At 64.3% G+C, this 115,343-nt stretch carries 70 protein-coding genes (1 of these 70 running past the window's edge); 39 read left to right on the plus strand and 31 right to left on the minus strand.

Translation table 11 applies throughout. The features are described 5' to 3' along the window. Positions 1-249 precede the first annotated feature (249 nt). Positions 250-2,448 (plus strand): acetate--CoA ligase family protein, encoded by a 2,199-nt coding sequence (locus PLO63_04250; protein ID HOI73338.1) that lies wholly within the window; start codon positions 250-252, stop codon positions 2,446-2,448. A 189-nt stretch (positions 2,449-2,637) separates the two neighbouring features. Next, a complete protein-coding gene (locus PLO63_04255; GenBank protein HOI73339.1) occupies positions 2,638-3,549 on the plus strand; it encodes a hypothetical protein in 912 nt (303 codons plus the stop codon). Positions 3,550-3,736: 187 nt separating this feature from the next. Here PLO63_04255 and PLO63_04260 read toward each other — a convergent pair whose 3' ends face one another. From PLO63_04260 to PLO63_04280, 5 genes are all read right to left on the minus strand, one after another. Next, positions 3,737-4,696 carry a YgcG family protein gene (locus PLO63_04260; GenBank protein HOI73340.1) on the minus strand — a complete coding sequence of 320 codons (960 nt, stop codon included), beginning with the start codon at positions 4,694-4,696 and terminating at the stop codon, positions 3,737-3,739. Further along, positions 4,693-5,331, minus strand: a complete 639-nt coding sequence (locus tag PLO63_04265; GenBank protein HOI73341.1) for a hypothetical protein — start codon at positions 5,329-5,331, stop codon at positions 4,693-4,695. Before PLO63_04265 ends, PLO63_04260 begins: the two co-directional genes overlap by 4 nt. Positions 5,332-5,455: 124 nt before the next feature. Then, positions 5,456-5,926, minus strand: coding sequence for an LEA type 2 family protein (locus tag PLO63_04270; protein HOI73342.1), 471 nt, complete (start codon positions 5,924-5,926; stop codon positions 5,456-5,458). 28 nt (positions 5,927-5,954) lie between these two features. Beyond that, positions 5,955-6,602, minus strand: coding sequence for a response regulator transcription factor (locus PLO63_04275; GenBank protein ID HOI73343.1), 648 nt, complete (start codon positions 6,600-6,602; stop codon positions 5,955-5,957). Beyond that, positions 6,599-8,167: a GAF domain-containing sensor histidine kinase gene (locus PLO63_04280; GenBank protein HOI73344.1), complete on the minus strand. Its 1,569-nt coding sequence runs from the start codon at positions 8,165-8,167 to the stop codon at positions 6,599-6,601. Before PLO63_04280 ends, PLO63_04275 begins: the two co-directional genes overlap by 4 nt. A 312-nt stretch (positions 8,168-8,479) precedes the next feature. Between PLO63_04280 and PLO63_04285 the strand changes: the two genes are divergently transcribed. From PLO63_04285 to PLO63_04295, 3 genes are all read left to right on the plus strand, one after another. Then, entirely contained in the window at positions 8,480-9,748 is a 1,269-nt protein-coding gene (locus PLO63_04285; GenBank protein ID HOI73345.1) for an MFS transporter, read from the plus strand. A gap of 133 nt (positions 9,749-9,881) precedes the next feature. Continuing rightward, positions 9,882-11,465, plus strand: a complete 1,584-nt coding sequence (locus PLO63_04290) for an AMP-binding protein (protein ID HOI73346.1) — start codon at positions 9,882-9,884, stop codon at positions 11,463-11,465. Between the two features lie 67 nt (positions 11,466-11,532). Next, positions 11,533-12,786: a thiolase family protein gene (locus PLO63_04295; GenBank protein ID HOI73347.1), complete on the plus strand. Its 1,254-nt coding sequence runs from the start codon at positions 11,533-11,535 to the stop codon at positions 12,784-12,786. A gap of 119 nt (positions 12,787-12,905) precedes the next feature. Here PLO63_04295 and PLO63_04300 read toward each other — a convergent pair whose 3' ends face one another. After that, the gene (locus PLO63_04300) at positions 12,906-15,146 is read right to left on the minus strand and encodes a M60 family metallopeptidase (protein ID HOI73348.1); all 2,241 of its coding nucleotides are present in this window, start codon (positions 15,144-15,146) and stop codon (positions 12,906-12,908) included. A gap of 166 nt (positions 15,147-15,312) precedes the next feature. Between PLO63_04300 and PLO63_04305 the strand changes: the two genes are divergently transcribed. Beyond that, positions 15,313-16,494, plus strand: a complete 1,182-nt coding sequence (locus PLO63_04305) for a hypothetical protein (protein HOI73349.1) — start codon at positions 15,313-15,315, stop codon at positions 16,492-16,494. 65 nt (positions 16,495-16,559) lie between these two features. Here the strand turns inward: PLO63_04305 and PLO63_04310 are convergent, their stop codons facing one another. The 5 genes from PLO63_04310 to PLO63_04330 all read right to left on the minus strand — a co-directional run bounded on the left by PLO63_04310 (position 16,560) and on the right by PLO63_04330 (position 22,676). After that, positions 16,560-17,180, minus strand: a complete 621-nt coding sequence (locus tag PLO63_04310; GenBank protein HOI73350.1) for an indolepyruvate oxidoreductase subunit beta — start codon at positions 17,178-17,180, stop codon at positions 16,560-16,562. A gap of 2 nt (positions 17,181-17,182) precedes the next feature. After that, the gene (locus PLO63_04315; GenBank protein HOI73351.1) at positions 17,183-19,117 is read right to left on the minus strand and encodes a thiamine pyrophosphate-dependent enzyme; all 1,935 of its coding nucleotides are present in this window, start codon (positions 19,115-19,117) and stop codon (positions 17,183-17,185) included. Positions 19,118-19,125: 8 nt separating this feature from the next. Then, entirely contained in the window at positions 19,126-20,259 is a 1,134-nt protein-coding gene (locus PLO63_04320; protein ID HOI73352.1) for a Coenzyme F420 hydrogenase/dehydrogenase, beta subunit C-terminal domain, read from the minus strand. A gap of 127 nt (positions 20,260-20,386) precedes the next feature. Beyond that, on the minus strand, positions 20,387-21,991 hold the full coding sequence (locus PLO63_04325) for an ATP-binding protein (protein ID HOI73353.1): 1,605 nt from the start codon (positions 21,989-21,991) through the stop codon (positions 20,387-20,389). A gap of 4 nt (positions 21,992-21,995) precedes the next feature. Then, a complete protein-coding gene (locus PLO63_04330; protein ID HOI73354.1) occupies positions 21,996-22,676 on the minus strand; it encodes a response regulator transcription factor in 681 nt (226 codons plus the stop codon). Positions 22,677-22,941: 265 nt separating this feature from the next. On the opposite strand from PLO63_04330, the gene PLO63_04335 reads away from it, so the two are divergent. Continuing rightward, on the plus strand, positions 22,942-23,415 hold the full coding sequence (locus PLO63_04335; GenBank protein ID HOI73355.1) for a hypothetical protein: 474 nt from the start codon (positions 22,942-22,944) through the stop codon (positions 23,413-23,415). Between the two features lie 156 nt (positions 23,416-23,571). Here the strand turns inward: PLO63_04335 and PLO63_04340 are convergent, their stop codons facing one another. Next, positions 23,572-25,173, minus strand: coding sequence for a sigma 54-interacting transcriptional regulator (locus PLO63_04340; GenBank protein ID HOI73356.1), 1,602 nt, complete (start codon positions 25,171-25,173; stop codon positions 23,572-23,574). 346 nt (positions 25,174-25,519) lie between these two features. Here PLO63_04340 and PLO63_04345 point away from each other — a divergent pair, with 346 nt between their 5' ends. The 5 genes from PLO63_04345 to PLO63_04365 all read left to right on the plus strand — a co-directional run bounded on the left by PLO63_04345 (position 25,520) and on the right by PLO63_04365 (position 31,085). Then, positions 25,520-26,248 carry a GPR1/FUN34/YaaH family transporter gene (locus PLO63_04345; protein ID HOI73357.1) on the plus strand — a complete coding sequence of 243 codons (729 nt, stop codon included), beginning with the start codon at positions 25,520-25,522 and terminating at the stop codon, positions 26,246-26,248. Between the two features lie 508 nt (positions 26,249-26,756). Further along, positions 26,757-27,497: a MerR family transcriptional regulator gene (locus tag PLO63_04350; GenBank protein HOI73358.1), complete on the plus strand. Its 741-nt coding sequence runs from the start codon at positions 26,757-26,759 to the stop codon at positions 27,495-27,497. A gap of 1 nt (position 27,498) precedes the next feature. After that, entirely contained in the window at positions 27,499-28,488 is a 990-nt protein-coding gene (locus tag PLO63_04355; GenBank protein ID HOI73359.1) for a nitronate monooxygenase, read from the plus strand. Positions 28,489-28,618: 130 nt separating this feature from the next. Then, entirely contained in the window at positions 28,619-30,403 is a 1,785-nt protein-coding gene (locus tag PLO63_04360; GenBank protein HOI73360.1) for a long-chain fatty acid--CoA ligase, read from the plus strand. A 220-nt stretch (positions 30,404-30,623) separates the two neighbouring features. Next, positions 30,624-31,085 carry a thioesterase family protein gene (locus tag PLO63_04365; protein HOI73361.1) on the plus strand — a complete coding sequence of 154 codons (462 nt, stop codon included), beginning with the start codon at positions 30,624-30,626 and terminating at the stop codon, positions 31,083-31,085. A gap of 24 nt (positions 31,086-31,109) precedes the next feature. Here PLO63_04365 and PLO63_04370 read toward each other — a convergent pair whose 3' ends face one another. From PLO63_04370 to PLO63_04380, 3 genes are all read right to left on the minus strand, one after another. Then, the gene (locus PLO63_04370) at positions 31,110-31,259 is read right to left on the minus strand and encodes a hypothetical protein (protein HOI73362.1); all 150 of its coding nucleotides are present in this window, start codon (positions 31,257-31,259) and stop codon (positions 31,110-31,112) included. A gap of 108 nt (positions 31,260-31,367) precedes the next feature. Further along, positions 31,368-31,955, minus strand: a complete 588-nt coding sequence (gene lexA / locus PLO63_04375; GenBank protein ID HOI73363.1) for a transcriptional repressor LexA — start codon at positions 31,953-31,955, stop codon at positions 31,368-31,370. Positions 31,956-31,986: 31 nt separating this feature from the next. Continuing rightward, positions 31,987-32,868 (minus strand): DNA cytosine methyltransferase, encoded by an 882-nt coding sequence (locus PLO63_04380; protein HOI73364.1) that lies wholly within the window; start codon positions 32,866-32,868, stop codon positions 31,987-31,989. A 395-nt stretch (positions 32,869-33,263) separates the two neighbouring features. Between PLO63_04380 and PLO63_04385 the strand changes: the two genes are divergently transcribed. The 6 genes from PLO63_04385 (at position 33,264) to PLO63_04410 (ending at position 38,672) form a co-directional block, all read left to right on the plus strand. Further along, positions 33,264-33,842 (plus strand): rubrerythrin family protein, encoded by a 579-nt coding sequence (locus PLO63_04385; GenBank protein HOI73365.1) that lies wholly within the window; start codon positions 33,264-33,266, stop codon positions 33,840-33,842. Between the two features lie 90 nt (positions 33,843-33,932). Then, entirely contained in the window at positions 33,933-34,793 is an 861-nt protein-coding gene (locus PLO63_04390) for a UbiA family prenyltransferase (GenBank protein HOI73366.1), read from the plus strand. A gap of 152 nt (positions 34,794-34,945) precedes the next feature. Beyond that, positions 34,946-35,758: an enoyl-CoA hydratase-related protein gene (locus PLO63_04395; protein HOI73367.1), complete on the plus strand. Its 813-nt coding sequence runs from the start codon at positions 34,946-34,948 to the stop codon at positions 35,756-35,758. Between the two features lie 159 nt (positions 35,759-35,917). Further along, entirely contained in the window at positions 35,918-37,537 is a 1,620-nt protein-coding gene (locus PLO63_04400; protein HOI73368.1) for a Na/Pi cotransporter family protein, read from the plus strand. A 17-nt stretch (positions 37,538-37,554) separates the two neighbouring features. Next, positions 37,555-38,160 (plus strand): N-acetylmuramoyl-L-alanine amidase, encoded by a 606-nt coding sequence (locus tag PLO63_04405; GenBank protein ID HOI73369.1) that lies wholly within the window; start codon positions 37,555-37,557, stop codon positions 38,158-38,160. 62 nt (positions 38,161-38,222) lie between these two features. Then, positions 38,223-38,672, plus strand: a complete 450-nt coding sequence (locus PLO63_04410; GenBank protein HOI73370.1) for a GNAT family N-acetyltransferase — start codon at positions 38,223-38,225, stop codon at positions 38,670-38,672. Between the two features lie 18 nt (positions 38,673-38,690). On the opposite strand, the gene PLO63_04415 is transcribed toward PLO63_04410, so the two are convergent. The 4 genes from PLO63_04415 to recC all read right to left on the minus strand — a co-directional run bounded on the left by PLO63_04415 (position 38,691) and on the right by recC (position 48,748). Next, positions 38,691-39,800, minus strand: a complete 1,110-nt coding sequence (locus tag PLO63_04415; GenBank protein HOI73371.1) for a linear amide C-N hydrolase — start codon at positions 39,798-39,800, stop codon at positions 38,691-38,693. Positions 39,801-40,090: 290 nt separating this feature from the next. Beyond that, complete coding sequence (gene recD / locus PLO63_04420) at positions 40,091-41,920, minus strand: exodeoxyribonuclease V subunit alpha (GenBank protein ID HOI73372.1); 1,830 nt, start codon at positions 41,918-41,920, stop codon at positions 40,091-40,093. A gap of 10 nt (positions 41,921-41,930) precedes the next feature. Next, complete coding sequence (gene recB / locus PLO63_04425; GenBank protein HOI73373.1) at positions 41,931-45,530, minus strand: exodeoxyribonuclease V subunit beta; 3,600 nt, start codon at positions 45,528-45,530, stop codon at positions 41,931-41,933. Further along, complete coding sequence (gene recC, locus PLO63_04430; GenBank protein HOI73374.1) at positions 45,530-48,748, minus strand: exodeoxyribonuclease V subunit gamma; 3,219 nt, start codon at positions 48,746-48,748, stop codon at positions 45,530-45,532. The genes recB and recC overlap by 1 nt, the downstream gene beginning before the upstream one ends. A 234-nt stretch (positions 48,749-48,982) precedes the next feature. Here recC and PLO63_04435 point away from each other — a divergent pair, with 234 nt between their 5' ends. The 3 genes from PLO63_04435 to PLO63_04445 all read left to right on the plus strand — a co-directional run bounded on the left by PLO63_04435 (position 48,983) and on the right by PLO63_04445 (position 51,528). Further along, positions 48,983-50,158, plus strand: a complete 1,176-nt coding sequence (locus PLO63_04435) for an XRE family transcriptional regulator (protein HOI73375.1) — start codon at positions 48,983-48,985, stop codon at positions 50,156-50,158. After that, on the plus strand, positions 50,148-50,495 hold the full coding sequence (locus PLO63_04440; GenBank protein HOI73376.1) for a type II toxin-antitoxin system PemK/MazF family toxin: 348 nt from the start codon (positions 50,148-50,150) through the stop codon (positions 50,493-50,495). Before PLO63_04435 ends, PLO63_04440 begins: the two co-directional genes overlap by 11 nt. A 157-nt stretch (positions 50,496-50,652) precedes the next feature. Further along, entirely contained in the window at positions 50,653-51,528 is an 876-nt protein-coding gene (locus PLO63_04445; GenBank protein ID HOI73377.1) for an FRG domain-containing protein, read from the plus strand. A 170-nt stretch (positions 51,529-51,698) separates the two neighbouring features. On the opposite strand, the gene PLO63_04450 is transcribed toward PLO63_04445, so the two are convergent. Continuing rightward, on the minus strand, positions 51,699-52,460 hold the full coding sequence (locus PLO63_04450; protein HOI73378.1) for a SagB/ThcOx family dehydrogenase: 762 nt from the start codon (positions 52,458-52,460) through the stop codon (positions 51,699-51,701). A 216-nt stretch (positions 52,461-52,676) separates the two neighbouring features. Between PLO63_04450 and PLO63_04455 the strand changes: the two genes are divergently transcribed. The 8 genes from PLO63_04455 (at position 52,677) to PLO63_04490 (ending at position 61,283) form a co-directional block, all read left to right on the plus strand. Next, the gene (locus tag PLO63_04455) at positions 52,677-54,467 is read left to right on the plus strand and encodes an SLC13 family permease (protein ID HOI73379.1); all 1,791 of its coding nucleotides are present in this window, start codon (positions 52,677-52,679) and stop codon (positions 54,465-54,467) included. Next, positions 54,464-55,330 (plus strand): mechanosensitive ion channel, encoded by an 867-nt coding sequence (locus tag PLO63_04460; protein HOI73380.1) that lies wholly within the window; start codon positions 54,464-54,466, stop codon positions 55,328-55,330. Before PLO63_04455 ends, PLO63_04460 begins: the two co-directional genes overlap by 4 nt. A 10-nt stretch (positions 55,331-55,340) precedes the next feature. After that, positions 55,341-56,651: a DUF389 domain-containing protein gene (locus PLO63_04465; protein HOI73381.1), complete on the plus strand. Its 1,311-nt coding sequence runs from the start codon at positions 55,341-55,343 to the stop codon at positions 56,649-56,651. 82 nt (positions 56,652-56,733) lie between these two features. Next, the gene (locus tag PLO63_04470) at positions 56,734-58,143 is read left to right on the plus strand and encodes a bifunctional enoyl-CoA hydratase/phosphate acetyltransferase (GenBank protein HOI73382.1); all 1,410 of its coding nucleotides are present in this window, start codon (positions 56,734-56,736) and stop codon (positions 58,141-58,143) included. A gap of 40 nt (positions 58,144-58,183) precedes the next feature. Then, positions 58,184-59,881 (plus strand): NAD-binding protein, encoded by a 1,698-nt coding sequence (locus PLO63_04475; protein HOI73383.1) that lies wholly within the window; start codon positions 58,184-58,186, stop codon positions 59,879-59,881. A gap of 80 nt (positions 59,882-59,961) precedes the next feature. After that, positions 59,962-60,159: a PspC domain-containing protein gene (locus tag PLO63_04480; GenBank protein HOI73384.1), complete on the plus strand. Its 198-nt coding sequence runs from the start codon at positions 59,962-59,964 to the stop codon at positions 60,157-60,159. 78 nt (positions 60,160-60,237) lie between these two features. After that, on the plus strand, positions 60,238-60,717 hold the full coding sequence (locus PLO63_04485; GenBank protein ID HOI73385.1) for a hypothetical protein: 480 nt from the start codon (positions 60,238-60,240) through the stop codon (positions 60,715-60,717). 47 nt (positions 60,718-60,764) lie between these two features. Next, a complete protein-coding gene (locus tag PLO63_04490) occupies positions 60,765-61,283 on the plus strand; it encodes a ferritin family protein (GenBank protein HOI73386.1) in 519 nt (172 codons plus the stop codon). A 39-nt stretch (positions 61,284-61,322) separates the two neighbouring features. On the opposite strand, the gene PLO63_04495 is transcribed toward PLO63_04490, so the two are convergent. From PLO63_04495 to PLO63_04530, 8 genes are all read right to left on the minus strand, one after another. Continuing rightward, positions 61,323-62,618 (minus strand): tetratricopeptide repeat protein, encoded by a 1,296-nt coding sequence (locus PLO63_04495; protein HOI73387.1) that lies wholly within the window; start codon positions 62,616-62,618, stop codon positions 61,323-61,325. Positions 62,619-62,680: 62 nt separating this feature from the next. Continuing rightward, complete coding sequence (locus tag PLO63_04500) at positions 62,681-64,660, minus strand: ABC-F family ATP-binding cassette domain-containing protein (GenBank protein ID HOI73388.1); 1,980 nt, start codon at positions 64,658-64,660, stop codon at positions 62,681-62,683. 13 nt (positions 64,661-64,673) lie between these two features. Further along, the gene (locus tag PLO63_04505) at positions 64,674-65,963 is read right to left on the minus strand and encodes an ATPase, T2SS/T4P/T4SS family (GenBank protein ID HOI73389.1); all 1,290 of its coding nucleotides are present in this window, start codon (positions 65,961-65,963) and stop codon (positions 64,674-64,676) included. Between the two features lie 2 nt (positions 65,964-65,965). Next, positions 65,966-66,673 (minus strand): ABC transporter ATP-binding protein, encoded by a 708-nt coding sequence (locus tag PLO63_04510; GenBank protein HOI73390.1) that lies wholly within the window; start codon positions 66,671-66,673, stop codon positions 65,966-65,968. A 59-nt stretch (positions 66,674-66,732) separates the two neighbouring features. Further along, complete coding sequence (locus PLO63_04515; protein HOI73391.1) at positions 66,733-67,521, minus strand: ABC transporter ATP-binding protein; 789 nt, start codon at positions 67,519-67,521, stop codon at positions 66,733-66,735. Between the two features lie 7 nt (positions 67,522-67,528). Continuing rightward, positions 67,529-68,767 carry a high-affinity branched-chain amino acid ABC transporter permease LivM gene (livM, locus tag PLO63_04520; GenBank protein HOI73392.1) on the minus strand — a complete coding sequence of 413 codons (1,239 nt, stop codon included), beginning with the start codon at positions 68,765-68,767 and terminating at the stop codon, positions 67,529-67,531. 9 nt (positions 68,768-68,776) lie between these two features. Continuing rightward, positions 68,777-69,679, minus strand: coding sequence for a branched-chain amino acid ABC transporter permease LivH (locus PLO63_04525; protein ID HOI73393.1), 903 nt, complete (start codon positions 69,677-69,679; stop codon positions 68,777-68,779). 93 nt (positions 69,680-69,772) lie between these two features. Next, a complete protein-coding gene (locus PLO63_04530) occupies positions 69,773-70,891 on the minus strand; it encodes a branched-chain amino acid ABC transporter substrate-binding protein (GenBank protein ID HOI73394.1) in 1,119 nt (372 codons plus the stop codon). A gap of 340 nt (positions 70,892-71,231) precedes the next feature. Between PLO63_04530 and PLO63_04535 the strand changes: the two genes are divergently transcribed. The 5 genes from PLO63_04535 (at position 71,232) to PLO63_04555 (ending at position 75,533) form a co-directional block, all read left to right on the plus strand. Next, positions 71,232-72,290 (plus strand): energy-coupling factor ABC transporter permease, encoded by a 1,059-nt coding sequence (locus PLO63_04535; GenBank protein ID HOI73395.1) that lies wholly within the window; start codon positions 71,232-71,234, stop codon positions 72,288-72,290. A 61-nt stretch (positions 72,291-72,351) separates the two neighbouring features. Further along, entirely contained in the window at positions 72,352-73,161 is an 810-nt protein-coding gene (locus tag PLO63_04540; GenBank protein ID HOI73396.1) for an energy-coupling factor transporter transmembrane component T, read from the plus strand. Continuing rightward, positions 73,158-73,901: an ABC transporter ATP-binding protein gene (locus tag PLO63_04545; protein HOI73397.1), complete on the plus strand. Its 744-nt coding sequence runs from the start codon at positions 73,158-73,160 to the stop codon at positions 73,899-73,901. The genes PLO63_04540 and PLO63_04545 overlap by 4 nt, the downstream gene beginning before the upstream one ends. Positions 73,902-74,297: 396 nt before the next feature. Beyond that, complete coding sequence (locus tag PLO63_04550; GenBank protein ID HOI73398.1) at positions 74,298-75,032, plus strand: MBL fold metallo-hydrolase; 735 nt, start codon at positions 74,298-74,300, stop codon at positions 75,030-75,032. A gap of 57 nt (positions 75,033-75,089) precedes the next feature. After that, entirely contained in the window at positions 75,090-75,533 is a 444-nt protein-coding gene (locus tag PLO63_04555; protein ID HOI73399.1) for a cupin domain-containing protein, read from the plus strand. Between the two features lie 324 nt (positions 75,534-75,857). On the opposite strand, the gene PLO63_04560 is transcribed toward PLO63_04555, so the two are convergent. After that, entirely contained in the window at positions 75,858-76,115 is a 258-nt protein-coding gene (locus PLO63_04560) for a hypothetical protein (protein ID HOI73400.1), read from the minus strand. 53 nt (positions 76,116-76,168) lie between these two features. Further along, complete coding sequence (locus PLO63_04565) at positions 76,169-76,510, minus strand: DUF3192 domain-containing protein (protein ID HOI73401.1); 342 nt, start codon at positions 76,508-76,510, stop codon at positions 76,169-76,171. A gap of 467 nt (positions 76,511-76,977) precedes the next feature. Between PLO63_04565 and PLO63_04570 the strand changes: the two genes are divergently transcribed. From PLO63_04570 to PLO63_04590, 5 genes are all read left to right on the plus strand, one after another. Further along, entirely contained in the window at positions 76,978-78,369 is a 1,392-nt protein-coding gene (locus PLO63_04570) for a TolC family outer membrane protein (GenBank protein ID HOI73402.1), read from the plus strand. A 181-nt stretch (positions 78,370-78,550) separates the two neighbouring features. Beyond that, positions 78,551-111,316: a DUF4347 domain-containing protein gene (locus tag PLO63_04575; GenBank protein HOI73403.1), complete on the plus strand. Its 32,766-nt coding sequence runs from the start codon at positions 78,551-78,553 to the stop codon at positions 111,314-111,316. Positions 111,317-111,408: 92 nt separating this feature from the next. Then, positions 111,409-112,518, plus strand: coding sequence for a hypothetical protein (locus PLO63_04580; GenBank protein HOI73404.1), 1,110 nt, complete (start codon positions 111,409-111,411; stop codon positions 112,516-112,518). Positions 112,519-112,580: 62 nt separating this feature from the next. After that, positions 112,581-113,525 carry a radical SAM protein gene (locus PLO63_04585; protein ID HOI73405.1) on the plus strand — a complete coding sequence of 315 codons (945 nt, stop codon included), beginning with the start codon at positions 112,581-112,583 and terminating at the stop codon, positions 113,523-113,525. A gap of 9 nt (positions 113,526-113,534) precedes the next feature. Continuing rightward, positions 113,535-114,395, plus strand: coding sequence for a hypothetical protein (locus PLO63_04590; protein ID HOI73406.1), 861 nt, complete (start codon positions 113,535-113,537; stop codon positions 114,393-114,395). Between the two features lie 610 nt (positions 114,396-115,005). Here PLO63_04590 and PLO63_04595 read toward each other — a convergent pair. Then, positions 115,006-115,343 carry the 3' portion of a hypothetical protein gene (locus tag PLO63_04595; protein HOI73407.1) on the minus strand. The gene runs 301 nt beyond the window's last position, so the window shows 338 of its 639 coding nt (coding positions 302-639); its start codon lies off the right edge, out of view; its stop codon occupies positions 115,006-115,008.

A 115,343-nucleotide genomic window follows, 5' to 3' on the forward strand; every position in this document is an offset into this window, starting at 1 on the left:
AGCGTCGCCGCATCGATCCGGCCCGCCACATCGACAAACGAAAGAAGATCAACACCGGCCGTTCGCTCGCCGGGATCTTTCCGGTGCGGTCGGCCCGAACCGTTCCGGCATATAGTCATGGATGCCGGCGCTATCGGTCATCGGCGTCCTTTCGGCGATGCCGCCGGCGGGCAAGCGAGGGGCGAGTCTCATGGCGGGTAGACCCCCGGTGGACGCTGTCGTGAATCAAATTTGAATGAGGGAGAAGGAATGGATCCAAAGGGTCTGGTTGAGAAGGCGAAACGGGAAGGCCGATCCGCTCTTACCGAGGCGGAATCGAAGCAGGTGTTGATGTGCTACGGCGTTCCCGTCGTGGAAGAGGGTGTGGCGAAGACCGCCAGGGAGGCGGTCTTGCTTGCGGAAAAAATCGGATATCCCGTCGTCCTCAAGGGACTGGGAGCGAAACTGACCCACAAGACGGAGAGGGGACTCGTCCGTCTGAATATCGGAACCGGAGAAGATCTGCTCGCTGCGGCGGACGCGGTGGCCCGAGCGGCCGGAGACGACCTGGAAGGCTATCTCGTTCAGCCCATGATCGGCGGCAGGCGGGAGTTTGTTGCGGGGCTCTTCTGCGATCCCCAGTTCGGCCCGGTCGTCATGTTCGGCCTGGGTGGCATTTTCACGGAGGCCCTGGACGACGTCGTCTTTCGGATCGCCCCGGTCAGCGAAGAGCAGGCGGAGATGATGATCGGCGAGCTCCGGTCCTCCCGTCTTCTCCAGGCGTTTCGGGGAGACGCTCCCGCCCGCCGGGAGGAGATCGTGAGGACGCTGGTCGGGTTGTCCCGTCTCGGCATGGAGATGACGGATATCGTGGAGGTGGACGTCAATCCGCTCATCATCGGCGCCGACGGACGGGTCACCGCGGTCGACGCCCTGGTCGTCCTCGGGGAGAGGCCGGTTCCTCCCGCCGCCCGGCCCCCCGTCGCAGGCCGGGACGTCTTCAAATTCTTCAACCCCCAGTCCGTTGCCTTTGTCGGCGCCTCGTCCCAATTCGGAAAATGGGGGGAGACACTCTTCACCAATGTCGTGGCGGGCGGATACGAGGGGAAGATCCATCTCGTGAACAACAAGGGGGGAGAGATCTTCGGCCGCCCGGTCTACCGGTCGGTGACGGAGATCCCCGGCGACGTCGACCTCGGGGTCGTGACCGTTCCGGCTGCCAGCGTTCCCGGGCTGATTCCGGAGTTCAAGGCCAAGGGCATCCGGTACATGCTCCTGACGACCTCCGGATTCGCGGAGCTGGGGAGTGAGGGGAAGGCCCTCGAGAAGGAGCTGGTCCGGAAGGCCGACGAGGCCGGCGTCGTGATCCTGGGGCCCAACACCATGGGCCTTGCCAGTCCGCATGCGAAATTCAACTGCGTATGGGCCCCCTACAGCCCGAAGCCGGGTTCGATCAGCATGATTTCCCAGTCCGGGACGATGGGGTCCATCTTCCTGCATTTTGCCGAGGAGGAAAACTACGGCATCCGGGCCTACAGCGGCACGGGGAACGAGGCGATGATCACCATCGAGGATTATCTCAGTGGTTTCCGGGAGGACGACCGGACGAACGCGATTCTGCTCTTTATCGAGAGCGTCAAGAACGGTCCGCGGTTCTTCGAGGAGGTCTCCCGCGTGTCCATAAACAAGCCGGTCATCATCCTGAAAGGGGGAAGGACAGAAGCGGGCCAGAGGGCGACGGCAAGCCACACGGGATCCCTGGCCTCCAATACGCGGGTTTTTGAAACGGCCTGCCGGCAGGCCGGGGCCGTGCTGGCGAAGCAGCCCCTGGAGCTGTTCGACCTTGCGGCGGCCTTCTCTTTCCTCCCTCTGCCGAAAGGGAAGCGGGTCGCCATCATGACCATGGGCGGCGGCATGGGCGTGGTCGCCACGGATGCCTGCATCGAGTCCGGCCTGGAGATACCGCGCCTGCCGGAGCATGTGATTTCCAGGATCAATGAGCTTCTCCCCGACTACTGGAGCCGCTCGAATCCGGTCGACATGGTCGCCGTTGCCGATCTGGAAGTTCCCCTGCGTGTCATGGAGGTGCTGGCCTCCTGGGACGGCTGCGATGCCGTGTTCCACATCGGGACCGGCGAGCGGGGATTGTTCGGGGGGAGAAAAGTCCGTATTTTCAATACGGTCCATCCGGGAGCCATGCCAAAATGGCTGGAGGACAGCGAGCGTCTCATTGCAGATATATACAGACAGTTTGTTGCCCACACGATCACACTGATGAAGAAATACGAAAAACCGATCCTGGGCGTGTCGATGGACGGCAAGATCGTGACGGATATCGACGGGGGCGGCTACAAGGGGATTTCCTTTCCGACGCCCGAGCGCGCCGTCCGGGTCCTGGCCCGGATGGTGGAATACGGTGGCTGGCTTGAGCGGGCCGCAGCCGGGCAGGCCGACCGGGCCGGGATCTGATCCATTGTTCGAGGTTTCATACGATCCCGCACGACGTGTTTTCTGCAGGCAGGCACAGTGCTTTTCTGTGGCCTGCCTGAACATTTTCTGCCCGAGTCCTGTTCGATTGGCATTGAAAAAAAGCCTCAATCCCTCTATGTATGGGGTCCCGTCCGACAGAGACAGCCATCAAAAGGAGGTAGAGAAATCATGGATCTGAGGAGAGGAAAAAGCTCGTATTGGCCTGTTGCGTTCGTGTGCATCCTTGGTCTGTTTTCGCTCGCCACGGGCGATGCCCTGGCGGAGCCGTCCACGGCCCAGGTGAAGAAGATGTGGGAAGGGCAGAACAACGTCAAGGACCGTGTCCTCAGCGTCAAGCGCATGGGTGGACAGCGTACGACCAATCAGCTTGATGGCAAGCACTACATCACCCCCGTGGGGACCTGCTGGGACTATGACATCGTCGAGCTGCAGAAATGCGGCTGCCGGCTCTTCCTGAAGGCCAGCGCCTGCTGCCGCAGGGGATCGACACGGGAATGCGAGATGCGGGTCGGCAACTCGAAGATGGTGGACTGCACGCCCTACGGAAAGCCCAAATTCGGCCTTGCGGGCAACACCGAGCCGCCCGACTGCAAGACACAGCGCATGCAGTCCGAGTGCTGGCATCGCAAAGACCTGGTTTTCGGAGCCGGTGTCGTCATCGGACCGTGCATGGGGAGCAATCAGAAACAGGACTGGCCGCCCACATTCAAGTGCCCCAAAGGCCAGGAGACCGTTCAGGACTTTCTGAACAAACGATGCGGTCCGACACCGGAAGACTGCGGTTGCACGCTCGTGGAAGAATGCTCCTCCGAAGGGGGGCTGAAGTGCTACAACGACTGGAAATCGAACAAGGCGGCCGTCGACTGTTACTACAACCCCATTTACAAATCGGGCTATGAACGGGAGAAGTGCTACAAGGCCGCGATGGCGGGCAGCTCCCCGGAAGGCGCGAAGGAGGCCGCAGCCAGTGTCGCCGAATCGGCGACGCAAGGGACCTCCGGTGCCGGCAGCTCGGCGAAATCAAAGGCCGGTAGCGCGGCCGACGCGGCCGTGGACGTCCTGAAGAAGATCTGGAAGTGATCCCGACGGCCTGAAGGGGAACCCGGAGCCCGCGCAGATTTCCGTCAGCGGGATCGGGCCTGTCAGGGAATGAACGGAATGAAAAGCGGCCGACCGGCTCACAACCGGTCGGCCGCTTTCGTATAAAGCCAAAGCTGTTGCCGGGTTGACGATGGACGCCCGGGCCGTGCCGGAAGAGCGATGATCGTTACCAGCTTCCGGATGCGCCGCCGCCGCCGGAGGAGCCTCCTCCGCCCGAAAAGCCACCACCGCTGGAGAAGCTCGACCCTCCGCCGGAGCCTCCCGACGTGACCCACATCCCGCCGATGTTGGCGCCCCCCTTGGTCTCGAAGCTCTTCTTGATTTCCTTGAACCGTTTTGTCCGGGAGATCAGGATCTTGGCGAGGGGGAACCCGACGGCATAGGCCATCAGCAGGTAGAGCGTGCCCGTGGTGCCGACGACGACAATCGGAAACGTTGCCCAGAACGGGATCAGGAAGAAGTAGAGGAACCAGCCGACCCCGGGCGTCAGGACGCCGATCACCGTGAACAGACCGATGATGCCGAAGATGAACGCGCCGAAGAGGATCCGCTCGGTGATCGACAGGTCCGGCTCCTCCAAGTGGAATCCGGACTTGGCGGGCTTTTCGCTTGCGCCCGTCGTCTCTCCGGCCTCCGGCGCCTTGCCCCCCTCCAGCAGGCTGATGACGCTTTTTACGCCCGCCTCGATGCCGCCGTTGTAATCCCCCTCCTTGAAGCGCGGCGTCATGTCGTTGCGGATGATCCGGCCGGCCAGGCCGTCGGTGAGCGTACCTTCGAGGCCGTACCCGACCTCGATCCGCATGCGCCGGTCGTTCGGCACGACGATGATCAGGACACCGTTGTCCTTCCCTTTCTGTCCGAGCTTCCATGCCTCGAAGACCCGGACGGCATAGTCCTCGATGCTCTCTTCCCCGATCGTGGGAACGGTGAGCACGGCGACCTGGTTGCTCGTTTGCGCCTCGTGTCTCTTCAGCTGTTCGGTCAGCGAGCGGCGCGTCTCCGGCGAGAGAATCTCCGCATTGTCGGTCACGCGGCCGGAGAGGTAAGGGACGTCCGCGGCCGCGGCGACCGCCGCCAGGAGCAGGACCAGGACCGGAATCAGCAGGAACCGCGCGGCTTTTCTCATGAACCTTTCTCTTCGATGATCCCGTCCGGCAGTTCGTTCTCCCCGGGCTCTCCCGGGGCCGTCGGGGCAAGGGCCTCTTCCAGGGATGCCAGCCCCTCTTCCAGGGCGTGGGAGATCTCGCCTTCCCGGAGGGCCTTCGTCATGCGCGCGACGACCGCCTGCAGGGCGTCCCGTCCCAGGCGCGTATCCAGCCCCGTGTCGGGAAGGACAACCACGCGCCGCTCGAACTGGCTGACCAGCAGCAGGATGCCCGTCCGCCCGCGGGTGGCGAACAGCTCGCGGGTGAGGAACAGGGATGAGGCGTACTGGCGAACCTCCGTGGAGGCGCGGTGGGCGTCCAGGAAGAGCCGGGCGAAGGCGGGCGCAAAGAGGCAGAGCAGGATGGAGAGGATACCCGCTCCGAGCGGCAGTGCCGCTGACAGGAAGGCCTCGTAGCCGGAGGCCCATCCCGGCCGCATCCCGTTCATTGCGAAGACCGGCAGCGCGGCGAGGGCCGTCCCGAGGGCGAAAGCCTTCCAGGGAAGCTCCGGATAGGAGTCGCTGCGCCCGATGACTGCGAGGACGATCTGGGCGCCGGTCCGTTTCTCCGCTTCCGCGACACGATGGTCGAGATGGGTAAGATCCTGATTTTTCACAGGCCGACTATAGGGTGTGCTTTTTTGCCTGTCAATTCCATTTGATGCGAAGGCGTTGCCCCGGTCGGGAAGGCGGCCGGCGGGATGAATGCCGCAAGCCCGGTGCGGGACCGGGAAACACGGATCAGGTGCGTCCTTCCTTTGAGAAGAGAAAACGGCGGCTCCCGAAGAACGCCTTGATGGAGGCATTCCCTTCCATTTTGTAAGCCAGTTCGTGTCCCGCGATGACGGACTTCAGGCTGCCGCCCAGGTTCTTGAAACGGGCGGCAATCATGATGTTCACCTTTGTTTTGGATGAAGAAGGGAGAAGCACCTCCCGTTCCAGGCGACCGGTTCCGGCCTCTTCGCCGTTGAGGAAAATCCTGAATTCGGCGGCGGTGAGCGTCAGATCGAAACGGTTCGGATTCTCAACGTCGAGACCGAGGACGAGGTTCCATCCCGAGGAAGATGTCGGGGTGATGTTGATGTCACGGAGGACGAAGGAAGGGGCCTCCATGAGCCAGCCCAGGCAGGATGTGAGACACGTGGACAGGACAAGCAGGAGGAGCCACAAGCCCTGATGGGTCGTCCGCCTGTTCTTTTTCAGGGCATCCATTTTCCCTCACCGTCCTTTCCGGGATCGGTCATTCCGTGATGATCCTTTCGCGGAGGATCGCCGCCACGGCCTGGGATTTTGTGCCGACTCCCAGTTTCTGGAAAATGTTCTTGATGTGGGATCGGACCGTGTGCGCCGAAATATTCAATACTGCGGCGATCGTCCGATCCGTCTGTCCGGCGACAAGCCCGCTCATGACCTCCAGCTCCCGTTTCGTGAAGATCGGCTTCTCGGCTTTTTCTACCACCTTTCCGTCCCTTTTGATCTCATCGATCACGGAGGAGGTCACCAGGGGATCGATAAAGGCGTGGTTGTCCATGACATGGCGGATGATCTTGTGCAGTTCGTCCTTGCCGACCGTCTTCAGCACGTAGCCGATCGCTCCCGCCTGGATCGCTTCCGTTACGAATTCCGCGTCGTGGTAAATGGTCAGGATGATGACCCGCACGCCGGGCTTCTTTTTGCGTGCCAGCCTGGTAGTCTCGATGCCGCTGATGCCCGGCATCTGGATGTCCATGAAGATGATGTCGGGGGAGAGGTGGTCGAGCTGCTCCAGGCAGTCCAGTCCGTTTCTGGCCTCGCCGATCACCTTCACGTCGGACGAAATTTCCAGGATCTGCCTCAATCCTTCCCGGACGATGTCGTGGTCGTCGACAACCATTACCTTGATGCTCATGATCCTTGTCTCTTCTCCAGGGGGACCGATATCTCGATCCGGCACCCCTTGCCTTGCGAACTTTCCATGGCGCAGCTCCCGCCGCACGCCTCGACCCGCTCCCTCATGAACACCAGGCCCAGCCTGTTCTGGCTTGCCATTTTCAGAAGTCCCGAAGAAATGTCGAAGCCTCTTCCGTTGTCCGATACGGTCAGGGAAATGCGGCTGCCTTTTTCCTTCAGCGTCACATGGGCGGTTGTTGCCTGCGAATGTTTGCCGATGTTCGCCAGTGCCTCCTGCAGCACGCGGTAGATGCAGATGCTTGCCGTCGCGTGGGCATCGACCCTGGCGGGCAGGTCGGCATCAACGTGGATTCCGGTCGCCGTCTCGAAGTTGTCCAGCAGGCGGCGGATCGCCGCCATCAGGCCGATGGTGTCGATAAGCTCCGGCCGAAGCTCCGACATGAGGCTGCGGGACTGGAAGATCGCATTCTTCACGATCCCCGTCAGGAGGTTGAGCTGGGCCTCCAGTTGTTCGGGGTGATGCACGTGCTCCTTGCAGAATTCGATCTTGTAGCCGATCGAGGCCAGGGTCTGGGCCAGGGTGTCGTGGATATCGACGGCGATCTGTCTGCGCTCTTCTTCCTGGATGGTGATGATCTTTTCCGTGAGAAACCGCAACTGCTGATTGTTCTGCTCGATCTGCCGGAACATGAAGGCGTTGTCCAGTGCAATCACGGAAATATAAAGGAACGGATTGAGCAGGTTCAGCTCCCTGGCCGTGAACTCGAAGGGGGTCTTCCTGTTGACCAGCGCGATCACGCCGTATGACTGGCCGCGGAGGTATACGGGAACGGCTGCGAAGGTCTTCTTCCTGATCCTCCGGATCCGGCTCGTGACCCATCCCGACTGGCTCTGAAACAGGATCGAACGGTCGAGATAAGACTTCTCCATGAGCCGGACGATGTCTTTTGCCGGGGTCTTCTGCGGCTGGCTGTAGACGTTGCGGCCCGCGCCGTTCTGGGACAGGAGGAAGTGGCAGGATCCCCGGTCCATGAGCCGGTGGATCTTTTTCAGGAGGATTTCTATAATGCTTTCGATATCCTGTGTGACGATAATCTCTTTTGTAAAGTCGTAGAGCTCCTCGAGATGAAAGACTTTTTCCTGAATGATGTCCTCGCGGGTGTTGATGTACGACTCGGATATCATTCGATAACCGTGGAGATAGTACTCCATCAGCCTTCGGTAGTCTGGGAAAAAGTCCGCCGTTGTCGGCTCGTCGGCCTCCATCAGGGCTTTGTTCAGGACTTTCAGGGCCGTCGGATAGAAGGGGGATGTCTGGGAGAACTCGTAGCCCTGGGTCGCCCGAATGTAACCGATATCATGCTGATCGTCGAATAAGGCCTGCTCCTTCCCCTCCAGGGACTGAATAATCAAATCCAGCCACAGACGGATCCGCCGCTGCCCTTCGGGAGAGCGGGCCAAGTGGTCGATGTAAGGCGTCGGCGTCAGTTCATCCAGGCCGCCGATGATGTCTTTCAGCAGCGACTCTTTTTTCTTCCTTAGGAAACGATTTAAGGACGGCATCGGGGATCCCCTGAATTAGGGATATTAAATTCCCTAATCTTGATGATGTTAAATCCCAATTTTTGCGGATTGTTTAAATCAAGCAACTGTTATCTATAGTGCCTCAAGTTTTTGAGGTGTTTCTATATCGAACGCGGCCGAAAATGTCAAATCCATTTTAATATTTAATATTCGATCTATTTAAACAAAGAGAATGTCGTTTATTATAGAATGTCGGATGGAACAAAAGCATGTAAAAACATAATAAATAGAAATTAAGGGGAGTCTTTGGATGAATAAACATTATAACAAGGGGGTGTTTTTATGAAAATGATGAGTTATCGCTGGGAAGTTGTATTCTGGGTGTTCGTTGTAACAATGCTTTCTTATTTTGATCGCTTTAATTTCTCCGTTGCTGCACCTCTCATCATTAAAGAATTAACGATCGACGTCGCCCTTATGGGCATCATCATGAGCGGATTTAATATTGGATATACCATCATGAATTTCTCGGGTGGCTATCTCGCCCAGAAATACTCCGCCCGCAAATTCCTGTCCGTAATCATCGTCCTCTGGTCCATCATGACCATCTTTACCGGTTTCGGGTGGTCTTTCATCAGCCTTCTGGTGATCCGGGTCCTCTTCGGGATGTGCGAGGGGCCGATGTTCCTCATTTGCACGAAGCTTCTGAACCACTGGATGCTGCCCACGGAAAGGGCCTTCTCCATCGGGGTCATGTCTTCCGCCATGAACGTGGGCGCCATCATCGGGATCCCGCTGGCGGGTCTCATTGTGGCGTCCTACGGCTGGCACATGGTTTTCTATATCTTCGGCGTCCTCGGCTTTGCCTTGGTCGGCCTGGTCATGCTGCGCCTCCGGGACAATCCGGCGTCCCATCCGCATATCTCGAAAGACGAGCGCGAAAAGATCGAATCGGCCATCGCCAGGGCGGACGGAGCGGCAGCGCTGACGGCGCCCAGCGCGACCCTGTCTCAATACCTCAAGAACCCGATCGTCTGGATGCTCTGCTTTGTCTACTTCTCCGACCTGATGTTCGTGTGGGCCAACATCAACTGGATCCCAACGTATTTTCTGAAGGCCAGGGGGCTGTCCCTCGTAAAGAGCGGCTTCCTGTCTTCGCTTCCGTTTGTGGGCGCGGCTCTCGGCGCCCTCGTTCTGGGCTGGCTTTCGGACCGGGGCCTCCCCTTCAGGCACCGGGCGAGCTGGGTCTCTTTCAACATGTTCTGCTCCGTGCCGCTGATCGTCTACGCGGTCATCACGCCGTCCATCGAGGTGAGCCTGGCCTGCTTCTTCATGGCCTCGTTCTTCGCGTACGGCACGATGAACATCATGTTCTCCCTGGTCATGGGAGTCTTCAACCGGGCCGACGTTCCCAAGGTCACCGGCTTCATGCTCGGCAGCGGATCGTTCTCGGGCATCCTGGCCCCCATGGTGGTCGGATTCATCCTCAAGGCGACCAATTCATTCAATTACGCCTATTACGCCTTTGCCGCCCTCACCCTGGTCGGCGGCTTCCTGGCCCTGGTCCTTCTCCACCAGGAAAAAGCTGTCGGCATCCAGAGAGCCGGGAAGGCTGCGTAATCAACCTCGGGACAACGATCCTGGCAGGGCGGATCGCTGCAAGGCCGCAGGGAGGCTGCGAGGCGCCGTCGGCGGGGCCGGGCTCTGAAAATAAGAACCAGCAAGACTTTATTTCGATACAGGGAGGACAGCTATGACCACGATGTTTCACGGCATTACGTGCGCGGACCTGTACGACCGGTCGGTTGCGGCCTTTCGGCAGAACACCGCCATTCTCTACAACGATGAAACGTACACCTACGACGAGATGCAGAAGAAGGCCTATTCGCTGGCCCACGCCCTGAACAAATTGGGGCTGAAGAAGGGCGACCGGGTGGCGTTTCTCATGGCGAACTGCCCTGAGTACATCTTCTGCGAGTACGCCCTGGGAAAGCTCGGCCTGGTGCGTGTTCCCCTGGCCGTGCTTCTCACTTCCCGGGATCACATCTACATGATGAACCAGTCCGAGTGCAAAGCGATCATCTATCACGAGAAGATGGCCGGGCGCGTGAAGGAGATGATCCCCTCCCTGGAGACGGTCAGGCACTGCATCTGCGTGGCCGGGGACGGGGCTTCGGTGGCTCCGGGCCACGAGCACCTGCAGGGGCTCATCGACGACAGCCCCCCGGAGGTGCCGAAGGTCGACCTGGACTGCGAGGACCTGGTGGGGATCTTCTACACCGGCGGAACGACGGGCCTCCCCAAGGGGGTGATGCTGAACCAGAACACCTGGGTGGGGACCTTCATCAGCGAGATGCTGCACCTCGGACTGGACTGGGACGAGGTGTTCGCCTTCGCGACGCCGCTCACCCATGCGGGAGGCTGCCTGATCCTGCCGGTCCTGCTGAAGCGGGGGACCTGCGAGATCCAGGACCATTTCGATCCGAAACTGTTCCTGGAGCGGGTGGAAAAGGTGAAGGTCACGTCGACTTTCATCGTCCCCACGATGATCTATGTCCTGCTCGATATGCCGGACCTCTTGAAGTACGACCTCGGCAGCCTGCGCAACATCATCTACGGCGCATCGGCCATCGCCCCGGCGCGCCTCGCCCAGGCGGTCGACACCCTGGGGCCGATCTTCACCCAGCTCTTCGGACAGACGGAGACGCCCATGATGATCAGCTGCCTGTCCCGGCAGGAGCACGTCATCGCCGATCCGGAGAAGCGCATGCGGGTCTACAAGTCCTGCGGCCGGCCGGTGATGACGGCGGACGTGCGGATCATCGGGGAGGACGGCAGGGAGGTGCCCCGGGGGGAATCGGGCGACATCGTCTGCCGGACGATCAACATGATGACGGGCTATCTCAAGAAGCCCGAAGAGACGGCGGAGGCGCTCCGGGACGGCTGGCTGTGGACCGGAGACGTGGGCAGGTTCGACGAGGAGGGATACCTCTATATCGTGGACCGCTCCAAGGACATGATTGTCAGCGGCGGCTTCAACATCTTCCCCCGGGAGATCGAGGATGTCCTTCACGAGCATCCGGCGGTCAAAAGCGCCGCCGTCATCGGCGTTCCGCACGAGAAGTGGGGCGAGCTGGTCAAGGCGGTGGTCGTACTTCACGAGGGAAAGACGGCCACGGAAGAGGATCTGATTCGCTTCGTGAAGGACAGGAAGGGGAGCCTGGTCACTCCCAAGAGCGTCGAATTCTGGGATGCGATCCCCCTGACGAACCTGGGCAAGATCGACAAGAAGAAGATGCGGGAGCGATACTGGGCCGGCGCCGAGCGGCGCGTGTAACGCCGGGTTTTCGACAGGACCGGATGCCGGGCGGGCATATGGAAATCAACCTTCAAAGGAGGAAAAAATGAGGGACGTCTATATCGTGGGGGCCTATTCCACGGAGTTCAAAAAGTATCCGGACCGTTCGTTCCGGGACCTGGTTCGGGAGGCCTATCTCGGTGCGATCAACGACGCCGGGATGTCCGATGGAAACGAGATCCAGTTCGGCTATTTCGGCAACTGCGCCATGCACCTGTTCGGCCAGGCCAGCATCCGGGGGCAGATCTGCTTTGTCCCCCTGGTGCGGGAGGGGCTCTTCCCCGGACGCGTGCCGATCATCAACGTGGAGGGGGCCTGCGCCACGGGCTCCATGGCCGCCCACTGCGCCTGGAAGGACATCCTGAGCGGGCAGAACGACGTCATCCTGGCCCTGGGGGTCGAGAAGCTGTTCATTCCCGACGACCCGGCGACCATGTTCAAGATCTTTGAGGCGGGCATCGACAATTTCACCACCGAGGAGACAATCGACGTCTATCGGCAGATCGGCGCGCTGGTCGGCCGGGAGTTCAAGACCGGGGGCAACCGCAGCCTCTTCATGGACACGTACGGGATGCAGGCCCTGTATCACATGTGGAAGTACGGCACGACCCAGCGCCAGATCGCCTGCGCCGCGGCCTTCACCCACGATTACGGGGCCAGGAACCCGAAGGCCCAGTACAAGTTTTCGATGGATGTGGATCAGGTGCTCCAGGACCGGATCGTGACCTATCCCCTGACCCGCTCCATGTGTTCCCCCATCGGGGACGGGGCGGCAGCGGCGGTCCTGTGCTCCGGCGATTATCTGAAGGGCCTTCCCCCGGCTGTCCGGGACCGGGCCGTCAAGATCCGGGCGAGCGTCATGACGGGCGGCAAGTACAAGGGGCTCGACGAGCCCGGCCTGAGCAGGGTGGCCGCGGACAAGGCCTATGCCATGGCCGGCGTCGCCGCCTCCGATATCGATGTGGCCGAGGTCCACGATGCGACATCGTTCAGCGTCATTCTTCAGTCCGAGATGATGGGATTCTGCCCGATCGGGGAGGGAGGCCGTTTCGTCGAGTCCGGCGGCACCACGCTGGATGGCTCGACGCCCGTGAATACAAGCGGGGGCCTCGTTTCCAAGGGGCATCCCGTCGGCGCCACGGGCATCTCCATGCTCTATGAGCTGGCGACTCAGCTGCGCGGGGAAGCGGGTCCCCGCCAGGTTAAAGACGCAAAACTGGCCCTGCAGGAAAACGGCGGCGGCGTGATCGGAACGGAGGAGGCCGCCTGCTCCGTGTTCATCCTGGAGAAGGATCGCTGAGAAAAAAGAGGACATAACCCGCCGAAACGTTCAAAATCGAACCGCCCCGGGGCAAAACCGGGGCGGTTCTTTGTTCGACCGGCAGGAAATCCGTCAGGCCCTGCAAGGCCGGGACACGGTCAGAGCGAAGCGGGCATCCATCGTGGGTATCTCTTGGCTTCGTTCAGGGCGCCCGCGGAAACGGGCATTCCGATCTTCGTGTAGTAGGGGCCCAGGTCCCGCTCTACGACCCTGGAAAACAGGATCACCCAGAGGTCCCGTTTTTCCTGGTCGGTTTTCGGCTTTTCGCCGGCGCTCAGCTTCTGATACGAGGCAAAGACCCTCTTGAAGGCCTCCCAGCCGAATTCCTTCTGGAGGAGGATATAGGTCGTCAGGGCGAGCTGTGGATCCTTCTTCCACTCCTCAAAGGGGGATCCCTTCGCGATGTACTTCTTCAGTTTGACCCAGCCTTCTTTGTGCCAGGGATGTTCCGCCGGGATGATGCCGTGCATCTTCTCCATGGCATACAGGGTGAACAGGTTCACCGTCACCTCGGTTGTGCCGTCGAACGTCCATTCGCTCCTCTGGCAGTTGTGTCCCAGTTCGTGAAAGTGTCCCCAGGATCCGGCCTTGTAGAGGTCTGTCCTGTCGGCGGGGTTCAGGGCCACGCCGGCCGTGAAGTCGCTGACATCCATGCGGATCACGATCGGATAGCCGGCATGCATGTAGCCGATCTTCGGCTGTACGTCCGTGACGAACCGCTCCTCGTAATTCTTCGGCGGCTCCTGCTGGAGCTGTGGATAGAAGCTCAGCACCCGGTCCCAGTATCTCAGGATTTTTTCAGGGTTGTCGATCTTTCGGATCGTTGCGGCGGGAAGGGTCAGGATGATCCTGTCGCCGGCGAGTTCTCCCCAGGGGGCATCATAATGCCTGATTTTGCTGTTCCATTTTCGGGTATCGGTTTTCCCCAGCCTGAAATAGGGCGCCTCCACCGCTCCATGCACCTTGATGCGGGCGGTCCTGTTTTCGGGTTTCCCGATCTTTTCAAAGTAAATCAATCCCCCGTGGGGCGAGGCGACGATTGTCTCAGCGCCGTCCAGGACGGTCGTCCGGGAAAGGTCCGGCCAGCGGTTCAGCTGCTTTCGGTACCGGTCGTCCAGGGGAAAAAGGACGTCGGAATGGGCTCCGACCCTGAGCATGACGGCCTTTGCATCGCCCGGGGCGATCGTGAAAGAGACGAGCCTGCCCGCCGGCGCGTACAGGCCGGTGCTCTGCCAGCGGAGCTTCGACAGGTCGACGTTGACCGTCCGGACGGTTTCGACCGCCGCCGGTCCCACGTCGCCGGGGAAGATCTCCGCGTCCTTCAGCCTGCTGATCCTTTCGTACGGTGCCGATTGGTAAAGAAGGTTCAGCATCCCGATGGTCAGAAGAAAGCCCGCGTCCGTCTTCAGTACGGGGTTCTTCGATGAAATATCCCTGCGTTTCCCGAACGAGTCGTAATGCGTCTCGAATTTTCGCAGAAGAGCCTCGTCGTGGGGGATCCTGTTCCGGTAGGCAAGCATCGCCGTCAGCAGGCCGTTCAGCTCGTTTTCGGGGACCCTTGCCCGGGTCTCGACGATCCTGCCGACTCGGTCGGCCAGCAGCAGGGGATGGTTTTTATTCCCGGCGGACTGGGCAAGCGGAATCCGGTTGCCCGTGAAATCCCCGTTGAAGATCATGCCGTACTCCTTCAGGAACCGGTTTCCGGCAAAATCCCTGTCCAGGCTCTTCCCGTTCCTGCCGTCCCCGTAGCTGTTGTAGACCCAGCCCAGTGCGGAACACAGGATGCCGCCCCCGCCTGCAACATACTGCTTCAGGGATGCCATGGAGGCGGCGTCGAACCCCTGGGGCTCTTTGCCGGTGAAGTCGATCAGGATCAAGTCATACCGGCTGAGATCTTCCGGAAGCCGATTCGCTCTTTCCATCTGCAGGATCTGAATGCCCGGGAGGGAGCTTCCGGGATTCAACCCGAGGCCGAGGACGTGGATTTGTGTCTTGTCGCCGGCAGTCCAGGAGAGGAGATTGGCGATGAACCGGCCGTTTTCGGGATCGGCTGTGACGTTCCCCTGGAACCAGGATCCGTGGGTGATCGCGGCGATTCTTCCGTTCCCGTGCGTGGCGCCGGCGACCAGGGACCTGCCCCTGGTATCGGTCAGGATCGTGAAGGCCTGTTCACCGAAAACCGTAAGCAGCCCGGGAGCCCCCTCGATTTTCAGCGTTTGAATCCCGCTGGTCAGTCGGGCGACGGTTCGGTCCTGGTCGTCAAATCGGCTCCCGGCATGGGAGGACGCGGCGATGAGAATGATCAGTGCTGGAATTGTGAGCAGAAGCCTTGATTTCATCGTGGATTTTCCTCTTTCTGGTTTCTCTGAAACGAAGCGGGACCGTGCGACTATTCCGTTTAAGCAAGTCGGCGCAGGCATCTTTTGAAATCATCGGCAGGGAGAGGATGGAACTAAAGAAATAATTGCAGAGTCCGATAGAAAAGGGGGGGAGCATGCAACGACCATGAAAATGATCCGCCGACGGATCAGGACCCGCAAAGAGGGGATGTTGTTAAAAAGGCTGTTCGTGGCGGCGGTGCTGGCGATCGCTCTGGCCGGATCGGCCCATGCCGGAGAGGAGCGGGCATGCCTGGAGAAGACCTGGAAGGGAACCATCGGGGAGGTTCCCGTCATGATGCAGTTCACCTTTCAGGTCGTGCTGCCCGTCGATTCCGAGGACTCCGGTTTCCCGCAGGCCGGTCGCTATTATTACCGAACGAGCCTTGTCGATTTCATCCTGATCCGGGACAGATCGAAACCGGATCAATGGAAGGAGCTCGACCCGAAGGGAAACGTGAGCGGCTGTTTCACGCTGACCTGCAGGGGTGACACCCTGGAGGGCACCTGGTCGTCGCCGGACGGATCCCGAACGCTTCCGGTCCATGCCGGGAGCGAGCCGGACGAGTCGTATACCCGGCAGCGACTGGTCGGCCTGAAGACGACGGTTGAAAGCGCTTCCATCGACGGGCGCCGTTATGAATTATTCAAGGCCCGGGACTTCGGCAGCGTGGAGGGACTGCGGCTGATCGGGAGCGGCAGGGCCGTCGCCGACATCAATCATGTGCTCATGGAGCGCTTCAGGTCCAGCCTCGAAGAGGGGATCGACTGCGTCTCCGCCGGCCGGATCCGGAGAGGCGCAGAGACGGAAGACGAGGACCGGGAAGAGGAAGACTGGTATCAATACGAATACGCCCTCTACATGATCGCCTGGAACAGGGAATTCGTGGTGATCGGCCAGAGCATGTCGCAGTACTGCGGCGGGATGCATCCCGATGTCTGGTCCGGGGCAACGGTCTACAGCCTCCGGACCGGCAAATCCGAAGACATGTCCCTATGGCTGGTCGAGAAGTACCGGAAGGACATTCCGAAAGAATCCGCCCTCGGGACCATGATCCTCGATCTCTATCGCCGGGAAGAAGTAAAGATCTTTCCCACGAAGGACGCCGGGGATGAGGACGAGTGCCCCGAAGCCATCGGGTTTTCGGGTGAGGACCTGTGGCCGACGCCGGCGGGAATCACCTTCCGACCGGATGCACCCTACAGCCGGAGCGCGTGCATCGTCGATGTGAACGTCCCCTACGCGAAGATGGCTCCTTACCTGTCGCCGCTGGGGAAGTCGAACGCAAAGGCGTTCCGGCGCCGCTGACTTCCGGGTGTTGTGTTTTTGTCCGGCCGCCTGCGGCGCGCCTGCCGCCGGCTCCGCCCCTTCGTCTATGCCTTTGCGGCATCCATCCCCTCGGCAAATGCCTTCAGGTTGATCTCCAGCTTTTCTCCCGAGGTGGTGCGGCCCAGGGTGGCCCGGAAATCCTCCAGGGTGAGGGGCAGGACACCGGAGCCCGCCAGGGCCCCGATCATGACGATGTTGGCGAGAATGGGATTGCCCAGCCGGATGGCCCTGTCGGTGGCGTCGATCATCCACAGGCGCGCCGAGAGCCCGCCCAGCGATGCCCTGATCTCGTCCAGGGAGGGGTAGCTCAGCTCCCCTGTGATGACGCCGATCGGGTAGACCGGGCGGGTATTTGTCAGGACGATCACGCCGGGATGGCCGTAGGCCGCCAGTACGCGGACGGCCTCCGCCGGCTCCAGGGCGACCACGACGTCGGCCTTCCCCTTCGGGATCTGGGGGCTCCATGTCCCCTCCACGGAGGCGCGGACGTGGCTCATGACGGAGCCGCCCCGCTGGGAGGCGCCGAAGGTCTCGCCGATCGTCACCGTCAGTCCCCGCTCGACCAGCATGCCCGACAGGACACGGGAGGCCATGACGTTGCCCTGGCCGCCGACGCCGGTGATGATGAGGTTGAAGGGATCCCGGGGCAGTTGCAGGGTCGCCATGATCAGGCCACCTCCTTCCGGATGGCCGACTGCGGGCAGATCTGTGCGCAGACGCCGCAGCCGGCGCATAGGACCTCGTCCACGCGGGCCCGCCCGCTCTCCCGGTCCCACACCAGGGCGGGGCAGCGGAAAATGCGGGTGCACAGGCGGTTGCAGCCACAGTCTTCACCGATGCAGAGGGTCTCGTCCACCCGGACATTGTATTTCCGGGTTCCTCTCTTCTCCGGGGAAAGGGCGCATTTCTGTCGCAGGATCAGAACTTTGACTCCCTGTTTGTCTTCCATCAGCCGGTTCAGCGCCTCCCGTGTTTCGGCAAAGTCGAAGGGGTCCCGGATCTCCACGTCGGCGCCGATGGCGCTGCAAATCTTCGCGATGTCCACGTCCGGCGCCGCACAGCCCATGGCGTTGACGCACAGGCCCGGGTGGGACTGGAATCCCGTCATGGCGGTTCCGCTGTTGTCGAGGATGATCATCAGGATGTTCGACTGGTGATGAACGGCGTTGACCAGGGCGGGCATGGCGGCGTGGAAAAAGGTGGAGTCGCCGCACACCGACAGGATCGGCCTGTCCAGGCCGAAGGGGCCGAGTTTTCCGAAGCCGCTGGCGACGCCCGTCCCGGAGCCCATGGAGTGCAGGGTCTTGAGCGTGCCCGCGCCGCCGGGAAAAACATCTAAGGTGTAGCAGCCGATGTCCCCGCAGACGAATCCGTCCCGGTCGTCCAGTTTCAGGGCCGTCCGGATGCTCCAGTAGGAGGCCCGGTGGGGGCAGCCGGGACAGAAGGCGAGTCCCCGCTGGGGTGCGCCGGTCCGGGCCGCTTCCTGGGCCTTCCTTTCGTACTCCGGGTCCGTGGCAGGGGAGGGGATGTCCAGGATCCGGCAGAGCGCCCCGATCACCAGGTCCGGCGACAGCTCGCCCCGCGCGGGGATCGTCCCGTCATTCTTCCCGTAGAAGGTCTTGATCCCGATCTTGCCGGCCTCTTCGGCAGCGATGACCTTGACGTTCTCCTCCAGGAAGGCGAGCACCTCTTCGACGACCAGGACCTTTTCCGCCCGGGCGAGGTGCTTTTTCAGGAGATTCGTCGGCAGGGGCCAGGTCGTCGCCAGCTTCAGGATCCCGACCCGGTCGCCCAGTCCCAGCGCGTGGACGGCCTCCCGGCTGTAGAGGGTGCAGGCGCTGCTCGTGACGATCAGGACCTCCGGCCGCTCCGGCCCCTCGCAGGTGTTGAAGGGGCACTGCTCGAAGAGGTCCCGGGCCTTCCCGATTCTCTCCTGCTGGAGGCCGTGCTTGAAGGCAACAGGCATGCTCAGGACGGGACCTTCGGCGGGGTCCAGCATGGACCCTCCGGCCCTGAACCGAGCCCGCGGCGTCCCCTCCGGAAGTGCTCCCAGGCGGACGTTGCCGCTGGCGTGGGACATCCGGGTAACGCTGCGCAGCATGACCACGGTCCCGAGTGCTTCCGAGAAATCGAAGGCCCACTTCGTCAGGTCCTTGGCTTCCTGGAAATCCCCGGGCTCCAGGAGGGGGATCTCGATCATGCGGGCGAAATGCCGCGACTCCCCCTCGTTCACGCTGGAAAGCGCGCCCGGATCGTCGCAGGTGACCAGGATCATGCCGCCCCGGGTGCCGGACCCGGCGAGGTGGAGCAGGAAATCGGAGGCCACGTTGACGCCGTTCTGCTTCATGACGCAGAGCGAGCGCAGCCCCGCGAACGAGGCGGCAGCGGCGACCTCCAGGGCCACCTTTTCGTTGGTCGACCACTCCACGTAGAGGTTTCGCGCCTCCGCGACCCCCGCCAGATTCTCCAGGATTTCCGAAGACGGCGTGCCGGGGTAGGCCGCCGCCACGGCCATTCCTGCCTCAAGGGCGCCCCGGGCGATGGCCTCGTTTCCCATCATGAGATGGCTGCTGCCTTCCTTTTCCTCCAGCAACACCGGCATGTGTCCTCCTATGAGCAGAGCCCGGCGATCACGGGGTCCCGCGCGTCCAGGTAGAGCAGGTCGCAGGCGTTGCCGCTCTTTTCCGCCAGGTTCTTCAGGGCTTCTCTCTTTTTCGCCGCCGCCGCCCCTTTCAGCATGTCCAGGTTTCCCTCGGGGACGTCGTGTAATTCGAGAATCCCCCTCTCTATCGCCAGCTCGAAGAGTGCCGCGCCGGCGGCGGTCCGGACGATGACCTGGTTCCAGGATCGCGATTCCTCCCAGCTTCCGCCCAGGCGCGCCGAGCCGATGGAGATGTCCGCGAACTCGGCCGTGGTGTCGGTGCAGTACCGGCAGGATTCGCGGATGCAGTCCCGGATCTCCTCGATCGGAAACGTCCGCCGTCCACCGTCGAGGCGGATTTCGAGGACGCCCTCTCCCGGGGGAATCTCCATCCCCCGCACCCTCTCCAGGCCGACATGCTTTTCGAGCAGACCCGACAGCTTCGACCAGGAAAAGGTGAATCCGCAGAAAAGCCCGATCGTGAGCTTCAGCCTGTCGATGGGGTTTGTCCCGCTGTCCAGCTTCGGCTTGAGGCGCATCTTGGCCAGGGCGAAGGCCTGGCAGGGTGTGGCGACGACGCCGATCCTTTCCGCGGTGCCCCGGGCCGCCCGGTTGAACTCGGCCACCGTCGCGGAGGCGATGAATTTGCTGCCGCCCCGCTTCCAGACCTCGTCGGGATCCTGAACGGCCGCTCCGGAATGGAGGAAGCGCTCCCGGCCCTCGGCGACGACGGCGGTATCGATCAGGCCTTCGCGAAGCGCCAGTGCCATGAGCGCCGAGACGGTTCCCCCGTGCTGGGCCTTTTCCCGGAGGCGGGCGTCGGAAGCCCGGATGATGTGGAAGGACCGGACCGGACCGATTTCCGGCGTGATTTCGGCTCCCGGCAGCAGCCGCCTTCGCATTTCCCCGAGATCCGCGGGGGTCCGGGGGCAGAAGGCGTAGCAGCGGCCCGCCTCGATGTCGCAGGGGTTGAGGACGATTGTCCGGTCACGGTGGAAAACCTGGTAGGGGCAGAGGTTGACGCAGGCGCCGCACCCCGTGCAGAGCCCGGCATCCCGGACCCGCTCCCCGAGCTCCTTCTGTCCCCCCGTTTCACGCGCCATCGATGCAGACCTCCCGGTTTTGTCTTTGCCTCGCTTCTCTGACGCCCTCCCGTTACCACAATCGGCGGAGCGGGAACAACGAGCAAAGTGAGGCCTTGCGCCCGAAGATCGGATGGTGCAGTCCGATTCAGGTTTTCGGGGGGGTGCGGGGCAGGGTCAGCGTGAAGGAGATCAGGCCGCCGGGATCGTCGTCCAGGCGAAGGGTCCCCCGGTGGGCGTGGACGATCTCCCGGGCGAGGCTCAGTCCGAGGCCGGATCCCGGGACGGCGCCGCTGCGCGATTGGTCGACCCGGTGGAAGCGGAGGAAGATCTTCTCGCGGTCCGCCTCCGGGATCGGGGTGCCGGTATTGGCGATCGTGAAGATCACCCGTTCCCCGCGCTCCTCCAGGCGGAAGCGGATCAGGCCGCCTTCCCTGTTGTACTTGACGGCGTTGGACGTGAGATTCTGGACGACCTGCCGGAACAGGTCCGGATCGGCCTGCACCGTGACGTGCGGGGCGATTTCCTGCTCCAGGCGCAGATGCGGTGCGACGGCCCCGACGTCCTCGGCAGCTGATTCAACGACGGCGCTTATGTCGAGGGGCTCCAGGTTCAGGGCCAGCTGCCCCGCGTCGGCGTGGGAGAGGATCAGGAGCTTCTGCACGATCGCTTTGAGCCGCTGGACCTCTTCGATGAGTGCGCCGTAGGAGCGCTGCTCGTCGGAGCCCGTGGCCGCGTGCTGCACGGCGTCGTCGAGCATCCCCTGCAGGATCGTCAGCGGCGTCTTCAGCTCATGGGCGGCATCGGCGCTGAACCGCACCGCCTGCCGGAAGCTCTTCTCCAGCCGGTCCAGCATGTCGTTGATCACGTTCACCAGCCGGGAAAACTCGTCGTCAGGTCCGGGCGACGAGGGGATCCGGCGATCCAGGCCCTGTGCCGTGATGGACTCCGCCGTCCGGGTGATGTCCGCGACGGGCCGGAGCGCCCTTCGGGTGATGAGCCATCCGCCCGCGGCAAGCAGGAGCAGCGCGATCGGCACGGCGATGAAGAATGTCTTTCTGTAGCGGGCTTCGTCCGAATGGAACCCCGCCATGTTCATGCCGATCAGGATCGTGACGAACGGGTCGCCCATGATCCCGACCCGCCATGTCTTCCCGTCGGCCTTCAGGGTCTTGAAGAAATGCTGCTTCATACGGAACGGTTCCGGCGGAGCGGGCAACGGCGACGGCGGAGAGACGGAATCCGCGGGAGGACCCGCCGGCCTGTCCGGCGGGAATCCGGAGCGGGGCGGCATCGGGGGCCTGTTCCCCGCGCCCGGGGGTGCCTGGCTCATCGGATAGACCGCGCCGGCATTGCGGCCGGAACGTTCAGGGCGTTGCCGGCGCTCCGGGAAGAAGGCGGGAAGGGGCGGAGGGGTTTCCATTCTCCGGTCATACTCGGGGAATGAGTCTTCGGAAATCACCGCGGGCCAGTGGGGGGACTGGTACAGGACCTCGTTCCTTCCGGTCCTGATCTGAACGATGATGTCTTTCCAGCGCTCGGTGCCGTAAACGGACTGAAGCCGCCGATCCAGCTCCTCCCCGCCCCTCGTGAGCCGCCAGAGGTGGATGGGGCGCGGTCCCAGGGAACGGAGCTCCAGGTCGATCCGGTCGAGGCTTACGTCATGGATCACGGTGAGGAAATACAGGCCGAAGGCGACGAGAACGGAGCCCGAGATCAGGATCGACAGCAGGATGATCTTGATGCGGAACAATCTCCTACTCCTTGGATGCCCTGTTGAACCGGTATCCGACGCCCCGGACCGTCTCAATGCGCAGGCGCTCCGGGTCGCTGTCCATCTTGCTGCGGAGCCTCCGGATATAGACGTCCACGACGTTGGTCTGGGGGTCGAAGAAGTAGCCCCAGACGTGCTCCAGGATCTGCGTCCGGGTATACACCCGTCCGGGAGAGCGCATGAGCAGCGCCAGCAGGTTGAATTCCCGGGCCGTCAGCTCGACCATCCCCTTGTCCGTCCGGACCTCCCGCGTGATCAGGTTGACCACGAGATCGCCGTCCTGGAGCAGGCTGAGCTGCTGGCCCGTTCTCCTCCGGGTGACGGCATGGATCCGCGCGTACAGCTCCTCGATGTAGAACGGCTTGCTGAGGTAGTCGTCCGCCCCCAGGTTCAGGCCCTCGACCCGCTCGCTCAACGCCGAGCGGGCCGTCAGCAGGATCACCGGGACCGTGTTCTTCATTTCCCGGAGCTGCCGGAGGATCGTCAGCCCGTCGCGGCCGGGGAGCATGATGTCCAGCAGGATGACGTCGTACGCCTGCCCGGTGGCCATGGCAAAGCCCTCGTCGCCGTCCTCGCAGACGTCCACGACGAAGCCCTGTTCCTGGAGGCCCCTTTTCACAAAGGAGATGATTTTCCTGTCGTCCTCGACGAAAAGCACGCGCATGGCGCTACTGTACCCATAATCGGATTTATTGCAACGGATCATGAGATGAAAAAAACGTAATCTTTCCCATTCCATCGCCGCGGGGAGCGCCGCCGGGCGCCTGTCCGGCCGCACTTGGGGACGACTCCTTTCCATCCGCTTTCCGCAGCCTCCAGCCATGACAATCTTTTCATGATTTCCCCGGGCGATCTGTCATCCGGAGGGCGTATGAATCGACCCGGCCTGCATGGTGCAGGTGGATTCGGGAAATTCCGGAGGATGGAGCATGAAAAAAGAAATCATGAAGGATGCCGTGGCGTTGAGCATCATTTTTACGCTGGTTCTGCTGTTCGTGTTCGAGATTGCCTGGGGGCAGACCCCCGGTCTGCGGGAACCGGACTGCCTCGCCGGGGTGAACGGCCCCTGTCCCGGCGAGGCGGACGATGGAATGCCCTGCCACGTTCCGGCCGGGCCTCCGCCGGAGGCTTACCGGGCCTGCGAGGGTGCGAAACCCGGAAGCATCTCCGGATTCACGGCCCTGTGGGGGGAGACGATCATCGGTGTCTGCCGGAGGGATGAAAGCGGCCGGCTCTTACTGATCCCGGATCCGCCGGAGGACTGGGAACTGGCCGGAAACACGCTGCCGCCGGCCTGCTGCGAAGAGGAGCCGGAGCCCATTCCCGGGGAATGGGGAGGCATGTGCCCAGTCCCTCCGCCTTGGAGGGAACAGGGCTTCGGGCGCATGGGATTCATGGATTGAGGATCGGAGAACGGAAGTCCTGACACCGGCCGGCTACCCGCCCGTGCCTGCCGCGTCCGGGGCGGACCGGATACCGGAACAGGCACGGGAAGGAGAGGCGATGAAAAACTGCCGGATGCCCTTTCCGGCCGCTGTTATGACTCCGTTCAACGGCCTTCATATGGTCAGGTTGTGGCTCTGGAACGTTTCCCAGGGCTTGTCGTCTGCGCTTTCCCTGCTCTTTTTCACGATGCCCAGTTTCTTCATCCGGCTTCTCAGGGTGTTGGGATTCACCTTCAATCGCCTGGCCGCGCCGTCGGGTCCGTAAATCTTCCCTTTCGTCATGCTCAAGGCTTCCTGGATGTGCCTGGACATTGCTTCATTGAGTGTCAGGATCGTGTTTCTTCCCTCCGTCGGCCTCCATGTATCCTGCGGATGCTTTGGCCATCCGAACGGCTCGAAGGTCAGCGCATGATTCCCGTTGGGCGTTCTGCTGCGGATCAGCTCGCGTTCCACGAGATTTTCGAGTTCCCGGACGTTTCCCGGCCAGTGGTAACTCATGAGGCGCTCCATCACGTCAGGGGACAGGGGCGGTGGAGTGTGGATCTTCAGCTCCCTGGATTTTTCCTGGATGAAGTGATCGAGCAGCCCGGGAATATCGTCCCGCCGGTGCCTCAGAGGGGGAATCATGACGGGAAAGATATTGAGCCGGAACCACAGGTCTTCCCGGAATCTCCCGCTGCGAACCATCTCTTCCAGGTTTCTGTGCGTGGCAGCGATGATGCGGATGTCGACGGAGATCGTCTCCGCGCCCCCCACTCGCTCGATCTGCCGGTTCTGCAGGACCCGAAGCAGCCTTACCTGAGCGGAGGGTGGAAGCTCGGCCACCTCGTCGAGAAAAATGCTCCCCCGGTCGGCCCGCTCGAAGCGGCCTTTCTTCTGGGCGATGGCGCCGGTAAACGCGCCCCGCTCGTGTCCGAAAAGCTCACTGTCCATCAGGCTCTCCGGGATGGCTCCACAGTTTACCGTAACGAAAGGCTTATCCTTCCGGGGAGACGCGTAATGAATGGCATTGGCGACAACCTCCTTGCCGACGCCGGTTTCTCCCAGGAGCAGGACGGGGCTGTTGAGGGATGCCACCTTCCTCACCATCTCCATGACTTCCCTCAGGCCGCCGTCGGCGCCGACGATTTCGTCTTCCGTCGTGTATCGCAGCTCCCGGGTCAGGTTCCGGTTCTCCGCGTCCACCATGTCCTTGAGCCTCATCACTTCCCGATAGCGCAGCGCGTTCGAGACGGCGATGTTGAAAGGCTCCCGGAGCTGGGAGACAAGGGCGGCATGCTCGTCCCGGAACACCCCTTTCCCGTCGGCCAGGAAGACGACGGATCCCAGGAATTTTCCCTCGATGACCAGGCTCATGTACATGATCGACGTCTTTGACGGATCGATGCTGCTGGCAAGTGTCAGGGCCGCCGGATGCAGCTCTGCCCGCTCCAGGATCTTGATCTCGCTCCAGGCGCCGGCGTCCCGGTTGATCCGGTTGATGGCCTCCTCCGACAGGGGTTTCGACGGGAAGGGCTGCTTGACGCCTTCCAGGTCCACCGTCGCGATATTATGGATCAGGTGTGTGTTCGGATCGAAGATGGTGAGCAGCATTTCCCGGGCGGGAATATGGTGGTGAAGGTAGGAAAGACAGCGGAACATCGCTTTCTCGATGTCGAGGCTGCTGCACAGCCGTACGGTTGCATCCCGGAAAAAATCCTGGCCCCCTTTACTCATGACGTCCCCCCCCGACTCTTATTGAGCAACCGTCAAAAAGCGACAATCCATACCAAATATGACGAAATATCGCAATTCTCGGCGCGATATTTCATCATATTCCATCGTCGATTGGCATCCAGTTGATATTGCAGGGTGTTAAAAATGGCATGGTTTCGGCTTATCAATTTTTCGGATGCATAAATCTGTCTCGCCATGCCGTCCGTACGGCTGGCTCCTCACGTTTTAAAACAGGAATGACAATTCGACGGGAAAGGGGGGATGTCCAGGGGAGGAATCTCGCGGCGGTTTTTCAGGTTTGCATGCAGGAATAATTCTTATAACGAGTGAAAAGGAGGAGGGTTTTATGGCACACGAGCATACGTTTGCGTCTCCCGGGCCTGGCGGGCTGGCGGCCCTTGCCGTTGCGTGTTTCGGTTTCGGGGCGGTATTTCTGGGCAAGGTGGACATATCCGGATTTCCCCTGCTGGCCGCCTGGCTGGTCGGCGGTTGCCTCGTTCAATACACCACCGCGGTGATGGAGTTGAAGGACCACAATATCGTCGGCGGCAACGTGTTTCTGTTCTTCTCGGCATTTTTCATGCTGGCGGCGGCGCTCAGCGTCTTTTCGAAATGGTATCTTGTCAGTTTCGTTTTCGGGCCCAAGGCGGCCAAGGATGCCATGGATGCAGCCATGGCGGCGGCCGGTGTGGCCGACGTGAAAATGCTCACCCCGGAGCAGCTGGCGGCGGCCAAGGCCGGAATCGGCAAGGCAGTCGGCGCCATGTTGGGAAAGGCGGTCCATGTCGAGGGATGGATGTGGATGGCGGGCGCGGGCTTCCTGACCGCGGTAACGCCGGCCTACGCCAAGAGCAATGCCTTTCTTTTCATCCTGGTTCTTCTGGTCGATGTCTCCCTGTGGTGCATCGTCGGTCTCGACACCGGATGGTTTGGAACGCCTGCGACGGTCAAGCCGATCGTGGGATGGTGCCTGATCATCGCCGGGTGGATCGGCATTTATATGGCCGGGGCGGTTGTGTGCAACACCACCTACGGCAAGTCCGTGTTCTTTGTGCCCAAGCCCCTGGTGAAGTAGGCAAGGAAGAAGGGGATTCAAGGGAAATATCGATTCATACAGACAGTCATGAATGATCCCCGGGGAATGTGCATCCCCGGGCCGTCAGAGACCGGGGGAGCGCCATCCCCCGGTCTCCTCCTTTCCTATTCCACCGGTTCCGTTGCCTTGCCTTGCCTGAACCGGGCGCCACGGTCTTTCACGCAGCATTTCGAACCTTATCCTGATCCATGAACCCTTCCGCCCGGCCTCTTTCCCCGGGGCATGCTTCTCCGGAAACCGCGTTTCCCGGCCCCCTCGGCATCCCGGTACACTCTCCGTGCCGCCTGCTCGCGGCAGGTCCCGCTGTCGGCCCATCCCCGGTATCCGGAAACGAGCGGCGCTGAACGCCGGATCGCAGTCTGATGGATGGTTTCATCAGGGGAAACAGGCACCTTCGGCATGACCGGACCGGATCCCGGAAAAAGGATTGACAGGATTTTCTTTCCGGCTTAGATTGAAGTATCACTTCAATGTTTACTAGAGGCGCATGAACGTAAAAATCGGCGATATCTCGAAACAGAGCGGGGTTCCCGCCTCCACCATCCGCTATTACGTCCGGGAAGGGCTGCTCCCGGCTCCCGTAAAGATCAACAAGAAGATGTCCCACTATGACGACGCCTGCGTCGAACGGCTGAAGGTTATTCAGTACTTTCAGGAGCGTCGCTACTTTCCCCTGTATCTCATCAAGAACATCCTGCGCAGGATGGACGAGGGTCTGAGCCTGCAGGAGGCCGAGGCCGTCGAAAACGCCGTCTTCAAGCCCGAGGAGAGCGACCGGAACCTGGTGGACCGGGGGACCGTTCTGGCCGAATCGGGGCTGACCGACGCGGAAATGCGGCAGGCGGAGGAGATCGGGATTCTGGTTCCCTTTGCCGTCGAGGGAGGGCAGCCCCTTTACGATGACGACGACGTCCGCTTCTGCAGGGACGTCCTGAAGAGGATCGTCGATTTCGGACTGGATCTGCAGTCCCTCGCCTTTTACGTGGACCTGGGCAGGTCCATCGTGACCAGGGAGATGAGCCTCCGCCGGAAAATCGTCTCCGGCAAGGCCTCCCGGGAAAACATCCGGATCACCGTGGAGCTCTCCAAGGTGGGTGACTTTCTGCGCGACTACGTCATGCGAAGGCTCTTCCGGCAGCAGGTCCAGGAGAATATCCAAAAGAGCCTCACCAAGACCACAAGCGGCAGGACAGGGCGCCGCAAAACCAATAACCAACAGGAGGTGTAGGATGTTCAAGACAGCGATTACGGAGATGTTCGGGGTGAAGTATCCGATTATCTGCGGGGCGATGATGTGGCTCTGCAAGCCGAAGTTCTGCGCCGCCATTTCCAACGCCGGCGGCCTGGGCAACCTGACGGCCGGCAACTACGATACGGATGCGGACTTTCGGGATGCCATCCGGGAGACGCGAAAGCTCACGGACAAGCCCTTCATGGTCAACATCACCATGCTGCCCTCGGTGCGGATCACCGCCGAACACCACAAGATGTACATCCGCGTCTGCGCGGAGGAGAAGGTGGACGGCATCGAATTCTCCGGGACGCCCGCCGACAAGGCCGCGGGCATGGAATATGTCGAGATGCTGAAGAAGGCCGGTGTGAAGATCTTCCACAAGGTCGGCTCCGTCCGCCACGCCGTCCACGCGGAAAAGGTCGGCTACGACGGGATCTATGCGGCCGGCATCGAAGAGGGAGGCCATCCCCTGAGCGACGACGTGACAACGATGGTCCTGACGCCCCGCATCGTGGAGAGCGTGAAGATTCCCGTCGTGACGGTGGGCGGGATCGCCGACGGGCGGGGCCTTGCCGCGGCGCTGGCCCTCGGGGCCTCCGGCGTGATGATGGCGAGCCGCTTCGTGGCAACGAAGGAGTGCGAGGTCCATGAGAATATCAAGCAGGAGCTGGTCCGTCGCCAGGAATTCGAGACGGTCATCTACGGGAAGTCCATCGGGCTCCAGGGCCGGGGGCTGAACACCAAGATCCTCCAGGAAGTGCTTGCCATCGAGGAGCGGGGCGGCGCTTTTGACGAGCTGATTCCGCTCTTGGCGGGCCAGAAGGTGAAGGAGGCCTGGGAGACGGGCAAGGTCGATTACGCTCCCCTCATGGTCGGCCAGTCCATCGGCCTGATCAAGGATATCCCCACCTGTGCCGAGCTTTTGGACAGCATGGCGAAACAGGCCTGTGAATGCGCCCGGAAGGCCCTCGCAAGCTGTGGTTGAGAGGTTCCCCGATGTGAAGTGAACATGAACCGGGAAGACCCCTGAACACGGGATTCGAGGAGCCTACCGGTGTTGAAGGCCGCCCTGGTCGAGCGACCGGCGGCCGGATCGGCAAGGAGGTTTCAGCAGCATGGTTCAGCAGGAGCAGATCGACAGCCTCGCAGTGCTCTGGGAGAAAGCCGCCTCGCGGCATGCCGACCGTCCCTATATCGGGACGCGGAATCCCTCCGGCACGTATGACTGGGTAACATTCAGGGAAGTGGACGTGCGAATCCGCAATCTGCGCGGCGGTCTCAGCAGGATCGGCGTCAAAAGGGGCGACGCCGTCGGAATCATCGCCAATAACCGCCTCGAATGGGTCATCGCGGCCTTCGCCACCTACAGCCTCGGCGCGCGCTATGTGACCATGTACGAGTCGGAGTTGATCCAGACGTGCCGTTATATTGTCAACGATGCATCCGTGAAGGCCCTGTTCGTCTCCAAACCGGAGATTCTCGAGAAGGTGAAGGACTTCCCGAAGGAGATCCCGAGCCTGGAGAACATCATCCTCATCGAGGGACAGGGAAAGGGCTCCATGGAGGAACTGGAGCGGATCGGTGCGAAGAGCCCCGTGGAGGCGGTCCGTCCCGAGCGGGACGAGATCGCCGGCCTCATCTACACGTCGGGAACGACGGGGGACCCCAAGGGGGTCCTCATTTCCCACTGGAATTTCTGCAGCAACGTCATGGCCTGCCGGGACCGGTACCCCCACCTGTCCGGCAGCGACCGGTGCATCAACATCCTTCCCTGGGCACACTCCTATGCCCAGACCGTCGAGCTGTATGTCTTCACCATCAACGGGGGATCCATCGGCATCATGGGGAGCACGGCGACGATCGTCCAGGACATGGCCCAGGTCCGGCCGACCTTCGTCGTGGCGGTGCCCCGGGTCTTCAACAAGATATACGAGAATCTCCACGCGGCCATGAATGAAAAGGGGGGGCTCGCGAAGGCCCTTTTCGACGCGGGGCTGAAAAGCGCCCGGGCCCGCCGCAACGGCGGGGCCGGAATCGTGGACGGGATCGTCTATGCCCTGGCCGACCGGATCGTCTTCCGGAAGATCCGGGACCGCTTCGGCGGCCGCCTGCGGGAGGCCCTGACGGGGGCCGCGGCGATCAGCCCGGAGATTTCCTATTTTTTTGACGACATCGGAATCAACCTCTACGAATCCTACGGCATGACGGAGCTCTCACCGGGCATCACGGCCAATTCCCCGAGGGCCAACAAAAAGGGCAGCGTGGGGCGTCCCCTCATGGGGGTTCGGGTCGTCATCGATCCGTCCGTCGTCGAGGAGGGCGCCCGGGACGGGGAGATCGTCGTCTATGGTCCGAACGTGATGCGGGGATACCACAACAAGCCGGAGCTGACGAAGGCGGCGATGACGCCCGACGGCGGCATCCGGACGGGCGACCGGGGCCGCCTCGACGAGGACGGCTACCTCTACATCACGGGAAGGATCAAGGAGCAGTTCAAGCTGGAAAACGCCAAGTTCGTCTTCCCCGCCGCCATGGAGGAGGACATCACCCTGAATCCGCTCATCCAGAATGCCCTGATCTACGGGGACAACCGGCCGTATACCGTGTGCCTGGTGGTGCCCGATCCCATTGCCCTCAAGAAGTACGCGGAAGCGCACAACCTGTCCGGCGAGACCGGGGAGCTTTCCAGGAGCAGGCAGGTGCAGGAGATGATCGGGAAAGAGATCGGCCGCTCCCTCGCGGGCAAATACGGCACCTACGAGATTCCCAAGAAATTCGTCTTTATCCATGAGCCGTTCTCGGTGGAAAACGGCATGATCACCCAGACGATGAAGATGAAGCGAAAGGCGATCCTGGACAGGCACATGCCGGAGATTGAGGCGTTGTACGGCGAGAATTGAACTGGAACGGACTTCAATTTATTTCATTGCGAACGGGGGATGGATGAAAATCCGCCCCCCGCTCTGTTTCATGGGATGGTCCGGGAAATTCGGATCCATCGACCGGGTGAGAAGCGAAGCGGGTTTTCTCTTGCCCCGATCCCGGCCCTCTGGCAGATAGAATGGCGATGCCGGGGAGGTCTCATCGCTCCCCTGGAAAAACGGTGCGAAAGGAGCATTCATGGCCGACATCCTGAAAGGCTATCCCGTCAGTCTGGAAGTGCCCGTCGCCTGGGGCGAGATGGATGCCATGGGGCACGTCAACAACATCGTGTACTTCCGCTATTTCGAGAGCGCACGGATCGCCTATTTCGAGAAGATGGGGCTGATCGACTTCATGAAGAAGACCGGCATCGGCCCGATTCTCGCGACGACGTCCTGCCGGTTCCGGATTCCCCTGACCTACCCGGACAGCGTCCTGATCGGGGCGAAGGTCGTCTCTGTGGAGGAAGACCGGTTTGTCATGAATTACATCGTCGTGAGCAAAAAACACCGGAAGCCGGCCGCGGAAGGGGAGGGTGTGATCGTGGCCTTCGATTACCGGGGAGGGAAGAAGGTGCCCGTCCCGGAGGCGCTGAAGCAGAAGGTCCTGGAAATCGAGAAATCCGGGCGTGCCGAGCGGCCCAGCCGGCTCAACAGTTGATACCCGGGAAGGGGGACATCGGGATCAGAAGCGCAGGATGTGCAGGCAAAAGGGGATGAAATAGAGTATCGACAGGCCGATCACTCCCCAGCAGGCCGGAGCGGCCGTCTGTTCGAGGCGCGACAGCGCCTTTTCCCAGTCGCCCGCTTCGACGAGATGCCGGCCCCTCTTCAAAAGGCTTCCTGCGGTGTCGCACGTGCGAAGCCGGAACATTTCCTCGGACCTCAGACAATCTGGAACGTACGCCTGCATATCGAACCTCTTCTCCCTGAAACGTTCATCCTATGAACTGTATTTTCGGACCACCGCCGTCACGACTCCTCCGAGACGGAGTTCGTTCCGCGGAGCAATCGGCGGGTATTTCGGATTGGCGGCCTCCAGGAAAATCTCTTTCCCCTGCCGGCGGAAATGCTTGAGCGTCCAGTCCCCATCCACTTCCGCGACGACAATGTCTCCGTTCCGGGGCTCCCGCCCCTTCTCGACGACGACAAGGTCCCCCTCCATGATCCCGGCCCCGGTCATCGAGTCTCCGCTCACCTGAAGCAGGAAGGAGGATTCCGGTCGCGCTACCAGGAACTCGTCAAGCGACAGGATGTCGCAGAGACCCTCCTCTTCCGCGGTGGGAAATCCCGCCTGGACGGAACCGGCCATGGGGACGCCGAAGGTCATCCGGGTGGGCTTCAGAAAGCCCTTGTCGTCCTTTTCCAGAAAGCCGTTCTGGATGAGCTTGTTCACCCAGAAGTGGACGACGCTCTTGGAGCGCACGTCCAGGAGTTCGATCATTTCGGTGTAGGTGGGCATCCGCCGGTTCCGGCGGAAAAAGGAGCCGATGGTCTGTTCGACGCTCTGGATCGTTCGTTTGGCGGCCATGGGGCGACCATATAGAACGTCCGTTCTATTGTCAAGAAGAAAAAGCGGGGAGGACCCGCAGGACCTCCCGGAGGGCGAAGACGGAAATGCTGTTGCCCGCCAGGTGCCAGCGCTTCCGCAGGCCCATTCCTCCGGGCCAGTGGAAACCCCGGGGAAATCCAAGGAGCCGGAGGATCTCGTCGGGAGAAAAATGGCGGAGCCGCCCGCCGTCGGCCAGGAAGGCCCCGGAGTGCATCGCCGCACGGCCATAGGACGAGGTGAAGCAGGTCGTATAGGAGCTGGAATTGCACGGGTCCAGAACCCGGAGCCCCCGCCGGAAGCGTTCGATCCGCTCCGCCGGCAGAAACAAGCCGGGCGAGGGGGGCTCATCCAGGTAGTACGCCAGGGGCTCCTCGCGGACGGTCGGCGGGGGAGGATCCAGAAGCTCCTCCCGCGAGGCGATCAGGTAATACCGGGGACGCCGGCTGGGAATCCCCAGCTCCATCGGGCACAGCCGCCGCTCGGCGATCCGGAAGCCGCCGGCGTCCAGGATTTCCAGGAGCCGTTTCCGGGCCCGCGATTCGGCGAAGCCCTCCACGTTCTCCAGGCCGAGATGGAGGGGCGGATCCACCTGGAGGATCTCCAGAAGGTTCCGGAAGCTCAGCGCCCGGGGGTCGTCCAGGTCCCGCCGGTGACCGCGCACCGAGTAGGGCTGGCAGGGAGGGGAGAGCCACCACATGTCCGCCGGAAAGGCCCGCAGGTCTTCCGCGGTGACCGTTTCCAGGTTCCACTCGACGGCGGGTGTCTCCGGGTGGTTGAGCCGGTAGACCGCCAGGGCGTGCGGGCTCTGGTCCACCGCCGCGACGATGTGTGCCCGGTTCCCCGCCGCATCGGCAAAGCCTCCGATTCCGCAGAACAGCTCCAGAACGTTCAAAACATGGTCCTTCCCGCAAAGCAGAATTTTCTTTTGGATGGATCCTATGCTACCATGCCGGGCGGAATCATCGCCTGCAAAATGTCTCCGTGTCCGGACCGGGCCTTGACGCCTGCCGTTGCATTGCAGCCGTCCCGGTTTCTTGACAAACCATCCGGGGATGGCCAATATTTTCCCACTGTCCGGGGGAGAGGTAAGGTCCTTCACCCCGTGTCCAATTGTTGATTCATTGTGGTCTCTTTTCCAAGGCGGGGAATCCCGGGACCGTCCCGAGTATCGATTTCACAAAGCCGGAAAACATCGGCGGCCGGCAGCCCGAACCGGAGCCCGCCACCGTCCGGTCTTTCAGAAACCGGGCATTCGCAGGAACAAACTAACCACAAGGAGGTTATCACATGGCAAAATCACTGAAGGGAACCAAAACGGAGAAGAACCTGCTGGCCGCTTTCGCCGGCGAGTCGCAGGCCAGAAACCGCTACACCTACTTTGCCAGCGCGGCCCGGAAGGAAGGCTTCGAGCAGATCGCCAACATCTTCACGGAAACGGCGGAGAACGAGAAGGAGCACGCCAAGGTGTTCTTCAAGCACCTGGAAGGCGGGGAAGTCGAGATCACCGCCATGTACCCCGCCGGTGTCGTCGGCAGCACGAAGGCCAACCTGGAGGCGGCCGCCGCCGGTGAGAACCTGGAGTGGACCACCCTCTACCAGGATTTTGCGCAGGTGGCCAAGGACGAGGGCTTTCCCGAGGTCGCCCGCTCCTTCGAGCAGATCGCCAAGGTGGAACGCTTCCATGAAGGCCGCTACCGGAAGCTCATCAGCAACGTGGCCAACGGGGAGGTCTTCAAGAAAAAGCAGGCCGTGAAGTGGCACTGCATCAACTGCGGCTATGTCCATGAAGGCGAAGAGCCGCCGAAAAACTGCCCCGCCTGCCTGCATCCCCAGTCCTACTACGAAGTCCTGGCGGAGAATTTCTGAGCGTAAACAGGGGGACACTTCCCCGCGTTTCCCTCCAGCGTGAATCGGGGGAAACAGGGGAGGTGTCCCCATTATTCGATAGGCGGGCGGATGAGACATCTCTGGAAGGTCTTTCTCAACGAGCGCCTCCACATCATCCTGAGCTCCCTGGCTCTATTGTGGTGCTGGGACCGGGTCCTCGGCATGGGGGTCCGGTCCGTGGACTATTTCATCCTGCCGCTGGCGGTGGCCTGTATCTGCCAGTGGAACCGCCTGACGGACCTCCGGGAGGACGCCGTCAACTGTCCGGAGGAGCTGGAGGAGGCACTGAAGCGGCAGCGCCGCATCCGCATTTTTTCCTATGCCGGCGGTGTGACGGCCATTGTGCTTGCCCTGGTGACGGATCCCACGTGGCCCGTGGCGGCCGTCGTGGCCGCCGGGGCCGCTGTCGGATTCTTCTACAGCACCTCTCCCTGGCCGGGCCGTGCCACCCTGCGCATCAAGAACCTGTTTGTCCTGAAAAACCTCAGTTCCGGAATCGGCTGGACACTGGGGCTCCTTGTCTATCCCGCCCTGCGGGCGAACCATTCACTGGACGGGCCTTTCTGGCTGGCTTCCGCCTACATGTTTCTGGCCGTCATGGCCCACGAGATGATCTGGGACCTGCGGGACGTGGCGGGGGATCGGGCGGCCGGTGTGCGCACCCTTCCCGTCGTGGCCGGCCCGGGGGCAACGAAGGCCTTCGTGCTGGCGGCCATGGCCATCCTGGCGGCCCTCATCGCGGCCTCCGTGGCGGTGCGCATGGTTCCGCTCTGGTGGCTTCTGCTCATCCCCCACGCCGGCATCCTGGCCGTCGTCACCGCCCAGTTCGACGGCTGGTTCCGATCGAGCCGGCTTGTGACGTATCTCCTGGTCGTCATGACCACCGTGTTCAGCTTCGCGATGGGGGCCCTGGCAGCCGGCCCGACCTGAGATTTCTCTTGTGACCCCCCGGTGGATCTGTTAGGAATTGCCCAGGAAGTCCGCGTCCTGTCGGCCTTTCCGGGGTTTCCGGGATCCTTCCCGCTTCCGGTTTCCCCTTCGCCCGTCAGGTCTTCATTCCATGTCCATTCAAGGAGGTGCTCATGTCGTCGCTGGTGTATGAAAAGGAAGGCGCCATCGCAAGGGTCGGGCTGAACCGGCCGAAGGAAAAAAACGCCCTTGACCCGGGAATCCTGCTGGACCTGCACCGGACCTGGGAGGACATCAACCAGGATGCCTCCATCCGGGCGGTCATCCTTTATTCCTGCCTGGACGAGATCTTCTGCTCGGGCATGGACCTCAGGACGGCCATCCCCGTCCTCACGAAGGCCCGGGAACCGGAGAACGAGGCGGAGCGCTGGCTCGTCCAGGTCGGGCCGCACGTGGGCGAGGCGATGCTGAAGCCCAGCATCGTCAAGAAGCCCGTCATCGCCGCTATCAACGGCTACTGCCTCACCGGCGGATTCGAGATGATCATGGGGGCGGACCTGCGCGTTGCCTCGGAGGACGCGATCTTCCAGATGCGGGAGGCGAGCCTGGGCATCATGCCCACCGGCGGCTCGAACGTCTACCTGCCCCGGATGCTGACGCCCTGCCGCGGCCTGGAGATCCTGCTGACGGCGAACAACTTCAAGGCCCGGACCCTGTACGAGTGGGGCTTCCTGAACCGCGTCGCCCCGGACCGCGACGGCATGATGAAGGACGCCATGGAGCTGGCCGAGCGCATCGCCGGGAACGGCCCCCTGGCCGTGCAGGGGATCATCCGCTGCTGGCGGGAGAGCCGGGACATCTCCTGGGCCGAGGCCTTCAAGAAGGAGCTGGACATCGGTATCCCCGTGTTCGGTAGCCAGGACGCCAGGGAGGGAATCCTGGCCCAGCGGGAGAAGCGCAAGCCGAATTTCCCCGGCAAGTATTGACCGGAACCGGCACGGGGGGGGAGGGTTGCCTCTCCCCCGGACCGGTGATCATGGCCCGGAGGCCGCCGGAAAGGCGGCTTCGGGGCCGCATTCCCCCCTTCCCCCTCCGGATCCGGGCGGAGGCGGGGGAGGGGACGTCCCCGCGCAGACCCTTTCCCCATGAAAGACCTGCTATTCCTTGCCGCCGGCCTGCTGATCTTCCTCTACGGGATGCTCCGCCTCGGAGAGCAGGTCCAGCGCCTTTTCACGGTTCGGATCCGGCAGTTGATCCGCTACGCCGTCCGCCGGCCCCTGACGGGCCTCCTGACGGGCATCACCGCGACGGTCTTCTTCCAGAGCAGTTCCGCCGTGACGGTTCTCACCATCGGCATGGTGAGCGCCGGCCTCGTCACCTTCTACCAGTCCCTGGCCATCATCCTCGGTGCCGACATCGGCACGGTCCTGACGGTGCAGCTCGTGGTCTGGAAAGTGACGGACCTGTCGCCGGTCCTCGTGGTCGTCGGGGGAACGCTCTGGTTTTCCGGCCGGGGGGGATGGAAAACGGCGGGGGAGACGATTCTCTACTTCGGCCTGATCTTCTTCGGGCTCTACCTGGCCGGCATGGCGACGGCGCCGCTGAAGCAGGACGGTGCGGTGATACGGTTTCTCCGGGAGGCGGATAATCCCTTCCTGGGATTCGCCGTGGGCCTCGTCTTCACCGCCCTGGTTCATTCCTCCCTGATCCCCATCAGCCTGCTGGTCATCCTTGCGCAGCAGGACCTGGTGATCCTGGAAAGCGCCCTGCCCATCGTCTTCGGGGCCAACGTGGGAACCACCTCCACAGCCCTCCTGGCCGCCTGGGTGTCCTCCGTGAGCGGCCGCCGGACCGCTGCCGCCCATTTCCTGTTCAAGCTCTGCGGGGCCGTCGTTTGCATGGCCGCTCTGCCGTGGGCGGCGGTTCTGCTGCGGACCGTCACGCCGCTGGTGGGGCAGCAGATCGTCTTCGGCCACCTCCTGTTCAACGTTCTCATCGTGGCGGTCTTCATCTTTTTCCTGAGGCCCTTCGCCGGGATGGTGGAGCGCATCATCCCGGGCCAGGAGGATGCACTCCCCCTGTGGCCGGAATTCCTGGACGAGCGCGACCTGGATAGCCACGAAAAGGCCCTGGAGAACGTCCGCCGGGAGTTGGGCAGGGAGATCCTGCTGACGCAGCGGATGGTGGAGCAGGTGAGCCGCCTCGTTTTCGACTACCGGGAAGGGCTCAGGCGGGACATCGCCTACCTGGATGTCGTCGTGGACAACCTGCGCCGCGAGATCGTCGACTATCTCCGGAGGCTCGCCGGCCGGAACCTGGCTCCAGGGGAGTCACGGAAGGTCTTTGTATACACGTCCGTGGCGGACGACATCGAGCGGATCGGCAATCACGTCCTCGTCATCGCCGACCTTTCCCGGGACAAAAGGGAGCGGGAGATCGCCTTCACGGAGTTCGCCCGGGAGGAGCTGGACGGGATCGGGAGGCTGGTCATGGAGAACCTGCGGGACGCGGCGGCCCTGATCGAACAATTCGACCTCCCGCGGATTCAGGCCATGAGCCGGCGGGAGGAGGAGATCGACGAGAAGGTCAAGCTGGCCCGCTTCCGCCACCTGGAGCGCTTCCACCGGGGGGTTTGCGTGGCCGAGGCGGGGCCGCTCTACATCGAGATGCTGATCCGGCTCGAACGCATCAGCGACCACTGCGAGAACATCGCCGAGGCCGCGCAGGATCTGGTGAGCCCGGCCCCCCGTTCCTTCGAGCCATAGAAAGAAAGGAGGTTCCCGTGAAGATCGCCAACCACCGGCTGGTCGGGGAAGGCACAGAGGCGGTGTCGTTCCGGAAGAGCCCGAATCAGTCCGGAGGCCTCTCTCCATTGTACCTGATTTTGCACTTCACGGCCGGCACGACGCTGGATGGGGCGGTCTCCTGGTTCCTGGACCCGGAGGCCCGGGCGTCCGCGCACCTGATTATCGGCCGCGACGGCGCCGTCGTCCAGATGGTGCCCTTCAACCGGCGGGCCTGGCACGCCGGCAAGAGCTCCTGGGGCAACCTGGAGGGGATGAATCCGTATTCCATCGGGATCGAATTGGTGAATGCCGGCAAACTGAGGAAGCGGGCCGACGGGCAGTGGGTAAACTGGGCGAATCATGTGATTCCGGCGGATGAGGTGTCGATGGCGACCCACCGGCATGAAAAGATCGAGGCCGGGTGGCACGAGTACACCGAGGCGCAGATGGAGGCCCTGCGGAAAGTCGCCGTCCTGCTGAATGCTTCCTATGCCTTCACGGACGTCCTGGGCCACGAGGACGTCAGCCCCGGCCGCAAGGTGGACCCGGGACCGCTGTTCCCGCTGAACAGCTTCCGCTCCATCGTCCTCGGCCGGGCCTGACAGGCCGTTTCCAGGCTTCCGCCGGCTGCTGCAACCGCACTCCTGCAACGCATGGAGACCGAATGAGAATGGACATATCACCCATCACCATGGAAGACCTGCCACAACTGGCGTCCCTGCAGCGGGAACTGATCGACGAAGAGGCGGACGTTCAAAAGATGAGGGAGCTCCTGCCGGCGATTCTCCGGGCCGGGAATTACTGTCTCCTTGGAGCCAGGAAGAACGGTCGCCTCGTCGGGTCCCTGGCGGGCATCGTCTGTTACGACCTGTTTGGCAGATGCATTCCCTTCATGGTCGTCGAAAACGTGATCGTGACGAAGGAGCTGCGACGGCAGGGCATCGGCCGGGCGCTCATGAAAGAGATCGAGAGCGTCGCGAAGGAGCGCGGCTGCCGGTACATCGTGCTCGTCTCCTCGATGAAGCGGGAAGGCGCAACCGGCTTCTATCGCGGGTTGGGATACGACACGGACCCCTACAGGGCCTTCAAGAGATACCTGGAACCGGGGCGATGACAACCGGTGCGGAGGACCCTATCTCAACCTTCCCGTAATGTCCTGAACGACCTCGGCGTCGCCGTAGAGCGGGATCATCTTCGTTCCGCCGCCGCTGAAATCGAGCTGCTTCAGGTCGATCTTCCGGAGGGTAAAGTTGTCGTAGGTCCGGAAATAGAAGATCCGGTTCGTGATGTCCCGGAAGGATGCCCACTGCGTCGTCGAACTCGCCGTGATGCTCTTGTCGGGTCCCCGGGTCACGGACATCCCTTTCACGATGTGGAGCGTACTGATGATGTGCGCGGCGAGATTGAGGGCCTGGGCCGCGTTTTCCGGGGGATCGGCGAAACGGGTCATGACGGCCATGCGCACGAAGCGGCTCGGCGGCGTGATGTCGCCGGGGAGTCCCAGCATCCCGGAGCCGCCCCCGGTGGGGCGGGTCTCGATGCCCGAAAAATTCTGCGTCGTCCGCTGTTCGCTGGTCATGCCGACGTAGTTCCGGAGATTGGTCACCATCCAGGGAAAGTTCGGGGAATTGGTCATGAGGCCCAGCGGGTTCTCATGGATCCGGAGCTCGCCCTGCTCGTATTCGACCACCACGCAGCCCCCCTTCGCGTCGTAAAGGATGAAGTGGCCCGGGGGCGCCTTTCCCATCTGCGGTACCTCCATGGCGAAGACCTTGACGCCCCGGATCGCTTCGGTCGCTTCCCCCACCGTGGCGAAGCGGCCGAGAATCAAGGAGCCGACCATCATGTGGGCAATGGCCTTGTCCCGGTCCCGGGGACCCACGTCCTGGTACCGGGTGTCGACCTCGAACCACAGGGCGCTGAAGGTGAGTCCCGCCTCGTTCATGCCGTCCGTGACGGCCCCCTCGATTCCGAAAACGTTCGTCGCCACGTACCCGTAGCGCGACGTCCAGGACAGTCCCGTTTTGGCGTCCGGCGCCGGGCTGACGAATTTTCGGCCGCGGGGAACCGCGATGAGGCCGGGTTTCAGATCGCTGCCGAATTCCATCGTCCGGCCGCTCATGATCGTCCCGTCTTTGGCGGTTACGCGGAAAACGGAGCAGGCTTCCGTGAGCGAAGCGGACCAGGCGGCCGTCAACAGCGCCAGTCCGCAGATGAGAAACGCCTTCGTGATGGTTCGCATGATACCCTCCATGAATGGTGCGATGGCTTCGACCGCCGGGGGCGTGGAATGCCTTTCTGCCCACGGAACACGGATTCCGGTCCGGCCGCATCGGGTGATGGCGAACGATGCCGGCTTTCAGAACGATATGAGACCTTTTTTTCGCCTTGTCAACAGCGGACAGCCGTTCCTCGGGCAACCCCTTCCGTGGTCCCGGACGGTGATGACGGCCCCGGTGTCGGAAGATGTCCCGGTGCAGCAAAGAGCGGTCTTAAGCGGGGTGACCGGATGGGAGATGCCCTCCCGATTCCTCAGAGACGGGGCCCCCACAGGGCGTCCCGGAGGCCCGAGAAGCGGGCGGTCCGGCGGGAGCAGGCGGCGGTGAAGACGTCCTGTCGCCCGCAGATTGCGATCCGCTTCCGGGCGCGGGTGACGGCGGTGTAGAGAAGCTCCCGCGTCAGGATCGGCGCGTCCCGGTCCGGCAGGACCAGGAGAACGCGGTCGAACTCGGATCCCTGGCTCTTGTGGACCGTCATGGCCCACACGGTCTCGTGCTCCGGCAACCGGGAGGGCGGCAGGGATCGCAGCGACCCATCCGGGCTTCTGAAGAAGGCGCGCAGTTCGCCCCCGGCCTCCCGGTCCGGGAGGATCATGCCCACGTCGCCGTTGAAGAGGCGGATCGTGTAGTCGTTCCGCGTGATCATGACCGGCCGGCCCGCGTACCAGCGCCCCTCCGGTTGGATGATCCCCCGCCGGCGGAGGATCCGCTCGACGAGACCGTTGACGGCGCTCACCCCGTATGGCCCCTCCCGGAGGGCGCAGAGAATCCGGAAGCGGTCCAGAAGGTTCAGGGAAGACTCCGGAGCGGCGTTATCCCGGAAATCCCCCGGCCATTCTCCAAGGTGCTCCTCCAGGAACCGCTGCAGGGCCTCGGGCCGCGGAAGGTCCAGCCAGTGCAGGTCGGCAAAGTGCCCGCTCCGCGCCTCGTCCAGGGCGCGCCGCCCCTCTCCCGCGTTGACGGCAAGGCTGGCCGTCCGGATGCCGCTGTCCTCCCCGAATCGCCAGCTCTTCCGGAGCCCGACGATGCAGTCGCCCATGGCTTTGTCTTCTTCCCGCGGATCCGCCGGGGGGAGCTTCTCCCCGGTCAATTCCCCGTACCGCTCCCGGTGGCGGCGTGTATAGCCGTGCTCGCGGCCGGTGTCGCAGATGTCCCCCAGGACGGCCCCCGCCTCCACGGAGGCGAGCTGGTCCCGGTCCCCCAGGAGAATCAGGCGCGTCCGGGCCGGGAGCGCCTGGACGAGTTGGGAAAAGAGGGCCAGGTCCACCATGGACGCCTCGTCGATGACCACTGCGTCCGCGGCCAGGGGATGGGCGGCGTCGTGCCGGAACAGAGACGTCCCGGGAACACTTCCCAGGAGGCGGTGAACCGTCGCGGCCTCCTCCGGAAGTCGGCTGCGGACTGAATCGGTGCAGGGCAGGGTCCGGGCGACGCCACGGATGGACTCCTGGAGGCGGGCCGCTGCCTTGCCCGTCGGGGCGGCCAGGGCAATGCGGCAGTCCGATCCGCCGGCCTGCTCGATCAAGAGCGCCAGGATCTTGGCCACGGTGTAGGTCTTTCCCGTTCCCGGCCCGCCGGAGAGCACGCAGAGCCGCTTCGTCACCGCCGTGAAGGCGGCGGCCTTCTGCCAGTCTGTTCCGTCCCCGCCGGGCGGGAACAGGCGGCCCAGGCCTTCCCGGAGGAGGGCGTCGTCGATTCCCCCGGGATCGTCGGCGGCGCGGCTCCGGAGCCCCTCCGCCAGCCTCCGTTCGTAGTCCCAGTAGCGGTAGAGATAGAGCCTCGTCCCATCCAGGACCAGGGGCCTCCAATCTCCTGGCCGGCCGACGGCGGGGCTTTTCCCCAGGCGGTCCAGCCATCGCTCCAGGGTCGGGAAGCGGCGGCTGTCGCCGTCTTGAGCCGGGGCGACGAGGCCGGCCGCGTCGGCCAGGTCCAGGCAGATGTGGCCCTCCACGCGGGCACGGCTCGCCAGGGCCGCGGCCAGGGCGACCTCCGGCGACTCCGCGCCGGCGATGCGCTCCGCCAGGCGCGCGAACTGGATGTCCAGCTCCGAGAATCCCTGCTTGGCGTCCCCGTCAAAGGGCATGTTCACTCCCTCATTCCAGGAGGCCCCGGACCAGGGCCTCCACGGTCTCCCGGGGCGGCCTGGTCCTGTACAGGCCGTAGTCCGGTCCCTTCCGCGGGTCCACGCCCCGGAGAAAGACGTAGCAGACGCCGCCGAAGTGCGTCCCGTAATCGTACCCCGGTACCCTGCGGGCCAGCCAGCGATCCAGGGCGGTGACATAAAGAAGGTACTGGAGCACGTACATCTCCTCCTCCATGGCCTCCTCCAGCCGCTCCGGGCCATAATTCTCGACGCGGTCCCCGAGGTAGTTCGATTTCCAGTCCACCAGCCAGAACCGCCCTTCGGCCCGGAAGACCAGGTCCATGTAGCCCTTCAGGAACCCCCGGACGGGGTCGAATTGCAGGCGTCCGATCCGTTCCGGGACGGAAGGGGGGAGGCCGGCCGCGCCGCCCAGGATGTCGGCGAGACGGCCGGGAGTCAGGGGCTTCAGCGGAACATGGAACTCCAGCTCGGTGAGCCGGTCGCCCGGAGGGATCTGCGAAAAAGGGACGCCGCCGTCCGGGCCGAAGGGGGCCGCCAGGACCTTGCCGACCGTCTCCCCGACAATGTCCCGCCACTCGGTGCCGAAGCCGTGGCGGCGTAGCGTTTCTTCGATCAATCCGTTTGTGATTTCCGGGTCCCTCTCCGTGAAGTCCAGGTGCTCCAGGAGGTCGTGGAAAAAGGTTCCCGCCCGGGCGCCCCGGGGGAAGGCGAAGATGCCCGCCGGCTCTTCCGGGAGGACAACTCCGGGCGTGAAGCCGTCCCGGTCCGGCAGGTCCGGGGCGGCCTCGGCCGCGATTGCACCGGCCTCCGCGCGGTCCGCCGTGAGCCGGGAGAAGCTGGCGACCTGCCAGTCCCGGGGGATTGTGCCGGCGAAAGGCCGGAAGCGAAGCGGCTCCGGCTCGCCCGGGGCGGGGAGGGATGCCGCTGGCGTGCGGTCCGGCGGCAAGAGGACGGCAATGGATCCTCCGGCGCGGTCGGCGATCCCGTCGAGATCGATCCGCATCGTTGTGTCGTCCAGGGCGTCGAACCGTTCCGCCGCGGCCCCGCAGACGTCTTCCGGGTCATGGTCGCGAAGGTGGAGGATCCGGGCCAGCGCCGAGGTTCCGGCGTCCTTGAAAGGCCCCCAGGCGACGTGGCAGCGGTGCTTTGCCCGGGTCAGGGCCACGTAGAGGAGGCGGATGTTCTCGGCCATTTCCTCCCGCATGGCCCGGGGGAGGTTCCCCGCCCGCTCCGGGTCGAGGACGAGAAGGGGCCGCCAGTCGTCGTCGGGATCGTGGTAAAGCCAGGTCTCCTGCTTCGTGAGGCGGGAGCCGGCCCACAGGAACGGGCAGAAGACCACGGGGTACTGGAGCCCCTTGCTCTTGTGGATCGTGACGATCCTGACCGCTTCGGCATCTCGCTCCAGGCGCAGCTCCTGCTCCTCCGGCCGCGTGCCCTCCGCGCGGGCCTTTTCGCTGCGCTGCCGGGACAGCCACTTCATGAGCCCCGGCGGTCCGAGACGACGGGAGGAGACCTCGCCGTGGAGCAGCTCCCCCAGGTGGAGGACGTTGGTCAGCCGCCGCTCGCCGTCGGGAAACGCCAGGAGCCGTTCCCGCACGCCCTCCGCCCGGAGCAGCTCCCGGAACATGGGCATGAAGCCGGCCCGGCTCCAGAGATCCGCGTACCCGCGGAACCGGGCGACACGGGCCTCCCAGAGGCTCTCCGTCTTAAGCTCCCCGTCGAGCTGCAGCCCGTTCAGTCCGAGCATCTCCGTCGCCAGGGCCGCCTTCAGGTATCCCTCGCGGCCCGGCTCCGCCGCGGCCGCCAGGACCTGTTCCAGTTCCCCCGCCTCGTCGGAGTCGAAGACGTTCTCGGCGCTGTGGATCACCGCGGGGATTCCGATCCGCTTCAGGGCCTCCCGGACGTCCCGGGCCTCGAACCGGTCGCGGACGAGGACGGCCAAGTCCCCCTCGCTGAGCGGCCTGTCGCCGATCCGTACGCGGGAGTCTCGGCCGAGGCGGATCAGGCGGGAGATTTCCGCCGCCGTGGCGCTCGTAATCAGCCCTTTCGTCCGGGCCTTGTTGCCGGCTGCTTCGGCGGCAGCCAGCCGGTCGCTCCCGAAAAGCCAGATGCCCAGGGGAGGGATCGACCGCCCGTCCTCCCGGAGGAGCGGCCGATCCGGCACGTCTCCCGCTGTGGCCTCGTGAAATTTGATTTCCTTGTACAGGAACGGGTTTTCCACACCCGAGAAAAGGGTGTTCACGGCGGCGACGAGGTCCGGCTCGGACCGCCAGTTCTCCGTCAGGGTGTAGCGGCGGTCCACGTGGCGGGACGCCCGCATGTAGGCGAACAGATCGGCGCCGCGGAAGCTGTAGATCGCCTGCTTCGGATCGCCGATCAGGAAGAGGGTGCGGTCGCCGCCGCCGAAGACGGCCTGGAAGATGGCGTACTGCACCGGGTCCGTGTCCTGGAACTCGTCGATGAGGGCCGCCCGGTAGCGGTCCCGGAGACGGTCGGCCAGGCGCTTCCCCGTGGGTTTCTCCAGCGCCCCGTGCAGGTCCAGGAGGAGGTCGTCGAAGGACTGGAGGTTCCGTTTCCGCTTCCGCAGGGCGAGCTCCTCCGGGAGCCGGCGTAGCGCCTCGGCCTTGAGGAACAGGAGGCGGTCCGCCATCTGCGCCTCCAGGGCGGCCCGCCGCTCCAGGAGTTCCGCGCAGAGGCCGAAGAACGGGTGCTCCGGCGTGACTTTTCCCTTGTTGGTTCCCGCTCGCAGGGCTTCCGGGGTGAGCTTCTCCAGTGTGTCCGGGACCGGGATGCCGCATCCGGCGGCGGTGTATCCGTCGATGGCGGACACCAGGGCCTCCGGATTGCGGTACTTGCTCCTGCTCAGGCCCGATGTTTTCAGGAGGGCTGCCACGTCTTCCCGGCCCGCCTTCCAGGCGGCCTGCAGGCGGGCGAAGGCCTCCCGGAACGGCTCCAGGGCGTCGAGGGCCGCCGGCGGGGCCTCGGGGACGATTTTGAGGGCCGGGTCCAGGGATCGCCGCCGTGTCAGCTCCAGGAAGGCCTCGGGGCCGGCATCCTGCGCCAGGGCGAAGGCGGCGAACTCCCGCGGGGCGTCGTAGAAGTGGCGGCGCCAGAAGTCCTGAAGGATCTCCCGCCGGAGATCCTCCACGTCGGGGGTCATCTCCGTTCCGAAAAGGCTGTGGCTCTCGAAGACGTTTTCCCGGAGGGCCCGCTGGCAGAAGGCGTGGATCGTGGTGATGGGGACCTCGTCGAAGTCCCGCAGGGCGTCCCGGAGGACCCGCCGGGCCTGCCCGGGCCGGGGATGCTTCTTTACCAGGCCGTCCAGGAAGGGGTCTTGGGGTCGGCCACCGGCCTCGAAGGCCCCCATGGCGTCGCGGATGCGGTTCCGGATCCGGTCCCGGAGCTCCTCCGTGGCGGCCTCCGTGAAGGTGACGACGAGGATCCGCCGGGCCTCCAGCCCCTTCTCCAGGAGGAGCCGGAGGAAGATGGCCTCGATGGCGTAGGTCTTTCCCGTTCCGGCGTTGGCCTCGATGAGGTTCGTCCCCTCGAGGGGGCTGGACAGGATGTTGAAGGGCCGCGCGTCCGCCATCATGCCTCCTCGCTTTCCAGCAGGGGGTTGAAGACCGCGAGGGCCGCGGGACCGAAGGTCTCGTCCTCCAGCGGGGACGCCCCGCGGAAGCAGATGCCGTACCAGGGATCGTCGCTCTCGGGATATTTGAATGCGCTCCATTTGCCGTCGGCGGCGGCCAGGGCCGAGCCGTGGTCCTTCTCTTTGGCGCGGCGGACCGCGTATTCCAGGGACGATTCGGGGACGAAGGGCAGGGGTCTCGTGAGGCCCCTCCAGTACAGATCGAGAAGCGTTGCGAGCGAGCCTTCCGGATCCGCGGGAGCGCCGTAGAGCCGGGTCTTCCCGTCCCGGCCTACCAGGACGGACCTCCAGGCGGCGCGCCCCGCCGCGTGGCCCGCCAGGTGGGCGATCCAGGCCCGCAGCCGGTCCCGGGCCTTGATCCGGGCGGGCCTGAAGGATACGGGCCCGCCGGCGTAGACGTTTCCGATCCGGCCGGTCAGGCGAAATTCACCCAGGGAAAGATCCAGAACCAGCGGCTCCGCCGGCCCCCCCTCCGTATGGGGCTGCACGGCCGCCAGGAGTGCCGCCGCCTCGCCCCACAGGTCGTCGAACCGGCAGAGGCCGGGGGTGCCGTGAGGAAGGAGTCCGGCGGCCCGGAGGGCGTCCCGGGCGCTTCCCGGGTCCGTCCCGGTCCGGACGGCCCCGAGCAGGTATTGCAGGACGCCGTATCGTTCGAGACTCCCCAGGGCGAAGGGCTCGGCGTCCTCCAGCGGCTCCTCCTCCCGCACCAGTCGGAGCCCCAGGCGGCGGGACAGGAGAAACCGCGCCGGGTTGGAAAAGAAGGACGCCAGGGCGTCGATGTCCACGGTCCTCCATTCCGGCTCCGGCTCCGGCAGGTCCGACGGCAGGAAATCCTGCGGCGGCGTCCGCTCTCCCGCGGCGCGCAGGGCGGCTGCGCCGTTTTCCGGGGAATAGCTGGCAAAGCGCTCATCGCCCTTGAAATACAGGGGGCTGAAGGCCTGAAGGGGGTGTCGCGTCACCAGGCAGTCCCGGAGATCCCCTCCCTCCGGGCCGGCAAACCCGGATTCCACTGTGTCGAGGAGCTCGCTCACCAGGACCGACGGGGGGCGGGGGGCGTTGTCCCGGATGCCCTGGCCTGTGTAGCTGATGTAGAGCTTTTCCCTGGCCGACAGGAGGGATTCGAGGAACAGGTAGCGGTCGTCCTGCCTGCGGGAGCGGTCGCCCCGGCGGGGATTCTGCGCCATCAGGTCGAATCCCAGGGGGACCGAGACGCGCGGATAGGCGCCGTCGTTCATGCCCAGGAGGCAGAGGACCCGGAAGGGGATGCTCCGCATGGGGAGCATGGCGCAGAAGGTGATCCCGCCGGCGAGGAACCCGAAGCCGAACCCCTTTCCCCCCAGGCGCTCCCGGAGGTGATCGCGGACCACCGCCGGGCCGACGGAACCGGTGAACCCCGCCGCGGCCGCCAGGTCCGCCATCTCCGTAATCGTCCGGTAGAGCGTCTCGATCTCTCCCAGGGGATCGTCGTCCCGGGAGAGAAAGGCGTCCAGCGTCTCCGCGAGGAAGAGGGACCAGTCCGCGAGAGGACGGGGGCGGTCGAGATCCGTGGCGATGCGGAAGAGGGCGTCGGTGAAGCCGAGGAACCTCGACAGGATCTCCGCGTCCCCTCCCTCGACGCGGTCGTAGGGCACGATGCCGTGGAACGAGGCGTCGTCGTCCCGGGCCGTCAGGGCGTAGCCCAGGAGCATCCGGTCGAGGCCCGCCCGCCAGGTGTTTTCGGCGATCTCCGGCAGGCCCAGGGCGGCCCGGTGGGCGGCGTCCCTGCCCCAGCGGATGCCGGACTCGCGGATCCAGACGGCGACGCGCTCCAGGTCCTCCTCGGAGAGGCCGAAGCGGGACCGGACCGGGGCCGTCTCCAGGAGGTCGAGGACGTCCGGTGCGCTGAGGCGGCTCCCCGCCAGGTCCAGGAGGCGGAAGAAGGCCTCCGCCGCCGGGCTGTCCTGGGGAAGGCTGCGGTCGGCGATGCTGAAGGGGATGCGCCGGGGATCGTCCGGCGGCAGCGAGAACACCGCCTGGATGTAGGGCGCATACAGGCCGAGGTCCGGCGTCATGACCAGGATGTCCCTCGGCTCCAGTCCCGGGTTTTCTTCAAAGAGGACGAGCAGGCGGTCCTGGAGGACCTCCACCTCCCGCATGGGGCTGTGGCAGGAGACGATCTCGACGGAGCGGTCGCCCGGCGGGATGAGAACCCGCTCCCCGTCTTTTCCCCGCTCCCGGAGGTTCAGGATGTCCGACTGCAGCGCCGCGAGCAGCGTCCCTTCGCCCGGGTCCTCATAGGATTCGTCTTTAGGCACTTCCCGGGATTCCAGGAGGTCGAAGAAGTCCCGGCCGAGGGTCCCCAGGGAGGCCAGGAGGGGATTGCCCTCCTCCAGGTGGAGTTCCGTCCCGTTTCCGCCGGACCCGGCGATCCGGCGTCCCGGGACGATGTCGCCCCAGTACTCCCGGCAGGGGTTCATGACGAAGAGGTGGACATCCGCATGGACCGATAGCGCGGCCAGGACCTCGACGTGGAACGGCGGGAGGGCCGAGATGCCGAAGACCGAGACCCGCGGGGGCAGGCCCTCCGGCTGGAAGGCGGGATTCGCCAGGGCCCTCCGGAACGCCGCCAGCATCGCCGCCCGGTGGCTCGATCCTTTCCTCGCCGCCAGCTCCCGCCAGAGGGCGGCCTGCCAGTGGCTGTCATCCCCCTTCTCCCAGCGGAGGATCCAGTCGGGCCGGAAGAGGAGATAGAGGTCGAAGAGATCGGCGATGCGGCCTGAGAGTTGGTAGAGCCGGAGATCCCGCTCCGCCTCGCCCAGATAGCCCCGGAGATCTCCGAAGCCGGGCCGGTCGAGACAGGCCGGCAGGAGCTCCATGATCTCCCAGGCCATCACGGCCGGGTCGAAGGGGGAGCCGTCCGGTTTGCCACCGCCGGCGGCGTCTCCGAGGACCGCCCGGAAGGTCTCCTGGACGAAGTGGTTCGGAAAGGGGAAGCGAAGGTTGGCCGCCACCCCGTGGCGCTTCGCCAGCTCCAGGGAGACCCACCGCTCCATGCCCCGGCTCTGGACCAGGATCACCTCGGCCTGGAACGGGTCCGCCGGCGGGGCGTCCAGCGCCTCCGCCAGCCGGTCCGCGAGGATCTCCAGGCGGTTGCTCGCGTGCAGGGTCAGGCCGGGCATGGGAAGGTCCGTTTTGTGGGATGGGTCAGCATGGCCTGCACTCTGCCACGGCTTGGCCGCGCTTTCAAGGCCAAGTCGACGATGGATTGTCGCATAGATTTCTTTGCCATGGCAGGATCATGGATGTGCCGTCGTCATACAGGTGGAAAACAAGGACATGTTCCGCCTGAGTCTTGTGGTTGACAAACCTGTCAGAATATGAAATGTTTGTAAACCAAGAAAGATGGTGGAAGGATGATTGATCGAAGACTGAAACAGATCCGGCTGGCCCAGGGCCTTTCCCTGGATCAGCTTGTTGCAAGAATGGACGGTTTCGTGACGAAGCAAGCGCTCTCCAAGTATGAGCGAGGCAAAGCGAAGCCGACCCCGGTCGTGTTGAACAGACTGGCGTCGGCTCTCGGCGTAAAGGCGGCCCATCTGTGGGCCGAACCCTCCGTGAATTGCAGCTTCATTGCCTACCGGAAAGGCTCGGGGCTGGCAAAGCAGGAGCAGGCCAGAGTCGAGGCCGTGGTATGCCGGATGCTGGAAGAGCGCATTCGCTTGCGGGAAATCTTGCAGGAACCGGCAAGAGAGAATTTGCCTGTGCAAAACCTGCGTATGGTCCGTCTTGAAGATGCCGAGCACCTGGCAAAGGAATTGCGGCACCAATGGGGTGCCGGCTTGGAGCCCGTCGCCAATCTCACGGCGACCCTGGAAGACCATTGTGTGTATGTCATGGAGATTGAAGCCGGCGAAAAGTTCGACGGTCTGGCGGCTGTGGCCCGCGATGCCGATGACAATCCGGCCGCGGCCGCTGTCGTGTCACGGAAGTCACTGGCAGGGGAAAGGCAACGGCTGAATCTGGCTCATGAACTGGCCCATCTCGTCCTTGATGTACCCGATGCCGTCGATGAGGAAAAGGCGGCGTTCCGTTTCGCCGGTGCATTCCTGGCCCCGGATGAAACGCTGTACAGGGAGGTGGGCCGGAAACGAGCGTTTGTCCAGCTTGAGGAGCTGATTCTTCTGAAACAGCGATTCGGAATGAGCCTCCAGGCCCTGGTTTACCGGCTTCACGACCTCGAAATCATCTCGGACGCCCATTACAGGCGATGGTTCATGGACATCAACCGGCTGCACTGGAAAAAGAAAGAACCGTGTGAACTGCCGCCGGAACAGCCGCAGTGGCTGAAGAAAAGCGTGCTCCGCGCCGTAGCGGAGGGGCTGCTCACCGAAGTGGAGGGCAAGAACATGCTTGGGGAAACGGTAACCGGAAGAGAGCCTCTGTCGCTGATCGAACGACGCGCCTTCATGAAACTGCCCCTTGAGGAGCGCCGGAACATCATGGCGCATCAGGCGAGGGAGATTGCGTCGCATTACGCAAGCGAAGTGGCGAAAGAGGAACTGGAGACGGGAGACATCGTTGAATATTAGAAGAGGCGAGGTCTGGCTGGTTAATTTTGATCCGACCAAGGGAGCCGAGATCCAAAAAACCCGGCCGGCAGTGGTAGTCAGTTCCGATGCGATCGGCATTTTGCCGATAAAGCTGATTGCACCGGTTACCGAATGGAAAAACCACTACAACCGAAATCTCTGGCACGTCCGAATTGATCCCGACAGGACAAACGGTCTAATGAAGCCATCCGCTGTCGATGCCCTTCAAGTGCGCGGCGTCTCGACAGATCGATTCATCCGGAAACTCGGCCGCGTATCTGCGGCGACAATGGAGGAAATCGCGGCTGCGATTGCGGCGGTGGTGGAATATGAATAACACGTTATTTGCCGTAGGACGAACTTAAGCATGATGCCTTGTGTAAGACAGTACAGAAGAGAACTCCCTGAAAGCCGTAATTCATTAAAATATCCAAATATTGTCGTTTCAAATTGCAAATACTAAAAAATCATTTACGTCACCGGAGGTGGTTTCTATGGGAGATGCCGCATGCTGCCCGGTCCAGACGGTTAGGTCTTGGAAGGAGCTCAGGGATGTTGAAGAGAGTTATAATGAGCACAAATGGGCCTTTCGAGGACAGAATACATTTAAATTTCCATCATCAAGTCTTGAACGTCATTGCATTGAATTTGGCTTCACAGGAGATGGGATTATAGATCTGGAAGTGAAACTGATACGAGATTTTGCCCGTAGATATCATCTTTACAGTGGTTCGACGCCACCGCAGAAAGGCAACACGCTTGAATGGCTTTCACTTATGCAGCACTACGGCGTACCAACAAGATTGACGGATTTCACATATTCATTTATGAACGCGGTTTTCTTCGCCCTTGAAGAAAAAGGTAATTGTCTTTGCCCAATAGGTAATTGTACTTGCCCAAGTGTTTGGGTAATTGACCGGATAAAGTTGCTTGAAGAGGCTGATAAACTAATAAAAGCTTCAATGAACAACTTGAAGGATCCGATCAATAGCTACAACGAGAAAAGAGATAAAAAATCATTTCGCGACCTGTTTATAAATGAACAGCCGAAAAAGTTTGTGTATCCGGTCAATCCAATTCGTTTCAACGATCGATTGACAAATCAGCAAGGTGTCTTTCTAACACCTGGTGATGTGCGATGTACATTTAAAGAAAACCTGAAAGCAATTCCAAAATCCGAAACTATAATGGTGCGAGTTGCGATAAGTGACAGCAAAAGATCAGATATACTTGAAAGACTTCATAGGCTTGGAATTAACCGAGCGAGTCTGTTTCCAGGACTTGAAGGGTATGCTCGTTCGCTTCGCACGAAGTCATTGATTCTGCGTCATTTGGACAAACAAAATATTGATATGCTCAAACAGGTATAACTGAACGGCGTTGGAAGCGTTTCAACACCTTTCAGGCCGCAATGCAGAACTTCGATAATGACATGCGTTTCAATAGTAGTAGGTGAATTCAATGGGCAGGACTTTTTTTAACTCTGTCTGTTGAGTCGTTTTTATCCGTTGTCTGAGAAAACGGTCCCTCCACCCCCCCCTCAGTCCCTGGCCTTCCCCACCGGGGCGAGGTAGATGACGAACTCCTCCTCGCCGTCCACGCCCAGCAGCCGGTCCATGGCCTCCTGGTCGTAGGCGGCCACGGCGCAGGTCCCCAGCCCGGCGGCCTCGCAGGCCAGGTAGAGGTTCTGGCAGACGTGGCCCGCGTCCAGGGCGATGACCTTGTGGGCCGCCTGGCCGTAACGCCACTCCATCCGGTAGGGGATCACGGTCCAGAGGAAGGTGACCGCCGCCCGGCCGAGGCATGGTTGGCCGAGGGCCGCCGCGACGAGCTGCGCCGCCGGGTTGTCCTCCCGGGATACCGGCAGGAGCTCGTGCTCCAGGGGAAGGTAGCGGTAGATCCCGGGATCGAGCCCTGCCACGTTGAGGGCACAGAGATACGTCTCCAGGGCGTGGCGGCAGCCCGCCGAGGGAACCGTCCGGAGGGCGTGGCCTCGGTCGAGGACCTGGCGGATACCCTGGGTGGCCCAGAGCAGAAAGGACAGCGTCTCCAGGGAAACCGGCTCCGGCAGGAAGTCCCGGCGGCTCCGGCGGCGGGCGATGGCCCCCGCGAGGTCGCAGGCGGGCGTCGATTCACCGGGGCGGACGGGCGGCAGGGCGATGCGGGCGGCGTCCGGCGGCCAGGGCTTCTCGATGGGCGGCGCGGGAACGCCCCGGTTCTGGTCGGTCCGGGAGAAGTCGGTGTGCCGGCGGATCGTGTCCTTGAGGAAAAAACGGAGTTTTTCCAGGAGCGGATCGGTCATGGCGGGTCCTTTCCGGAGCCGTTTTCTGTCTGGCCCGACTGTAGGGAAAACGACGGGGGGTGTCAAGACGGCCGGTGCTGCCGGATGAATTACAGATCGGCCCGCTCCCTGCGCAGGCTCCCTCCCCGCTTGACACGAAGTGCCCGCTTCCGTATAGTAACGATACCCAAAAACATCGTATTATTGAAAAGATATGAAGGAATGACGGGAGTTTCCATGACCCTTGACATGCTCATCGTACTGGGAGTGATCGCGCTGGCCGTCGCCCTCTTTGCGTCGGAGAAGCTTCCCGTTGACCTCACGGCGATTCTCGTCATGTGCATCCTCCTTGTGACGGGGATCGTTACTCCTGCGGAGGGGCTCTCGGGTTTCAGCAACTCCGCCACGGTCACTGTCGCCGCCATGTTCATCCTCAGTGCCGCGCTGACGAAAACCGGGGTGGTGAATTTTCTCGGGAACTGGACGTCCAGGATGTTCAAATTCAACTTCTGGCTGGGCCTGATCGGGACGATGCTCGCCGTCGGCGCCATGTCGGCCTTCATCAACAACACGCCCATCGTGGCCGTGTTCATCCCGATTCTCCTGGGGCTTTCGGCGGTGAACGGTCTCAGCCCCTCCCGGCTCCTGATGCCGATCTCCTTCGCCTCCATGTTCGGCGGCGTCTGCACGCTCATCGGGACCTCAACCAACATCCTCGTCAACTCCATCGCCGTTCAGCACGGCCTGCCGGCCTTCGGCATGTTCGAGTTCAGCTCCCTGGGGCTCGTCTTCTTCGCCGCCGGCATGGTCTACATGGCTGTGATCGGCATCCGGATGCTGCCCGAAACGGCCGTCGCCGCCGACCTGACGGAAAAGTTCCAGATGCATGAGTACCTGACGGACATCGTTCTCCTTCCCGAGGCGAAGTCCGTCGGCAGGCGGGTCGGGGAATCCCCCCTGGTGCGGGAGTTGGAGATCGACATCATCGAAGTGATCCGGGGCGGCAGGCGCCTGTTGACGCCCCTGGAGGAAATTGTCCTTGAAGAGAACGACCTGCTGCGGGTCCGGTGCGACATCCGGCAGCTCCAGAAGCTGAAGGAGCGCCTGGGAATCCGGATGATCACGGACTGCCAGCTTCACGAGGGCGATTTCCAGTGCGAGGACCTGGCCCTGACGGAGGTTGTCATCGCCCCGAACTCGAGCCTGGTGGGAAAGACGGTCAAGTCGGCCCGGTTTCGCAACATCTTCCGGGCAACGGCCCTGGCCCTGCGGCATCGCGGTCAGCTCATGAACGCCGGTTTCTCCGAGACCCGCCTCCGGGCCGGTGATGCCATCCTGGTGGAGGCGCGGAGGGAGAATGTCGAGGCGATCCGGAGCGACCGGAATTTTGTCGTCGTCTCGGAGATCGAGACGCCCCAGTACCGAAAAGACAAAATCCTTCCCGCCCTGGCGATCATCGCCGCAGTAATCTTGACGGCGAGCCTGGGCGTCCTGCCCATCATGATCGGGGCGATCATCGGAGCCATCCTCCTCGTCGGGGCCGGATGCCTTTCCCTGGAGGAGGCCTATGAGGCCATCGAGTGGAAGGTGATCTTTCTGCTCGGAGGGATCATCTCTCTGGGGGTCGCCCTGGAGAAGACGGGGGCGGCCATGTACCTGTCCGGCCGGATGATCGATCTCCTCGCCGGTCTGGGTCCGGTGGCCATCGTCTGTGCCCTGTATTTTCTCACCTCGCTTCTAACGGAGGCGATGTCGAACAATGCCACGGCGGTTCTCCTGGCGCCGATCGCCATCGCCGCGGCGGGCGCCATGGGAGTCAGCCCCAAGCCCTTCCTGATGGCCGTCACCTTTGCCGCCTCCGCCAGTTTCATGACCCCTGTGGGCTACCAGACGAACACGATGATCTACGGCGCGGGCCAGTACCGGTTCGCCGATTTCCTGAAGGTGGGGACGCCGCTGAACCTGATCTTCTGGATCCTGGCGACGATCTTCATCCCCGTTTTCTTTCCCTTTCAGGAGGGGCCATGAACACGATCTCCGACATCGCGAACCGCATCGTCGAGCATCTGAGCGTTCCCCTGTTCTCCCTGGGCGGGTCCACGTTCACCCTCTGGATGCTCGTCTACCTGGTCTTCTTTTCCGTCCTCCTCGTCTTCGCGGCGTCCAGGATCAACCGGATCGTCGCGTACCGGATCCTGGCGAACAGCCGGATCGACCTGGGCGTCCGGATCGCCATCGGGTCCATCGTGAAGTACGCCCTCCTGACGATCGGCTTCGTCATCATCCTGCAGACAGCGGGGATCGACCTGAGCAGCATCACCATCCTGTTCGGGGCCCTCGGCGTCGGCATCGGCTTCGGCCTGCAGAACATCACGAACAACTTCGTCAGCGGGCTCATCATCCTGTTCGAGCGGCCCATCAAGGTGGGCGACCGGATCGAGGTGTCCGGCATCGCCGGGGACGTTGTGGACATCTCCATGAGGGCCACCACCATCGTCACGAACGACAACATCTCCATCATCGTCCCGAACTCCGAGTTCATCTCCTCGACGGTCATCAACTGGAGCCACACGGACCGCAACGTCCGCTTCAACTTTCCCGTCGGAGTGTCCTACCGGGAGGATCCCCTGAAGATCCGGGAACTCCTGCTGAACATCGCCCTCGACCATCCCGGAGTCCTGAAAGAGCCCAAGCCGGACGTGCTGTTCACCGAGTACGGCGACAGCGCGCTCATGTTCAACCTGCGGGTCTGGACGAGCGAATTCGTCAACCGTCCCGGGGTCCTGAAGAGCCAACTGTACTATGAGATCTCCCGGCGGTTCCGGGAGGCGGGTGTGGAAATTCCGTTTCCCCAGCGGGACATCCACATCAAGGAGCTGCCAAAGGGGTGAGGAGTCGAAAATGATTCGGAAAATCATGCATTCCCTGAAACTGGACAGCGACATCGAGGATTGCGAGGTCATTCACGCAACCATCGAACGGGACGTCATCTTCAAGGGAACCAATCTCTGGATTCTGGCCTTCGCCATCATCGTGGCCTCCGTCGGGCTGAACATGAACTCCACGGCCGTCATCATCGGCGCCATGCTCATCTCACCGCTCATGGGGCCGATCAACGGCATGGGTTACAGCCTTGCCACGTATAACTTTCCGCTGTTTCGGAGGGCCGTAAAAAATTTCTCCTTCGCCGTCTTCGCCAGCCTCGCCGCCTCCACCCTCTACTTCGCCATCAGCCCGGTCTCCGCGGCCCATTCGGAGCTGCTGGCGAGAACCAGCCCGACCATCTACGACGTCCTCATCGCGCTGTTCGGCGGCCTGGCCGGCATCGTGGCCATCAGCAGCAAGTCCAAGGGAAACGTCATTCCCGGCGTAGCCATCGCCACGGCGCTGATGCCGCCCCTGTGCACGGCAGGGTATGGTCTGGCAACGGGCCAGCTGACCTTCTTCTTCGGGGCCCTGTACCTCTTCACGATCAACACGGTCTTCATCGCCCTGTCCTCCGTCGCCGTTTCCCAGGTGCTGAACTTTCCCATCCGTACCCTCGTGGAGCAGTCGCAGAAAAACAGGGTCAACCGGATCATCACCTACGTGATCCTCGTCACGACCATCCCCAGCATCTACTTCGGGTACGGCCTGGTCCAGAAGGAGGCCTTCATGGAGCGGGCCTCGAAGTTCACCCGGAACGTGACCATCGTGGAGGGGACCTACCTGCTGAAGGACGAGGTCAATCCGGGCGACCGGACGATCACCCTGATCTACGGAGGAAGCACCCTGACGGAGGCGCAGAAGCGAGCCATCACGGAGCGGGCGAAGGATTTCGCGCTGGACGAGACGAAGCTGGTTTTCCGGCAGGGCTTTTCCATCGACGATGCGGAGAGGCGGGAAACGCAGGTGGACAGCCTGAAGGCGGAAATCAACCGCCTGAAGGCGATGCTGGGGGAGGAGGAAAAGCGGCGGGCGGAGGCAGGCCGGCGGGCGGCACAGGGGAGGCAGCTCCTGGCGGAGATCAAGCCGCTCTACCCGCAGGTCCTGGCCTGCACGTACTCGGAGGCGAACACGTTTCGCCACGGCGCCGAAGCGCCGGAAAAGCAGGATGTTATCGTTTTTAAAATCAGAAAGGGTTCGCTCAAAAAAGCGGATCGGAAGAAAATCCAAAACTGGCTCGCGTCGCGCCTGGAAAAGAAGGCGATCAAGGTGTTCTTCGAGACCTGATCCGGCTGGTACCGCCGGTATTGTCCCGCGTTCCCGATATGGGGCGGGAGGATGGAACATCCATCCGGAAGAGGAGGAAGCCATGGAATCCCATCGCAGCGTCACGAACGTGCCATTCGATGAAATCCGGATCGGTGCATCCGAGGAATGGACGATCGTGCTGAACCGGACGCAGCTCGATCTGATGGCCCTCGTCTCCGGGGACGTGGATTCCTTTCATCTGTCCGCGGAGGCAGGCGGCGGGGATCCAGACCGGACCGAGACAACGGAAGCCGCCGGCTCCGAGGCCCTGTTGTCCGATCTGATCGGAACGCGCCTTCCCGGCCCCGGGACGAAGATCCTGAGCCGGGACATGCGATACGCCGGCGACGTCCGGGTGGGGGATTCGCTCACGGCCCGGGTCACCGTGACGGCGAAGGACGACACGGGCCGCCGCGTCGTTCTTGACTGCCGGGTCGTCAACCAGGAGGGCCGGGAGCTGGTTGCCGGCACAACGGTCGTGGAGGCCCCGGAGAAAAAGCTTGCCTACAGCGAAGTCGCGCCGGCCCACCTGGAGCTCAGGCGGCGGGACGTCTTCGTGAACCTTTTCCGGGCCTGCAGGGTCTGCGGTCCCGTCACGTGCGCCGTTGCGCATCCATGCGACCGCGACTCCCTCGCGGGAGCGCTCCTGGCGGCCGAGCGGGGAATCATCATCCCGGTTCTGGTCGGTCCCGAGGAGAAAATCCGCCACGCCGCCGAGGAGGCGGGGATCGACCTGGGAGACCATCGGATCGTCGCGGTTCCCCACAGCCACGCGGCGGCGGCAAAGGCCGTCGAGATGGCGCGCCGGGGCGAGGTGGAGTCGATCATGAAGGGGAGCCTCCACACCGACGAGCTGTTGGGGGCCGTCGTCCCTTCCGCCTCGGGGCTCCGGACCGAACGGCGGATCAGCCACGCCTTTGTCCTGGACGTTCCCGCCTACCCCAAAATGCTCATGATGACCGACGCGGCGGTCAACCTCTTTCCCGGCCTCGATGACAAGAGGGACATCATCCAGAACGCCATCGACCTGGCTGTGGCGCTGAGGATCTCAACGCCACGGGTGGGCATCCTCTCCGCCGTGGAGACGGTCACCTCCCGGATCCCCTCCACGCTGGACGCGGCGGCCCTGTGCAAGATGGCGGACCGGGGCCAGATCCAGGGCGGCATCCTCGACGGACCGCTGGCTTACGACAATGCCATCAGCGCACGGGCCGCGAAGACCAAGGGAATCGAATCCCCCGTCAGCGGCGAGGCGGACATCCTCCTGGCACCGGACATCGAGTCGGCCAACATGCTCCTGAAGCAGCTCACCTACCTGGCGGGAGCGGAGGGTGCCGGGATCGTGCTGGGCACCCGGATCCCGATCATCCTCACCAGCCGGGCCGATACGGTGCGGACGCGGCTGGCCTCGGCGGCACTCATGGCCATTGTCGCCCGGACGGCCCGGGCCGGCCGCTCTCCGGTGAAATGAGGGAAGACGGCCGTCAGCGGGATCACCGAAGGGAACGACCATGAAATTTCTTCCATCCGTCCTCAGCTCCTTTCTCGACAGCGAGAGCACCCGGCAGAACACCCGGATGCTCCTGCGCTACTGCCTTGTCCTGTTCACCATGGTCACCGTCTACAGCGTGATCTTCCATCTGATCATGGCGGCGGAGGGACAGGACCATTCCTGGATCACCGGGTTCTACTGGACCCTGGTCGTCATGAGCACCCTCGGGTTCGGCGACATCACCTTCCAGTCGGACCTGGGGCGCCTCTTCTCCATCCTGGTCCTCTTTTCCGGGGTGATCTTTCTCCTGGTCCTGCTTCCCTTCACGTTCATCAAGTTCTTCTTCGCGCCCTGGATCGAGGCGGAGACCCGCAAGCGGTACGCCCGCGAGCTGCCGCCGGAAACGAAGGGCCACGTCATCATCACGTCCTACGATGCGGTCACCACGGCGCTGATCGAGAAGCTGAAAACCTACAAGAGGGAATATGTCGTGGTCGTCGATGAGTACGAAAAGTCCAAGGACCTGTACGACGCGGGCGTGCGGATCGCCATCGGCCACATCGACGACCCGGAGACATACCGGAAGATGCGGGCCGACCGGGCCGCTCTCATTGTCGCCACCAACCGCGACGAGGTGAATACCAACATCGCCTTCACCGTCCGGGAACTGACCGAGACGGTTCCCATCATTGCCACGGCCGATTCCCCCCATTCCGTGGACATCCTGTCTCTTGCGGGGTGTTCACGGGTTCTCGAACTGACGGAGATTCTGGGACGATCCCTGGCGGGGTGGACCCTGGGTGGCGACTTCCGGTCCAACATCCTGGGGCGCTTTGACAACCTCCTGATCGCCGAGGCCCCCGCCATCAGCACTCCTCTGGTGGGAAAGACCCTGGCCGAGAGCCGGCTTCGGGAGCAGATCGGAGTGGCTGTCGTCGCCATCTGGGAGCGGGGCCGTTTCGAAGTGCCCGGGCCGGATACGGTGATCCAGCGCTCCACGGCCCTGGTGTTTGCCGGCACGGAGGAACAGATCGCCCGCTACGACGAGGTGTATTCCTTCTATCAACTGAGCCGCCATGCCGGAGACCCGGTGATCATCATCGGCGGCGGGCGCGTCGGCAAAGCCATCGGCGAGCAGTTCAAGCAGCGGGGCGTGGACTTTCTCATCATCGAAAAGAACCCCCGGCGAACCGAGGAAGACACCCTTTACGTCACCGGAGACGCCGCGGACATCGGCACGCTGAAAAAGGCCTGGATCGAGAAGGCTCCAGCCGCCCTGATCACCACGCACGACGATGCGACGAACATCTACCTGGCAAAGTACCTCCGGAGCCTGCGTCCGGACATGCAGATCATCTGCCGGGCCAATGCGGACAGGAACGTCTCGACCCTGCACCGCGCGGGTGCGGATTTCGTCTTGTCCTATGCCTCCCTGGGAGCCGACGCCATCTTCCATTACCTGGAAAACGAAGACATGTTCCTCCTCGCGGAGGGACTCAACATTTTCCGTCTACCCACGCCCTCCTCCCTTGTGGGGAAGACACTCGCCCAGGCCCGGGTACGCCCGCAAACGGGGTGTACCGTTGTCGGTATCCGGAAAGAAAGCGGCGACGTGACCATCAATCCGGATCCGTTCCTGCCCGTGGAGGAACACTCCGAGCTGATTCTGATCGGTACGCCGGATGCGGAGCTGATGTTCTCCCGCACGTTTCTCTGAGGATCCTGAAAGCCGGTTGAAAACATTCGCTCTTTCGGGTACCTTCTGTACACCCGTTTCGGCGGGGGGGAGAAACAACCATGGAACAGCTGTACCTGTCGGAAACGAACCGGAAACTCGGTGGCGTCTGCGGCGGCATCGGGGAGTACACCGGACGGGATCCCACGGTGATCCGGGTTCTTTTCATCCTGGTGACCCTGTTCTCGTTCGGCTTCGGGATCCTGGCCTATCTGGCCATGTGGCTCATCATTCCGAAGCGGTCCGGGGCTGGACTCTAAAATGGATCATGACGGGACCGGACGCGAGTCGGCAGGGACGGGCCGATTCCGTTGGACCTTGCAACGGGGAGGTGCGACATGAGGAGAATCGAGAGGTTGGCCGCCATCTTGAGTGTCCTGGTGCTTCTGTGCGGCTGCGCCGCGTTTGCCGGGAAGGCAGGCCGGATCACGCCGGATCTGGAGGCGCTCCGCATGTTCGAAGCGGACTCCTGCCGCGCCGATTATGCCTGGTATGCAAGCGGGTCTCACGCCTATCCGAATGCGATCATCGGGATTCGGAAGGACCTGAAGCTCGTGGACGACACGCTGTGGCGGAAGCTGGACATGAGTCCCAGGACCTGCAGGGATCTGGTTGATGGTGTCCAGCGCAGGGCCCGGGATGTGGGCCAGGTGCCTTACGGATTCTCTATCCTCAACGACCGGGGAGAGCGGATCGGGATCTGGTATTCCATCACGACGGCCCGGACGGGGGCCCGCATGCTGGACGACAGGACCGTGCTCCTGTACACGCCCGACATCGACACCTACGACCGATACGAAAAGGACCGCGGGGACTGAACCCGCTGCGAATCCGGACGATCCGGCGGAAAGGAGGGAGGGAGGAGATGAAAGAGAGCCTGAACGCCCTGGAGGTGGCCCTGAACAACGAGCTTCAGGAACACCGGTTCTACATGGAGCATGCCCGGAAGACGGCCAATCCTGTGGGGAGGGCGATGTTCGAACAGATCGCCGTGGAGGAGATGGAGCACTACGCACGGCTCCGGGAGCTGCACGGGAAATGGTCGAGAGAGGAAAAATGGCCCGAGACGGTTCCCCTGAAGGTGAAGTCCACGGTGGTGAAGGACGTCCTGGCAAAGATAATCCGTGAGGCCGGCCGGGGGCCCGCCGGCGACAAGAACGACCTGGAGGCGCTGGAGACGGCGATCGAATTCGAGGCCAACGGTGCGCTCTACTACGCCCGGCTCCGGGACCAGGTCACGGATCCCCGTGAGAAGGCCTTCTTCAACCTCCTGGCCGACATCGAGCACGAACACTTCGTCTCGCTGAAAGACACGCAGGAATACCTGGCCGATCCGGCCGGCTGGTTCCGCACGAGGGAGAAGGGCGGTCTCGATGGGGGATGAGCGGGAAGGAAGGTCCGGCGGTTCGAATGGCCGGTTTCGTTACTTCCGGGTTCCCTTCATCTCCGCCAGCAGTTCGCAGGCTCGCCGGTGTTGCAGGGCGCAGGCGCTCTCCAGGTTGTGCCTTGCCTGGTCGAAGCGGCCCGATTTGCGGCAGGCCAGGGCACGGTTGTAGAAGGCTTCGCTGTAGTCCGGCTTCAGCCGGATCGCCGCATCGTAATCGGAGATGGCCAGATCGGCCCGCTGAATCGCCTCATAGGTGATGCCCCGTCCGTTGTAGGCCTCCGCAAAGCTCGGATCCAGCTCGATGGCGCGGCTGTAGTTTGCCACCGCGATCTCCAGCATCCCCTTCGCCACGTATTCGTTGGCCTTGTTGAAGGATTTCCGGGCCTCCAGCCGATCGCCGGGAATCGCTGGGGTCGCCTGCCATTCGGCGGTACGCACCGGTGCCGTGCCGGAGTCGGAGCGTGTCGGTTCAGCCGACGGGGCCGGGGCTGCCGGCTGGCGCGGATCGTTTTCCCCCGCGGCGGGCTCCTCCTTCATGTCCCCCCAGGTGATGCCGCCCGTCCCGGCCGGCTCCATCCTTTCCGGCTTTGCCTCGACGATCGCCGGTCGAGCGGGTGCCGGGGTTGATGCAGTCCGCGAGGTGTTCGCGGGAGGTTCCGTCATTCTGGGAAGGTCCCTGGATACGGGCTTCGAGCGGCAGGAATCGTCGCGGCATGGTTCCGCAGGGGACGTTCCGGCCTGTGCAGGTGTCACGGGTGGGGCTGCCGGTCCCGCGGCCGCGGGCTTTCGTGCCGATTCAACCGTCCGGGAGTGTTCGATCGGCTCCATTCTGGTCTTTTCAGGAAAGATGATCTTTCCGTTTGACGGAGCCGCCGGCTCCGGGGTTGGGGCGGTCCGCTCCGGGATCCGGACGGTCTTCGCGGCCGGCGGAGGAGGCGCAGGATTCGCCTCGGCCGGCCCCGTCCGCTCGATGGCGGCATACCGGGTGAGTCCCTGTGCCTTCAGGCGGCTCGCCTGCCTGCCGGTTTCCGCCTCGCTGGTGTACGGTCCCACGTACACCCTCCACCAGGTTCCCTTCCGGGGCAGGATGACTTTCCGGTAATAGGTCGGCCAGCCCTTCGCGGCGAGTTGCCGCACATGCTTGATCGCGTTGATCTCCTCCTGGAATGACGAGATGTGGATGCTGTAGGGCCTGTCCGATGACGAGGCGGCCTCTGCGGTCCACATGCCTGCGACAGAAGCGGCAAGGACCAGCATGGCTGCACATATCCAGGGGCCGGCGGTTTTCAGGAATCCGCCGTATGGGACGGGATTGGTGTTCGATCGTTCCATGAATGATTCCTCCTGACCGCGGCTGCGATTCTTCGCTCCTATATCACAACCCGGCTGTTTCTTCACGGGTTTCGCGGGCTTTCTGCCGCTGCTCCATTTGTCGGAGGGGCCGCGTCCAGCGCCTCGATCCGCTGGCCCAGGTCGCCCCAGCGTTCATACAGATCCTCCAGTTCGGTCCGGATCTGCCTCAATTCGCCATGGAGAAGCCTCACCCGGTCTCCGTTCCGAAGGACATGGGGGTCGCACAGCATCTCCTCCCGGGCCGCCCTGTCGGCCTCCAGGGCTCCGATCCGCCCTTCCACCTCCGAGAACTCCCTCTTCAGGGCGGTCCGGGTGCGGGACAGGCGATTCCGCTCTTCTGCGGCGAGACGGCGCACTTCCTTTTGCGGCAGCTCGCGGACTCCCTCCGCAGCCGGTCTCGTGCCTTGCGCGTCCCCGGCCCGTTCCATCTCCCGCTTCTCTATGAAGTAGGAATAGTTCCCGGCGTATTCACGGAGTTGCCCGTCCCGGATTTCCAGGACCCGGTTCACCATCCGGTCGAGGAAGTAGCGGTCGTGGGAGACGATGACGACCGACCCGGTGTACTGGAGGAGGGCGTCCTGGAAAAGGTCTTTGGTCTTGAGGTCCAGGTGGTTCGTCGGCTCATCGAGAATGAGGAGGTTCGTGTCCTCAAGGATCAGTTTCAGGAGGGCCAGGCGGGACTTCTCGCCGCCCGAGAGCACCCGGACGGGCTTGTGGATGTCGTCCCCGGAAAAGAGGAACGCCCCCAGGAGATTGCGCCGCTCCTGGTCGGTGGCGCGGCTCCCGGCGTCGCAGACCTCCTCCCAGGCCGTCCGACCGTAGTCCAGGTTTTCCGCGCTTTCCTGGGAAAAGAATCCGATCCGGACATTCAGGCCGAGCTCGACCGTTCCCGCGGTCGGGTCCTCGTCTCCGCTCAGGATCCTCGTCAGGGTGGATTTCCCGGAGCCGTTGACGCCGACCAGGGCCACCCGGTCACCCCGGCTGACAGAGAAATGGAGATCCCGGAAAACTTCCAGCGTGCCGTAGGATTTGGCGAGATCGCGAACGGTCAGGACCTCCCGTCCGCTCCGGGGTGCATCGGGGAAGCGGATCGTCACGGTCCTTGCTTCCGAGAGGTCCTCGAAGACCTCCAGGCGCTCCAGCCTCTTGATGCGGCTCTGAACCTGCCTGGCCTTGGTGGCCTTGTAGCGGAAGCGCTCGACAAAATCCAGGGTCCGCCGAATCTCGCCATCCCGGCGCAGCCGCTCCTGTTCCAGGGCCTCCCTCCGGCGCTCCCGCTCGGCCAGGTAGGCGGTGTAACTGCCCTTGAAGACGGAAACCTTTCCGCCCGCCAGTTCGGCGATCTGGCCGACCATCCGGTCCAGGAACGTCCGGTCGTGGGAGACGGTGATCAGTGTGCCCGCGTAGTTTCCGAGATAACCCTCGAGCCACTCCATGCTTTCCGTGTCCAGGTGGTTTGTGGGTTCGTCCAGGAGCATGACGGACGGGTCGGAGAGGAGAATGACCGACAGGAGGATCCGCATCTTCCAGCCGCCGGAGAAGTCGGAGCACGCCTTGCCGAAATCTCCCTCGCGGAAACCGAGGCCGCGGAGAACCTGCCGGGTCCTGGCTTCGAAGCTGTAACCGCTCCGGTTGCGGAAGACCGTCAGCAGGTTTTCGTAACGCTCCAGGAGGGCCGCGGACGGGGTCGTTTCCCGGGAGATTTCCTCTTCGCAGCGGCGAATGTCCCGTTCGAGGTCCCCCATGCCCGTGCGGTCCTTGATGAAATCCATCAGGGGTGCCGCTTCGAGCTCCACCAGGTCCTGTGGGAGATAGCCGACGGCGCGGTCCCGGCGGCCCGCGATCTCAATGGAGCCCCCGTCCAGCTCCACCTGGCCCAGGATGGCCCGGAGCAGCGTCGTTTTGCCGGTTCCGTTGTCCCCCACGAGCCCGATCCGGCTCCGTTCGGTGATGGCCCAGTCAATGCCTCCGAAGAGGACCCTGGCTCCGAAGGAGAGGCTGACGTCGCGGAGAAAAATCAAAGGGAAGCCCGCCTTACTTGGTTTCCCGCATCTGGGCGAGCAGGTCCTCGAGGGAGGAGCTCTCCTCGATGGTCAGGTGGTAGTCTCCCGAATCTCCTTCCATCGCATTAGCAGCATCCTCCGGCCGTACCGCGGGGAAGTGAATCACCCTCTCGTCACCGCCGGCTGTAGGAACCGCCGTAACGGGTCTGGGGACGGCTTTTGAATAGAGAAGAGAAGGTGTGTAATCCGGGTACTCCGGGGGCAGCTCGGAGGGACGAAAAACCGCCGAGGGTGGCACGAACTGGTTCCGGTAATTCAGGTAGTCCGTCATATACGCTTCGCTGGTGAACATCCCTTCTCCCTTGGCCGTCTGCATGGCACTCTCGATCTGGGAGATCTTGTTGTCCCGGATGAGGGACCGGACCGCCTGGTTGTTCCTCATGATCGTCATCAGGGGGACCTGAAAGCCGGTGCGATCCAGCAACTGCAGTTGCTGAACAGCGATCAGAATCAGGCTTGTCGAGAGCTGGTTGCGGACCTCCGTCTGGGCTTCAAGAGGAAAGGCGTTGCAGATCCTGAAGATGGCTTCTTCGGGACTGGAGGAGTGCAGCGAGGCGATGACCAGGTGCCCCGACTCGGCCGCGTCCAGGGTCAGGCGCATGACCTGACGCTCCCGGAGTTCGCCGACGACGATGACGTCCGGGTCCTCCCGGAGAACGTCCAGTAGACCCTGCTCGAAGGAGATCATGTGGGTCCCCAGCTCCCGCTGCTCCACGAAGGCGCGCTTGGAGATGAAGCGATATTCGATGGGGTCCTCCAGGGTGATGACGTGGGCGGATCGGGTTTCATTGATCTCCTCCACCATGGCCGCGATCGTCGTGGACTTGCCGCATCCGGTGGGACCGCAGACCAGGATCAGCCCCGCCTGATTCTGGCAGTACTGCTGGATGGAGGGGTGGATGTTCAGGTTGTTCAGCCGCGGCACTGTTCCAGGCAGCAGGCGGATGGCGAGGCTGAAGCCCCGAAGGGTCACGAAGGCGTTGATTCGCAGGCGCGTGTTGCTGACGGTCCGGGCAAAGTCGACGGACAGGCGCGCCCGGAGCCGGTTGAGGTGGTCCCCCTGTACCAGCCAGGCGACAAGGGCGTCCACGGCTTCGTGCGTCCAGCGGAAACGACGGTCGAACTGGATGGAGCCGTTCTTTCGGAAAACCAGGGGGGAACTGCCGGCGATGTGGATATCCGAATATCCCTCCCGGATGGCCATGGTAATCAAATCCTGAAACTGTTTCTCCAATGTCGCAAGATTTCCCGTGTCGTTCATATTCAAGCTCCTATGTAGGCCCGCTTGACGTCTTCGTTGTGGAGAAGGCTGTCCGCCGTTCCTTCCAGCGTGATCCGGCCGTTTTCCATGACGTAACCCCGGTGGGCCACCCGCAGGGCCATGTGGGCGTTCTGTTCCACCAGGAAGATGGGCGTTCCGTTTTCCCGGTTGATTTTCCGGATGATTTCAAAAATCAGCTTCACATACATCGGCGCGAGTCCCAGGGACGGCTCGTCCATCAGGAGCAGGCGCGGCCTTGCCATGAGAGCCCTTGAGATGGCCAGCATCTGCTGCTCCCCGCCGCTCAGGGTTCCGCCGGGCTGGTGGCGGCGCTGGGCGAGAATCGGGAACAGGTCGAAGACATACGCCAGGTCCTTCTGGATGCCCTCCCGATCCTTTCGCAGGAAGGCGCCCATGTCCAGGTTTTCCGTAACCGTCAGGTTCGGAAAGATCCTCCGTCCCTCGGGCACCTGAGAGAGTCCCATGGCGACGATGGCGTCCGGGCTCAGCTGCGAGAGGGGCCGGTTCATGAACAGGATCTCCCCCGAGCGCGGGGGGACGATTCCCGAGATGGACATCAGGGTTGTTGTCTTCCCCGCCCCGTTGGCCCCGATGAGCGTGATGATCTCCCCTTCCCGGAGGATCATGCTCACGTCCTTCAGGGCCTGAATGTTGCCATAATACGTCTGGACGTTTCTCAATTCCAGCATGAATTCAACCAGCCGATCCGTATAGCAGGGGAATGCTATAAAACCAATTGCAGATCCCGTCAAGCATCGAACTCTTCCCCGAGGTACGCCTTGATTACGACCGGATTCTCCCATATTTCCGCCGCGGTTCCCTCGGCGATTTTCTTTCCGTAGTCCAGGACGAAGATCCGGTTGGAGATGCTCATGACCATCCTCATGTCGTGCTCGATCATGAGGATGGCGATCTTCTCCTCATTCCGGATCTTCAGGATCAGCTCCTCCAGGTCCGCCGTCTCCCGGGGATTCATGCCCGCCGCCGGCTCGTCCAGGAGCAGGAGGAAGGGCTCCGTTGCCAGGGCGCGGGCGATCTCGAGGCGCCGCTGGTCCCCGTAAGGGAGGTTGCGGGCCATGGTGTTGGCCGCGTCGGCCAGGCCGATCCGTTCGAGGATGTCATAGCTTCGAGTTACAATGGCCTTTTCCTCGTTTCGGGTGGTCCGGTCCCGGAACACGGCGCCCAGGACTCCCGCCTTCGTCCGGCAGTGGCGCCCCACCATGACGTTTTCCAGGACGGTCATGTCCGGGAACAGGCGGATGTTCTGGAACGTCCGCGCCAGCCCGCGGGCCGTCACCTTGTGGACCGGCAGGCCGTTGATCCGCTTCCGCTTCCGTCCCGGCGGGGAGATGAAAACGTCTCCCTCGCTGGGCGGGTAGATTCCGGTGATGCAGTTGAAGAAGGTTGTCTTGCCGGCGCCGTTGGGGCCGATCAGGGCGCAGACTTCTCCGGGGTGGACCTGCAGGTCCACCCGGTTTAGAGCCGTGATGCCCCCGAAATTCATGGTCAGGTTCTTGGTTTCCAGGATCGCTTCCATGGTCCTCTCACGCCGGCGTGCCGGGCTCGCCGTTCTGTTTCCGGTCGAAATGGTACTCGTAGGTCCGGCGGATGTTCGTGATGATCCCCTGGGGGCGGAAGATCATCATCACCACCATGATCGTTCCGAAGAGGAGCATCCTATAGTCGCTGAAGGCCCGCAGGTATTCCGGCATCAGGATCAGAAGAAAGGAGGCCAGGAACACCCCCAGGGTGGAGCCCATTCCGCCCAGCACCACGATGGAGAGGATCATGGCCGATTCCAGGAACGTGAAACTCGCCGGATTCACGAAGGTCGTCTTGGCGGCGAAGACGACCCCCATCATGCCCGCCCAGGTGGAGCCGAGGGCGAAGGCCGTCATCTTCGCCATGGTCTTGTTGACCCCCATGGCCTGGCAGGCGACCTCGTCTTCCCGGAGGGCAAGCCAGGACCGGCCGATCCGGGAGTTCTGGAGCCGATTTGTGACGAAAATGGTAAACAGGACGAATCCGATCATGAGGAAATACAGGTAAATCGTGGATTCTTCCAGGTTCATCTCCACGCCGAAAAATCCCGGGCGGGGGATCTCCGAGATGCCGCTGGGGCCGGAGGAAAAGTCGCTCCAGTTCTCCAGGACGAGGCGGGTGATCTCGCCGAATCCCAGGGTCACGATGGCCAGGTAGTCGCCGCGGAGGCGCAGGACCGGGAAACCCAGCAGCAGGCCGAAGATCGTGGCCATCAGGGCGCCCAGGGGCAGGGCCGCCCAGAAGCCGATTCCGAAATGCTGGTAGAGCAGGGCGTAGGTGTAGGCGCCCACGGCGTAGAAGGCGGCATAGCCGAGGTGCAGGAGCCCCGCCTGACCGACGACGATGTTGAGGCCCAGCCCAAGGACGACGTACATCAGGGCCGTCGTCATGATGTTCACCTGGTAGGTGGAGGAGAGGAACGGGAAAGCCAGGGCCGCGACGGCCGCGGCGATCATCGCGCCCCGGGAGAACCGGGCGTCCCGGACAATCCGGAGCAGGACTCCCTTCGGATCCGTTTCCTCCCCGCCGCTGTTCCGCCCGCCCGCCTGGGTCCTGCCGAGGAAGTAGCGCCAGACGAACGACAGGGCGAAGCTCCCGATTCCGATGTAGAGCATGTTCTGCCAGCGCCAGATGATGGTTTTTTCAATGGTGTTCACCTGGATGACCAGGATAGGGAAGGTGAGGAACATGAACCAGAGGGCGATGACGAGGGATTCCCGGAGGCCGGCGAGCCGCTTCATGAATCCCTCCTATACCTTCTGCGTCGTGGACCGGCCCAGCAGGCCCGAGGGGCGGAAGATGAGGATCAGGACCAGGAGCGCAAAGGCAAAGACGTCTTCGTAGTCGCTGGAGACGTATCCCGTGGCGAAGCTTTCGGTCCATCCCAGGACAAGGGAGCCGAGAACCGCGCCGGGGATGCTGCCGATCCCGCCGAGGACCGCGGCGGTGAAGGCTTTGATGCCGGCGATGAAGCCGATGTAGAAGTTGATCCGGCCGATGTGGGACGCGATGAGGATGCCGCCGATGGCGGCCAGGGAGGAGCCGATGATGAAGGTCATCGAGATGACGCGGTTCACGTTCACCCCCACGAGCATCGCCATGTTCCGGTCCTGGGCGGTGGCCCGCATGGCCTTGCCGATCCTCGTGAACTTGATGAGAACGGTCAGCAGGATCATGACGACCGTCGTGGTGGCGACAATGACGAACTCCGTCGAGCCCATGACGTGACCGAACGATTCCATGAACGGCACTTCCGGCAGCAGGTTCGGGAAGGGGAGGAAGTCGGAGGTCTGGGCCAGCATGACGTAATTCTGGAGAAAGATGGACATCCCGATGGCGCTGATCAGGGGTGAGAGACGGGAGGCGCCGCGAAGGGGCTTGTAGGCGATCTTTTCCACCGTGAAGCCGTGGCAGGCCGAATACAGGACCGCCACGAGAAACGCCAGGATCAGCACGGAGATTCCGCTCATGCCGCTCATGGTCAGGACGGTGGCCGTGATGAGGGCCGTGAACGCCCCGATCATGTAGATCTCGCCGTGGGCGAAGTTGATCAGCTCGATGATGCCGTAGACCATCGTATAGCCCAGGGCGATCAGCGCGTAAATGCTTCCCCGGGTCAATCCTCCTATAAACAGTTCCAGAAAATAATCCATGATTCCTTCGGAAATAAGGGCCTTCCGGCGCACCCGGCCGGAAGGCCCATGTTTACGGTTCCCCGCCGGTGGCGGAGAACCCCTTCGGATCGTTTATTTGACTTCCACGTACGTCCCGTTTTTCACTTCGTACATGGCAAAGCCGACACCGATGGCGTCTCCCCGGTTGTCAAACCGGATCTTGCCCACGGGGGTGTTCACGTAGTTCGTCCGGAGGGCTTTCACGAGGGCGTTGTACTCCGTGGATTTCGCTTTTTCGATCGCGTTCACAACCGCCAGGGCGGCGGCGTACCCTTCCAGGAAGAAGGCGCCCGGATCGGTGTTGTAGGCCTTCTTGTGGGCGGCGGTGGCGGCGATGGCCAGGGGGTTTTTCTTCGTGTCCTTCGGCCCGGAGGCGTAGACGCCCTCGGCGTACCGGCCGGCGACCTTGATGAACGTGTCGTCCTTCACGCCGTCGTCGGAGATGAACAGGGTCTTCATGTTCTTTTTCCGCATCTGGGCGACGATGGACGACGCCTCGGGATGATATCCTCCGTAAATCACCGCTTCCGCTCCGGACTGGCGGATCTTGTTGACCACGGCCGAGTAATCCACCGCCCCGGGTGTGACTCCCTCGAAGAGAACCACTTTGGCCCTTTTCCCTTCCTGGATGAATTTCCTGGCAAACTCGGCGAAGCCCTTCCCGTAGTCCCCCTTGTCATGGAGAACGGCAATCCTGGTCACCTTCAGTCTGTTCACGGCGAACTCGACACCCAGCTTTGCCTGGGCGTCATCGGAGGCGATGGTGCGGAAAAAATTGGGGTATCTCCCGCTCTGGGTCAGCTCCGGGTTGGTCGCCGAGGGGGAGACGGTGACCAGCCTGGCGTCCTTGTAGATCCCCAGGGCCGTCTTGGTCGCCCCACTGCAGATATGGCCGATGATCACGTCAGCCTTTTTTGAGACCAGTTTCGTGGCCGTGTTGGTCGCTACTTCGGGCTTGCAGACATCGTCCTCGACGAGGAGCTCGATCTTTCGGCCCAGAACGCCGCCCCTGGCGTTGGCGTCCTTGACCACGAGCTCGACGGCCTTCACCGTCGGGAGGCCATAGGAAGCCAGGTCTCCGCTGTGGGCACCGGCCACACCGATTCGGATCGGTTCGGCGGCGGGCGCCGGGCCGGCCAGGGCAAAAACGAGACACAGTACGGATACTCCAAGAAGAAAGCGCTTCATCATGATAACCCTCCTTTTCAGGATTTGAATTCCCGGTCATGATTGCTCCGCAGCCCCGGACAGACCGGCACACGATGGCCGCCGCCCGGGCGGAAGCGGGCCCCGGTCCGGCAGGTGTGTGACGCCGCGGTGGAAGGGGTGAGGAGAGAAGACCGCCTACCACATTTTGCTCCCTCCGTCAAACGGGATGGTGATGAATGTGCCGGTTATGACGATGCAATTTTGCATCATACCCCCGACGGCTTCTCGCAGGCGGGAGAGGCGGTTTTTGTATTGTCACGAAATGAGCGTTCATGTTACAGGGGCCGCCGGGCAGGACGGAAAGAAGAGGAGCAGCCGAATCATGCACATGGCCGATGCGTTGATCACACCCGCCGTCGGCGGGACGATGTGGGCCGTCACGGCCGGCCTGACGGTTTATTCCGCGAAGAAGATCGGGGAGGACCCGGACGGGAAAACCGTTCCGCTCATGGGGGTCCTGGGGGCCTTCATCTTTGCGGCGCAGATGATCAATTTCACGATTCCGGCCACGGGCTCCAGCGGCCACCTGGGGGGCGGAATGATCCTGGCGATGCTCCTCGGACCCCATGCGGCGTTTCTCACCATGGCCTCCGTCCTGGCCGTCCAGGCCCTCTTTTTCGCCGACGGCGGCCTGCTCGCCCTCGGGTGCAACATCTTCAATCTCGGCTTCTTTTCCTGTTTCGTTGCCTATCCCCTGATCTGCCGGCGCATCGTCGGGGGGAGCCCCTCGGCGGGAAGAATCATGACCGGCGCCATGCTGTCCTCCATCGTCGCCCTGCAGCTGGGAGCCTTTGCCGTCGTGCTCGAGACGGTCGCCTCCGGCATCAGCGAGCTTCCCTTAACCACGTTCGCCCTCCTCATGCAGCCGATCCATCTCGCCATCGGCATCGTCGAGGGGCTGGTGACCGCCGCGGTCATCACGTTTGTCTGGAGTGCCCGGCCCGAGATTCTGCAGGCAATTCCGGCAGTGAAGGCCACCGGGGGGGGCATGAGGAGACTCCTGGTTCTGCTGGCCGCGCTGGCCGTGCTAACCGGCGGCGTCCTGTCCTGGTTTGCCTCCACGAACCCCGACGGGCTCGAGTGGTCCATGCTGCGCACAGCGGGGAAGGAGGATCTGTCCGGGCCGGGAAGCGCGGCCCATGCGGTGCTGGCCGGGATCCAGGAAAAAATATCAATCCTGCCGGATTACGGTTTCCGAATGGTCCCGGAAGGAACGGCAGCCAAGACCGGCAGGAGTGAATCGTGGCCCGATATCAATGCCGGCCGCTCTCTTGCCGGCATTGTCGGCGGCGGGCTGACCCTGCTCCTGGCGGGGGCGGCCGGGGTCGTCCTGAGACGGGCGACCCGGTCCGGAAAGAGCCGGCGGCTGCCCGATCGATGACGGATCCCCGGATATCCGCCGGATACGGAAAGGACCGCATCTCCACGGGAGGACCGAACCCATGAGCGGTGCCGGTCAGACCCTCGACGCCATAAACGGTCTCGACGGTTCGGGGAGGGCCGGCTCGCCCGCGCTCGGGGTGGACCCCCGTGCCATGATCGTCACGACGTTTCTCTACATCGCCGTGGTCTCATCCTTTGAAAAATACGACCTCCTCGGCCTTCTCCCGCTCGTTCTCTATCCCGTTTCCCTGTCGGCCCTGGGCCGCCTTTCCGTCCGCCGGATCGTCCGGCGGCTGCTCGTTGCGTCGCCCTTCGCCGTCATGATCGGCATGTTCAATCCCTTCTTCGACGGCCGCATCATCGCCGAACTGGGGCCGCTGGCCTTTTCGGGGGGCTGGGTTTCTTTCCTTTCGATCCTGGTCAAGTTTCTCCTCACGGTGAGCGCGGCCCTCATCCTCGTGGAGATCTGCGGCTTTGACGCCGTGTGCTTCGGCCTCGGGAAGATGGGTGTGCCAAGGATCCTCGTTTCCCAGCTTCTCTTCCTGAAGCGGTACATCCACGTGGTGGCGGACGAGGCGGGCCGGATGGTCCGCGCCCATGCGCTGCGGTCATTCGGCCGGCACATCTCCTTTCGGGTCTTCGGTTCCCTGTGCGGGCAGCTCCTGCTCCGCTCCCTCGACCGGGCGCAGCGCATCTATCAGGCCATGATCTCCCGCGGCTTTTCCGGACGGATTCATCTTCTCAGGGAGCGGTCCGTCGGGGCCGGGGACGTCCTCTTCGCGTCCCTCTGGATCGGTTTCTTCCTGCTTGCGCGCTGTGTCAACATTCCCCTCTGGTTCGGGACGCTTGTCCTCGGGAGGCCCGCTTGAGCCATCACATCGTCGAGCTGAAGAATCTCGAATTCGCTTACCCCGACGGCACGCCGGCGCTCCGGGGCGTCTCCTTCCGGATCGTTCACGGAGAGTCGGTCGGACTGGTCGGCGCCAACGGAGCGGGCAAATCCACGCTGCTGCTTCACCTCAACGGATGCCTCTTCCCGGCCGGCGGAACCGTCCAGGTGGGCGATTTCCCGCTGACCCGGAAAAACGTGGACGACGTGCGCCGCCGGGTGGGCATGGTCTTTCAGGATCCCGACGACCAGTTGTTCATGCCCCGCGTCTTTGACGACGTGGCCTTTGGCCCCCTGAACCTGGGCCTGCCGCCGGGCGAGGTGGAGGCCCGCGTTCACGGGGCGCTCCGGGAGGTCGGCGCCGTTCACCTGGCCGAACGGCCGCCCTACCGGATATCGGGAGGCGAAAAGCGCGCCGCCGCCATTGCCACGGTCCTGTCCATGTCGCCGGACATCCTGGTCATGGACGAGCCGAGCTCCGGCCTCGATCCCCTTTCCCGGAGGCAGCTGATCGGGCTTCTCCGCAACTTCCGGCACACAAAGATCATCGCCACCCACGATCTCGATCTCGTCCTGGACGTCTGCGAGCGGACCATCATTCTCAGCGGCGGCTGTGTCGCCGCCGACGGTCCCACCCTGGAGATCTTCCGGGACGAGGCCCTTCTTACGGCCAACCACTTGGAGAGGCCGCTCAGGATGCAGCCTCTATTGGACGGTTGAAAAACGCCCGCCTGCCGCGTTTCCCTCGTCCCTCGCCGCTCGACGTACGAAAAAGTACGCCTCGCGTCTCGGAACGTCGGGGGCCTTGCATCCGGGCATTTTTGAACCGTCCGGGCGGAGTGATTCATGTTGGACGGTTGAAAAACGCCCGCCTGCTGCGTTTCCCTCGTCCCTCGCCGCTCGACGTACGGGAAAAGACCCCTCCGTCGCGGCACTTGAAGCGGGCCGGGGAGAGAGCCCGTCCATCCGGTTGACATGCGGGGCCTTCCCCCCTTATACTCCCGCCCGCGGGGCGAGGTCGCCGGTGCGGCGCCGTCCGCCCCGTGCAATGTCCGGCGTTGAGCCGGCTTCCCGTTTTCCCTTCGACAGGTGCGGACATCCGCACGGGAGCATCCCATGAAAAAGAGAATCCTGATCGCTGTCGGTGTCCTGGCCGGGGTTGCGATCCTGATCGCCGGCTATGTGCTGGTTCCGTTCCTGATCGAAGTCCGGAAAATGACGCCGGCGGCTACCGGCGAGGTCGTTCCGGGCGTTTTCGCCATCCGGGATGACTACGTGAACCTCTACCTGGTCAAGGGAAAGGACGGCTATGTCATGATCGACGGAGGCAGTGGTGCCGCCGCCGTCGAGGAGGGCCTCCGGACGCTCGGCATCCTGAAGGACAGGATCAGCGCCGTCTTCCTGACCCATTCCGACAGCGACCACACGGCGGCCCTGGCCGTGCTCGGGGATGTCCCGCTCTTTGTCGGGTCCGAGGAAGAGAGAATCATCAAGGGTCCCGAGTACCGGATGTTTTTCACCCGGAATTCGCTGCCGGACCGCCGGAGGCTCCTGGCGGGAGGAGAGACCGTGGACAGCGACGGCGTCATCGTGCAGGCGTTCCGCACCCCTGGACACACGCCGGGTTCGCGCTGCTATCTCGTCAACGGCCGCTGGCTCTTCACGGGCGACACGATCAGCCTGAAGGAGGGCAAGGCCGGTCCCTTCGTGGAGCGGTTCAACATGGATACGCCGACGGAGATCGTCTCCATCGGGAAAATCGCGAAGCTGAATGGCGTGGAGGCGGTCTTCACGGCGCATCACGGCTGGACGAAGGATTTCCAGGGGGCCTTCGCCGCATGGAGGAAATGACGGACCCGGTCCCGTGTTTCGCATGAACATGGGAGGGCGGAGTCCGAAGGAGGAATCATGGACGTAAACAGGCAATTCGGTTGCATGATCCTCGGCCTGTGCCTGCTGGTTCTGGCCGGGTCCGTTTCCCCGGCATGGGGGTACGACAGCGGCGTGACGGTCAGGACGGTCCTGAAATCGACCACCGCCGGCAACGGCCAGCCGTTGGAATACCTGCGGACGGACCGGCCCGAGGTCACGGCGGCCGTCGTCGAGATCGCCCCGGGAGCGCAGACGGGATGGCATCTCCACCGGGTTCCCGTTTATGCCTACGTCATGGAGGGAACTCTGACAGTCCAGCTGGATGAGGGGAAGGAGATCACGTTTAACAAGGGCCAAGCCATCCTGGAAGTTCGCAACACCCCCCACAACGGGATCAACGCCGGGAAGGATACGGTCCGTCTCATCGTCTTCTACACGGGAGCCGTGGGGGAGCCCCTCTCGGAAAAAGTGGAGCGCTGACCCCGGATGGTGCGTCCGGAGGACGTTCCCGGTGATCTGCCTCATCCCGGCCCCGGCGGCGATCTTCGAGCGGGCGTGGCGCCTTGTCGGGGATGCGGATGGCGTCAGGGGACTTCCGCGATCGGGAACAGCGAAGATCGGGGACGGATTTCAAATCTGTCCCTTTCCCATAGGGTAACCAGCTATCCGACGAGCCTTTGAGGCTGTTCAAAAAGGGTCGGATGCAAGGCTCCCGATGTTCTGAGCCACGAGGCGTATTCCAGGAACGTTGAGTGGCGAAGGGCGAGGGAAACGCAGCAGGCGACCTTTTTTCAACAACCTCGGCTAGAACTTGTCGATGTCAATCCCCGCCTCCATGGCAATCCGGTAGGACTTCCCCTTGCAGTAGATGCCGAGACCGAAAATGCCGACCGACGCGACCAGGGCAATGACGAGCCAGGCAATCCAGTCGCCCGCCGATTCGATCTGCATAAAGGCGTAAAACAGCGCCGGGATGCAGATCATCGTCATCAGGAGGCCCAGGTGGTACAGGCGGTCGCCCACGATCCACCAGGCGGCGGCCCGGGGCGCGCGCTTCTTCATTTTCTCGAAGAGCGGGTAATCCCTCGAAGGACTCACGGTACCGGAACGACGGGTCACTTCGCCCTGACTTTATGGGTGTTGATCGTGGAGGCCGTCAGGCGGTCCCCCCAGCCCGCGAGCTTTCCGTCGATGAAAACGACGGGCGTACACTCTTCCTTCACCGACAGGACCGTGACGTTCTTCGTCTCGGTCTGGTAGTAAAGGATACTCACCCTCTCTCCCCCCGCCGCCTCGTAAGACTCGCTCAACGTGGGCGCCCCCATGATTTTCACGGCCTCCGCCTGCGGCATCCCGACCTTGAGCATCATCAGGTTCTCGTTGTTCTTCCGGATGGAGGCCCCGCAGCCCGCCAGGAGGAGCAAAGCAACAAGGATTGCCAGTGCTTTTCTCATCATTCGTTCCTTTCCCTTTTTTTCGTTGCCCACGATACTTAACGAACACGTATGATGAAATCAATAGGAAATGGCGTATGGAGATCCTTATGTCATATATTGCATAATAATATCAATGGCATGTTTCATGCGTATCTGATGCATTTTTTTATGAATATACCTAAAGTTTACTTGACAATTTTTACCCTTGCGGGCAGTATTCATCCACCCGGTAGCCCATTCGAATCTTCGTAGAGGCTGCTTGTTTTGATTCTTGATTTGCTTGCCAACGGGTGCTGTGGAGTCCCTGATTTCCGGTTTCATCCGGACTGCGAAGTGGACTGCCGCCACGGCGCCTTTTTTGTTCATCCAGGTATATCAGGACAGCATGGTTGTCCGCACGCCGGTAGCCGGCATCCGGATGCGGCAGCGGGCCTTTCTGCAATCCAAATTCAGCTTGATCCGGAAACGTGACGGGAAAGGGGACCTTCATGAAACATGGCATTGCACTCCGGTCGGTACGCGGGCAAAGAAACGTCCGGTCCGGTCCGCTGGGAATCGGGACGTTCCTGATCCTGGCGCTGCTCTTTTCTACCCAGCCTTCCTTCGCCGTGGACCTGCTCGGCGCGTATGGGCTGGCCCTCAAGAACGATCCCCGGTTCGTCGGCGCCCGCTACGAGCGCGATGCCTCGGTCGAAAAGTTGAGCCAGGCCAGGGCAGGGCTTCTGCCGAAACTGACGGCCGAGGGGGTGTACACGCAGACGCGGCAGAACATCATCAGCAGTGACAACACCGTCTACGGCCAGGGCTCATCGACCTTTCCCACAACGGAATATTCCATCTCCCTTGTTCAGCCCCTGTTCAACATGGCATCCTGGGCCAGCCTTCAGCGTGCCCGGGCGACGGCCAAGGGGGCGGACCTGAAACTGGAGACGGCGAAGCAGGACATGATGGTCCGGCTGGCCAAAGCCTACCTGGGAGCCCTGGCGACGCGCGACAATCTCGAGTTCATCGGTGTCGAGGAGACGGCGGTGAGCCGGTACCACGAACTCGTCACCGGCAGGTTCAGCTCCGGCCTGACTTCAAGAACGGACTTTCTCGACGCCAAGGCCAGGCTGTCGGATGTCCGGGCGAGAAAGATCGCCGCCCAGAGCAACCATGACGACGCCTTCCAGGCGCTCAGGGAGATCGTCGGGCAGGATATCGAAAAGATTGCCGCCGTCCGTGAAGAGCTGCCCCTGGTCAGCCCGGATCCAAACAACATCGAGACGTGGATCGACGCCACGGTGAAGCAGAGCCCCTCCCTGGAAATGCAGCGGCAGGCTGTGGAGGAGGCCCGACACGAGGTCCGCCGGCAGCAGGCGGGGCATTATCCCTTTATCAACCTGGAAGCGGAATACGACCGGACGAAAACCGAGGGTACCCTTTTCGGGGGCGGCAGCGAAGTCGAAACGGCGTATGTTCTCGCACGGCTGACCATTCCGATCTTCGAGGGCGGTGTCGTGGCTTCCCGCACGCGGGAAGCCAAGAGTCTGCATCAGGCCGCCGCCCAGGAAGAGGAGCGCCAGACGCGGGCAGCCAGAAAGGAAACGCGGGCCGCCTATCTGGGCGTCATCAGCTCCATCGACCGCGTGAAGGCCCTGCGGGAGGCCCTGGAGGCGCAGAAGATGGTCCTGGAGGCCAAGCGGGAAGGGTATCGGTCCGGTCTCTACACGATCCTGGCCGTCATGGATGCCGAGCGGGATCTTTACCGGGCGCGCCGTGATTACGCCGTGGCCCGATACGATTACATCATGAACAGCCTGCGCCTGAAGAAGGCGGTGGGCACCCTGAGCGACGGGGACATCGCCTCCATCAACGACTGGTTTGAAAAGGAGCCGTAAGGCGGTACGGGTTTGCATGAACCCCGGAACGCGCCGTTGCAGCAGGTCATGTGATCATCCCGGACCGGGAGCCGGTCAGGCATTCCGTTCCGGGACCCTGTTTTTTATGGCAGGTTTTTTTCCTTATCTTCCCGGCGGGGGAGCCGAGCCTGGAAGATGGCGGATTTCTTGAGAGGGCACCATGTGGCGACTGAAAGGCAAGAGCAGGGCGGCGGACAAGTCGAATAGGGCGAAGAACGGCCGGGGAAAGAAACCGCGGCCGTACCGGTTCGAGGCCCTGGAGCCGCGCCTCCTTCTCTCTGCGGACGTTGGACTTCCCGTCGATGACCTCCAGGCTGTTCCCGGAATCGCGGCGCCGGTGATCGAAGAGGCCGCCCCTGCGGAAGTCGAAACCGTCCAGGCCGGAGACAATCTGGATCCGGCGGCAGCGGCTGAAACCACCGGCGATGGGACAAGCGGGACCGAGGTCCAGGTCCCGACCGCAACGACGGATGCCTCGGCCACGGACGATGCCTCTGCCACGTCTTCCGGCGCCACGGACGATTCCTCTCAGGCCGCGGTCCCGACCGCCCAGGACAGCCGCTGCGAACTCATCATCGTCGATCCCTCCGTTCCCGATGCCCAGTCCCTCATCGATGCCCTGCTCGAAGACTCCGGGAAAGACTGGTCCGTCGTGACCGTCGTGGACGGTCTCCAGAAAGAGAATGCTGCCACGACGGCCAACGCCGAACAGGGGGACGCAGGTGCTTCCAATCCCGGCATGACCGGCCGGTCCGGTGTTTTCATCTACTACCTCGATGCCGGCAAGGACGGCGTCGGGCAGGTGACGGACATCCTGAAGCAGTACACGAACCTCGACGCCGTGTACCTCCTGTCCCACGGCGCATCCGGCGAGATCAGCCTTGGGACGACGGCGGTGCTTCAGAACGTGCTGCAGGACCGGGCGGCGGAGATCACGGCCTGGGGCGACTCCCTCAAGGACGGCGGCGACATCCTCCTGTACGGCTGCGACGTGGCTTCGGGCGAGGCAGGCGTTGAGTTCGTCAGGACTCTGTCCTCGCTGACCGGCGCGGACGTGGCCGCCTCGACGGACGAGACGGGCGCGGCCGAGGCCGGCGGCGACTGGGACCTGGAATACCGGGCCGGCGAAATCGAGGCGGCGGCCCTCTTTGCATCCGGCGACGGCGGCTACCGCCACCTGATGCAGGACTTCGTCAGCACAAGCGCCGGCGAGACCCTGACGGGCACCAATTCGGGCGACAATTACATCTTCTCCGACGGCTGGGGCAACGATACCGTCAGCGAGACCGGCACGACCGGAACGGACACCCTGAATTTCTCCGCCGTCACGGCGGACCTCACCTTCACCATTCACGCCGGCGGCACCGTCTCCGTGACCGACGGCACGAATACCCTGAACTCCGTCGCCAACATCGAGCGGATCATCGGCGGGTCGGGCAACAACACCTTCGTCTTCGAAAACGGCGCGGTCTTCGCGGGGACCATCGACGGCGGCACCGGCGGGACCAACACCCTCGACTACGCGGCCTGGACCACGTCCGTCACGGTCGACCTGGCAGGCGGGCTGGCCACGGGGACGTCGGGTGTCAGCAACATCCGGAACGTGCGGGGCGGTTCGGCCGCGGACACCCTGAAGGGTGACGGCCAGGCCAACGTCCTCACCGGCGGCGGCGGGAACGACACGCTGACGGGACGCGCCGGGGACGACACGTACCGGATCACCGACGGCGGCGGGATCGACACGATCGTCGAAGTGACCGGCGAAGGCAGCGACACCCTCGACTATTCGCTCTATTCGACAGCCGTGATGGTGAATCTGGCGACCGGGACGGCGTCGGCCACCACAGGCATCACGTCCATCGAGAACGTCACCGGCGGGGCCGGAAACGACATCATCGTCGGGGACGGCAACGCCAATGTCCTGTATGGCGGCGCCGGAAACGATACGATTACCGGTGGCGCCGGCGCGGACGTGCTGGGCGGCGGCATGGGCGTCAACACCCTGACCGGCGGGACCGAAGACGACACGTACATGCTGGCAGGCGGGACCGACACGATCGTCGAGAACGCCGCCGAGGGGAGCGACACCCTGGACTACTCGGCCTATTCCGCAGGCGTGACCGTGACGCTGGGCGGCGCGGCGACGGGCGTCTCCGGAATCGTGACCAACATCGAGAACGTCACCGGCGGGGCCGGCGACGACGTCCTCACCGGCGACGACAGGGCCAATGTTCTCTACGGAGGAGCCGGAAACGACAGGCTGAACGGCGGGGCCGGGAACGACACGCTGGCCGGCGGTTCGGGCGACGATACCTACGTGTTTGCTGCCGGCGGCGGAACCGACACGATTCTGGAGAGTGCCGGCGAGGGAAGCGACACCCTGGACTACTCTGCCTACGGATCGGCGGTGACGGTGGACCTGGGGGCCGGGACGGCGACGGCCACGGCGGGCGTCGGCAACATCGAGAACGTGACCGGCGGCACGGGCAGCGACACGATTACCGGCGACGCGAATGCCAACGTCCTGTCGGGCGGGGCCGGGGACGACACGATCATCGGCGGGGCCGGGAACGATACGCTGTCCGGCGGCTCCGGGACGAACACCCTGACCGGCGGCACGGACGACGACACGTACGTGCTGACGTCCGGCTCGACGAACACCATCACCGAGAACGCCGACGAGGGGAGCGACACCGTCGACTACTCCTCCTATGCAACGGGCGTGACGGCTGTGCTGGGCGGCGCGGCGACGGGCGTCTCCGGGAACCTGGTCAACGTCGAGAACCTGACCGGCGGCTCCGGGGCCGACACGCTGACCGGGGACGCCAACGCCAACATCCTGAAAGGCGGCGGCGGCAACGACATCCTCGCCGGCGGAACGGGGAGCGATACCTACGCCTTCGGCAACGGCTGGGGGACGGACGTCATCGTCGATTCCAGCACGGCGACGGATACGGATGTGCTGGACTTCTCCACCGTCTCGGCGAACCTGGCCGTTGCGGTCCTGGCGAGCGGCGCCCTCTCCGTTACAAGCGGGGCCAACGCCCTGAACAACGTGGCCGTTGCGGAGCGGATCGTCGGAGGCAGCGGGAACAACACCTTCACCCTGGCGGACGGCGCGAACTTCGCGGGCTCCATCGACGGCGGCACCGGCGGGACGAACACCCTCGACTACTCCGCCTGGACCACCGACGTGATCGTGAACCTCTTCGGCGGCGCGGCGACGGGGATCGGCGGGGCCGTCAGCAACATCCGGAACGCCACCGGCGGCTCCGGGTCGGACATGTTCATCGGTGATGCAAAGGCAAACGTATTCACCGGCGGCGCGGGCGACGATTACTACTACTTCTTCGTCGACGGGGAGGCCGACACCATCGTCGAGGCCGCCGGTGGCGGCAGCGACACCCTGGACTACTCCGAATACGGCGCCTCCGTGACGGTGAACCTGGCGACCGGGACAGCGACGGATGTCGTCAGCGGATTCGCCAACATCGAGAACGTGGTCGGCAGCACCGAGGTGGACACGATCACCGGCGACGCCAACACGAACTACATCGCGGGTCGGGCGGGGAACGACATCCTGGCCGGCGGCGGCGGGAACGACACCTACATCTTCAAGGACGGCTGGGGAACCGACACGATCACGGATTCCGCCGGAACGGACACCCTGGACTTCTCCGCCGTCACCTACGACCTCACCTTCACCATCCACACCGACGGGACGGTCTCCGTCACGGACGGCACCAATGCGCTGAGCCACGTCGCCGGAATCGAAAAGCTCATCGGCGGGAAGGTGGACAACACCTTCGTCTTCGAAAACGGCGCGACCTTCGCCGGGACCCTCGACGGCGGCCGCGGCCTCACGAACATCCTCGACTACTCCGCCTGGACCTCCGGCGTTTCGGTAAACCTGCCGGCCGGGACGGCGACGGGAACGAACGGGGTCACCGGCATCAACAAGGTCATCGGCGGCACGGCGAGCGACACGATCGCCATCTCCGACACCTGGGGGACCGTCACCGTCGGCGACGCCTCCGCGGCCGATACAGACGTCCTCGATCTCTCCTCCGTTTCCGCGGATCTCACGATCACCTTTAACGCCGACGGAACCATCTCCGTCTCCGACGGCACGAACGACCTGACGGTCACCTCCAAGATCGAGCGGATCGTCGGCGGCTCCGGGAACAACACCTTCGCCTTCGAGAACGGTGCGACCTTCGCGGGCACCCTCGACGGCGGCACGGGCGGGACGAACACCCTCGACTATTCGGCCTATGCGACCGCGGTGACGGTGAACCTGTCCACCGGGGCGGCGACGGGCATCGGCGGCGGCGGGGCCGGCAAGTTCAGCAACATCCGGAACGTGACCGGCGGCTCCGGGAACGACACGATCACCGGCGACGCGAACGCCAACGTCCTGGCCGGCGGTGCGGGCAACGACACGCTGAGCGGCGGGGCCGGCGACGACACGTATGTCTTCGCGGCGGGCGGCGGGACCGACACGATCGTGGAGGCCGCGGACGGCGGCAGCGACACCCTGGATTACTCCGCCTGCACGACGGCCGTGGCGGTCAGCCTGGCCGCAGGGACGGCGACGGGCACCGCGGGCGTCGGCAACATCGAGAACGTGACCGGCGGGTCCGGGAACGACACCATCACGGGCGACGCCAATGCGAATATTCTGAGTGGCGGGTCCGGGAACGACACCCTGACCGGCGGGGCCGGCGACGACACGTACGTCTTCGAAGACGGCTGGGGGACCGACGCGATCACCGATTCCGCCGGCACCGATGCCCTCGACTTCTCCGCCGTGACGGCCGTCTTGACGCATACCATCTCCGGGAGCGGCACCGTCTCCGTGACGGACGGCACAAATGCCCTGAGCGGGATCACCGGCATGGAGGGCATCGCCGGCGGCCAGGGGAGCGACCGCTTTGCCTTCGCCAACGCCGCGACCTTCTCCGGCACCATCGACGGCGGGGCGGGGGCGAACACCCTTGACTATTCCCTTTATACGACGGCAGTCGTCGTCGACCTGGGGGCCGGGACGGCCCTGGCTACGGCCGTCACCGCCACCGTCGGCAACATTCAGAACGTGATCGGCGGCTCCGGGGCCGACACGCTGACCGGCGATGCGAACGCCAACATCCTGGCCGGCGGGGCCGGCAACGACGTGCTCACCGGCGGGGCCGGCAACGACACCTACGTGTTCAAGGCGGGCGGCGGGACCGACACGATCAGCGATTCCGGCGGAAGCGACACCCTGGACTACTCCGGCTATACGGGAGGATCCGTTTCCGCGAACCTGACCGCAGGGACCGCGACGGGGGTGACCGGCGGCTTCAGCGGCATCGAGAATGTGATCGGAAGCTCCGCCAACGACGCGCTGACCGGGGCGGCCGGGAACAACGTCTATTCCTTCACCAACGGCTGGGGGACCGACACCATCAGCGATCCCGGCACGACGGGCAATACCCTCGATTTCTCCGCGGTGACGGTGAACCTGACCTTCACCCTGCACACCGACGGCACGGTTTCCGTAACCGATGGCACGAACGCCCTGAACCACATCGCGAACATCGACAAGCTGGTCGGCGGCCAGGGGAGCAACCGCTTCGTCCTGGAAGACGGTGCCACCTTTGCCGGGACCCTCGACGGCGGCCTCCTCGGCACAAGCACCTTAGATTACTCCCTCTGGACGGCGGCGGTGGCCGTCAACCTGGGCGCGGGAACGGCCACGGGGACGAGCGGCATCGTCCACATGGACAACGTGACCGGCGGCGCCGAGGACGATACGATCACCGGCGACGCCGGCGACAATGTCCTGATCGGTGGACCGGGGGACGACACCCTGGCCGGCGGGACCGGGGACGACACCTACGTGATCACCGCCACGAGCGGGACCGACACGATCACGGAGGGGAGCGACTACGACGACGGCAGCGACACCCTGGACTATACGGGCTATGCCGGCGCCGTGACGGTGGACCTCGCGGCAGGGACGGCGACGGGCACGTCCGGGATCGGTGAGATCGAGAACGTGAACCTGGGCTCCGGGAGCGAAACCCTCGCCGGGTCGACCACCGACAACACCTTCATCATCCACAACGGCTGGGGCACGGACACGATCACCAATGCCGGCGTCATGGACTACGACACCCTCGACTTCTCCGCGGTGACGACGAACCTGGTCTTCTCCATCCTCGCCGACGGATCCCTCACGGTCACCAGCGGCGCCAACACGCTCACGGTCGGGACCGGCATCGACAACATCGTCGGCGGGCAGGGGACCAATTATTTCAGCATCGCCGCCGATTCGGTCTTCAACGGATACATCGACGGCGGCGTGGGGACGACGACCCTGGACTACTCCGCCTGGACGGAGGCCGTCGAGATCGACCTCACCGCCTACGGGCTCCGGGAAAACACCGGCGACGCCCCGGGCACGAACGGGATCCTGAACATCGACACCATCATCGGCGGGTCCTCCGGGGCGGATTCCCTGACGGGCCCCATGGCGGCCAACACCTGGACCATCACAGGGGCGAACGCAGGGACCCTCTCCAACTCCATCGGGACGATCAGTTTCACCTCCTTCGAGAACCTGACCGGCGCGGCGGACTTCGACGACCTCTTCGCCATCGCGGCCGCCGGGAGCATCAGCGGCACGATCAGCGGCAACGCCTACGGGGTATCCAAGGGCACCGACACGGTCCGCCTCAGCGGCGGGACCTTCACCCGGGTGACCTACAGCGTGTTTTCGTCGGATGCAGGGCTGATTTCCCGCGACACCGATAACCTCCAGTACAAGTACATTGAGGCCGTGGAGGATGCGTCCACGGCGACGACGCGCGTCTTCACCTCCGCGGGAGCGACGGTCAACCTCGGCGCGACGCCCGCCGCCGGCGAGACCTGGACGGTCACGGTGGACGGCACCGCCTTCAGCCACGTCGTCACGGGGGCCACGACGGCAACGGTGACCTTCAGCGGCGCGCCGGTCGAAGGGGACGTCTGGACGGTCCGGGTGGGAGCCACGGATTACAATTACACGCTGGGGGCCGGAGAGGGTCTGAGTGCGGCCGTGGCGGGCCTGGCCGCCCTGATCGACGCGGCGAACGGCTATGCGGCCGCGGCGGAGGGGAATGTCCTTTCCGTCGTCAAGCTTGCCGGGGGCGCGATGACCGTGACGGCCAATGTCACGGACACGGCCGGCGCCGCGGCGGCCGTCGACGGAACGACAGCCCTGACCTCGACGGTGGCCCTGAGCGGCACGGTGACATTGAACGACGTCTGGTGGCTTGTCGTGGACGGGGCCGGCTACAGCCACACGGTGGCCGCCGGCGACACGCTCCCGGGTATCGCCGCCGCCCTGGCGGCCCAGGTCAATGCCGTGAGCGGATACACGGCCTCCGTGGACAACGGCGTCATCGCCGTCACGAAGCTGGCCGGGGTGGCCATGAACGTATCGACGTCCCTGCCCGCGGCCGTCTCCGCGACCATCGTGAAAACGGAGGGTCTGGAGTCGGTCGTCGCCGCGCTCGCCGCTCTGGTCGATGCCGCCGCCGACTACGCCGCCTATGTGAGCGGCGACGGCGCTGGCGCTGTTGCGATCTCGCGGCTCGATGGGGCGACGCCGGGCGTGACCGTCACGGTGCCGGCCCGCGTCACCAAGAGCGTCGTCCTCGCGACGACGGGGGACGACAACATCGACCTCGACTGGGACGGCTCCAACTGGACGGTATCGAGCCTCTACGGAACCTTCGGCGACTTCACCTTCAAGGACCCGACGGGCACGCTGACCCTCAACGCCGGGGCCGGCAGCGACACGATCACCGTGGGCGCCGTCGCCAAGGCGGGCGGGCTGGTCATCGACGGCGGGGCCGGGACGGACAGCGTTTCCCTCGAAGTCGACGCGGTCGCAGGAACACCGAAGTCCATCACCTTCGGCGCCGGCGACGTGCGGCTCGGCGGCGCCGTCCAGTTCGCTTACGCCGGCATGGAGAGCGGCAAGAACGTCATCGTCAACGCCACCAGCGGGGCGGATACGATCACGCTGGCCTCCTCCGGGGCCAACTACACGGTGAGCGCCGGAACATTCGGCACGATCACCCTGGCCGACCCGGGGACAGGCGGCTCCCTCACGATCCGGGGCGGTGCGGGGGACGACTCGATCAGCGCCACGGGCATCACCACCTTCGCCGCGGGCCTCCGGGTGGAGGGCGGCGACGGGACCGACTCCCTGGCCCTGGGAACGGGCACCTTTGCCAACGTGGCTTTTGCCGCCGACATCGAGACGGTCACCGCCGACGCCGCCACGATCGCCGACTTCGTCTTCAACGCCCGGCCGGCCACTGCCAACCGGGTCACGGTATCCCGGCCCGAGGCCGGCAAGATCACCATCACCGACGTCACGGACATCGGCACCACCACGATCACCATCAAGGATCCCACGTCGTCCCTGACGATCAACACCGACTACAATGCCCCCTACACGACGACGGAGTACATCCACCTGCAGGCCCTGGGCAACTTCAGCGCCGACCTGACCCTGGACGGCGGGAGCCTGAACAAGAACCTCGACGGGTCCGACGAGGTCATCATCGAGGGCAACCTCACCATGACCGGCCACTCCCTGAAGGTCCAGGCCGAGACGATCACCGTCAACAGCGGCGTGACCGTCTCCACGAGCGACGGCTCCGGGCAGGCGGGGAGCATCGAGTTCGACGGGTACCACATCAACATCGGCACCAACGCCAAGCTCCTTGCCCAGGGCTCGTCCACGGACACGAGCGGCGACATCTCCCTCCTGGCAGTGGACGACGACGCCCTCCTCACGCCCTTCCTGAGCATCGACCTGACGGACGTGGACGTGACGGTTGCCACGGGCGCCGAGATCCGGGGCCGGGACGTCACGATCCTCGCCACGGCGGACAGCACGAAGTTCCTCACGGCGGACGACTGGTACACGAACTACCCGGCCAACATCCTGGGCTCCCTGATCGAAGGACTCACCAAGATCGGGGCCGGCATCGCCGTCGCCCAGGCGGACTCGGACATCGACATCCAGACGGGGACCACGATCACGTCCCGGGATTTCACGGCCTACGCCAAGAGCGCCGTCTATGCCTCCGCGGCGCCCACCACGTTCATGATCGGCGTGTCCCTGGGGATCGCCCTCACCGACGCCACCGTCACCATGGCCGGCAACCTGACGGCGACCGGCGACGTCACCTTCCGCGCCACGACGGACCAGACCCTCGACGTCGTCTGCGACACCACGGGCCTCAAGGGGATCGCCGGCTCGGTGGCCATCGGCGTGATCGTCTCCAACGCCAATGCCATTGTTACGGACGACGCCGTCCTGATCGTCGGCGACGACCTCTACGTGCAGGCGGACACGTCGGACGCCGTCCGCGTCATGGCGCGGTCCACCGCCGGGAAGGACGGCTCCGTGGCCGTGGCCATCGCCTTTACCTACGAGGACGGCGAGACCAACGCCTTCCTGGACGGGAAAGCAACCGTCGGCGGGGACGTCGAGGTCAACGCGCTCATGGTCCAGAATTCCGTCGACACGACAAAACTCTTCGTCATCCCGTCGACGGCCATCGGGACGTCCGCCTCGGCGGGGGTGGGTGACGACTCCAAGGGCGACTACCTGGACGACGCGAAGGCCGGCGCCATCAGCAAGATCACGACGCCGATCAAGAACTGGGTGACCAAGAAGTGGTACGAATTCAAGAACAAGCAGCCGGACGACTCCAAGTCCACGGAGCCCTCCTACGACGTCGCCGCGGGGCTGGCCATCGCGGTGGACACGAACACGACGACGGCCCGGATCGGCGACGGAAACACGGACCTGGACAACAAGAACGGCGAGGTCCAGGCCGCCGGCTCCGTGAAGGTCTACAGTTCGATAGCCAACGCCCCCTACGTCAGCGGCGGGGCGGCCACGGAAAACAACGACGACGCGAAGATCCCCAAGGGGAGCAACAAGTTCTCCGGGGCCTTCGGCGTCACCATCGGCGTCTACGAGAACGACGCCCAGGCCTTTATCAACTCGAACGCCAAGGTTAACGCCGGGGCCGACCTGACGGTCCAGGCGGAGACACTGGCTGACTACGTCTGGTCCGGCTGGTCCAACATCGTCGAGCCGACACTGGAGAACCCCACCTACACGACGGAGAACGCCGAGGCGGACATCACGGTGACGAACGGGGACATCGTCGAGGTGTGCTCCAACAACACCGGCGGCGGCGACGTGGGGACCTGGTACGAGTACATCGGCAACGCGCCCTCGCGCGACATCAACCTGGTCACGGAGGACTTCTCCAATACCGACCTCTGGGAGAGCATCAATCCCTATGCCCGGAAAGCCCTGGGCCTCATCACCAACCTGACGACCTATATCAACAGTGACCTGGGAACGTCCAACTGGCTGGCCAACGACTGGACCTCCGCCACGGCCTCGGGGGAGGCCCTGGCCATCGCCGGGGCGGTCACCTTTCTGGATCTGACGAACAGGGCCGGGGCGGTCATCAAGAGTGACGCCCTGATCAACCAGGAGGCCGACGCCACACCGCTGACGGACCGGAACGTCATCGTCCAGGCGGTGAACCATAACGAGTCCGTTCATTTCATCGGCAACATCAGCCTCCCCGATCCCATCGGCATCGTCAAGGACTGGGACCGGACGAAGAGCGCCAAGGAGAACCTGAAGGAGGGCTTGGATCCCAGCGGAACGAGCGGTGACAAGGGGGCCGTCGGCGTTTCCATCGGAATCTTCCTGTACAACGACGACGCGATCGCCCGGATCGAGGACGGGGTCCTCCTCGACGCGGACAGCCTGAACGTGGACGCCGAGACCGTCGTCCTCGACATCACCCTCGGCGCCTCCGGCGGCAACTCGGAGAACCTCGCCGTCAACGGCGTGGTCCTGGTCAACGTGGTCCAGAACCGGACCATCGCCCAGATCGCCAGCGGTGCCGTCATCGACGTCGGCTCCGGCGATGCCGGAGACGGGTCCTCGGCGGTGAGCGTCGCTGCGACGGACACGTCCTACGTCATCTGCGTGGCCGGCAGCGTCGCCGTGTCGGAGGCGACCGGGATCGGCGCCTCCGTGGGCGTCAACTACGTCAGCCGAGACACCCAGGCGGTCATCGGGGACCTCGCGACGGACACCCCCACGGCCGCCCTTGACAAGGGGAGTTTCACCTCCGTCGGAAACGTCAAGGTCGAGGCGAAGAACGACGGCTTCATCGGGGCCTTCGCCGTCTCCGGAGCCATCGCCGCGCCGAGCAACAAGCCCGAGAGCCCGACGACCAAGCCGAACAATCCCGGCACCGGCGGCACCCAGGGATCCGACGGATCGTCCAAGAGCAACTCCGACCTGTCCAACTGGCAGTCCAAGTGGGGCGACCTGCTGAAGGAAGGCGTGGACAAGGGCAAGCTCTCCGGCAACATCGCCAGCACGACGAAGACGGAGACCAGCCAGACGTCCCAGAACAAGTCGGGCGTCGGCGTCTCCGGCTCCGTGGCCATCAACATCGTCGACGACGACGCCCGGGCCTACGTGCTCAACACGGGCGCCTTCACCGTCTCCGGCGGGGTCCTCGACCTCGACGCCGCGAACAGCACGGGGGTGATCTCCCTGGCGGGCGCCGTGGCCTTCGCCAAGAGCACCGGCACCGGGTCCGCAACGGGAGTCGCCGGCGGCTTCGCCATCAGCGTCCTCTCGGGCACCACGGATGCCTATGTCGACGGGGCCGTGAGCCTCGCGACCAGGGGGCTCACGATCGACGCGGTCCGGTTCGGCTGGCTCGTCTCCCTGGCGGCGGGATTCGCCGGCGCCACGGGCAGCAAGGGAACCGGCGTCGCCGGCTCCGTGGGCGTCAGCATCGCGAACTACAGCACCGAGGCGGCCCTCCGCAACATCGCAGGCACCGTCTACATCAACGGCGACGTCCTCCTCAACGCGGAGGACGAGACCTACCTGATCGCCATCGCCGGCTCCGCCGCGTTCGGGAGCAAGGCGGGCGTCGGCGTCGCCATCGGCTTCTCCTATACCGAGAACACGGTCCTCGCCCAGCTCTCCGCTCTGGACGACTTCACCATCACGGGCTACCTGAACCTCGACGCCACCGCCGACGGCCTCATCGTCGCCGTCACCGGGTCGGTCGGCGTGTCCACGGGCGGATCGAACGACTCCGGCGGATACGCCGGGGCGGGAACCGTCTCCATCAACCTCCTGAAGAACACCGTGAAGTCGGAGATCCTGGACACCGTAACGGGTGCAGACAACGCGCTCGGCATCACGCTCAATGCCCAGGACGACACGGACATCTACTCCTTCGCCGGGGCCTTCGCCGCCGGCAAGAAGGCCGGTCTCGGCGCCGCCATCGCGGTGAACAGCGTGGACAACGACGTCCTGACGCTGGTCAAGGACTCGACGCTCGGGACCCTCGGTGCGTTCAACGACACGGCCACCGAGGACGGCACCGTGGTCACGCTGGCCGTTGCCGGAGCGGGGTCGCAGAAGCTGGCCATCGCCGGCTCCGTTGCCATGAACATCTTCACCAACGTCATCGACGCCCAGGTCATCGGCAGTACGATCATGGCGGCCGGCCTGATCCGCATGGCCGCGCAGGACAAGGAGACGAGCGTGGCCCTGGGCGGCGGCATCGCCGTGTCCACCGGACAGGGGGCGGTCGGCGCCGCCATCGGCGTCAACCTGATCTTCAACACGGTCACGGCCAAACTGCAGACGTCGACGCTGAACTCGACCGGGTCGACCATCGACATCGAGGCCCTGGCGGAGGAAGTCCTGGTCAGCGTCACTCTCGGCGGGGCGGGAGGCGAGAAGTTCGCCCTCGGCGGGTCCATCGCGGCGAACATCGTCATGAACACCATCGAGGCCGGTGCCTACGGAGGATCGGTCCTGCAGGCGAACGGTCTCGGGGCGGCAACCGGCGACATCGGCATCACCGCGAGCGACAAGACGACGTCCGTCCTCGTGGCGGGCGGGTTCGCCGGCTCCTCCAAGGCCGCCGTCGGGGTCGCCGCCTCGACGACCTACATCGAAAACAAGGTCCGGGCCGTGGTCGACGGCTCGAACGTCACGACCAGCGACGGCCAGGTCACCATCGCGGCCGGAGTCGGACAGCCCGCGACGGCGGCGGATCCGTCGGCCATCGGCCTCGGCACCTCCGGCGTCGAGCTGCCGACGACGAGCAGCTCCTCCGTCATCAACGTCACCGTCGGCGGGGCCGGATCGGGCAAGTTCGCCGCCGGTGTCGGCATCTCCGTCAACACGATCAACAACACGATCGAAGCGGTCGTCACGAACGGCTCGACAATCGATTCCTACGGCTCCGTCGGCCTGTCCGCGGTTGACGCCTCCGTGATCGACGCCATCGCCTTCGGCGGGGCCGGGGCCGGGTCCATCGCCGGCGGCGGGGCCATCTCCGCCAACGTCATCACGAACAGGATCCGCACGGCCGTCGAGGATTCGACCATCCATGCCGGCGTGAACTTCGCCGGAACCCCCGGGACCACCCTGACCAACGCCAACGCGACGGTCACGCTGGGAGCCACCTCCTCCTCGATCATCCGGGCCCTCGGCATCGGCGTCTCCGGCGGAGGCGATGTCGCGATTTCCGTGACCGCCCTGGGGAACGCCGTCGCCAATGACGTGACCTCGATGGTCAGCGGGTCCACGATCATGGCCGGCGGGGACGTTGCCCTGTCCTCCGCCGACATCGCCCCGGGCATCCTGCCCTCCTGGATGCTCCCGGCGGACAAGCAGGCCCAGCTGGACGATGCGCTGGACGGGTCGCCCCTGGAGCCGGAGGCGAACATCCTGGCCATCATGGTCAGCGTGGCCGGCTCCGGAAAAGTGGCCGTCGGCGTCTCCCTCATGGGCAACGTCGTGAACAATGAGGTGCGGACGAAGATCGACGACTCGACGGTCCTGGCGGGAGTGAATTCACAGACGGCGGCAACCCTGAATTCCAATGCGGACGTCCGCCTGACGTCCCTGTCGGACGCCGCCATCATGGCGATCACCGTGGGCGTCGGCGCCTCCGGGCAGGTGGCCGTCCAGGCGACCGGTTTCGGGAACGTGATCGCCAACTCCATCGAATCCTCGATTGTCGGCGGATCCATCGTCCGGGCCGGCGGCCTCGTAGACCTGACGGCGACGGACCAGTCGCAGATCACCTCCTTCGGGCTCAGCATCGCCGCCTCCGGCAGCGCCGCCATTTCGGCCATCGTCGGGGCCAACGTCATCACCAACTCGGTGACGGCGCAGATCTCCGGCTCGACGGTCTCCAGCGGATCGACCCTGAACATCGACGCACAGAACAAGGCGACCATCTTCAGCTTCGCCGGCGGCGTGGCCGCCTCGGGCTCGGTGGCGGTCCAGGTGACCATCGCGGCGAACGTAGTGGCCAACACCACGGAGGCCACCATCAACGACAAGGTCTACGACGACAGCGGCCGGGTGATCGACGGCTCCGCTTCGGCGTCGAATGTGACGGCGGGCGGAAACGTCACCATCTCGGCCGCCGACACGTCGAGCATCGACGCCCTGGCCTTCGGGGTTGCCGGCTCCGGAGCCGTGTCCGTAGGCGTGGCCTTGGGGGCGAACGTCATCACGAACACGATCCTGGCGGGCATCGACGGTTCCTCCCTGACCGCCGCCGCCGCCGCGGGCGTGGGGCTGTCCGCGAAGTCGTCCGCCGTCATCCGGACGGTGGCCGTCGGGGTCTCCGCTTCCGGGACCGTGGCCGTCCAGGTGACCGCCATGGGGAACGTCATCGCCAACGACGTGACGGCCGTGATCAGCGATTCCACCGTGACGGCGGGGAAAGACGTGACCGTGAAGGCCGAGGACGTCCCGCCGAGCCTGATCCCGGCCTGGATCGTACCCGCGGACCGGGCGGACGAGCTCAACGACAACCTCGCCGGTTCCCCCGTCGACCTCGACGGGAACATCCTGGCCATCATGGTCAGCGTGGCCGCCAGCGGCACCGTGGCGGTCAACGCGTCCTTCATGGGGAACGTCATCACGAACGACGTCCGGGCGACCATCGACCATTCGACCGTCACCACCACCAATGGCGGCAAGATCGATCTCGATGCCGACTCGGGCGCCGGGATCATCGCGCTGACCGTCGGCGTGGCCGGCTCGGGTGTCGTGGCGGTGAACGCCACCGGGTACGGAAACTGGATCCAGAACACGGTGGACGCCTCCATCCGGAACGGATCGACCGTCCACTCCGCCGGGCTCATGGAGCTGACGGCGGACGACGGCTCCAGCGTCCGGTCGCTGGCGGTCAGCGTCGCCGGGACGGGAGCCGTGGCCGTGGGGGCCTTGATCGGCGTGAACGTGATCACCAACACGGTGACCGCGGAGATCTCCGGATCGACGGCCGCGAGCGATTCGACCCTGAACATCGCCGCCGAGAGCACGTCCGGCATCATGGCGCTGACGGCCGGCGTGGCCGGCTCGGGCGCGGTCTCGGTCCTGGTTTCCTTCTCGGGCAACGTCATCACGAACACGACCCGGGCGGCCGTCACCTCCGGGTCGAACGTGGACGCGGCGGGTGCCGTCGACATCTCGGCGAAGGACACCTCCGTCGTCGATGCCTTGTCATTCGGCGTCTCCGGGACGGGAGGCGTTGCAGTGGGGGTGGCGATCTCCACGAACGTCATCGCAAACACCATCGAGACGGCCGTCTCCGGTTCGACCCTGGACGTGACGGCGGGAGGGATCGACCTGACCTCCGAGTCATCCGCCGTCATCCGCGCCCTGGCGATCGGCGTCTCCGGGTCCGGCGGGGTGGCCGTCCAGGTGACGGCCATGGGGAACGCCATCGCCAACACGGTGAAGGCGAGGATCGCCGGCTCCACGGTGAACGCCGCGGGCGACGTCTCGCTCCTGGCGCAGGACATCGCGCCCAGCCTGATCCCGACGTGGATCGTACCGGCCGATCAGGCGGCCACGCTGAATGAGAACCTGGACGGATCGCCCGTCGACCTCACCGGGAACATCCTGGCGGTGATGGTCAGCGTGGCCGGGACCGGCGGTGTCGCCGTCAATGGCGCCCTCTCGGGGAATGTGATCAACAATACCGTCCTGACGGAGATTGACGGCTCCACCGTCCACACGGCCGGCGGGGCGGATACGGTTCATACGTTCAACCCGGCCGGTGTGGTCAGCATCGCCAACGACACGATCGACCTGGGGGCCGGACACGGCCTCCGGACCGGCGACGCGGTGGTCTACGACAGCGGTGTGGGGACGGCCATCGGCGGCCTCACGGACGGCGCGACCTATTTCGTCATCGAGGTCGCCGGCGACGCGAACAAGGTGAAACTGGCCTCCAGCGCGGCCGATGCGTATGACGGCGTTGCGATCGATCTCACCGCGGGAGCGACGCTGGCTTCCCACAGCCTGACCCGGGAGAACAACAGCGTGTTCCTGAACGCCCGATCGAAGGCGGGGATCGCCGCCCTGACCGTGGGCGTGGCCGGTTCCGGCACCGTGGCGGTCAACGCCACGGGCTTCGGGAACGTCATCACGAACAGCGTCACGTCCACCATCAAGGGCGCCTCTCACGTCCACGCGGGCGGCCTGGCGGACCTGTCGGCCACGGACACCTCACTGGTTCGCTCCCTGGCCGTGAGCATCGCCGGCTCGGCGGTCGGCGTCGGCGCCCTCATCGGGGCGAACGTGATCACCAATACGGTGGGAAGCGAGATCACCGGCTCCACCGTCATCACCGGGGCCATCCTGAACCTGCACGCCGAGTCCGATGCAGGCATCCTCGGCTTCACCGGCGGCGTCGGAGCCGGCGGCGTCGGCGTGATCCTGTCGCTCTCGGCGAACGTCATCACCACCACGACCAAAGCTTACATCAGCGCCGCATCCGACGTGGACGCCACCGGCACGGTGAGCCTCCTGGCGAAGAACACCTCCAGTATCGACGCCCTGGCCATCGGCGTCGCCGCCGGCGGGGCGGCGATCGGCGTGGCCCTGGCGGCCAACGTCATCACCAACACGATCGACGCGGCCATCAGCGGCTCCGCCGTGGATGTCACCGCCGGCGGGCTGAACGTCACCGCCGAGTCCTCGGCCATCATCCGGGCCCTGGCCATGGGCGTGTCCGCGGGCGGATTCGCCGTCAACGTCTCGGTCCTGGGGAACGTCATCGTCAACACGGTAACCGCGAAGATCAGCGGCTCCACCGTCTACGCCTACGACGACGTCGCGCTGACGGCGCGGGACATCGCACCCAGCATCATCCCCGACTGGATCGTGCCGTCGGACGACCAGGACGACCTCGACGGATTCCTGGCCGACTCTCCGGCAGACCTGACCAACGCCAACATCCTGGCGGTCCTGGTCGGCGTGGCCGGCGCCGGCAGCACGGCGATCAACGTGTCCCTCTCGGGGAACAGCATCACCAACACGATCGCCGCTACCATCGACAACTCGACGGTCCGGTCCGGCGTGAGCGCCGCCGGGGCCACGACCCATGCCGGGTCCGACGTCACGCTGAGCGCCCTGTCGGGGTCGCGCATCCTCGCCATCACTGCGGGCGTCGGGGCCTCCGGCGACGTGGCCGTGAACTTCACCGGCTTCGGGAACCTGATCGGTGTCGGCAACCTGACCCCCGACGTCGAGGCGACCATCAAGGGCGGGTCCTACGTCCAAACGAGCGGTGCCGTGAACCTGAACGCCCTCGACGAATCCAGCATCATCACCGTCGGGCTCAGCATCGCCGCCTCCGGCGGCGTGGCCGTCAGCGGCGTCGTCGGCTACAACCGGATCGAGAACAGCCTGCTGGCGCAGGTCGCCGGCTCCACGGTCATCGCCGGGACGAGCCTGGCGCTGACCGCCCAGTCCGACGCCTACATCTTCAGCTTCGTCGGCGGCGTATCCGGCTCCGGCATCGTGGCCGCGCAGCTGTCCGTGACGGTCAACGACATCGACAACGACGTCGAGGCATCCATCGTCAACACGGGGGGCACCCGCTCGACCGTGAACGCCGGACAGAGCGTGTCCCTCACGGCCCGGGACGCCTCCACCATCGACTCGATGGCGATCGGCCTCGCCGCGTCCGGCATCGTGGGCGCCGGGGGGGCGCTGTCCAAGAACTTCATCGGCAACGCCGTCGCGACGTCCATCACGTCGTCGGACGTCACGGCCGGCTTGAACGTCTACCTGACCTCGGAGACGATCGCCGTCATCCGCTCCTTCGCAGCGGGGCTCGCCGGCGGCGGGGCCGGTGCCCTCCAGGCGTCGATCACCCTGAACGAGCTTCGGAACTCCACCACCGCCGTGATCACCGGGTCCACCGTGACGGCGGGCTACACGATCCAGGTCTCCGCGTCGGACAAGGCGCCCGCGTCGGTTCCGGACTACACGACGAGCATGCTGATCCCCACGGACGTGATCGCCGACATCCTGGATCTCGTGTCCGACACGGGGGTCTCCAAGACCGCGAACATCCTCTCCTTCGCCGGCAGCATCGGCGGGGCGGGCCTGGCGGCGGGCAGCGCGGCGGCCTCGGACAACGATATCGTCAACACCATCGAGGCCAGGATCACGGACTCCACGGTGACGTCCACTTATTCGGACGTGGTCGTCATGGCCGAGTCGAGCGCCAAGATCGTCTCCCTGGCGGCGGGCATCGGCGCGGCGGGAATCGCCGCCCTGAGCGCCTCCGTGACGACGAACGACATCGCCAACACGACCACCGCCGCCATCACCGGGACGTCGACCGTCTCGGCGGGGGACGACGTGCATGTCGAGGCCACGAGCGGAGCCACGATCGACTCCGCGGCCATGACCCTCTCCGGTGCCCTCGTTGCGGCCCTCGGGGCGTCCGTGGTCACAAACACCGCGGGCAACACTACGAAGGCCTACGTGGACGGCACGTCGGCCGCCCTGAAGGCGAAGATCACGAAGGCCGACCAGGTGTCCATCAGCGCCTCCTCCACGACCGCCCTCAACGGCGTCAGCCTGGGGGCCAGCATCGGAACGGTGGCGGCGGGCGCCATGGTCTCCCGGTCGACCGTCGACGGAACCACCTGGGCCTACGTCGGCAACTACACGGCGATCGGCCAGCAGGCGGGCAGCAGCGTCGGCTCGCTCAGCATCGCCGCGACATCCACCGACTCCGCCATCACGAAGGCCTACGCCATCTCGGCGGGCATCGGGGCGGGAACGGGCAACGACGCCAAGTCGACCATCACGCCCGACACCCGGGCCTACATCGGCAACACCTCCCTCCGCGTGACCGGAGCCGTGGACGTGGCCGCCCAGGCCAGCGTCAGCGCCTATGCCGAGACCTACGGCGTCAGCGCCGGGGCCCTGTCCGTGGGCGTGTCCCTGGCGGAGGCCACCGTGTCCCCCGAGGTCAAGGCCTACGTAGGCGGGAGCAGCTCGACCATCCACGCGGGCAGCCTGTACGTATCCGCAACGGAGACCTACCCCACGAGCGGCTATGCCGCAAAGACGTACGCGACGGGCTCCTCCGGCGGCCTCGTCGGGATCAACGCCACGGAGAGCACCGCCTCGAATACCGGAACCGTCGCGAGCTACGTGGCCGACGGAACCACGCTGGTCGTTGCGGACTCCATCGCCGTCCAGGCGACCGGCGACAGCAAGCAGTACGCCTCCTCCGACAGCAACACCTACGGCCTGATCGCCGCGGGCGGCAACGTGTCCGACGCCGTCTCGAACGTGACGACGAGCGCCTACCTGGGCAACGGCGTCACCGTCAGCTCCGGCACCGCCATCGGCGGCCTGACCGACGGCGGGACGTATTACGTGATCCTCGACAACAAGCGGCCCTTCACGCCGTCGACGGCCATCAGCGACAGCTGGATCAACCTGGGCTCGGGCCACGGGCTCCTGACGGGCGACACCGTCGTCTACCGCACCGGCAGTTCGACGAACACCGCCGTCGGCGGGCTCACAGCGGGCCAGGAGTACTACGTCGAGGTCAGCACGGCCAATCCGGCCCTGGTCCGGCTCTATACCCTGGTCGTGGATGTCGGGACCGGAAACCTTGTCAAGGGAACCCTCGTGACCCTCGATGCCTCCGTCGCCACCGGCACGGGGCACCGCCTGGACATCGTCAACCCGCGGCTGATCAAACTGGCCGCCTCCTTCTCGAACGCAACGGCGGACACGCCGGTGGCCATTGACCTCTCCGCGCCGACCGTGGCGGGGTCCGAGAACACCGTCACGCCGGTCTCCAGCGCCGAGACGGTGACGCCCATCGCGTTCTCCCCGGAGGCGGACCTCAACGTCACGAAAAACACGATCGACGTGGGCGCGGACAGCGGCCTCTACACGGGCAAGGCGGTGGTCTACAGCAAGGGGGCGGGTCCCACGCTGACCATCACGGCCACCGGCGACGACTACAACTTCGCGAAGTCCGAGGCCGGAAGCGGCGGCCTCGTGGCCGGCTCGGGCGCCGAGTCAAACGTCACCGCCACGAGCTCGACCAGTGCGGCCGTCGCCGACGACACGAACACCGGCGACGCGGTCCGGACCACGCTGGACGTGTCGAGCCTGGCCATCCGGGCGCAGCACACCGCCCGCTTCGACAGCCAGACGAACACGATCCAGGCCTCCGCCGTCGGCTTCAGCGGATCCTGGGCCACCAACGTCGTGACCTCCACGGTGGACGCCAAGATCGGCGACAATGCCCTGGTCACCACCCGGAACCTCACCGTCGATGCGATCAACACAACCCGGAAGAACCTGCTGGGAGCCGACGAGTACAACGTCGAGGCGGGCTCCGGCGGTGTCCTGCAGGGCAACGCCGCGGAGAGCGAGACGGACATCGCCAACCGGACCTACGCCAGCGTGGGCGCCGGCGCCGACATCACGGTGACGGGGGACGTCTACAACCCCGGTGACTTCCGCCTGACCACCTACAACGACGTCGAGGGCTACGACGACGTCCGGCTGGACTCCGGCGGCGTGATCGTCGGCTCCGGGGCGACGTCGGCGATCCGGGCCGACGTCAACGACGGCATCGTGACCATCGAGGACGGGGCCACCATCGATACGGTGGGCGAAGTCAACCTCGAGTCCCGGACCCGCGGCGTACTGAAGGTGGAGCCCCAGGTCCACACCTACGGCCTCGCCTCGGCGGCCGTTGTGGACGGCATGGCCCGCGTCCACAGCAACAACCAGGTCACGGTCGGCGCCAACGTCGATATCCTGGCCATGGGCGACATCAACCTCCTGGCGGGGCGGGACCATTACGGCGTCCTCAATTACTTCTACGTGACGTCCCACGGGGACGAGCTGAACGCGTCGGCCATTCCCATCAGTGACCTGAAGTCCCACGGCGAGATCGTCCAGACCCTGGGCGTCTCCGTCGGCACGGGGTCGTCGCTGAGAACCGCCCGGGACGCGAACCTCCTCACGGACGAGACCGGCACCGCCCAGATCTGGGCATACGGGAGCGGCAAGAACTGGATGACCGCCCTGGCCAGCGGCATCGATGCCATGTGCGGCTCCGACGGCATCTCCGAAGAGATGAAGGGCGGGTCGTCGACCCTCGAGGCCAACAGCACGGTCACCGTCAACGGCACCATCGAGGTCGGCATCATGAAGGACCTCGAGCTGGTCATCGGCCTGGACGGGACCGCATCGGTGCAGAACGGGATCACCTTCGCGACGACCCAGGAATCCATGGTCTCGAACCTGGTGGAGGAGCTGAACCGCTGGTACGAGCTCCTGGCGGACTACTCCGGCGACCCGACCACCACCGCCGCCTACCAGGTGGAGATCAACCGCATCCTGGCGGACCTCACGGCCATGGGCCTGACCGAGACGGTCACGGAGAACGGGAACACCTACACGGTCTACACCGGCTCCTACGTGGTGCCCTACATCACCGTGGACGACATCTGGGCGCAGGCGGGCACCATCAACGTCTGGGCCGACGACTTCTACGGCGGAGGACAGCTGGTTGCGGAAGGCGACATCACGGTGTCGATCACCAACAACAGTTCCTCCTACCTGCGGATCAACCGGATCACGATTCCCGACACCATTGGAGGCGTCCGCTTCAACTCCCAGTCGGTCAGCTCCAACGCGGCCATCGCCGACCTGAACGCGACGGGGACGGCTTCGTCGTTCACGAGCATCCTCACCTCGACCACCGGGGCGGCGCCGGTCATCAACATCACGAACACCTTCGACGCGGGCGACCCGATCTACTCCGGAACGGACTACGAAGACAGCCTGACGCCGGACGTCGAGCTGACCGGGGAAATCGACGCCATCCTGGCGACGGTCACCATCAAGAGCGAGGGGAGCGTCGTCTCCACGGCCAGCATCGACGCCGGAACGCTCTATATCATCAGCGGAGTCGATTTCGTCCAGACCTACACCGATTCGCTCTACAGCATCGCCAACCCCGGGACGTTGTGGACCGCGGTCTCGACCATCGCCCAGAATGCGAAGGTCGACACCACCGTGAACGGCCTCAGCACCGGGACGGCCCTGGAGCAGGCCGTCTACAGCGTCCTCCACCCGAACGCGGCCGATGTTTCCAACATCATCGCGGCCAACAACGTCTACATCAGCGCCCGGTACCTCAACATCAACGGAGTCATCCAGAGCGGCATCGCCGAGAGGACGGTAACAATCGCCGCAGCCGAACAGACGGCCATCAATGCGGCGGAGACCGCCTACTCGCAGTACCGCTCCGGCTCCCGTGCCGCCGCGGCCGCCACCGCCGCCGCCGCCGGCCTGACGACGGAGGACTTCAAGTATTTCAAGCTGGCCAACACGAGCACCGAGAACATCGACGTCTTCTGGAACGCCGAGCTTGACCGGCTGGAACTGGAAGACGTGAAGATCCAGGGGGGCTACATCGAGCTCTTCGGCCAGATCCTCAGCACCGGCAGCGGGCAGATCAAGGTCCTGGACGGCTATGGCAAGATTACCGTCACCAACCAGACCTCCAACACCCTGGTCACCAACCTCCTCGACACGGGCCAAGGGGTGGAGGGACTCATCCGGATCACCGACACGTCGCCGGACTACCTGATCGGCGGCCTGCCGCGGGTGACGGAGTACCGGTACGTGAGCGGCCAGGTCGTCAAGACCGTGTTCGCCCCGGGCGGTGTCTCCGTTGGGACGACGACGCAGGGAGCAGCCGGAACCAACGAGGTCCAGGTCATCTCCAGGAACGCGGCGGTGACCGGCGGGACCTTCACGCTGACGTACAACGGCCAGACGACGGCGGCCCTCGCCTGGAACGCCACGGCGGCCCAGGTTCAGACGGCCCTGTGCGCCCTGTCCACCGTCGGCGCCGGCAACGTCTCGGTCAGCATCAACGGGAGCGGAAACTGGGTCGTGACGTTCCAGAACGCCCTGGGCGGCACCAACGTCAACCCGATCCGGACCGACGGCAGCGCCCTGCTCGCCGGGGCGGCGGCGTCCACCGCCGGGCGGACGGCCGTCTACACCCCCCAGGCGGGCATGCGGTACTACTGGGCCAACGGCCAGGATTACAGCATCCAGACCAGCACCACCTACGCCTCGTCGGACTGGCTGGGCGTCGACTCCCTCGTGGCGGACCCCGACAACATCGTCGAAGGACCGAAGCGGACGCAGGTCGGGGAGATCCGCCGGCTCGAGGACGGGACCTACGTGACCGACACGGACAGCGGCGACTACGGCTACGGCTACGACTATTCGTACGACTACGTGCAGATCACCCAGAGCACGTCCACGTACACCTGGGCCGGCAACATCGTTACGGTCACCTCCGCGGATCCCCACCTGATGAGCACCGGCCAGAAGGTCCTCCTGGACTTCACCACGGGAGGCGCCGTCAACAAGGACGGGACCTTCACGGTGACCGTGATCGATGACCATTCGTATCAGTTCATCCTGCTGGGCGCCGGAGCGGGCGGAGACGTCACCGTGACCCGGGTCCAGCGGAACACCTGGGAGGAGTCCACCTGGTACGGAAAGACCACGTACTACTGCAAGGAGACCCTCACGACGCCCTACAAGGACATCCACGTCCAGAGCGTCCGCGCCGACCGCGACATCGGCATCGCCTTCATCGGCTACGAGGCGGGGGACACAAATATCCGGGTGACAATCACCTCCGTGGGCAGCGTCCTGGTGAACGACTCGATCCAGAACCCGGAAGGGACGACGAGCCTCACCAGCAGCAGCGGCCAGATCCGGCTCGTCAACGACACGGCCGTCGTCGGCGGGCGGAACATATCCCTCAGCGCATCCACCGGCATCGGAGCGGACCGGACCCTGCGGACGAACCTGAACGACGGCTACAGCGGGTCCCTGAGCGCCGTGACAACGACCGGCGACATCAGCATCCAGGAGATCTCGGGCGACCTGATCGTCGACCAGGTCACGACCTCGAAGACGACCACGACCACCACCAGCAATGTGACCCTGACCGCCCACGGCGATATCCTGGGGAAGGACGCCTCGAACCAGGTCCGGGGCCAGAAGGTGACGCTGACGGCCACCTACGGCGACATCGGCACCCTGGGTACGGGAGGGACGGCCTCCACACCCGGCGCGGGCGCACAGGCCCTCCGGATCGACACGGGCGACGCGGACGACCACTCCCTGACGGCGACGGCGGTGGGCGACGTCAACATCACGGAGACCGCCGGGACGCTGCACCTGAACAGCGTGGTGACCGACGGGAGCGTCCGCATCACCGTGGAAAACGGCGGCCTCACGGACGTCAACTCCAACGAAGTCCGGGACGACCGCACGTGGGCGCAGCTCCTGGCCCTGTACGAGCGGATGATGGCCACGGGCGACGCGGCGGACGAGAGCGTCGCCGCAACCATCGCCGCCTACGAGGCCCTCAAGACCCAGGAATACCAGGCTTACTGGCGGTACCGGAACTCCGTGGGCGGCAGCTACGACCCCTCGCAGACGATCGCCCTCTCGGATTCGGAGATCGACTGGTACACGGACTACTACACGAGCCAGGGAAAGACGGCCGGAGAGATCGCCATTGCCCTCCAGACCCTCGTGAACGCCCGGACGGCCTCGTATCACGTACTCCACAGGACCTATGGCGACGTCTCGGCGACCTACGATTCAGCCTGGTCCTACGATGTGGACTCCGTCGCCCTCCATGATCGCGTCGGGTCCGCCGAGATCAACGGCAGCGCCGTCGAGCTGACCCGCCACGTCTTCACGACGGGCCAGGCCGTGGTGTACCACGCCGGGGGCGGCACCATCGACGGGCTCGTCGACGGAACCACGTACTACGTCGTCGTGGACGCCTCCAATGCAAGTGTGATCCGCCTCGCCGCGACCCTGGCCGACGCCGGCACGAACACGACGCTCAGTTTCACCTGGGTGAGCGGCGACAGCCACTGGTTCTCCGACGGCGACGTCCTTTCCCAGCGGGCGAAGTGGAGCGAGGCCCAGCTGAAGAACTCCATCAGCGCCAGCATCCTGAGGCCGAAGACGGTCTCCGGGACGTCGGCCACCACCGAGGAGCCGAACATCACCGGCTCCGAGATCGCCCTCGTGGTGTCCGGGGAGATCGGCTCGGCCGATGTCACCATGGACATCACCATGGCCGACATCAACGCCGGGCTTTCCGAGGAGCAGAAGGTCGCCCTCGCCGCCGCGGAGAAGCAGGACGTCACGTTCTACGACACCGAGGGGAACGTCATGCAGCCGGACGACGTGGGCAAGACGTTCGCCCGCCTCCACATCAGCGTGAAGAACGATGTCGATTTCAAGACGGAGGGCCTGCTCACCGTCTCGGCGGGCACCGGCGCAAACCTCGGCTCAGACCAGACCGCCGACGTCAACGTCGACCGGATCACGAGCACCGACGGCGAGGTGCGCCTCAAGGTCCAGGGGAACATCATCAACGCCCGGACCGACGGCGGCTACAACATACGGGGCGACGGCGCGGTCCTGGAGGCCGAAGACGGCAGCATCGGGACGCAGGCCAAGCCGTTCCTGATCGACATGATCGAGGCGGGCCGGACCGGCGCGCTCACCGCCCGGGCCAAGACCAACGTCTACCTGCAGGAGACCTCCGGAGACCTGTATGTGTCGTCGGTGTACGCGGGGACGTTCATCGACCTGCGCTCCGCGGGGTCCATGCTGGACGCCGACAACGACGACGCAACGACCCGGGCCTGGAACATCTACAGCCCCGACGCCTACCTCCAGGCGGGGGCCGGCGGCACCATCGGCGCCGACGGGAGCGCGCTGGAGACGGACCTCCAGGGCGGGGTGCTCAACGCCGACGCGGGCCAGAGCATCTACCTGTACGAGTCGGCGGGCGACATGATCGTCGGGGTGATCAAGTCGGCCAACGCCAACGTCAGCCTGGGCGCCGCCCTGTCCATCCGCGACAACGACGAAGGGGCGGTGGGGAACCCCTCCCCCGACGTCATCGGCAACAGCATCACCCTGACGGCGGGATTCGCCATCGGGGCCGTCGACGACTACCTGGACATCGACACGGCCTTCTCCGGAGCCGGGACGCTCACCTCGGCCAGCGAGTTCAACACGTACATCATCGAGATCTCGTCCAAGGCGACGCCCGGCGCGGGCGACGAGGACCTGAGCCTGTACTCCGTCGCGACCAACGCCGGGACGGCCTTCATCACCGCGCCCACGGGGAGCATCTACAACGGGCGGACCGACGGCGGGTCGAACGTCGTCTCCGGAAAGACCTACCTCTTTGCCGGCCTGAACATCGGCGCGGAAGACAAGCGGATCATGACCCTCGTGGACAACATCGAGGGCCTGGCCACCTCGGGGAGCACCTGGATCACGAACACCTCGAACCTCACCGTGGGCGGGGTCGTCGAGGGAAGCGAGCAGGGTTTCCTGGGCGGCGGCGCCGTCAACATCACCGCGAGCTGCACCATCGACGTGAAGGAAGACGTGATCTCGGCGACGGATTACATTGTCCTGACCGCGACCGAGCGGGCGGCGGACGTCGACGACCTGATCGTCCGGGACGGCATCACCGTCTGGTCGAAAACGAGCTATGTCACACTGCGAGCCGGTGACGATGTGACGCTGGAAGAGGGCAGCTTCGTCCTGGCGGCGGGCAAGGTCACCATCAGCGGCGACTACGGGAGCGCCGACGCAGCCGGCACGACCATCCGCCTCCTGGGCGTGGTCGGCGGCAGCGAGGTCGAGGTGAACGGGAACGCCGACGACGACACGATCATCCTAGAGCGGACCCACGATACCGTGGACTACCCGAGCGCCGACGTCCAGGCGGCGGTGGCGGCCACGTACGGCAACGTGACCAACGTCTATGCGTACGCCGGGAACGACACGGTCACCCTCCGCTCCATCGACGGCCAGACGAACGTCTACGGGGGCGACGGGGAGGACCTGCTCATCGCCGACACGCTCAAGACGCTGACCAGCAGCAAGTACGCGACCCGGGACGCCCTGAACCTGGACGGCCAGGCCGGGACGGACCGCTACGTTGTCAACGCCTCCGGCACGGGCGACTACATCGTCAACGTCACCGACACCGGGGCCCCGGACGACGGCGCGGACACGCTGATCGTGAACGGCACGGCGGACGACGACGACTTCCTCCTCCGGAAGAGCTTCGTGGCGGTTCTCCACGGATCCTATGCCGGCGGGTACTCCGCCGACGTCGAGCGCATCAACTACGACACGAGCATCAACGGCCGGCTCATCGTCACCGGCGGCATCGGCGCGGATTCGTTCTTCACCGACGACAACTCCTCCATCACCACCCTGGATGGCGGCGCCGGGGCCGACTACTTCCAGATCGGCCAGCTCTTCGGCTCCCTGCGCGACGTGGGCGCCAACATCGCCGCGGGCGACGTCTTCGAGACCATCGAGACGACCATGGGCTTCCTCAGCCGCGGGATCAGCTACGCGACGACCGTCTACGGCGGCAGCGGTAACGACACGTTCTCGGTCTACAACAACATCGCCAAGCTCCGCCTGGAGGGCGGCGACGGGAACGACGAGTTCGTGGTCCGGGCCTTCATCATGCTGAATTCCTTCGACCCGGAGCAGCAGCTCACAGAGGTTGACGGCGGCATCGGCGACGACTACATCCAGTACAGCATCAAGTCCCCCATCAGCATCAACGGCGGCGCCGGCTATGACCGCGTCGTGGCACTGGGCACCGAGGCGAACGACGTCTTCGTCGTCACCTCCTACGGGATTTTCGGCGCCGGCATCAACATCACCCTGGACGGCGTGGAGGAGGCCCTCGAGGTGGACGGGCTGGAGGGCGACGACACGATCTTCGTCCTCAGCACCTCGGCCAGCATGGTGACGACGATCATCGGCGGGCTGGGGAACGACACGGTCAACGTCGCGGGCGATGTGACGGGCACGGTCATCAGCGCCGAGCTGGAAGGGAGAAGCGGCGTCATCAACCACAGCGTCACGAGCGACGACCCCTCCTACGACGGGCTCCTCATGGACGGCATCGCCCTCAACGTGGCCGACGCCGCAACGGGCGCGGTCGTCATCACGGAGAGCGGCGGCGGCACCGTGGTGGAAGAGGACGTACCGGGCTCCGTGGACACCTACACGATCTCCCTGGCCGCGGCATCCCTCGATCCGGTTGAGGCGGGCGACGTGGCCTACATCACCGTCTCCGCGGCCAAGTCGGAGTCGGAAGAGGACGCCCTCGGGGCGGATACGGTTCTCCTGTCCACCGACGGCGTCAACTACTTCGACGCGGTGGTCCTGACCTTCGATATCACAAACTGGACGGACAACCAGACGATCTGGGTAAAGGCGGGCTCCGACGCCGTCTCCGAGGGCGAGCGGAACGTCGCGGTGAGCCACAGCGTCATCAGCAGTCGCGCCGACCTGGACAAGGCCAAGATCAACGACGTGATGGTGAAGGTCCAGGACGACGACAAGGCGGGTCTCATCATCGTGGAGAGTGGGAACGACACGCAGGTCCTGGAGGGAGCCGCCGACACCTTCACCGTGCGGCTGACCCATGCGATCACAAGCGACGTCACCGTGACCCTGGCATATGACGCCGGGCAGCTCTCCCTGGACACGGCGACGCTGACCTTCACCAGCGGGAACTGGGACGTGGCGCAGACGGTGACCGTCACGGCCGTGGACGACGGCACGGCGGAAAACACGCAGACCTCGGTGATCACCGCCACGGTGACGAGCACCGACGCGGGGTTCGCCGTCAGCGAGAAGCCGACGGTCAACGTGACCGTCATCGACAACGACTCCGCCGGCGCCCTGGTCACCCAGACGGACGGATCCACGCGCGTGGTCCAAGGCGACGCCACGGGCGACACCTACAGCATCGTCCTGACGAAGGCACCGGCCGCGGGCACGACCGTCACCGTGAAGATCCTCACGGACGGGCAGACGGTCGTCTCCAGCGCCGACGGCCGCTTCAACTCCACCGACGGCACGGTTACCTTCACGGATGCGGACTGGAACGTCGCCGCGGAGATCACCGTGAAGGCCACGGACGGGGCGCCCACGGAGAACAACTTCGAGAAGTCCTTCCCGCTGATGTCCCACACCCTGAACCGGATCCAGGGGCCCCTCGTCATCGAGGGCGGCGTCGGACCGGAGGACCGCTCCGTGAAGCCGGGCGTGACCCTTCCCGGGGAGCTGAACCCGGACCTCCCGGAGGTCGTCATCAACGTCGACGAGTCCACCATGACGGACACGCTGAACGTGTACAACGACTCCAGCGTCTCCGACGATACGGGTGTGATGTCGACGCTCCTGCTGCACACCGATTACAGCGTCAAGGCCGACGGTACGGTTTCGGCCACCCTGATCAGCGGCCTGGGCATGGGGACGGACCTCGTCGTCAACAAGGGCACGGAGGCGGCTCCCGACCTGTTCACCTACAAGGGGGGCATCGCCTATACGAACCTGGAAGTCGCCGAGGTGCTCCTCGGGACGGGGAGCGACACCTTCACGGTAACGGGCACGCGGGCCGGGACGGCCACAGCCGTCCACGGTGGCGGTGGTGCCGACAACCTGATCGTCACGGGCGGCGGCGGTTCGGCCTCGCCCCTGGTCCTGTACGGCGACACCTCCGAGGACGGCAGCCACTACACCTCGACGGGCGGCACCCCCTCCAGCTCCGGCATCCACTTCGACACCCCCGGGGCCGACACGATCGATGCCTCTGCCTCGAGCGACGGCGTCGTGATCTACGGCGGTCCCGGCGATGACATCATCATCGGCAGCCAGGGGAACGACCAGATCGCCGGCGGACTGGGCGACGACACGATCGACGGGCAGGCCGGGAACGATATCATCTACGGCGATTCCGGGTTCAACGCCACCCTGTCGAGCCGCGCCCTCGCGGTGCCGACGACGGAAACCCCGGGGACCGACACGATCGAGGGCGGCGCCGGCAACGACATCATCTTCGGCGACCACGGGATCGTCACCCAGGCAGCCTCCGGGCTCCTGGGCACGGGCGGCGTCAACCGGATCGAAACAACGAACGAGGCGGCCGGCCTCGGCGACACGATCCATGGTGGCGACGGCGACGACCGCATCTTCGGAGGCCTCGGAGCCGACACGATCGAGGGGAACGCAGGCAACGACACGATCTTCGGCGACCACGGGGTCATGGACTACGTCTCCGGAGATGGGAACAACGCGACCGTCGACCTGGCCTACACGCGGAACACGGCGTCCGGCGACATCGACACGATTTACGGAAACGCCGGCGACGACACGATCTTCGGCGGTGTCGGCGCCGACCTGCTCTACGGCGGCAACGGCTCCGGCGGTGCCCCTGTCGTCGGGAGCGACCGGGACGCCATCATCGGCGACTTCGGCCGGATCACCTTCGCCGCCGGCATCGTCTCCGCCACGGAGACCATCGATCCCGGCCATGGGGCGAACGACACGATCGAGGGGAACGAGGACAACGACATCCTCATGGGCGGCTTCGGGTCCGATACGATCGACGCGGGTGTCGGGAACGACATCGTTTTCGGCGACAACGCCCGGATCGACCACGACACCGACGGCGCCCTGAAGGTCCTCCAGACGACCGACACGGCGGCGGATTCGGCCTTCGGCGACGCCGACACGATCACAGCCGGCAACGGCGACAAGGTGATCCTCGGCGGTATGGGGGCCGACATCATCACCACCTTGGTCGGGACAGACGTGATCCTGGGCGACAACGGAACGGTGACGTACGCCGGTGCCACGGGATCCCTGAAGATGAGCCAGATCGTCTCGACGGTGCCGTCGCGCGGTGGGAACGACATCATCACAGCCGGGAACGGGACAAAGCACATCATCGGCGGGTACGGCTCCGACTCGATCAGGGCACTCGCGGGAGACCACGATGTCATCGGCGACAACGGCCTGATGACCTTCGACACGACCGGGATGGCCATGACGCTGAGGACGACCGACACGGAGGCCGCTCCCGGGTTCGGCGGGAACGATACCATCACGGTGGGTGACGGAGTCGCCAACATCCTGGGAGGCATGGGCGCCGATCTGATCACAGTCGGTTCCGGCCGGGGCATCATCTTCGGCGACAATGGCGAGATCCGCTACAACGGCGCCGCCGGGCACCTCAAGGCATACCTGGCCATGTCTTCACTCCCCTCGAGCGGCGGTGACGACCGGATCGTTACAGCGGGCGGGAACAAGCACGTGATCGGAGGCTACGGCGCCGATACGGTAACGACCGCCGGCGGTGACGACATCCTCATCGGCGACAATGGCGAGATCCAATACGAGAGCGGTATTCCATCCATCGTCCGGTCCATAAACCCCAGCGACGGCGGAAACGACCTCCTGAGAAGCGGCAGCGGCGTCGACATCCTCATCGGCGGCACCGCCAGCGACGACATGTACGGCGGGGAAGACAACGACGTGCTGATCGGTGATGGCGGGCAGGTCACCCTGACCTCCGGCGAATGGCTCTATGTCGAAACGATCGACCACCACTCCGGCGGCGGCGACGACTACCTCGACAGCGGCTCCGGCGAAGACATCATGTTCGGCGGCGAGATCAGCAACACCTTCGTCGGCACACTGGGCCAGGACGTCATGGTCGGCACCTACGGCCGGGTCACCATCACGGCCGGCAAGGTGCAGTCCCTGGTCCGCCTCGACAGCATCGACCTGATCACCAATACCATGACCAGCCTGGAGGACGGCACGAACGCGGAGTCCCAGCCGCTCTGGACCAGCGGAGCCGGTACGGGCGGACAGGCTGGGGCCGGCGGGACGGAGGGCGGAGGGGCGACGGGAGGGACCGGAGGCGCGGGATTCGGCTCCTACTTCTCGACCGGATCGACCCTGCCGGGCGTCTGGGTGGCGACAAGCTACGGAACGGAGCTCATGAGGCTGGGCGACGCGGACCTCTCCCAGGAAGACGACGGGCACAGCGACGGCCAGGCGGGCTCCCAGGCCGGCTCCCAGGCCGGATCATCCGGCGATTCCGGATCCGGACAGGGGGATAACGCCCAGGGCTCGGATGCAGGCTCTGGACAGGAGTCCTCCGGCCAGGAGGGTGAGGGCCAGACCTCCGGAGAAGGCTCCCCGGGTGAGGCGGGTGCCGGGCGGCAGGCGGGCGACGGCGCCACCGGCGAGCAGGGGGCGCAGGGCCGGAGCGGCGAAGGCGGTGGCCCGCAGACCGGGGCCGGCGACGATGGTTCGGCCGTCCTGGGCGACGACGGGACGGATATCGCCCGCACGGTGGACATGGGGGCCGGGGCGGCGATGGCGGGCCTCCTGGGCTGGAAGGTCATCAGCGGCGGGGACCTCGGAAAGGGCGGCCTGATCGACCGCCAGTCCTTCAAGGACCTCAAGGAGCGACAGGAAAAGAAGCGCTTCAAGTCCTGGAAGAGCGCCGGGTCCTGGAAATAGCGGCCGGCTCCTGCGGTACAAAGCCCCGCCCGCAAGGCGGGGCTTGTTTTTCGTGGCGGAAGGAAGCAGCGGCGCTGGACGGGGATAAGCGGATGGCAGACCTGAAGGCGGAACTCATCCACATTTACATCTCTCCCGCGGGGGAGTTCCATTTCCTCGTGCGGGGAAAGCCTCCGGAGGCGGCCGCGAGCGGGGGGATGGCCCTCCCGGTCGACAGGAGGATCATCCTGCCTCCCGCCGCCGCAAAGCGGCTGACCCTGGTCCTGGAGGCGGCGGTGGAGGACTACGAGGCGGAGTTCGGGCCGGCGCCGGAGCCGGGGGAGGGCCGCTCTCCGGCAACGGAACGGCGGCGGATCATCGACTCCGTTCAGGGGGAAAAGGCCCGCCTGCTCATCGACCGGATCGACGGGCTCGGCGTCCACTACGGGTTCGAGCAGTCCTTCAAGATGCTCCCTGGGACGCTCCTGGGCAACCGCTTCCTCGCCGGTTTCCACAGGGAGGCGGCCGGAGAGGGCCTCGAAGGGAATCTGGACGGCCTCTGCCGGGCCGTCGGCATGCCCGAGTCCCAGCGGCAGGAATTCCTCCGGGGGCTTCCCGAGGCAAACATCGTGCTGTTCGGCTTTGAAGAGGGCGAAGGCTCTTCCCTCTACAAGGCCTACCTGGAATATGGAGCGGAGTTCCGGCGCGTGATCCGGGAATCGCCGGACGACCCGGGCTCTTTCGTGATCCACCGGGGCTTCAAGTGGGATGCCGGCGACAGTGCCCGACACACGACGGCCCGCTACGTGTGCCATCCCTCCTGGTCCGTGGAGCGGATTCTCCAGCGGCTGTCGGAGTCCTTCTACGGGGGAGGCCGGAGTCCCGTGTTCGGGATCGTGAAGGGGATCGTGGAGACGGCCGCCGGGAGGATGCGTCCCGAAGAGCATCTCTACGTGGAGGTGGAGGAGGAGGGGAATCCACGGGTATCCTTCGATCTCAACCTGTACCGGGCCAACCTGCTCCTGGGGGAGCTGTACCCGTTCCTGCTCGCGATGTGCCGGCACCTGTCGATCGACGAGGAGACGTTCCTCCGCGCCTACGAGCCGGCGAAAAAGTTGATCTTCGGGCATGTTTCCGGCGGAACCGACCGCCGGGGACGGGACTTCCTGACCGTCTACTACGGAGTGAAGGGAAGCTCCCGCCGCGGACCCGGCGGGCCATGAGGGGACATTCGTGAGGAAACCCGGGACGTTCCGGATTTCCCGCGGGGAGGACGGAGAGGATCGTGGAGCGCAAGGTTCCGGTGGGGCGCGTCGACCTGACGCAGTACATCGTCGTCTCCGTCTGGTTCGGCTGTAACAACGCCTGCAGCATCTGCATGCTCTCGGACATCCGGGGGACGCTGCCTCCCATCGGCTTCAACCGGTACCGGGAGATCATCCGCGACGTCGTCCGGGAAGAGCGCTTCGAGAACCTGATCCTCTCCGGCGCGGAAGCCACGACCTTTGAAGAACTGGACCGGTACGTCCGCTTCGCCGCGTCCTTCGACCGGTTCCGGAAGATCCAGGTCCAGACGAACGGCCGTCGCCTCGCCGACCGTCGCTACCTGGACAGCCTCATCGCCTGCGGTGTGAATGAGTTCTTCGTCAGCGTCCACGGGGTCGAGGGAGTCCACGACACGATCACCGGCGTGGCGGGATCGTTCCGGGAGACCCTGGCGGGGCTCCGGAACCTGGAGGCCTACAAGGGCGTGAACGTGATTACCAACACGGTCCTGAACCGGGTCAACATGGGCGTGCTCCCTTCGCTGATGTCGTTCCTGGCGGGCCTCGGGACCAGCGAGATTCACCTCTGGAATCTCTTCCCCATGGGGGAAACGGACCGGCGCGACCTCCTGGTGGGGATCCCGGAGTTTCTGGAGATCCTGCCGGGCGTTCTGGATGCGGTTGGCCCCTCGGGCAAGCCCCTGGTCCTGAAGAGCTTTCCCGAATGCCTGCGGGCGGGGCCGCCGGCCGTCTTCGACGACTGGTTTCCCGTGACGGTGCTGCCGAACCGCTTCTGGCAGGAATTCGGCCGGAGCGGCTTCGGGACCTGTGTCCACCGGGAGGCATGCGGGGCCCGGGAATGTTGGGGGCTCTCCAACGCCTATCTCAGGAAATTCGGGGACGAGCGGGAGCTGCTGTCGCCTCTGGGCGGGCGGGACGACGCACGGCCCCGGGGAGCGGATTGAGGAGCGTTCATGGACCGGCTCGAAATCATGACAGCGGGGGAGCCCTTCTTCAACTACTGCCTGTGGCAGTACGACCCGGCGGCTCCCTGGGAAGGCAAGATGCGGTCGGCGAACCTGCTCTTCCACTCTTTCGAGTACGCCGGGGCCGACGGGCGGATGCTCGATCTGGTGGACCATATCCGGAACGGCATCGGCCCCTCCATGAGCGTCTGGGGCGTGAAGCGGGCGGGGGATCGGATCGGCTGGGAATACTATTTCTACGACTACCGGAGGCGGGAGCGGCAGCGGTCCGCCACGAGGGTACTCCGGGCGATGGCGCCCCTGGTCGGATCCACGGCGGCCCTCAACGAGGATCATCCCTATTTCATGTTTTCCCTCGACATCGACGACGCGCTGGTATCGGGAGCCCGGGATCTGGACGAGATCCACATGTACATCGGCAACCCCGGGAGCGCCGTCTCCTCGGGCATCTGCTATGCCATCACCCCGTCGGGCTCCCGCCTGGAGAACTTCTACTTCTTCTTCGACGCGGGAAAACACCGGCAGGACATCCTGGCCAAGATCGCCTGCTCCGCCCAGATCGATGCGACGGCCCTGGACCTCGAGGCGATCTACCGTCCGGAGCTCCGGGACTGCCGGACCGTCTGCCTGGCCAACAAGCCGCGGAGCGACTGCATCTATTTCTCCGGCATCACCGTGGACCAGTTGATCTTTTTCATGAACTGGCTGGAGTATCCGCGGGGGCTCCGCTCCTTCGTGGAGGAGAACCGGTCTCAACTCGATCACCTGCTGTACGACGTCGGATTCGACTACCGGATGGAAGATGGGCGGTTACGGATCGACAAGAGCGGTTACTACGGGATTTTCTAGAGTCATGGCGCAGGGGGCTGCCACGGGGGCTCCCGCCGTCGCGGCCTTTTTTTCCACGATCCATCGTCGACGACCAGGAAGGCTGGAGGGATGGAAAAAAAGTCCTGATCGCTCCTCTGGGAACCCCCGGTCGCGCCCCCGCGGATGGGAGGTTGGGGAGAAAAATGCGGCCCGGGATTTCGGGCGCCTTGCATTCAACCCTTTTTGAGCAGTACGCGGGTTCGAGGATGATGGCGCAGGGGGCTGCCACGGGAACGAAGACCTTGATGGGATGGGAGGGGGACTTCCCTCGCGCTCAGGAGCGTTTTTCCGACCCTGCAACGTCTCGCTCCGCTGCAAAGTCATAACTCGCGCCCAGGGGCGCTCAGACAGATGACTTTGCGGGCGCTGCGCTGCGACGGCAGGGTGCCCCGAAAAAGCCGCTATTCGCGCTCCGGGAAGCCCCCTCTCCCGGACGAACGTTCGCGGGGGCGCGACCGGGGGTTCCCAGAAGAGCAATCAGAAAACGTTTCCGGACCACTGGCTCATCGGTTTCAGAAGGCGAAGAGCGGAAACGTTTTCGCGACAGCGGGAGCCCCCGTGGCAGCCCCCGCGCCCCGGATGAAGCGGATCAATCGTGGCGGCGGCGGTCGTTATCGGGAAAGCGTTCTATGATCGCCTCGAGGGCCTGGCGGACCAGGGTGTCGAAATCGGTCCGGCCGTCGAGGGTGACGTCGGCGCGGAGAGGCACCCGCTCCCGCTGCATCTGGAGCATCCGGCTCACGATGCGGAGGTAGTTGTCGAGGTAGCCGCCGAGCCAGGCGATGAAGGCCCGGGCGTCATGCTCTCCACCCGTCATCGGGAAGAGGGCCGTGAATTCCCGGATCTTCCGGGCCAGGGCCACATCCGGGGGCGTGTCGACCCAGACCAGGAGGTCGATGAGGGGGGCCGTCGCCGCGTGCTCGCGCC

This window comes from Syntrophales bacterium (genome assembly GCA_035363115.1).
Lineage (GTDB): Bacteria > Desulfobacterota > Syntrophia > Syntrophales > PHBD01 > PHBD01.

Excerpts from the sequence above, each read along its gene's own strand:
- PLO63_04465 (HOI73381.1), top strand. The coding sequence starts at position 55,341 with ATGATTCGGAAAATCATGCATTCCCTGAAACTGGACAGCGACATCGAG.
- PLO63_04415 (HOI73371.1), bottom strand. The coding sequence starts at position 39,800 with ATGCGAACCATCACGAAGGCGTTTCTCATCTGCGGACTGGCGCTGTTG.
- PLO63_04360 (HOI73360.1), top strand. The coding sequence starts at position 28,619 with ATGGTTCAGCAGGAGCAGATCGACAGCCTCGCAGTGCTCTGGGAGAAA.
- PLO63_04275 (HOI73343.1), bottom strand. The coding sequence starts at position 6,602 with ATGAGCATCAAGGTAATGGTTGTCGACGACCACGACATCGTCCGGGAA.
- PLO63_04480 (HOI73384.1), top strand. The coding sequence starts at position 59,962 with ATGGAACAGCTGTACCTGTCGGAAACGAACCGGAAACTCGGTGGCGTC.
- recD (HOI73372.1), bottom strand. The coding sequence starts at position 41,920 with ATGCCCTTTGACGGGGACGCCAAGCAGGGATTCTCGGAGCTGGACATC.
- PLO63_04280 (HOI73344.1), bottom strand. The coding sequence starts at position 8,167 with ATGCCGTCCTTAAATCGTTTCCTAAGGAAGAAAAAAGAGTCGCTGCTG.
- PLO63_04575 (HOI73403.1), top strand. The coding sequence starts at position 78,551 with ATGTGGCGACTGAAAGGCAAGAGCAGGGCGGCGGACAAGTCGAATAGG.
- PLO63_04410 (HOI73370.1), top strand. The coding sequence starts at position 38,223 with ATGAGAATGGACATATCACCCATCACCATGGAAGACCTGCCACAACTG.
- PLO63_04445 (HOI73377.1), top strand. The coding sequence starts at position 50,653 with ATGGGAGATGCCGCATGCTGCCCGGTCCAGACGGTTAGGTCTTGGAAG.
- PLO63_04400 (HOI73368.1), top strand. The coding sequence starts at position 35,918 with ATGAAAGACCTGCTATTCCTTGCCGCCGGCCTGCTGATCTTCCTCTAC.
- recB (HOI73373.1), bottom strand. The coding sequence starts at position 45,530 with ATGGCGGACGCGCGGCCCTTCAACATCCTGTCCAGCCCCCTCGAGGGG.
- PLO63_04530 (HOI73394.1), bottom strand. The coding sequence starts at position 70,891 with ATGATGAAGCGCTTTCTTCTTGGAGTATCCGTACTGTGTCTCGTTTTT.
- PLO63_04290 (HOI73346.1), top strand. The coding sequence starts at position 9,882 with ATGACCACGATGTTTCACGGCATTACGTGCGCGGACCTGTACGACCGG.
- PLO63_04365 (HOI73361.1), top strand. The coding sequence starts at position 30,624 with ATGGCCGACATCCTGAAAGGCTATCCCGTCAGTCTGGAAGTGCCCGTC.
- PLO63_04355 (HOI73359.1), top strand. The coding sequence starts at position 27,499 with ATGTTCAAGACAGCGATTACGGAGATGTTCGGGGTGAAGTATCCGATT.
- PLO63_04485 (HOI73385.1), top strand. The coding sequence starts at position 60,238 with ATGAGGAGAATCGAGAGGTTGGCCGCCATCTTGAGTGTCCTGGTGCTT.
- PLO63_04390 (HOI73366.1), top strand. The coding sequence starts at position 33,933 with ATGAGACATCTCTGGAAGGTCTTTCTCAACGAGCGCCTCCACATCATC.
- PLO63_04335 (HOI73355.1), top strand. The coding sequence starts at position 22,942 with ATGAAAAAAGAAATCATGAAGGATGCCGTGGCGTTGAGCATCATTTTT.
- PLO63_04285 (HOI73345.1), top strand. The coding sequence starts at position 8,480 with ATGAGTTATCGCTGGGAAGTTGTATTCTGGGTGTTCGTTGTAACAATG.
- PLO63_04340 (HOI73356.1), bottom strand. The coding sequence starts at position 25,173 with ATGAGTAAAGGGGGCCAGGATTTTTTCCGGGATGCAACCGTACGGCTG.
- PLO63_04320 (HOI73352.1), bottom strand. The coding sequence starts at position 20,259 with ATGGCGCGTGAAACGGGGGGACAGAAGGAGCTCGGGGAGCGGGTCCGG.
- PLO63_04385 (HOI73365.1), top strand. The coding sequence starts at position 33,264 with ATGGCAAAATCACTGAAGGGAACCAAAACGGAGAAGAACCTGCTGGCC.
- PLO63_04490 (HOI73386.1), top strand. The coding sequence starts at position 60,765 with ATGAAAGAGAGCCTGAACGCCCTGGAGGTGGCCCTGAACAACGAGCTT.
- PLO63_04270 (HOI73342.1), bottom strand. The coding sequence starts at position 5,926 with ATGGATGCCCTGAAAAAGAACAGGCGGACGACCCATCAGGGCTTGTGG.
- PLO63_04295 (HOI73347.1), top strand. The coding sequence starts at position 11,533 with ATGAGGGACGTCTATATCGTGGGGGCCTATTCCACGGAGTTCAAAAAG.
- PLO63_04555 (HOI73399.1), top strand. The coding sequence starts at position 75,090 with ATGGACGTAAACAGGCAATTCGGTTGCATGATCCTCGGCCTGTGCCTG.
- PLO63_04525 (HOI73393.1), bottom strand. The coding sequence starts at position 69,679 with ATGGATTATTTTCTGGAACTGTTTATAGGAGGATTGACCCGGGGAAGC.
- PLO63_04300 (HOI73348.1), bottom strand. The coding sequence starts at position 15,146 with ATGAAATCAAGGCTTCTGCTCACAATTCCAGCACTGATCATTCTCATC.
- PLO63_04590 (HOI73406.1), top strand. The coding sequence starts at position 113,535 with ATGGACCGGCTCGAAATCATGACAGCGGGGGAGCCCTTCTTCAACTAC.
- PLO63_04395 (HOI73367.1), top strand. The coding sequence starts at position 34,946 with ATGTCGTCGCTGGTGTATGAAAAGGAAGGCGCCATCGCAAGGGTCGGG.
- PLO63_04450 (HOI73378.1), bottom strand. The coding sequence starts at position 52,460 with ATGACCGATCCGCTCCTGGAAAAACTCCGTTTTTTCCTCAAGGACACG.
- PLO63_04515 (HOI73391.1), bottom strand. The coding sequence starts at position 67,521 with ATGGAAGCGATCCTGGAAACCAAGAACCTGACCATGAATTTCGGGGGC.
- PLO63_04435 (HOI73375.1), top strand. The coding sequence starts at position 48,983 with ATGATTGATCGAAGACTGAAACAGATCCGGCTGGCCCAGGGCCTTTCC.
- PLO63_04305 (HOI73349.1), top strand. The coding sequence starts at position 15,313 with ATGAAAATGATCCGCCGACGGATCAGGACCCGCAAAGAGGGGATGTTG.
- PLO63_04540 (HOI73396.1), top strand. The coding sequence starts at position 72,352 with ATGAGCGGTGCCGGTCAGACCCTCGACGCCATAAACGGTCTCGACGGT.
- PLO63_04560 (HOI73400.1), bottom strand. The coding sequence starts at position 76,115 with ATGAAGAAGCGCGCGCCCCGGGCCGCCGCCTGGTGGATCGTGGGCGAC.
- lexA (HOI73363.1), bottom strand. The coding sequence starts at position 31,955 with ATGGCCGCCAAACGAACGATCCAGAGCGTCGAACAGACCATCGGCTCC.
- PLO63_04345 (HOI73357.1), top strand. The coding sequence starts at position 25,520 with ATGGCACACGAGCATACGTTTGCGTCTCCCGGGCCTGGCGGGCTGGCG.
- PLO63_04315 (HOI73351.1), bottom strand. The coding sequence starts at position 19,117 with ATGCCGGTGTTGCTGGAGGAAAAGGAAGGCAGCAGCCATCTCATGATG.
- PLO63_04580 (HOI73404.1), top strand. The coding sequence starts at position 111,409 with ATGGCAGACCTGAAGGCGGAACTCATCCACATTTACATCTCTCCCGCG.
- PLO63_04510 (HOI73390.1), bottom strand. The coding sequence starts at position 66,673 with ATGCTGGAATTGAGAAACGTCCAGACGTATTATGGCAACATTCAGGCC.
- PLO63_04310 (HOI73350.1), bottom strand. The coding sequence starts at position 17,180 with ATGGCGACCCTGCAACTGCCCCGGGATCCCTTCAACCTCATCATCACC.
- PLO63_04470 (HOI73382.1), top strand. The coding sequence starts at position 56,734 with ATGGAATCCCATCGCAGCGTCACGAACGTGCCATTCGATGAAATCCGG.
- PLO63_04260 (HOI73340.1), bottom strand. The coding sequence starts at position 4,696 with ATGAGAAAAGCCGCGCGGTTCCTGCTGATTCCGGTCCTGGTCCTGCTC.
- PLO63_04455 (HOI73379.1), top strand. The coding sequence starts at position 52,677 with ATGACCCTTGACATGCTCATCGTACTGGGAGTGATCGCGCTGGCCGTC.
- PLO63_04255 (HOI73339.1), top strand. The coding sequence starts at position 2,638 with ATGGATCTGAGGAGAGGAAAAAGCTCGTATTGGCCTGTTGCGTTCGTG.
- PLO63_04330 (HOI73354.1), bottom strand. The coding sequence starts at position 22,676 with ATGCGCGTGCTTTTCGTCGAGGACGACAGGAAAATCATCTCCTTTGTG.
- PLO63_04250 (HOI73338.1), top strand. The coding sequence starts at position 250 with ATGGATCCAAAGGGTCTGGTTGAGAAGGCGAAACGGGAAGGCCGATCC.
- PLO63_04535 (HOI73395.1), top strand. The coding sequence starts at position 71,232 with ATGCACATGGCCGATGCGTTGATCACACCCGCCGTCGGCGGGACGATG.
- PLO63_04550 (HOI73398.1), top strand. The coding sequence starts at position 74,298 with ATGAAAAAGAGAATCCTGATCGCTGTCGGTGTCCTGGCCGGGGTTGCG.
- PLO63_04495 (HOI73387.1), bottom strand. The coding sequence starts at position 62,618 with ATGGAACGATCGAACACCAATCCCGTCCCATACGGCGGATTCCTGAAA.
- PLO63_04475 (HOI73383.1), top strand. The coding sequence starts at position 58,184 with ATGAAATTTCTTCCATCCGTCCTCAGCTCCTTTCTCGACAGCGAGAGC.
- PLO63_04350 (HOI73358.1), top strand. The coding sequence starts at position 26,757 with ATGAACGTAAAAATCGGCGATATCTCGAAACAGAGCGGGGTTCCCGCC.
- livM (HOI73392.1), bottom strand. The coding sequence starts at position 68,767 with ATGAAGCGGCTCGCCGGCCTCCGGGAATCCCTCGTCATCGCCCTCTGG.
- PLO63_04460 (HOI73380.1), top strand. The coding sequence starts at position 54,464 with ATGAACACGATCTCCGACATCGCGAACCGCATCGTCGAGCATCTGAGC.
- PLO63_04565 (HOI73401.1), bottom strand. The coding sequence starts at position 76,510 with ATGATGAGAAAAGCACTGGCAATCCTTGTTGCTTTGCTCCTCCTGGCG.
- recC (HOI73374.1), bottom strand. The coding sequence starts at position 48,748 with ATGCCCGGCCTGACCCTGCACGCGAGCAACCGCCTGGAGATCCTCGCG.
- PLO63_04570 (HOI73402.1), top strand. The coding sequence starts at position 76,978 with ATGAAACATGGCATTGCACTCCGGTCGGTACGCGGGCAAAGAAACGTC.
- PLO63_04505 (HOI73389.1), bottom strand. The coding sequence starts at position 65,963 with ATGAACGACACGGGAAATCTTGCGACATTGGAGAAACAGTTTCAGGAT.